The organism is Maribacter sp. 6B07 (genome assembly GCF_002700155.1).
Lineage (GTDB): Bacteria > Bacteroidota > Bacteroidia > Flavobacteriales > Flavobacteriaceae > Maribacter > Maribacter dokdonensis.
Genome location: NZ_PDUT01000004.1, coordinates 807402 through 922744, shown reverse-complemented (window position 1 = coordinate 922744; position 115343 = coordinate 807402). Strand labels below are relative to the sequence as shown.

The window sequence follows — 115343 nt, the reverse complement described above, 5'->3', positions numbered from 1 at the left end:
TAATATCACGGTAAAAGATATAGAAAATGGCACGTTTAAGTCTCACACAAATATTGATGATCATAATGCATTGGTGCTATTGTTGTTTAGTGGCAATAATAGTACTTATGATTTTACGGATGTGATTATAAATGTAGAAACAAAGGTTCTTACGGCATTTAAGAACTATCGTGAATTTTATGAACTTCAAATAACGGGTAATAACAATGTTATTAAGAACTTAACCCTTGCAGATGTAGGATCTGTGTATGATCATCCAACTAGAAGGGCTTGTAATGTGGTTATGGATGGAGCTAGCAACAGAATAGAAGGTCTACATTTAAGTACCAAAGGATCTTACCCGTATGGTTATGGAGAAACGTTTGGGAAAGGAGGCAAAAATGTAATCCCTCATTTTAAGCATTCTGCCTTTTTGGTTCGGGGTTATAAGAATCATGTGAAAAACTGTACAATAATTCACCGATCTTATGGACATGCCTTGTTTATGCAGGCGGCAGATGAACCGTTAATTGAAGGTTGTTATATAGAAGGTACCATGCGATCAACAGATGATATGCTTGCCGAAACCGGAACGGGTACAGATGGAGATAAAGCAGGGTTCATGACATATTTTGGGTATAAGTTGCCACCAGGTTATATGATGAGCCTGGGCGAAGGAGGTATAAGAGCATATAATGGAGGGGAAACTATAATTAATGGTGTGGAGTATAACCGTGGAACTTCTAACCCAACGATCATTAATTGCACGGTAAAGAATATGAGGGCAGGTGTAACACTGACCCATGCAACAGGTAAAAAGTATGTGTCGGGAACCGCAACTATTGGTTGTGAGAGAGGTTTTTGCATTGGCACGGGAGATATTGTAGATTGTTATGCAGATACCCAATATGGTCCAGCACTTGGGGTAGATTATATTACGGACAGTGGTACAAATGCAGATATAACCTTGCTACCGTATGAAGGGGAGTCCTATAACGGTAGTGGTCATGCAGCCATCATTATAGGAAGCAATCATAAAATTACTCTTAGGAGTGCTATCCCTGATCCTGATCAGAATTTAAAAATTCAAATTGGTGGTGATAACAAAACGATAGGCTTACTAAAATCAGATGAAAATTATACCGCATCGCATATTTTACTTCATAATTTAACAGCGTATCCGGTTGTTCTCGATGAAGATAGCAGTGGTATTAAGGGAGTATCTGCGGGTAAGGTTATAGATGAAGGGCAAAATAATCACCTTTCTTATAAATCAATTTTTCAAGATTAGAATACAAATAACGCACAAGAATTATAATATATCTATGTTTTTAAAATCAAATCTATCGGTATTCAAGTTTCATAAAATATCCTTAGTCCTTTTTGGGGCTATGACCATACTATGCACATCTTGTGAAGAGGAGAAAGATTCGGTCTCCACCGTTGAAAAAAAGCCTAATGTAATATTGATATTGGTAGATGATCAAGGTTATGGTGATATTGCGGCTTTGGGTAACCCATATATAAAAACGCCTAATATAGATAAGCTGCACGCTACAAGTGCCAGATTTACGGATTATCATGTAAATCCTACATGTGCGCCAACAAGGGCAGCACTTTTAACAGGGCATAATGCAAATAGAACGGGAGTTTGGCATACCATTAACGGTAGGTCTTTATTATTGGAACGAGAAACGACCATGGCCGAAATATTTAAGGAGAACGGCTATTCCACTTCAATTTTTGGTAAATGGCATTTAGGGGATAACTATCCGTTTAGGCCAGAGGATAATGGTTTTGATGAGGTATTGTCTCACGGCGGTGGCGGTATGGAACAAACTATGGATTATTGGGATAACGATTATTTTGATGACATGTACATACATAATGGGGAATTGAAAAGATTTGAAGGGTACAGTACGGATATTTGGTTCAATGAGGCAATTAAGCATATTGAAAAAAATAAGGATAAACCTTTCTTTTGTTACCTACCTACCAATACTGCGCATTCACCATATTTTGTGGCTGATAAGTATATAGCACCATACAAGGATAATGAAGCCATTCCGTTACCAGCTTTTTATGGTATGATCGCCAATATAGATGAAAATATAGGTAAGTTGGTTGACTATCTGGAAACCTCAGAATTGATGGATAATACCATACTTATCTTCACCACCGATAATGGTACCGCACAAGGAGCCAAAACAGATGGACACCGATTAGACGGCTTTATTAAGAAAGGTTTCAATGCAGGTATGCGTGGGGTAAAAGCAAGTAAATACGAGGGTGGTCACCGTGTGCCACTATTTATCCATTGGAAGAATGGAGGAATTACTGTTGGCAAGGATATTAATGAGTTGACCGCTCATTTTGATGTATTGCCAACTTTGGTAGAAATGTGTGGTTTAGAGGTGAATGATGATATTTCTTTTGATGGAAAGAGTTTGCTGCCCTTGATCAAAGGGGAAAGCAATGATTTTAAAGAACGTATTGTAATTACCAATTCTCAGCGTACCGAGAATCCTGAGCCATGGCGTAGAACGTCATTAATGCAAGGTAAGTGGCGATTGGTAGATAGTACCGAGCTTTATAATTTAGAAACTGATCCAGAACAGCGAGAGAATATCGCCTCTATGCATCCTGAAAAAATGAAACAATTTAAGGATGCATATGATCAATGGTGGCAAGATTTGCTTCCAACGTATAATGATCTTCCAAGAATTTATGTTGGCCATGAAAAGGAAAATCCTACCAAATTGTATTGTCATGATTGGCATACAGAAGGAGATAGCCCTTGGCACCAAAGGCATATAAGAACGGGTTATAGGGATAATGGTTATTGGGCAATACATGTAGACCAGCCAGGTACATATTCAGTAAAACTGCGTAGATGGCCAGAAGAAACACAGTTGGCCTTAAATGCAGAGGCACCTATTAGACCAGCAAAAGAAGGAACCAGTGTTTCTGCAAGTAAACCCGGTAAATCTTTACCAATTACCAAAGCGAGGTTAAAAGTGCAGCATTTCAATAGTGAAATTAAAATGGATCCTACTCAGGAATATGCAGAATTTAAGGTGGATTTAACCGAAGGGGAAGCTGAATTACAAACATGGTTTACATTGGATAATAATGAAACACTTGGTGCATATTTTGTAAGCCTAGAAAAAATTGAATAGGTTAATTGATTGATTTTTAAGGGTTAAATATATTGTGATTCATAATTTATCGATAATGAATCATGAGTTATAAGTATATGGGGATTATTTTTTCATATTGCATAAGGTCATTAGGCAACTTAAACAGGTTATGAGTAAACACAATCAAAATTTTAATTTCACAGCATTGGTGTTAATGACCTTTCTGTTTAATTATGGCTGTGCCCAAACGGCTAAAGTAATGGCTTTGAATGATTCTTTAGAAGTGCGATCTACACTTTTATATGAGGAAAATTTTAATGAAGACCTAAATTCTTGGCAGGTGGAACAGATGCCTGGGGGAATAGCTAAAATCAATAATGAAAAGCTTGAAATTGATGATGTCGCAGGTTGTACAATTTGGTTTAAAAAAGAATTATCCGGACCAATAATGATCGAATACGATGCCTATATCATATCTGACGGAGGTGAAAACGACCGGGTTTCTGATATGAACTGTTTTTGGATGGCAAAAGATGTAGAACATCCTGATAATTTATTTGAAAATTCAGCCAAAAGACACGGTAAGTTTACAAATTATGATAGTCTACGGCTGTATTATATGGGCGTAGGTGGTCATGACAATACCAAAACCAGATTTAGAAGATATGTAGGCAATGGGGAAAGACCGTTATTGGCGGCACATGATTTTTCTAAACAGGAGTTTTTGTTAGAGCCCAATACCACGTATCATATTAAAATCATTGCGTATGACAATGTTATTCAATATTACAGAAATGGAGTCAAAATGATCGATCTAAATGATGATGATCCTTATACCAGTGGATATTTTGGGTTCAGAACGGTGAATAATCATATGACAATTGATAACTTTAAAGTATACAGATTAAAACAATAATAAATATATAATTAAATGTCTACAACCTATAATACAAGATACGCTTCTAGCCCAGAGGCAGTTAAGAAATATGACACAACAGCTTTAAGGGACGAGTTTTTGATCAATGACCTTATGAAAGAGGGCGAGATCAATTTAACCTACACCCATTACGATCGCTATATTGCTGGTTCTGCAGTGCCAAAATCTAATTTGAAACTGGAAACTATTGATCCTTTAAAGGCAGCGTTTTTCTTGGAGAGAAGAGAAATGGGTATCATCAATGTAGGTGATTCAGGAGCCGTTGAAGTAGACGGTGAAAATTATAGTCTTAGTCATAAAGACGCGCTCTATATTGGCATGGGGGCAAAAGATGTCATTTTTAAAAGTGATGACCCTAAAAAACCGGCTAAGTTTTATATCAATTCAGCACCGGCACATACCAATTTTCCAACTAAAAAAGTAAGTTTGGAAGAGGCGAATAAATTGGAGCTGGGGTCTTTGGAAACTGCAAACCATAGAACGGTTAGTCAAATGATTATTGGTGGTGTGGTTACTACATGTCAGTTGCAAATGGGTATGACCAAGTTAAAGACCGGTAGTGTTTGGAACACTATGCCGGCACACGTACACGATCGTAGAATGGAGGTGTATTTTTATCTAGATGTGCCAGAAGGTCAAGCAGTTTGTCATTTTATGGGTCAACCCCAAGAAACAAGACATATATGGATGCATAACCACCAAGCGGTAATTTCACCACCATGGTCTATACATTGTGGGTCAGGAACTTCAAATTACACCTTTATCTGGGGTATGGCAGGTGAGAATTTAGATTACAGTGATATGGATGTTGCTGCAATAACAGAATTAAAGTAAAATTATGTCTACAGAATTATTTAGTTTAAAAGGAAAAGTGGCATTGGTAACCGGTAGCACCCATGGTCTAGGTATGGCAATGGCAAAAGGATTGGGACTTGCAGGTGCAAAGTTGATCGTTAATGGTAATTCATCGCAAACTAAGATTGATGATGCCGTTGCATTTTATAAATCATTGGGTATAGATGCATACGGATTCAAGTTTAACGTAACTGATGAAAAAGCGGTTGAAAAAGCTATTAACGATATTCAAGCTTCAGTAGGCACTATTGATATTCTTGTGAATAATGCAGGGATTATTAAAAGAACACCTCTAGAAGAAATGGAAGTTGAGGACTTTAAAGAAGTTATAAATGTTGATTTAGTGAGTCCGTTTATAGTATCCAAACATGTGGTGAAAACCATGATAGCCAGAAAGCAAGGTAAGATTATTAATATTTGCTCAATGATGAGTGAATTGGGTAGAAATACCGTAGGGGCTTACGCGGCCGCAAAAGGCGGATTAAAAATGTTGACCCAAAATATGGCTACCGAATGGGCTAAGCATAACATACAGGTCAATGGTATAGGACCAGGGTATTTTGCAACCAGTCAAACCGCGCCTATACGTGTAGATGGTCACCCTTTCAATGAATTTATTGTAAATAGGACACCGGCAGCAAAATGGGGAGACCCAGATGATTTGGCAGGTGCAGCGGTATTTTTATCGTCTAAGGCGAGCGATTTCGTAAACGGACATATTTTGTATGTAGATGGTGGTATTTTGGCAACCATTGGTAAACCAAGTAATGAAAACTAAAATTATGATAAACCAGATCCATTTAAAGTATTGTGCAGTAGTAGTTACCTTATTTTTAATAGGCTGTACAGGTGAAAAACCGTTAGAAATTGAAGTTGTAAATCATTTGAATATTGATCGGTCATTGGAGACCGTTGAAATTGATTTGGCACTTTTACAATCTGACGAATCTTTAAAATTGGTCACGGGAAAATCATACAAGGTCAGTGAAGTAGGTAGTGGTACTGAATTAGTTTCGCAACTAAGTGATATTGATGGAGATGGCGCGGTAGATGTTCTTCTGATTCAACCGGAAATAGCGGCAAATTCAAGTAAAACTTTTAACATCTCACTTAAGGAGGCTGTAGCAGGGTCAGAAGATATTCCAACATGTTATTCAAGATTTGTTCCGGAGCGAACGGATGATTATGCTTGGGAAAATGATAGGGTAGCATTTAGAACCTATGGTCCTGTAGCGCAAAAAATGATAGAGGACAGTATACCCGGAGGAACATTATCCAGTGGTATGGATGCGTGGTTAAAAAGGGTGGATTATCCAATAATCAATAAATGGTACAAGAAAGAATTGGAAACTGAAGGCACTTACCATGAAGATGATGGTGAGGGTTTGGATAATTTTCATGTTGGCACCAGCAGAGGAGTAGGTGGTATTGCTGTCAAGGTGGACACTACATATCAATTTTCAAGAAATTTTACAGATTATAAAACTATTGAAACCGGACCGCTTAGAACTAGTTTCTGGATTACGTACGCACCATGGAGGGCAGGAGATAAAACCATAGCGGAAAAGAAGTTTATTTCTTTGGATCGTGGAAGTAACCTGTCTAAATACAGAGTTGAAGTCAACGGCTCGGAAACCATTTCCGTTGGCCTTACACTTCATGAAAAAGATGGGGAAATTGCTGCTGAGGTAGAACAGGGTTGGGTCAGTTATTGGGAACCATATTTTGGCTCTGAATTAGGAACAGGTGTCGTAGTTCCTTCCAACGCTATGTTGGGATATGATAAATATATGACCAATGCCAAAGATCTAAGTAATTTGTATGCACAAGTTAAAGTGATAAATGGCGAAGCGGTTTATTATACCGGATTTGGATGGAAAAAAAGCAAACAATTTAATAGCAAAGAAGAGTGGAACGCTTATTTAAAGGAATTTGCCCAAAAGGTGAACGCACCATTAGAAGTTAAAGTGAAGTAGTTGGTTACTTATACGGATGATTGTTTTGCACCATAGTTGAGTTATATGAACTCATAGCAAAACAATCATCCATTTTATATTAGTTGATTTTTTTAATCAAATGATTTGGAAAATCTTTCGTGTTCTCACAGCATACTTGCTCCATTACCTGTTGTAATTCGGTCTTTAATAATGAAATCGTATGATTTCCTCCTTCATTTCCCAATGCCGCTACACCGTACATAAAAGAACGACCTAAAAAGGTGAATTCAGCCCCAGAAGCCATTGTTCTGGCAATATCTGGACCAGAGCGTAAGCCGCTATCCATCATAACTTTTATTTGGTCGCTATATTTTTCTGCAATTCTAGTCAACGGTCTTATAGTAGATTCCCCTGCATCTAATTGTCTACCACCGTGGTTAGAAACAATAATACCATCAATACCCAGTCGTATGGCTTTTTCGGTATCCATTTCAGAAGCCACGCCTTTGAGTACCAATTTACCTTTCCACATATCGCGGATAGGTTTAATCTTTTCCTCGTTTAATCTGCCGGTAAAAGTTTGATCCATGAATTTTCCTAGTTGTTTTAAATCTAGGTTTTTTGGCATGTAAGGCTTAAGCGTTTCAAAGTTGGGCTGACCATGAATTAGGGTTTTCATTGCCCATTCTGGTTTTCCTAAAATTTGTAGAATATTCTTTACGCTCATTTTTGGTGGCATAGCCAATCCATTTCTAATATCCCTTGGTCTAAATCCAAAAGTTGGTACATCTGATAAAATGACTAGAACCGGGCATTCTGCCTGTGCAGCTCGGTTGATCATATCATCGCGTAATCTATTTTCGGTCGGATGATATAATTGAAACCATGCCTGACCTTCGGTAATTTCAGAAATTCTTTCAATACTACTTGTAGAAACCGTACTTAAAACAAAGGGTACATTGTGCTCAAAAGCCGCCTTGGCTAGAATTTCCGGTGCATTGGGCCACATGAGCCCCTGGAGACCAACTGGTGCTATACCAAAAGGAGCATCGTATGTATGCCCAAAAAGTTCGGTTTTCATATCTGATCCCGTATGCTTACTTAAATAGCTGGGCGATAATTCCACTTTTCTGATATCGCTCGTATTTTTAATGAGGTTCACATCTTCATTACAACCACCATCCAAATATTCAAAAGCAAATTTTGGAATTTTTTTCTTCGCCTTGTTTCTTAAATCGGTAACTGAAGGGTATTTGTTGTTAATGGCAATTTTTGCTTTACTCATAATTCAAATATTTTGTTCATTAGTCGCCATTTTTCTCCTGGTTTTGAGTTTGGTATAGCTTGTTGATACTTCCACATTAAAGTTTCCCATTCTTGCACTTTGACATTTCTTTCATCAGCTTGTTGCTTTTTGTCAAATGAGAATAAGGGGTTGGTTTCCATAATCATGAAAAGCCTGTTTTCTACTAGATAAATATCTAAATTTTCAATGTGAGAACCTTTGATACTTTCAATAATTTCTGGCCACACATTTTTATGGTGCTCAATATATTCGTTGATCAAGGTTTCATCGTTCTTTAAATCTAACGCAAAACAATGTTTTTGATTCTTCATGCTAATTCTGATAATATTTATGGGTCATTTGTCCGTAGAAAGCAATAACCACAAAACAGATTAATGGTAATATAAAAGAAAAGTTGACCTCGGATAACCCTAGTATTTCCGTGTCATTGACACCAAATCCGCCAACGTCTATTATTTTACCCTGTAGACCAGGCATTAAGGCACCACCAACGATAGCCATAACAAGACCTGCAGCACCAATTTTAGATTCCTCTTCTTCTAAATTTTCTAAGGCAATACCATAAATTGTTGGGAACATTACGGACATGCATAATGATAGTGCTACCAAACAATAAAGCCCTATGGTACCTATTAAGAACATGGTTCCCAAAGATGCCATAATAGCAGCAATGGCATATAATAACAGTAATTTTCCAGAGGATATAAACCTTAGAAGATACGTGCCCATTACCCTGCCTACTAAAAAGAGGATAAAGGCGATAATTTGATAATTTGCGGCGGTTTCACTTTCCAAACCAATAGCCTCTGCATATTGGTAAATATAGGTCCAACACATAATCTGTGCTCCAACATAGAATATTTGGGATACTACACCAAAGACATATTTTTTATTCTTTTTCAACGAATTAAATGTATGGGACAGGCTAGGTATGTTGCCATCTCCTTTTGATTGTGGCATTTTACTAACGGCGATCAACACCAAAATTGCCAAAATAACCAAGCCTAAGACTACATAGGGATCTCTGATCACCATTAAATCTGAAGTTCTTATGAGAGATTTTTTTGCTTCGGATAAGGCACTATAATTTTCAACATCGTCAGATTGTAAATTTTTAAGTACAAATTGCTGGGCCACTAAAAGTCCCAATAACAGACCAATAGGGTTAAAGGCTTGTGCCAAGTTTAATCTTTGGGTCGCGGTTTTAGGGTCGCCCATTGCCAATATGTAAGGGTTGGCGGTTGTTTCTAAAAAGGCAAGACCAAATGTTAGAATATATAGACCCAAGCAGAAGAACCAAAATTGTTCTGTTATGGCCGCAGGATAAAAAAGTAATGCGCCTACGGCATATAAGGCCAAACCAATGATAACACCTACTTTATAGGAATATTTGCGAACAAATAACGCTGCCGGTAAGGCCATACAAAAATAACCACCATAAAAAGCCATTTGTACCCATGCAGCCTGAGAATTAGATAGTTCCAATACCTTTTTAAAGGCTTGTACCATAGGATCCGTAACGGCATTTGCAAAACCCCAAAGAGCGAATAAAGAAGTTATTAAAATAAATGGTAACAAAGTTTTTCTTGATACAATGGGTGTTTTATCTGTCTTTGACATTGGTGGAGAGTTTTGTTGTTAAGTTGAAAGGTTAGAAAGCAAAGTCAGCGTTATAGGGCGCGGTCCAAATGGCTGTAGCCACCATCTACAAATATGAGTTGACCTGTGGTATGACTGGATTTTTCAGAAAGTAAGAAAGCGACCATATCTGCAATTTCTTCTGCTGTGGTCATTCTATTTTCTAAAGGAATTTTTTCGGTAATCTTACCAAGTCTTTCTTCTGGGTTTGGAAATGATTTTATCCAACGATCGTACAACGGTGTATAACATTCGGCAACAATTACGGCATTTACACGAATGGAATAGGGTAGTAGCTCAACCGCCCATTCTCTTGTAAGTGCATTTCTGCCTCCGTTTGCTGCGGCATAACCAGAAGTGCCACCTTGACCGGTTACCGAGGTTTTAGAGCCGATATTTACTATTGCTCCCTTGTTTCTTTTAAGTTCAGGCAGCGCATAGTGTGCCATCATGTAATAATGGGTAAGATTTCTGGAAATGGAACGCATAAAATCTTCATGATTACCATCTTCTAACCCTACCGAATCATTTACTCCGGCATTATTGACCAAGCCGTCAATTCTACCAAAACGTGCTATACAGCTATCAACGGCCTCTTTACATTTTTGAGGGTCTGTCAGCTCGGCAAAAGCATACCCTGCTTGTCCGCCTTCTTTTTCTATCTCAGAAATTACCGATACAATATTCGCTTTATTTCTACCTAGAATATATGGTATGGCACCTTCTTTTGCTAGGCAAATACTTATACCTCTACCAATTCCAGATGAACCTCCAGATACTATGATAACTTTATTTTTCAGATTTAAATCCATCGTTGGTAATTTTAATATGATTAATTGATTATGCGTTTAAGTTGTAAAAATCCATAGCGTTCAATCCCATAATTTGTGCTTGCTCTGTAGGCGATAGTTGCTGGATGTAAGACGTGATAATGTCTTTGTTTTTGGAATAACTACCCGCCAATAGGCAAACAGGCCAATCTGACCCGAACATTATGCGGTCTGTGCCAAATGCCTCAAATACAACATCGATATACGGAGTGAAATCGGAAGTTTTCCAACTGCTCCAATTTGCTTCAGTAGTTAGTCCCGATAGTTTACAATATACATTTGGGTTTTTGGCAAGTGCTGTAATAGCAGCTTTCCAATCATTTATTTCACCAGATTTAATAGGTGGTTTGGCAATATGGTCAAGAACAAATTTTTGATTTGAAAATTTTGAAACCAATTGAATGCTGTTCTTTAATTGATTAGGGAACACCAAAAGATCGTAGGTTAGATTTAAGGCCGCTAATTCACTAATGCCGTTCATAAAGGCTTGATCTAAAATGAAGTCTTCCTTTTTAGCTTGTAAAATATGACGCACACCTTTAAAAAGTTTGTTTTGGGCAAAATGTTCCAAACGCTTTTTCACGTTATTATCGCATAAATCTACCCAGCCTACGACTCCCTTTATAAAATTATTATGGGTAGCTAAGTTTAATAAAAAGGTCGTCTCGGTTTCAGACTGATCTGCTTGTACGGCAATACAACCATCAACATTGTTTTCAGTAAGTATTGGTTTTAAATCACTAGGTAAAAAATCACGTTGTATGATTTTCATAGTGCTATCGATCCAACTATCTCTAACCGGGTCATACTTCCAATAATGTTGATGGCTGTCTATGATCATTTTGTATATGCCTTGGCAACTTGTTTAGAACTACCTAGTTTTTCAATACCTAATTCAACCACATCACCTGGGTTTAAATATCTTGGAGGATTAAAACCTAAACCTACACCAAAAGGAGTACCTGTAGATATGATATCACCCGGTAATAGGGTCATGTATTGGCTAATATAACTAACCAATTCTGGAACATTGAAAACTAAATCTTCGGTATTACTGTTCTGTAATAGTTCTCCATTGACCTTTAACCACAAGTCTAAATTATGTGGATCGCTAACTTCTTCTTTGGTAGCTAAAAACGGACCTATAGGTGCAAAGGTGTCACAACTTTTACCTTTTACCCATTGCCCTTCTTTTTCTAATTGAAATTCTCTTTCACTATAATCATTATGCAATGTGTAACCCGCAACATAGTCCATGGCGTCGGTTTCTTCCACATAGCTTGCTTTTTTACCAATAACTACGGCAAGCTCTACCTCCCAGTCGGTCTTCTTACTATTCTTTGGGATGATAACATCATCATTGGGTCCTACGATAGCAGAAGTTGCCTTAAAGAACAATACAGGTTCGGTAGGTACTTTCATGCCACTTTCCGCTGCATGTTTGGCATAGTTCAACCCAACGCAAACAATTTTAGAAGGTTTTTTTAGGGGAGGTCCCAACCTAGTACTCTTATCTATTTTAGGTAAATCATTAGCTTTTTCATCTACCCAAGACTTAAGTCGTGCTAAACCGTCGTTCTCAAAAAACAGTTCATCATAATCTTCACCAAAACCTGAAGTATCTATCCAATCGCCATTATCAAGAATTACTCCAGGTTTCTCATTTTCAGGTATTCCAAATCGTATTAATTTCATTGTATATAATTTATCCGTTAAGTTTTATGAATCCCCCGTCAATAGGGAAATCCGTTCCAGTAATAAAAGAAGCTTCGTCTGAACAAAGGTAAAGGGCTAGGTCAGCAACTTCTTGAGGTTTGCCCATTCTGCCAATTGGCTGTGTGGCAGAAAGGTTTTTGAACATTTCTTCTTCTTGTCCCGGGTAATTGGCTTTAATGAACCCATCAACAAAAGGAGTGTGTATTCTAGCCGGTGAAATACAATTGCAACGAATACCGTCTTTAATATAATCTTTGGCTATGGAATAGGTCATGGTCAATATGGCTCCTTTGCTCATAGAATAGGCAAAACGGTCATTTAAACCTACGCTAGAAGCTATAGATGCCATATTAATGATGACTCCCCCATGTTTCTTCATAGTGGGAATAAGAGCATACATGCAGTTATACGGGCCTTTAACATTGACATCATAAACGCGATCTAAATCTGTTTCGGCAGTTTTTTCAATATTACCTACATGGGCTATACCTGCATTATTAATTAAAATATGAATATCATGTTTTGAAGCAATTTCCTTGATTACCTCAACTACCTGCTTTTGATCAACAACATTGCAGTTATATGCTGTAGCTGATCCACCTTGTTCTTTAATTAAGTTTACAGTGTTTTGGGCATGGTCTGCATTTAATTCCAAAATATGAACGTTGGCTCCTTGCGCAGCAAAAGTTGTAGAAATTGCTTGACCAATACCGCTACCACCGCCGGTTATTATAGCGTTTTTACCTTTTAGGTTAAACTTCATGTTTCTATCGTTTATTTGTTCTGTAATTCTTCTTTCCAAAATGCCCCATCAGGAAAAGTATAGGTGTCCAATGACTCTTCTTTCATGGTAATACTATAGCCTGGTAGTTTAGGGGGCATGTATGCTCCGTCCTTAATAACCACAGGGTCATAAAAATGTTCGTGCAAATGATCAACAAATTCTATAATTCTATTTTCCATACTACCGCTTATAGCTATAAAGTCTATCATGGATAGGTGTTGAACGTACTCACAAAGACCTACGCCACCTGCATGCGGGCAAACAGGGATATTGAATTTAGCGGCCATTAACAATATGGCCAAAATTTCGTTTACGCCACCAACCCTACAGCTATCAATTTGGCAAATGCCAATGGCACCGGCCTGCATTAGTTGCTTAAAGATTACCCTATTTTGACAATGTTCACCTGTTGCAACTCCAATGGGTTTAACTGCTTTGGCAATTTTAGCATGACCTAAAATATCATCGGGACTAGTTGGTTCTTCAATCCACCACGGGTTGAATTTTTTAAGCGATTCCATGTTGGTTATCGCTTCATCAACATCCCATTTTTGGTTGGCATCCATCATGAGTTTTAGATCGTCTCCAATTTCTTCACGAATAATTGCGGCACGTCTCATATCGTCCTTTAAGTCAGAACCAACTTTGATTTTCATATGCTTAAAGCCACTCTCTTTAGCTTCTTTGCAAAGACGTCTCATTTTATCATCGGAATACCCTAACCAACCTGCCGATGTAGTATATGCAGGGTAGCCTTTATCCTTCAGATAAGCAATACGTTCTTGTTTGGTAGCTTCATTTTTACTTAAAAGTTCAAGAGCTTCTTTAGGAGTTATGGCATCTGTAATGTAAGTGAAATCCATACATGAGACCAATTCAGCGGGAGTCATATCTGCCAATAATTTCCAAAGCGGTTTCTTCTCTACCTTGGCATATAGATCCCAAACGGCATTTACAATAGCGCCAGTGGCTAAGTGAATAACCCCTTTTTCAGGACCCAACCATCTCAATTGGCTGTCACCGGTAATCATTTTCCAAAAAGCGCCCATATTCGAGGTAAAGCTTTCCAAAGATTTACCAATGACTAAATGAGAAAGAGATGTTATGGCCTGGGTGCAAAGTTCATTACCTCTACCTATAGTAAAGGTTAATCCGTGACCTTCATGGCCATCAGGTGCATTAGTCTTTAAAATAACGTATGCAGCACTATAATCTGGATCAGGATTCATGGCGTCTGATCCGTCTAAAGACTTACTTGTAGGAAAGCGAATGTCCCTTGAGATGACGTCAGTAATTATAATTGAATTTGACATTGATTTTGTTTTATTCAAAAATAGGGGGACAGATGACCTAAAACCACCACATAAAATACCAAATCTGATACTTTTTTTGCATTAAGCTTAAAAATGTTTTCGATGTTGGCTTAAAAATGAAGAAGGAGATTGATCTTTAATGATTTTGAACTGACGATTAAAATTAGAAATGTTTCCAAATCCACACGCATATGCAATTGATGTAATGCTCTCTTTGTTTTCAAGTATCATTTTGCAAGCAAAGCCAATTCTAATTTCATTCAAGAATCTGGTAAACGGTTTTCTGTGAATTGTCTTAAAAAATCTACTGAAGGATGATGCGTTCATATTAACCAACAGAGCTACGTCTTTAGAGCTTATTTGGGTATGAAAATTTTGATATATATATTCATAAATAATATTCAACCTTTTATTTTCTGATTTATGAAATGTATTTATAAAACCATTACTTGATAAAAGCGTATAGTTTTGCTGTTGCTCCAATTTGCATAATAATTCAATTATTCTCGTAATTTTAAGTGCAGGTTCAAGATTATACAGGTTTGTTAATTCATTTTTTATATTATCCTTAATATGGTTGAATTTTATTCCCTGTGCCGCTTTCTTCAATAATTGAGCAACAGGTTGCATTTCTGGCAGGGATAAAAATTCTTGACCAACGAAGTTATCTTTAAAATGAACGGAAACTGCTTGTGCGGTAAGTGTGGAGTTTTTTTCAAAATATACCTCGTCATTTAACCACATATGCGGAACGTTCTTACCTATTAAAACAACCTCACCGGCTTCAAATTTTTCTATGCTATCTCCAACAAATCTAGTACCGGTACTTTTAATAATATAAACCAATTCTAGCTCTTCATGAAAATGCCATACCTTCAAAAAGTTCTTGTAATTATTTTGAGATACGGTAATAGAGGTATTGGCAACACTAGAACGATCTAGCAGATGAAGTTTCATATCATGTAATTTATTACAAAATACGAACTATTTTAAGATGTATAAAAAATATATGATTTGTAGTGCTTATATTATATAGAGGAATAGGGTTTTATTGAATTTTGAAGAGGAAAAAGACAAATAAAACCATATCTTCTACATATGAAATCATTTCGTTCATGGTATTATACTAAACTTTATCACTTTTATTGTTCATGAATATTCTCCCGAAAATAGCTTTTTATAAACATACATTTATGCTTAAGGTCTGTAGAAAAATATGTTTGAAACCAGTAAGGATAACAAAGCCACTTTTGGTGATTTTTGGGTTGTTCTTTTCTTTTATAGTAGAGGCACAGGAAAACTTCTATTTTGATCATATTGGTACAGATGATGGTCTTTCGCAAAGTGATGTGAATTGTATATATCAAGATTCCTATGGCTTCATGTGGTTTGGTACACACGATGGATTAAATAGATATGATGGATATTCTTTCTCCGTTTTTAAACCTGATCAAAAAAGCACGAACATAAATAGTAACCTTATTTACGCCATGACAGGCGATCAAAATGGTAATCTGTGGATTGGTAGTACCGGTGATGGTCTATTTTATTATGATAAAAAGAAAGAAACTTTTAGGCAGTTTAAATATAATAAAGAAGACGATCATAGTATTTCTAATAATTATATAACACGTCTATATATTGATAGCAAAAATAGACTGTGGATAGCCACTAAGGAAGATGTCAACATGGTTGACCTCTCGGCATCTATGGATAGTATAAAGTTTGAAAAGTTCAAGTTTGTTATCAAAGATACCGATGAGCGACAAGATGGTAGTGTAATTAATTCTATATATGAAAATTCTGATGGCGAATTACTTTTAGGCGGTCATTTAGGTATATATCAGCTAAAACTTGATGCTGGCGGCAAATCCTATTTTAAACTGATTAGTGATGAAATCGGTTTTGGTACAGAATCGGTAGGTGTAATAGCACAAGACAGATATAACAAATATATTGTTGGTACAGGGCAGGGGTTGTTTGTACAAAATAATGATAAGGACCAAAAATTTATAAAAATCAGAGAAGGAAACTTTACGTCTTTGGCTTTTGATGATATGAACCACATTTGGGCCGGAACTGATAATGGGCTGTTATACTTTGATAATTCTTCTAGCTTAAAGCAACCCCGGTTAATAAAAACCTTCAGCTATAAACCAGAAGATAAAAATAGCATTAGTAAAAATATTATTACTTCTTTGTTCATAGATAGAACAGGTATTTTATGGGTAGGTACCAATGGTGGCGGAGTAAACAAGTTTGATCCTAACAGAAAAAAGTTTAAACATGTAAAACGCAATTTAAAAGAGAACAGCCTAAGCTATGACAAAATAAGATCGATCTTTGAAGATAGTAATGGTACATTTTGGGTAGGTACAGAGGGTGGTGGTTTAAATAAAGGTAATTCGGGTAAAGAGAAATACGCCGCCTTTACTTCAACTAATGAATTGAGAAAAGTTTTTGCCCTTGAAGAGATTTCCATAAAAAATAGAAAATTTCTTTTGGCGGGCGGTCAAAATCATCCGTACCTATTTAAAATAGATATTACTAATCCTAAAGATAAAACTCCTAAAATTACAAGACTAGAAGGTATTCACAGAAGTGTATTCAGTCTTTTGAACGATTCGCAAGATAATTTATGGATAGGTACCTATTCAGGCGGTTTATACCGATGGATTAAAGACGTGGATGGAAATTATTCAAAGCAGAATTTTAAGGAAAATACCAATGATGTTAACTCCTTGGCTAACAATATTGTAAGAAATATTTATGAAGATAGTAAGGGGAATATATGGATCGCAACGGGCGATGGACTTAGTCAGCTAACTATTACCGAAAAATATAAAGAGGATCCAAAATTCAAGAATTACAAAAAGGATGAAGATGATCCAAACTCATTAAGCCACAATTATATTTTATCACTTTTTGAAAATAGAAAAGGAGAGCTTTGGATAGGTACTTTTGGTGGTGGATTGAATAAACTTATACCAGGGGAAAATGGTAAAGAAGCGACGTTCAAAAACTATAGTATTGCCCAAGGTCTGCCTAATAATGTAATTAAGGCAATTTTAGAAGATGAACAAGGTCATTTATGGGTTTCTACCAATAAAGGACTGTCCATGTTTGATACTGATCAAGAAATCTTTAAGAATTTTGATGTCTCGGACGGCTTGCAGGATAGTGAGTTTCAAGAATTAGCCTCTTTAAAAAGAAAGGATGGTGAATTGGTTTTTGGCGGAATCAACGGTTTTAACGCATTTTATCCAAGGGAAATAAATGATAATAAAACAGCACCGGAAACGGTAGTTACCAAACTATCTATTTTCAACGAAGAAATTGCAGTAGGCGAAGAAATAAACGGTAGGGTTTTATTAGAAGAAAATATATCCGAGGTAAAGGATATTACTTTAGATTATAGCGAGAATAGCTTTTCATTTGAATTTTCTTCCTTACACTTTTCTGCACCAAAAAAGAACCAATACGCATATAAGTTAGAAGGTTTTGATAATGATTGGGTATATGCAAGTTCGGACAAAAGGTTTGCTACTTATACTAACATTGAACCTGGTAATTATACCTTAAAGGTAAAATCATCCAATAACGATGGCCTTTGGGATAATACACCGTACACCTTACAATTAACTGTTAGACCGCCTATTTACAGAACTACGGTGGCATATATTATTTATGGCTTTTTACTATTGCTTCTTTTGGCCGGTTTATGGAGGTTTACCATAATTAGTAATACCAAAAAACATCAACTGGAACTGGAACATTTGGAGAAAGAGAAAAACGACGAACTACAAACCTTAAAGCTTGATTTTTTCACCAATATTTCGCACGAGTTCAAGACCCCGCTTACTTTAATCAAAGCTCCTTTAGAGTATTTGTTAAGCAGTAAGGAAGAAATTGGGGCGTCTAATCTGAAAGAGCAATATCAATTAATGCATAAGAACACCAACTACCTTTTAAGGTTGGTGAACCAATTGTTAGATTTTAGAAAGATCAACCAAGGTAAAATGTCACTTGTTGTTAGGCATACGGATATTGTATTTTTTATAAAGGAAGTAGCGGAGCCCTTTCAGTTATTGGCATTTAAAAAATCGGTCAAGTTCAACATTGTCTCAAGTCAAGAACATTTTAAAACTTGGTTCGATCATAATGCATTGGAAAAGGTGATAAACAATCTTCTGTCCAACGCCTTCAAATTTACCCCTGAGGGTGGTGAGATTATAGTAGAAATCGATGTTTACAAAAATGGACCTACAGAAAAAGAAAATGTTATCATTAAAGTAAAGGATAACGGATTGGGTATTTCAGATGTTAAGAAGAATATCATTTTTGAGAAGTATTATACGGAGAAAGAGAACGAGAAAGTAAACTCCAAAGGTGTAGGTATAGGTCTTGCATTTACCAAAAGTTTGGTGGAGTTACATTTGGGCAGTATTTCCGTTGAAAATAATGAAGGTGGTGGGTCTTGTTTTACGGTGACGTTACCAACCGATAAACAAGCATACGAAGATGCAGATGATATTAGTTGTAAGGAAATAACCGATAATGATTATTTGGTTCGATCTTCTGAGGCCGAGTCCTTGGCAATAGATTTGAATGATGAACTAGAAGATTATAATTTATCTAAGGTTAGGTCTAAAAACCCCGTATTGCTTATTGTAGATGATAATCCAGATATCATACAGTTCATAAAACAGGTTATGGGTAAAACCTACACGGTTTTTGAGGCCAATAATGGTGAACGGGGTATGGAGATTGCTAAAAAAGTGTTGCCCAATATTATTATCACTGATGTAGTTATGCCGGTAATGGGAGGTATTGAGTTCTGTGAAATGATAAAAACCACCAATATCACCAGTCATATTCCGGTAATAATGTTGACTGCCAAGACTTCGCAAGAGAGTGAGATAGAAGGTTTGTCACACGGAGCAGATGCCTATTTAAAGAAACCGTTCAATGTACAGGTATTAGAGCTTAAAGTAGCCAATATTCTTAAAGACAGGGAAGAGTTGCGAAAAAGATTCAAGAAAGAAATTACGTTACAGCCTAAAGAAGTTACCGTAACCTCATTGGATGAAAAGTTTTTGCAGCAAGCGGTTGAAACGGTAGAGAAACATATGATGAATACTGATTTTAATGTAGAGATGTTGGTAAAGGAAATGGGGCATAGTAGAAGTAATCTTTACCTAAAGTTCAAGGAGCTTACCGGTTTGTCTTCAAGTGAGTTCATAAGGAATATTCGATTAAAACGAGCCATTCAACTTCTGGACAATAGTGATTTTTCCGTAAAGGAAATTATGTTCAGAACGGGGTTCAATACCGCCTCCTATTTTTCTAAATGTTTCAAAAAAGAATTTGGTGTAGTACCTAGTGAATACATTAAGAAAACAAAAGTGGAACAAGATTAATTCACCTTTAACCAAATATGAAACTCGGTAACAACCTATTTTTTAAATTTTTTGTTCTGGTATTGATATTCAGTTCCTGTAAGGATAGGAATACCGTTGAGAAGAAAAAAGCGAACGATTTTGAACGACCCAATGTTATTTTTATAATTACAGATGATCAAGGCTATGGAGACGTAGGTTTTCATGGTAATACTATTATAAAAACGCCCAATATTGATGCTTTAGCCACGAAGTCTACCGAGTTAACCAACTTTCATGTAGGTACTACCTGTGCGCCCTCCAGGGCGGGATTAATGACAGGTAGAAATAGTAATAGAAACAATGCTTGGCATACCATTGGGGGCTGCTCTATTTTAAATGAAGAGGAGCAAACCATGTCAGAGGTTTTTCAAGAAAATGGATATGCAACTGCAATGTTCGGCAAATGGCATTTAGGGGATAATTACCCGTTTAGACCGCATGATCGAGGTTTTGATAACGCATTATATCACGGCGGCGGTGGTGTAGGACAAACTCCGGATTTTTGGAATAATGATTATTTTGATGATACTTATTTCAGAAACGGTATTCCAGAAAAGTTTGAAGGCTATTGTACAGATGTTTGGTTCAATGAAACTATAAAATATATTGAAGATCAAGCGGATAAACCTTTTTTTACATATCTAGCTTTAAATGCGCCTCATGGTCCATTTAACGTACCGCAAGAGTATTTAGATATGTATGCAGATGCAAATCTTACCGATACCCAAAAACGGTTTTATGGTATGATCAGTAATGTGGATGATAACATAGGTAAGCTTTTAAAATATCTAGAAACATCTGGAAAGCTGGAAAATACAATTTTAGTATTTACGACGGATAATGGCACTGCTGCCGGCATTGGTAAAAAAAATGGATTGACTACGGGGTATAATGCAAACCTCAGAGGAACCAAAAGTAGCCCGTATGATGGTGGGCATAGGGTACCTTTTTTAATACATTGGCCAAAGGGAAATATAACTTCAAAGAACCAAAAGAAAAGTAATGATTTGGTGGCACATGTAGACATCTTGCCCACTTTTGCCACGATATGCAAATTAGAATATACACCTAAGAACTATTTAGATGGTACCGACGTCTCCCAAGTATTCCAATCAAATACAAAATTGGAAGATCGTATGTTGGTGGTAGATACCCAACGATTGCAATGGCCAAAAAAAGATAGAAATAGTTGTGTAATGCAAGGGGAGTGGCGCTTGGTAAATGGGGATGAGCTCTATAATATACAAACTGACATAAGTCAAACAGAGAACCTTAGTGATAAGTTTCCTGAGCGGGTAAAAAATATGCAGGCATTTTATGATGAATGGTGGAAAAGTACTGAGCAAGATATGCATTATGCAAGCATTCCTTTAAACACGCCAAATAACGAAAACGTGTTGCTTACTATTCATGATTTACATTCAGAGGATCCAATACCGTGGAATCAAGATTTGATAAGAAAAGGGGAGTTGTCACCTAAGGGGTATTATTTAATAAAAATTACAGAACCGGGAAACTATCAATTCGATTTGTACCGATATCCACCAGAATCTAACTTCGCTATAAACGACACTGTAAAAGAAATAGCCTCTAAACCCAATTGGAACGGACTAGCAAAAGGTATAGGTATAAAGGTAGTTGGTGGTCAAATTAAATTAAATGACCTTGTTTTTAAGCAAGACGGAAATGCATCGGAAAGTCATGTATCCGTTACCGGTAGTTTAGAGAACGGAACGTATAGGTTGGCTGCCAGTTTTATTACTCCAGATACATCAGAATTCCCAGCATATTATGTAAATATTACCAAAATATGAAAAAGCGTTTACTTATCTTATTAGGGGTCATAAGTTGTTTTATTGCATGTAAAGAACAAGAGAAAACACAGAAGAAAGAAAAACCAAATTTCATTTTCTTGTTTGCAGATGATTATACATATGATGCTATAAATGCTTTGGGCAATGCAGAAATAAAAACGCCGAATTTGGATCGTTTGGTCACAACGGGGACCACGTTTACAAACGCTTACAATATGGGCGCTTGGAATGGTGCTGTATGTGTAGCTTCAAGATCAATGATAATATCTGGCTTAAGTGTTTGGGATGCACAAAAGAAGTATGAAGCCTGGAAGAAAGACCAAGACTTGGAACATACTTGGGGGCAATATATGAAAGCTGCGGGTTACGAAACCTATATGGGAGGCAAATGGCATGTTACCGCCAAGACTCAGAAAGTATTTGACTATGTAAAAAATGAAAGACCAGGTATGCCCAAAGATCGGTGGGACCATGCTGCTATGGTAAAAACTTTTGCAGAGTTGCCTAAAGATATCAATCCGGCAACGGTGATGCCTTTGGGATACAATAGACCAAAGGATGAAAAGGATACCTTGTGGAATCCTGCAGACCCAACACATGGTGGTTATTGGGAGGGCGGTACACATTGGAGCGAGGTCGTTAAAAACGATGCAGTTGCGTTTTTAGATGAGACCAAAGACCGAGAGAAGCCTGTTTTTATGTATTTGGCTTTTAATGCGCCACACGACCCTAGGCAAGCACCTCAAGAATTTTTGGACATGTATCCTTTAGAGCAAATTTCGCTTCCAAAAAATTGGCAAGAAGTTTACCCAGATAGAGTAGGTATAGATAATGATTACCAATTGAGAGATGAGGCTTTGGCCCCATTTCCAAGAACAGCCTATGCCACCAAAAAACACATTCAAGAATATTATGCATTAATTACGCATTTAGACCAACAACTTGGGGAAATTTGGAAAAAAGTAGAAGAAACTTTAGATCCTAAGAATACATATATAGTTTTTACTGCCGATCACGGTTTGGCCATAGGCAAACATGGGCTAATAGGCAAGCAAAGTTTGTTCGATCATAGTATACGTGCACCTTTTATTATTTGCGGACCGGATATACCTAAAGACAAAAAGGTAAATACTGACATCTATATTCAAGATGCTATGGCCACTGCGCTAGATTTAGCAGGGGCGCCAGCAAAAGAAAAGGTGTTCTTTAATAGCATATTACCACTGGTTAAGGGCACACAAAAAAGTAGTAATTACCCGTCAATTTATGGGTCATATGTTAATTCGCAGCGAATGATCAGAAAAGATGGATTTAAATTGTTGGTATACCCAAAGTTGAACAAACTATTACTTTTTAGCATGGAAGAAGACCCAGATGAAATGAAGGATTTAGCAACCAAAACAGAATATAAAGCAAAGGTGGAAGAGCTTTTTGGAGAATTGCAACAGTTACAAATGAAGATGAAAGATTCGTTAGATTTATCAGCCACTTACGCCAAGTTTAAATCAAAAATATAACGCTAGATGTTGAAGTTTAATTGGAGATATGGGTGCATAGTTCTACTGGCAGTATTATTATTTGCTTGTAAAGGAAAGGTAGAGGAGAAACGATTTACGTTGATATCTGAAAAGCAATCCAATATAGATTTCAATAATAAGATTTGGGAGACAGAAGAAATGCATTATTTCTCATTTCCTTATTTATACATTGGTGCAGGTGTTGGGGTAGGAGATTTTAACAATGATGGCTTGGAAGATATTTTCTTTTCGGGTAACCTAGTGCCTTCCAAGCTCTATTTGAATAAAGGGGGCTTTATTTTTGAAGATATTACAGAGGTGGCCGGTATTACCGGCGATTCGTGGGACAATGGAGTTTCCATTGTTGACATTAATCAAGATGGATGGTTGGATATTTATGTTTCCGTTGGTGGATTCACCACTGAAAACAAAAGAAAAAACAAGCTGTATGTTAACAATGGGGATGCTACCTTTACCGAGCAAGCAGCTGATTATGGCATTGCCGACAGTGGTTTTTCTACGCAAGCGGCCTTTTTAGATTATGATAAGGATGGTGACTTGGATCTATACTTGTTAACACATGCCAAGGAGAATACAGATCAAGTAGAAAAGCTTTATACATTAAAAGATGGGTCGGGACCCAGTACTGATAAATTATATAGAAATGAAGGTATTGGTCCAGACGGTCATCCCGTTTTTAAAAATGTATCGGCAAGTGCAGGTATTTTAACAGAAGGATATGGCCTTGGAGTAGCCGTTTCCGACATAAATAAAGATGGATGGCCCGATATTTATGTAGCCAATGATTTTTTAGCTAGTGATTTATTGTACATTAACAATCAAGATGGTACGTTTTCAGATCAATTGTCATCTTATTTTAGTCATACCGCCCGTAATAGTATGGGAATAGAAATGGCTGATTTTACGAATAATGGATTGCTTGATATTTTTGTTTTGGATATGCTTCCCGAGTCAAATGAGCGCCAAAAAACCATGACGGCAAACATGAATCCACAACACTTTAAAGAAACTATAAAAAAAGGATTTCAGCCACAGTTTATTCGTAATGTGTTGCAATTGAACAGAGGTGAGGGTACTGATGGTAAGCCAATATATAGCGAAGTTGGTCGCTTGGCAGGTTTGCATGAAACCGATTGGAGTTGGGCTCCCTTGGCAGCGGATTTTGATAATGATGGATCTAAAGATTTATATATTACGAATGGTTTCAGAAGAAATATAACCGACCATGATTTTCAAGATTATTCTAGTCAGCAACATATTTTTCAAAAGGGAACGGGTAAAATGCGCGAAGCAAAGGTTGTGAAGCGAATTTTAGACTTAGATAGTATATACTTGCCCAACTACATGTTTAAAAATGAGGGCGAATTAAAGTTTGAAAATAAAGTGAAAGATTGGGGCTTTGACAAGGCTTCTTTAAGTAACGGTGCAGCCTATGCCGATTTTGACAATGATGGTGATTTGGATTTGGTGGTTAATAACATCAACTCCCCTGCATTTTTATATCAGAACAACTCAAATAAAAACCATTACCTACAATTAGACGTAATAGGTAAAGAAAATAATAAGAATGCATATGGTGCGCAGGTAGGATTGCATTTTAAAGATGGTACAGTGGCGTATCAAGAAAAAAATCCGGTTAAGGGATACATGTCTAGTTCTCAGCAAAAATTACATTTTGGCTTGTCAAAGAATAAAGAGTTGCAAAAAGTATCTATTACATGGCCAGATGGAATTTCAGGTGAATTTTCTCCGGAACGTTTAGATACCATTTATCGCATTGATCCATCAACAATAGAATTGGTTAACGCGAAAGGAAAAAATATGGGTTCTACCTTATTGACATCTTTCATGTTAAACCATACCCACGTAGAAAACAGGGGAAACGATTTTATCCATGAGCCCCTACTTTTACATCAGTTCGATTATAATGGCCCTTCAACTGCCGTTGCGGATTGTAACGGAGACGGTTTAGACGATATTTTTATTGGTGGTAGCCGGGATAATTCAGGACAATTATTGTTTCAACAAAATGATGGTACTTTCATCGCTAAGCCTTTAGCCGAACAGCCTATTTATGAAGATGGAGGAGCATTATTCTTTGATGCCGATACAGATGGCGACATGGATCTTTATGTAGTAAGTGGAGGCAGTGCGGTAAAATACTTTGATAAAGGTCATTATCAAGACAGATTATACTTAAATGATGGAAAGGGCAATTTTAAATATAACCCCGATGCATTACCACCAATCTTGGCAAGTGGTTCTTGTGCAGTGGCCACTGATTTTGATAGGGATGGTGATTTGGATTTGTTTGTAGGTGGTAGGGTTACTCCAGGGAGTTTTCCAATTGCCCCAAAAAGTTATTTACTACGTAATGATGCGGGTACATTTACAGATGTAACCTTACAATGGGCGCCAGAACTATCGGAAATCGGTATGGTTACCTCAGCAATTTTTACTGATGTAGATAATGATGCTGAAATGGATTTGTTAGTGGTAGGTGAGTTTATGTCTATTACATTTTTTAAAAAGAAAGATGGAAAATTAATTCAAACTGCAATTTCACCTTCCATTGATTCAGCAAAAGGTTGGTGGAATAGTATCGTTGGGGGCGATTTCGATAATGATGGCGATACCGACTATGTCGTAGGTAACCTGGGCAACAACCATGCTTACAAAGTCACCAAGGAAAAACCGCTACGTATTTATGCGAATGATTTTGATAGTAATGGCAGTGTTGATGCCATAGCTACAAGATTTATCCGTGATAAGGAAGTAAGTATAGCACCTAGAAATTTATTGGCTACCCAGTTAAATAGTGTAAAAGGGGTGTTTAGAAGTTATAAGGAATTTGCAGAATCTAGCACTCAAGATTTATTGCGGGTGTTAGACACTACATCTATGCAAATTTTGGAAGCCAACGAATTTGCCTCAGTGTATCTGGAAAATACAGGAGATGGTAAATTAGAACCTATTCAACTGCCGTTGGTTGCTCAATTTTCTGTTGTACAGGGTATGCAAGTTGCCGATGTTAATTTTGATGGAAATTTAGATTTGTTAGCGGTAGGTAATTTATATCATACAGAGGTGATTTCTGGGTATATAGATGGTGGCAATGGATTGGTTCTGTTAGGTGATGGCAAAGGAGGTTTTAGGGAATTACCTTATAGGGAAAGTGGTTTTTACGTGCCCGGTGACACTAAAAGTTTAGTTCAGTATCAAAATAGTGATCAACAACCGCGATTTGTGGTTACGGTAAATAACGGAGGTACTAAAGGATTTAAATATCAGAATGCTAAGATAGATTCAATAATTTCTTGGCCAAAAGGCACTACTACGGCTGTCCTAGAGTTGCAGAATGGAAAAATTAGAAAAGTAGAAAGATATTGGGGTAGTGGCTACCTGTCCCAACCAGCACAGTATATTTTAAAATCAGATGCAATTCACACTGTTGAATTTAAATAATAGTGAATACACCATTAGTAAAGTAAACAGCTGCTCAATATTTAGAAATGTCTAATAACCTGTTTTTAGAGTGTATGTTTGACATGCTTTCAGACTCACATTGAAAGATATTCAGAAAACGATTGGTCTTGCAAAGAAAACGTATTTAATGATGAATGGTAATATTGTTATATAATGATTTATTAGAGAATTAAGTGCTACAAAACTATTGGTAAAGTAAGTATTAGATAGTGGTCAATTAAAATACAATTGCCCTACCTTTTTTTAATTGCTCCCGTTGAATTATCATTTTTATAACCTCAAATAGATCGTAATTCCACTTAACGTAAGAAAGGTTTCAAAAGGTTATTGTATATCAGTCTTAAAACGAGTTGTTTAATCATTTGTTTCATTGATAAAAACAATTGTTGCATTATCCTTAAGGACTTGGGAATACATTTGATGATATAAAATAATAAAGAATACAAAATTATGGGATTAACAAAAGCAATGAAATTATTCGACAGCTGGGTGCCATTGATTTTAATGGTCATTGGTCTTTTAATGTCGAGTAACCAATATGTCCTGGCTCAAGATGGAACAGTTTCAGGAACAGTAATCGATGGTTCGGGTATGCCACTTGCTGGAGCATCGGTTTTGGAAAAGGGTACTACAAATGGTACACAAACCGACTTTGATGGTAACTATTCCATTGGGAATGTAAATGATGGAATTTTAGTATTTAGTTACATTGGTTTTAAATCTAAGGAAGTCGCTATTTCTGGGCAATCCATTATTGATGTCGTGCTGGAGGAGGATGCAAGTCAGTTAGATGAGGTGGTTGTAATTGGATACGGAACACAAAAGAAAAGTGACCTTACAGGAGCTGTTTCACAAGTGGCATCCAAAGATATTGATAAATACACCTATAGCGATGCCTCTCAGGCATTACAGGGTCGTATGGCGGGGGTCAGTGTTCAAACTCAAGGTGGTTCCCCTGGGGCAAGTGCAGTTATAGCCATTAGAGGTACGGGTACGATGTCAGATGCAGGACCGTTATATGTAATCGACGGTATGTTGACCGGAGGGATGGAGTCGCTTAACCCATCGGATATTGAATCGATATCGGTTCTTAAAGATGCTTCTGCAAGTGCCATTTACGGTTCAAGGGCCGCTAACGGTGTTGTAATCATCACAACTAAAAAAGGTAAACGAGGAGGACTTTCCGTAGATTTTGATACAAGTTATGGATTTCAAAGTGTAATCAATACTCTTGATTGGGCCGATGCAAGTCAATATGCCGAAATATCAAATAGGTCAGACGACAATGACGGTTCAGCAAGAAAGCCTGCTAACGATACTGAATTTGACCCCTCATATTCAAGCGACCTGTATAAGGAATCGCTGAGGTCCGCAGCCGTTCAAAATACCAATATAAGATTGGCAGGCGGTGGGGAGAATACGCTGTTCAGCTTTTCGATGAACTATTTTGACCAAGATGGTATTGTAAAATATTCCGATTTTAAAAGATATACGGCAAGGGCTAATGGAAGTTTTACCAAAAACAAGTTTAAATTAGAAACAACCTTAGGACTAACACGAACCGTAAACAATCCGAACCCTTATTTTAACAAAGAGCGAAATATTTTGCCCACTATAAGATTGAAGGATTCGAATGGTGACTGGAGCTCATCGGATCTGGAGGAAAGAGGAATTGATGCTTCTCCTGGTTCGTTCTATGGCCAATCGTCAATCTATAATGAGTTGGGGATGGCCGCTTTGGAAGATCGTACGGTTACCAGAAATACTTTTTTAGGAAACCTGTCTCCTTCTTATGAGATTATCGACGGCCTTACTTACAAGTTGAATTTAGGTCTGGAATACTACAACAACAATAATTACACCTTTACCCCAAACCATCCCGTTTTTTTAGCAACAGGGGTGTCAAGTGGTATGGCTGAATTGAATGAAACCAACGTAACGTACCAATCATGGTTATTGGAAAATACCTTGAACTACCAAAAAGTATTTGGAAATCATTCTATCAATCTACTTGGTGGGTACACCGAGCAGGAGACCAATTCAAGGTCTTTAGGGGTAATTGCTAGAGGCTTTCCTTCCAATGATATTAGGGTGGCGTCCGCTGCTTTGGAAATCCAGAATGTACCTTCTGAGGATATCACTTCCACCATTCAATCATATTTTGGTAGGTTAAACTATGTGTTCGATGACCGTTACCTTCTTACGGCCACGGTTCGTAGAGATGGGTCCTCTTTGTTTACTGATGATTTGCGATGGGGAACTTTTCCTTCTATGGCCTTGGGCTGGAACGTAAGCAACGAGAAATTCATGGAAGACGATTCCTTAATTTCCGATTTAAAATTACGGGTCAGTTATGGAGAAATAGGTTCAAACAATGTTTCTGCCTACGCGATCGATCCATCCTTGAACTTATTTAGCGAGTACATTTTGGGTGAGGCACAGACCAGGGTTACGGGCTATTCCATCACGCAAGGGGTAAATCAAAACATTACCTGGGAAACCACAAAGACCACTGATATTGGTGCCGAACTGGGTATTTTGGACAATAGGTTGAGGTTTACAATGGACTATTTTATTAAAAAATCTGAAGATGTATTGGTGGGTCTTAGACTACCCTTATACACCGGGTTTGGTAATGAGGTTCCCTTTAATACAGCCAGTGTAGAGAATAAGGGTTTTGAATTTTTAGCCGACTATAAAGAGCAGTTGTCCGACGATTTTGTATTAGGGGTTTCTGCCAATTTTTCATTGCTTGATAATGAGGTTACCGCGTTGGGCGATGCTTCCCCGATCATTCAAGGGTCGTTTACATCAAATACAATTAACAGTACCAGAACCGACGTTGGTCAACCTATATCTTCTTTTTATGGGTATATCGTGGACGGAATCTACCAAACGGATGCCGAGGCTACTGCTGCCAACGATCAAGTTGGTAATCCAAGTGCCGGAGATTTTAAGTTTAAAGATTTGGATGGCGATGGTGATATAGACGATGATGATCGTACCTATATAGGAAACCCTACGCCAGACCTTGAATATGGATTTAACCTAACGGCGGAATACAAAAAGTTTGACCTTAACCTCTTTTTCAACGGTGTTGCGGGCAATGAAATTCTAAACGGAACAAAGTATAGAGGCTATTTTGACTTGGAAGGTAACTATTTTGCAGACGCCTTAAATGCTTGGTCACCAACTAATACTTCTACTAATATCCCTAAAAATACCAGAGCAGATTTAGGGTTTAATAGAAGGATGTCTACTTTTTACCTAGAGCCTGGTGATTACTTCAGGCTTCGTAATGCCCAGTTGGGTTATTCGTTCAGCGATGCGTTACTTGAAAAAATGAAAATCAAAAAAATGAGATTGTATGTATCGGCAACTAATCTGTTTACCATTACCAATTATACTGGTTATTATCCAGAGGTAGGAAGAAACAGTAGGGGAGCTACAGGAAACAACAGTATTTTCAATTCAGGGGTAGACGAAGGTACATATCCAACACCAAGGGAGTTTAGACTAGGATTACAAGTATCATTTTAAACAAAAAAAAGTTAAGCTATGTACACAATAAAAATATCAAAAAGGGTATTGATCGTCTTTATCGGGATGTTGTTCTACACGATTAGCTGTAGTGATGACATTCTTGATCAGACCAACCCGAATGTAATTACCCCAAATTCATTTTGGAATACCGAGGAGGATGCAGAAAAGGGAATCATCGGTGCATATAGTCCATTTACCAATATTTGGTACTATACTAGATTTGAGATTTTCACATCAGATTATAGAGATGATGTCGTAAACGGGTTCAATACTTCAGAACGTACCGCTGTAGGTTATTTCAGTGGTACATCAGAAAGTAATGCCACATTTTGGGTGTGGAGTGCTATGTACCAATGCGTTACTAGGGCAAATGAGGTGTTGTTCAATGTTCCGAACATAGAAATGGATGCCGATTACAAAGACAATATTTTAGGTGAAGCCTATTTTATCAGGGCATTCAACTATTTCAATTTGGTCAATAACTGGTTAAATGTTCCATTGATTACAACGCCAATTTCTGAAATTGAGCAACCGAATCTTATAGAGCAGGCAGATCCTGCAGAAGTTTGGGCCTTAATTGAATCTGATTTGAAGAATGCGCAAGCGTTATTGCCAGATTCTTGGTCAGCTGACGATGTTGGAAGGGTAACCAGTGGTGCGGCAACAGGAATGTTGGGAAAAGTTTTCTTGTATCAAGAGAAATACGCCGAGGCAAAGGCAGAATTTGAAAAGGTTATGGATGGACGCTACCAATTGGCAGAGGATTATACGCATAATTTTACTGAGGCTTATGAGAATAATGTGGAATCCTTATTCGAAATTCAGTTGATTTCTGATGGAAATTCCGGGTGGGGCGCTGATGCTCCGGGAGTTGGGAAAGGAGCTGCTTTCCAACCCGATTTGGCTCCTAAAGGTTTTACCAATCAAGATGGAATGCGAATCAACGAATGGGTTTTAGACTTGTACAATGATGAAACTACGGTCAATGGAGAAATGGATCCTAGGGCTTTCGCGACCTTGTTTTTTAACTCAAATGATTCAACAGAATATAGAGGTAGGTATTTAAAATCAAGAACTTATGGTAATAAAACCTACGCCGAAGCCTTATCTGATGATGGTACCGATATTTTTGCCAATAAATATTTGGATTGGGAATATAACGGTTTTACAGAATCTCAACAGCTAGGCTGGTACGGATCGGGAAACAATGTTAGAATTCTAAGATATGCAGATATTCTACTCATGTTCGCAGAGGCAGAGTTTATGCTCAACGGTTCTTCTCAAGCCGCGTTAGATGCCATAAACCAAGTTAGGGAAAGGGCTGATATGCCCCCGCATGCAAGTATTACCATGCAAGATATTGAAGATGAAAGGGTAAAAGAATTGTCTCTTGAACGTACTCGATATTTTGACCTTTTACGCTGGGACAGAGTTGTTGAACGAATCGTAAATAATCCTGAGTTAAAATCGGAAAGTGCTGGTACTAGTGCCTATAAAGCAGGTAGAGAGTATATTGCAATCCCACAAAATGAGATTGACGGTAACCCAAATTTTAAACAAAATCCGGGGTATTAAAGAGAGTTTAGAAATGGCGGCCAAGGGTCGCCATTTCTATTATTAACCTTAAACTTCCCGTATATTATATATTTATCATTAAAAAATAAAAGCTCAATACATATCAGAATGAAAAAAGTCTTTAAAATTTTAATGTTTGCATTGGTGCTTTCATCTTTGGCTTGTAACGAAAAATCGACAGATGCTATAGAAGAAAAAAAACAGCCAAATATTATCTTCATTATGGCAGATGATCATACTACTCAGGGTTTGGGCGTTTATGGTAGCAGGTTGGCATCATTGAACCCAACGCCAACATTGGATAAATTGGCAAATGAGGGCATGTTGATGGAAAATGTGTTTGTAAACAATTCTATTTGCGTACCAAGTAGGGCGGCCATTATATCAGGACAAAGAGCACAGACCAACGGTGTGCTAGATTTGGAAGGAGCCTTGCCACCAGCGAAGCAATACCTGCCAAAAGAGATGAAAAAATTAGGTTACCAAACGGCAATTATAGGTAAGTGGCATTTGCATGATGAACCTGCGGAATTTGACTATTACAAGGTGCTTCCGGTACAAGGCAAATATTTTAACCCTGATTTTAGAGTTCGTGGAGAGCAAGAATGGCCAAACAATGTAGTACAGACAGAAGGGCATTCTACAGACGTTATTACGGACAATACTATTGAATGGTTAGATAAAGGAAGAGATAAAACTAAACCTTTCTTTTTAATGCACCATTACAAAGCACCACATGACGATTTTGAAAATGCCCCACGTTACAATGATTATCTGGCAGATACCTTTATTCCGGAACCAGAGAGTTTATATGATAATAAGAACAACGGTTCGGTAGCTACTAGGGGATCGAACGATTCCCTAACGCGCATTATTGGTTCATCGGTCTCTAGACGTAATTTAATTCGTAATCAGGCCATGAATATATATACAGATAGCTCTATTTATAAACAATATAGAGATCAAAATACTATTGGGATAGATGAGCATAAAAAATGGCAGTTGACACCAGAGGAAAAAGAAATCACCTCAAAGGTCTATCAAGATTATTTAAAGCGTTATTTGCGTTGTGTAAAAGGTGTAGATGATAATGTCAAAAGACTGATTAATTATTTGGAGGAAAATAATCTGTTAGAGAATACAATTATTGTGTACACCGGTGATCAAGGTTTTATGTTGGGCGAACATGATTATATAGACAAAAGATGGATGTACGATGAATCTATGCGTATGCCATTCTTTGTTCGTTATCCTGAAAAAATTAAAGCTGGTTCGCGCTCAAATGCTATGGTAAATAATACTGATTTTGCTCCTACTCTTATTGAAATGGCAGGTGGGTCTGCGCCAGATTACATGCAAGGGAGAAGTTTTAAATCAATATTGGAAACAGGGGAAGAACCGGCAGATTGGCCGCAATCTACTTATTATCGTTATTGGATGCATTTGGCACACAGACACCAGAATCCGGCACATTTTGGGCTTAGGACTAAAGATTATAAGTTGATATTTTTTTACGGAAGGTATTGGGTAGATACGGACGACCCCAACGCTGAATATAATAAAGCTAGCTGGGGTAATGATTTTAGCAATAAAACACCGGTAGCGTGGGAGTTCTATGATTTAAAGAACGACCCAAAGGAAATGAACAATGCTTATAATGACCCAAACTATACAGAGGTTATTGCTGAATTAAAAGAAGAGTTGATAAAGGTTAGGGAAGAATTAAATGAAACCGATAAAAATTACCCACATATACAAAAGGTAATTGATACCCATTGGAATGATTGATAACCATAGTTCTACAAATAGAAAAGGCCAACTTGTTAAAGTTGGCTTTTTTGTTAAAGCTATGACAGACTACCAATTAGTTGATTGATAGGTTTTAATATGGTTTTAGATAGCGTGTATTACTTTTCTAATTGAAATATTTGTTCTAAGGCTATCCACTTTTCACCTTTCTTTGCCCATGGAAGTTCTTGTTGAAATCCCCACATCAGTTCTTCCCATTCTTGAACCTTTGGGTTTTCCGCATCCATTTTAGACTTCTTATCGGGATCAAAAGAAGCATCGACTTCCATAATCATGAACATTCTATTACCTGTAAGGTAGATTTGCATATCTATGATACCGGCATCTTTAATGCTCTTTGTAATTTCTGGCCATGCATTGCCTTCTGCATGGTACTTTTTGTACTCCACAATTAATTCTGGGTTATCTTTTAAATCGCAAGCAAAACAAAGACGTTTATTGAAACTCATAAAATGGATTAATTAGTTGGTATGATATTTTTTATAAACAGTTCTTCCGTAAAAGGCAACTACACCAAGACAAATAAGTGATAGTACAAATGAAAATCTCATTTCTGTAACTCCAAAAATAGTAATGTCCTCATATCCAACACCACCTAAATCTAGCATATAACCCTGTAAAAAGGGGAGTAGTGCTCCCCCAACAATAGCCATGACCAAAAATGCAGCTCCAAATTTGGCATCTTCACCTTGGCCTTCTAAAGCAATACCGTAAATGGTGGGGAACATAATGGACATGAACAATGAGGTTGCCACTAATGAATATATACCTAACATACCGGGTAAAAATATTGCACCCAGCAGGGTTAGCATTCCACCTAATCCAAAAAGCATTAATAATTTTCCAGAGTCTATTTTGGCCATAAGAGCAGTACCTATGGTTCTACCTATCAGAAAAACAATGTAGCCGGCTAAACCGTACCAAACGGCAGATTTTGCGTCAATGGCAAGTGTTTCGGCGTATTGGTACACGTAGGTCCAACACATAATCTGGGCACCTACATAAAAAGCTTGTGTGACCACACCAAAAGCAAACTTTGGTTGTTTCCATAATCGTTTTACGGAGTCTTTAAAAACCACCTTTGCCTCTTGATGTTTGTTTTGTGGCATCTTAACCACGCTGATCAATACAAAAAATATCAAAACTACAAGTCCTAAGAGTACATATGGATTTCTAATAATTTCCAGGTCAGATGTTCTAATGACGGCTTTGGCACTTTCGTTCAATGTGTCAAAAATAGGAACACCATCTGCTGTTGTGTCATCGGATTGTAATGCGCCCAATACAAAGTTTTGAGCCACCAATAGTCCTAAAATAGAACCCATTGGGTTAAACATTTGGGCAAAATTTAAACGTCTTGTGGCCGTTTCTTCTGCACCCATAGAAAGAATGTACGGGTTAGATGTAGTTTCTAAAAACGCTAACCCAAAAGTTAGTACATACAATGCCGATAAAAAGAAAGGGTAGCTTTCATAGGCAGCTGCCGGATAAAATAGCAATGCGCCTATGGCATATAATGCCAACCCTAATAAAACCCCTTTTTTATAAGAGTATTTATTTACGAATAAAGCAGCGGGAATAGCCATGGTAAAATATCCACCATAAAATGCTAACTGTACCAAAGATGCTTGCTTGTTGGATAATTCCAGTACTTTTTGAAAACCGCGTACCATGGGGTTGGTCATATCATTTGCCAAGCCCCACAAAGCAAACAGAGAAGTAATCAATATAAATGGCACCAATACTGATTTGGCAACAACAGGTATTTTTTCAGATGTGTTCATAAGGATTGGTCGGTTTTGTAGAATTATTTTTCGGATAATAAAGATCGGTCTAGATGCACATAGCCACCATCAACGGTTATAAATTGGCCCGTGGTGTGTGATGATCTTTCGGATATAGCGAATAATACGGCATCGGAAATTTCTAAGGGAGAGGTCATTCTGTTTTCAAACGGAATGTTCTTTACAATAGATTGTAATTTTTCATCGCCATTATCTAAACTGTTGATCCAGTTTTCATAGGCTGGTGTCCAACTTTCAGCAATGATCAAAGCATTACTACGAATGCCGAACGGAATTAAATCTACCGCCCATTCACGGGTTAAGCCAAGAACACCACCTTTGGATGCCGCATAGCCAGAAGTACCGCCCTGTCCCGTAAGTGCAACTTTGGAACCTACGTTTAAAATATTGCCTTTCGCCTTTTTTAAATAGGGTAAACAAAACTTGGTCATGGCAAAAAAACTGACCAGATTAAGCTGTAAAGAGCGCATAAATTTCTCTATGCTATCTTCCAGTCCAACCGTGTCGTTAACACCAACATTATTGATTAAGGCATCTATTTTTCCATATTTGTCACCAATGGTTTTCGCCGCTTGTTCTATTTGTACAACATCGGTTAAATCTGTCTTTACAAATATGCTGTCTATACCTTTATCACGTAGCTCTTTTTCATACTCAAATCCGCGATCATTTCTACAAACAATAACAGGAATAGCACCTTCCTTAGCTAATTCTTCTACAATGGTTTGCCCAATGCTTCCTCGTAGACCGGCTGCACCCGTTATTACTACTACTTTATCTTTTAGTCTTAAATCCATACTTATAAATTGTAAAATTCAACTGCATTGTTTCCCATAATGTTATGTTGTTCGTTATCGCTTAGACCAGAAATGAAATCTGTGACTAAGTTTTTAACCTGGCTATAATTTCCCGCTACCAAGCAAACAGGCCAGTCAGAACCAAAAAGGCATCTTTTTGAACCAAAAGAGGTCAGGACAAGGTCTAGATATTTTGAGAGATCATCAGGCTTCCATTTTTTGTAGTCGGCCTCTGTAATCATACCCGATAGTTTACAGTAAACATTTTCCAGTAATGCTATTTCTCTCATCATGGTAGCCCAACCGTCATAAAAACCATCTTTTATGTAGGGTTTAGCTATATGATCAATCACAAATTTTTGATTTGGAAATTGCTTTACAAACTCTAAAGTTGCCCCAAGCTGATGCGGAAAAATTAGAATGTCATAAGTATATCCAAACGGTTCAAGTTCTTTTATACCGTTCAAAAATGGCTTTCTTAATAGAAAATTATGATCAGGTTCACCCTGTACCACATGTCTAAATCCCTTTAATATAGTATGGTTGCTTAACTTTTCTAAATCGCTTTTAATGGTAGAAGCACGTAAATCTACCCAGCCCACAACACCTTTTATGAAATTGTTTTCTGCGGCTAGATCAATTAAAAATTCAGTTTCCGTTAATGTTTGATCAGCTTGTACCGCAACACAGCCGTCAATGGCATTGGCTTTTAATTCACCAATGAGGTCATTAGGCATGAAATCTCTTCTAATTACCCTCATATCATCATCGATCCATGAATGCTTTACGGGCTCATACTGCCAAAAATGTTGATGTGCGTCTATGGTCATAGTCAATTGATCAATAGTTACCTTAGTTTATCATTGTAAGAGCTTCTTCAAATCCGTATTTTTCAATATTGCTGAGGTTGTTATAAACCATGTTCGTTAAACCGGTTATTTGGTTCAGGTCCTCTTGCCATATATCAGAATTGCCCAATAATCTGGTAGTCAATGTATTTAAGTCAATGTCGTTTTCTCTAAATTGTTCCCAGGTGTTAGAGAAATATTCAAGTACCAAAGAAGTATCATTTAAATTGATTTTGTCATTGTTGAAACTTCCTTCATAAAATCGAATTAGAGCACTCAATGCAAATGTGATATTTGTGGGAAGACTTCCTTTTATTTTCAAATAATCTTTTAAGCTAGGTAATAAACGAGTTACAAATTTTGAGGTGCTGTTCAATGCAATACTGATCAGTTGATGTTCAAGTGCCGGGTTTTTAAATCTGTTAACCACGTCATTTGCAAATTGCTTTTTGTAATCTTTTGGAAAATCTAAAGTCTCCAACACTTCGCTCATCAATACTTGATGAATAAAATTAGCGACTTGGGTATTCTTCATAGCGTCTTTAACCAAGCGTTCACCTAAGAGGTATGCCACTGGTACCATTGATGTATGGGCACCGTTTAAAATGCGCACTTTTAAATTTCTATAGGATTCCAAGTCTGAAACCAATTCAATATTTAAATCGGTTTTATTGAAAGGAAATTCATTTAAAATGTCATCAGGTCCTTCCAATAACCAACTTTGGTACAGTTCACCGGCAACGGCAAGTTGGTCTTTAAAGCCAAGCTTGGCTTCTATCTCTTCAATTTTATCTTTAGGATAACCAGATACAATACGGTCTACCAAGGTATTGTAAAATATACATGCTTCTGATATCCAATTTTTAAACGATTCTTCAAGGGACCAGTGATTTGCGTATTGTAAAATACATTGTTTTAATGCTTCCCCATTTTTATCAATAAGTTCAACAGGTAAAAGATTGCATCCTTTATCCAAAGCGCCATTAAAGTGTGTAAACCTATGAAATAGCCAAACGGTAAGTTTTGCCGGAAACTCTTTGGGTGGTGTATGGTCAAAGGCATCATCGGAATTAAAAACGATACCCGCTTCCGTAGTGTTCGATATAATAAACCGCAGTTCAGGAGTCTTTGAAAGGTCAATATACTTTTGCCATTCAGAATAAGGATTGATAACTTTTTGAATGCAATCAACAACGGTTAAATCTTGTACAAAAATATTGTTCTCATATCCTTCTAATTGCACGGAGAACAAACCATCTTGTGATTTTAGGACTTGATAGTCACCACGTGCAGTGGGTTTAATTACGGCAACACCGGCATTGAAGGTCGTAGCGTTGTTTATTTTTTGAATACTAATATCTACAAATGCTCTTAGAAAATTACCACCTCCAAATTGCATTACTTTTATGGGTAATGATTTACGATCGGTTATGGCTTTACTGTTTAAAATTTCCATATGTATTGTTATAGTGATATTCCTCTTTTCCAAGGAATAAAATCGTCTTGTCCCAAACGTACTGCGTTAGGTATTTTTTCTCCGCTTGCCACGGCAATGATGTATTCTAGAAGCTCTTCTCCTTTACTTTCAATAGTGGCCGTAGCTTCTATAATGCCACCAGTGTTAAAGTCAATGATATCAGCCATACGCTCGCTGAGTTGCGTGTTACTTGCTATTTTAATGGTTGGGGCAATAGGGTTGCCGGTAGGGGTTCCTAACCCTGTAGTAAAGCAAATAATAGTACAGCCAGAACCTGCAAGTCCGGTAGTACTTTCTACATCGTTACCAGGAGTACAGAGTAAATTCAAGCCTTTTTTCGTGACCGGTTCGGTATAATCAAGCACATCGGTAATTGTGGAAGTACCGCCCTTTTTTGCCGCTCCGGCGGACTTCATTGCGTCTGTAATGAGTCCGTCTTTTATATTACCGGGTGAAGGGTTGTTTTCAAAACCTGAACCCACTTCCTCGGCACGTTTGGCATAGGTTTGCATTAGTCCCGCAAATTTTTTTGCGTTTTCTTTAGACTCACATCTATTCAGAAGTTCCTGTTCAACACCATTGAGCTCAGGAAATTCAGCAAGAACCGTAGATGCGCCAAGTGCCACCAACATATCTGAAACATGGCCTAGTGCGGGGTTGGCGGAGATACCTGAAAACCCGTCAGATCCACCACACTCCAGCCCTAGGGTCAGTTTGTTCAGTGGTGCCGGAGCACGTTTGATTTTATTGGCCTCTATTAAGCCTAAAAAGGTTTGTTTAACTGCATCTTCAATAAAATGTTGTTCACTTTTACTTTGTTGTTGTTCTAGTATAACAAGTGGTTTAGAAAATTGAGCATCCCTTTTATTAATGGCATCTTCTAGTATAGGAATCTGAGCGTTTTGGCAACCAAGACTTAATACGGTAGCACCTGCTACATTGGGGTTGGTAATATAGCCTGCCAATAAATTACAAAGCGTATCGCTATCTTGTCTAATACCACCGCAACCACCATCATGTGTTAAAAATTTAATACCGTCTACATTGGGGAAAACCTGCTCGTCCGTATTCGGAATTTCAGGTTTTATAATATTGCTTTGTAAAAAATCTTCCTTACTAGAGCGATTTCTATAATGCTGTATTAGTGTCTCCGTAGAAATAATGTCATCACTGGACGATTTGTAACCCAATGGTTTTAAGAGAGCAGTTTTTAATACTTCTACATTTCTATTCTCGCAAAAGACCAAAGGGATTACCAGCCAATAGTTAGATGTGCCAACACTACCATTTTTTCTATGGTAGCCCATAAATGTCCGGTCTTTAAAAGCATCAATATTTGGTGGGGTGAAGTTCCATTGTTGGTCCTCTACTTGATAGTTGGCCGCTGCATGTACTAAATTTTCGGTGGTAATAGTCTCTCCTTTTTTAATAGGCACAACCGCTTTGCCTACAATAGAACCGTACATATATACTAAGGCATCTTTTTTAATAGGCGATAGGGCAAACTTGTGTTTTGCCTTTACTTTTTTAGGAATAGGAATGGTCATATTATCATGATGAATATCCGTGCCTTCTGGTATATCTTGTAAGGCAACAAGTATATTATCTTTTGGATGAATGTGTAAAAATCTGTTATCCATAAATTCGTTTACAAGCGTTTGTGAAATAATACCAAATTAGTTGCATTCTATTTCATATCAGGTTTAGAAAGTGACCATTGCTTTGATGACACCGGTCTCAGGTTTTAACCAAGCATCAAAATTGGCAATCATTTCTGTGTAAGGTACGGTATGTGTAACAAAAGAAGTGATGGGGAATTGATCAATAACATGGATTATATATTCAAAATCTGCCAAGGTTGCGTTTCTGCTACACATAATGGTAGACTCCTTTGCATGTATTGCAGGGTGATTAAAAGTTAACTCTCCCTTAGATAATCCTACTAATATATATCGCCCACCATGTGCCATATAATTAGGACCGGTTTCTAAGGCATATTTATTTCCTGAGGCATCAAAAACTGCTGTAGCCAAATCATTATTGGTAATTTCATTGACCTTTGCTATTGCATCATCATCTGCTTTTACAATATAGTCTACTCCAATTTTTTCTTTGGCATAGTTTAATCTTTGTTGATTAACATCAATAGCAATTACTTTGGCGCCTTGCAATTGTGCCAATTTCATAATTCCTATGCCTATTGGACCACAACCTATAACCGCAACGGTTTCTCCTTTTACGATCTGTGCCCTACGTAAAGCATGCGCGCCAATGGCCAATGGCTCCACTATTGCCATTTGCTCTAAACTTAGATTATTGGCAGGAAGCAGTAGTGCAATAGGTACGTTGATAATTTCTTGCATACCACCGTCAGTATGAACGCCTAAAACCTTAATGTTGGTACAACAGTTTGTTTTTCCAGCCTTGCAAGCCACACAAGCATTACAACTTATATAAGGCATGACTACTACCTTATCACCTTGTTTGAGCCCTTTTGAATTAGGTTCTATAGCAATAATTTCAGCAGCAAGTTCATGACCTAAAATACGTGGATAGTTAAAAAAAGCTTGATTGCCCGCATAGGCATGCAGATCTGTACCACATATACCAACTCTTTTAATTTTTAGAGTAGCTTCATTAGGTTTAGCTACAGGTGCTTCTTTATCTTTTAGGGTAAACGTGCCGGGTTCTTCGCAAGTTATATATTTCATTATCGTAAATGTTCAAATGCAAGTGGTCGTTTAAAAACGCACCCCGTTAGGGGTGCATCATTTAATTAAAACTAACACAAACAATTATTTTAAGACTAAATTTTATCTGCAAGGGTAATTTCTAGGCAAAAGGCGTGATCACCTTTCTTTTCTCCAAGGTTTGCTATTTCAAGACCGTTATTGGTTTGCTTATATGCAATTTCATTATCTGATCCCAATAACGTAATAGATTTAATATCTAGACCCTCTGCGTTGGTGTTTCCTAAAGCCAAGGTTTCAATGGTTACGGAATTGTTTTCTGGCCAGGCCAATAGAATGGCATAAAGCTTATTGTCTTTTTTAGTGAATCTAATATCTTGAGCCGTAAACCCTTTGTTTTCACCTTCAGAATGATGCCCTTTTTTAACCTCGGTAGGTCCTTCACCAAAAACGGTCCAATATTCGGTGTTGTAAATGGCATCACCATTTACTTTTAACCAATCGCCAATTTCAAAAAGTATTTTTTGTTGGTCCTCAGGAATACTACCATCTGCTTTAGGACCTATGTTTAAAAGTAGATTTCCATTTTTAGAAACGATATCGACTAAATCATCCACTAGTTCATTGGTGTTTTTAGATTCCCAATTGGTAACATAGCCCCATGAGTTTTTACCTATGGAAGTATCGGTCTGCCAAGGCAATTTTCTAATACCTGGCAATTTTCCTCTTTCTAGATCGTAGATAACAGTTCCTTCAGGAAAAGCCTCATGATCAAAATTTTTATCGTTTATGACTACTTCCTTGCCCCATTCTATTCCTTTATTATAGTAATATGCCGCTAGTTTTGGTCTGTATTCCTTAAAATCTGGTATATCTAAATAGAAATCGAACCATAGAATATCTGGTTGGTAATTGTCAATTAAATCAACCGTTCTATTCCACCATAATTTCTTGAACTCTTCAGAAACAGGTTCGGTCAGATCTTTACCTTTTGCAGAATATAAATCCGCAAATTCAGGATCTGTAGTGTCAAAATGGTCCTTTTTATTATAGAAAGACCAATTAAACGCATAGTGCGAAGAAGCGCCCATAATAAGACCTTCTTTGCGACCTTCTTTAAATAATTCGCCCAGAATATCCTTTTTAGGTCCCATGTCTACTGAATTCCATCTCGTGGTATTGGACTTATACATGGCAAAACCATCATGGTGGTCTGCAACGGGTATGACATATTTAGCGCCAGATTTTTTAAAAATATCTATCCATTGAGCAGCATCGAATTTTTCGCCTTTAAATAGAGGTATAAAATCTTTGTATCCAAAATCCTTTTGGTCACCATACTTCTCTTTATGATATAGGTACACCTCATTTGGTCCCAGTTGTTGATGTTTTAATTGTGCCGAAAAGGTGGCAGAATCCATATACATTCTTCTAGGGTACCATTCAGAACTATACGCTGGCACGGCATAGGCACCCCAGTGAATAAAAATGCCGAATTTTTGATCATTGAACCATTCCGGGTCTTTGTAGTTTTCTTTTATAGATTCCCAATTAGGCTCATAAATTTTCGTTGACTCAACGGTTTCTTTTTCCTTTTTTTCGGTTTGTGATTTACAGCCTACAACTAATGCTAACAATAGTAAAGGGTATACAAAGTACTTATTCTTGTTCATGTAGTAATCGTTTATTAGATGTGTATCTAAGTAAGAGCTGCTAAATTCCGTTTTTTGTTTTATGGTATTCATAACAGATGATTTAATGATTACAACAAATGGTTATCCTTGTTTTTTATTAAGTTTTATATGTATTTCTTTGGAATATGTTCAATTAATGATAATAAACTTTAAATAAAAATTAATTTACAATGCGGTTGAAAATTAGATTCTTTTGCTTGCTTTTGTGCACTGTACAGTTTTTAATGAGTCAGAAAAACAGTAAAAAATTGCCAAACATTATTTGGATAATGGCAGAAGATATTAGTTTAGATTTGGCGTGTTATGGTACCAAAGCGGTTAAGACACCCAACTTAGATCAAATGGCGGCAGATGGCATTCGCTTTAATAATTGTTTTGTGACCAACCCTATTTGTTCACCAAGTAGATCAGCCATGATTTTGGGTACACATCAACAAAAAAGCAATACCCACAATCACCGTAGTAATAGAGAGGTAGTATTGCCAAAACCATTTGTTCCCTTTACGCAATTATTAAGGGATGCGGGTTACACCACTATTTTGGGACATAAAGATGTGCGTGGAAAAGGAAGAAAGATCGATGTGAATTTTAAACATACAGCTATAGGTACTTGGGACGGTGAATCAAATTTTGGTATTTATGATAAGTACGATGAGTTTCTTCCTAAAGATGCTCCGTTCTTCTCGCAGATAACATTGAACGTAACACACAGGGGCGATTGGTGGGATGAAATCCGTGCAAAATCCAAACATCCTGTAAACCCCAATGATGTGGAGCTGCCACCATATTTGGCGGATAATCCCGTAATTAGGTTAGATTGGGCCAAGTATTTAGATCAGATGGAATATATGGATGCTGAAATTGGAATACTTTTTAAAGAACTAGAAGAAAAAGGACTTGCCGAGAATACAGTAGTAATTTTCATAGGTGATAATGGTAGGTGCAATATTAGAGGAAAGGGATATTTACACGATTCTGGCTTAAGAATTCCGTTATTGGTGAAATGGCCAAAAGGAATAGACAAGGGCCAGATAGATGACCGAATAGTAAGTTCAACAGATATAACAGCAACCATTTTAGATTTGGCACAGGTTGAAATTCCTGATTTTATGACCGGAAAATCATTTTTAGATGAAGATTTTGACCGAACCGAGGTATTTGCATCTCGCGATTTGTGGGATGAAATTCCGGAAAAAAGCAAAGCCATAACCACCAACAAGTTCAAGTACATCAGAAATTTTAAACCAGAGATTCCTTGGGATGCCCATCAAGCATATTTAGAATTTTATAGACCTGCCGTACACGTAATGCGAAGCTTAAAAGAACAGGGTAAATTGAATAAAAATGAATTACTTTTCTTCGGATTAAAACCGGCAGAAGAGCTGTATGATTTAGAAAAAGATCCATTTGAACTGAATAATTTGGTTTTGGATGTTGAATATGCTGCCGTAGTACAAAAAATGAGACAGCAAACCTTAGATTACAATGAGGCCTTTAAACCGATCGGTGAGACTTATGATCCTGTGCATGCGGAATCTGTAGACGTTTTAGAATGGGTTAAGAAAGAGAGACCAAAAGAATACCAAAGAATGTTGGCTGGTGAAGAAATTGGGTTTCACAAAATGTCAAACGAATACAAGGAAACTATCAAATAAAAGTAGTATGAAAAGTGGTTTTTTAAAACAAATAGGGTGTATAATCGCCATCTTTATTGCAACAAGCTGTGGTGAGCAGAAAGAAAAAAAGGAAGAACAACCATCAAAAAACGAACAACCGAACATTGTCATCATTTATTTGGATGATTTGGGCTATGGCGATGTTGGGGCTTATGGCGCAACCGAATTAAAAACACCGAATATGGACAGGTTGGTCAATGAGGGGGTAAAGTTTACTTCCGGTTATGCCAGTTCTGCAACTTGTACGCCTAGTAGGTACGCATTGCTTACAGGTGAATATCCATGGCGAGTAAATGCGGCGATATTGCCAGGGACGGCTCCATTGATAATAGATACCGATCAACCCACAATTCCTAAAATGCTAAAGAAGAAGGGATATCAAACAGGTATCGTAGGTAAATGGCATTTAGGACTGGGTAACGGTAATGTAGACTGGAACCAAGAAATTACTCCCGGTCCCAATCAATTAGGTTTTGATTATTCGTACATATTAGCTGCCACGCAAGACAGGGTGCCAACAGTTTATATAGATAACGGCAAGGTTGATAATTTAGACCCTAACGACCCTATAGAAGTTAGTTATGAGGAAAACTTTGAAGGTGAACCAACTGGTAAGGATAATCCGGAGTTGACTACTATGAAATGGCACCATGGCCACAACCAAAGTATAGTAAACGGTGTACCTAGAATTGGCTATATGAAAGGTGGAGAAGCCGCCAAGTGGAACGATATTGATATGGCAGACCATTTTTTGGAAAAAGCTAAGGCATACGTAGCTAGTCATAAAGACGCTCCGTTTTTCTTGTATTATGCCTTACAACAACCACATGTGCCAAGAACGCCACATCCTAGATTTGTAGGTGCATCGGGTATGGGACCAAGGGGCGATGTAATCATTGAGGCAGATTGGGTAATCGGCGAATTTTTAAAAGAACTGGAAACACAAGGAATCTTGGAGAACACGTTAATTGTGTTTACGAGTGATAATGGTCCTGTGCTAAATGACGGTTATTATGACAATGCCGTTGAAAAGTTGGGAGAACATACTCCGGCAGGTGGATTGAGAGGAGGAAAATATAGCCTTTTTGAAGCAGGTACAAGAGTGCCATTTTCGGTCTATTGGAAAGGAAAGATAACACCCAAAACATCTGATGCACTTGTTTGCCAAATAGATTTATATGCATCTCTTGCCGAACTAGCAGGAGCCGAGTCTAAGTTACCCGATAGCCAAAATTTACTCAGCACATTTCTGGGGAAATCAGAAAAAGGCAGAGATCAGCTGATTATTGAGGCCGGTGGTAGAACCGCTCTTAGAAAAGGCGATTGGGCATTTATTCCGCCATATTCGGGCGCAGCCGTAAATACCCAAGTGAATATAGAATTGGGTAATGATGAATCTTACCAATTGTATGATCTTAAAAATGATCTTGGTCAACAGCATAATATAGCTGAAGAAAATCCAGAAAAACTAGAGGAACTCAAAACAGAATATGAAAACATTAGAGGAATAAGTAATGCAACAGTGCCAGAGTTGGAATTACATTAAAAATAGTTGTTAGTTTAATTTTTTGAGAAGCACCCGCGAGGGTGCTTTTTTTTTGAAAAAGAAATTAATCTCTAGCATAAATTCTTTAGCAATAACAAATGTTCTAAACCTTGCCACACATGTTTTAAAAGTTTTAGCCAGAAAAAGTAAACCCTTAGTTTTATTAGTGTAGAGCTTTAGAACGCAATTATGACAAAACCTTTTCAATTATGCATTTTACTATTTCTTGGCTGTTTGAGTATTACTTGTAATGCCCAAAATTTGAAGAATAGTAATAAGCCGAATATAATTGTAATCTTAACCGATGACCAAGGTTGGTTAGATGTGGGGTTTAATGGTAGCACCGATATTCCCACGCCAAATTTGGATAATTTGGCAAAAGAAGGTGTCATTTTCAAAAATGGCTACGTATCGCATCCGTATTGCAGTCCATCTAGAGCAGGGCTGTTGACCGGTAGATATCAAGCACGTTTTGGGCATGATTGTAATATGCCATATGATGGTGAAAATGATGCATCTGTAGGTACGCCACTATCTGAAAAGATGATATCGGAAGCTTTAAAAGAGCAAGGTTATGCTACAAGCGCAATAGGTAAGTGGCATGTAGGCGATCATGCTGATCTACACCCTCCTCGGCAAGGTTTTGACCATTGGTTCGGTTTTGCAGGTGGTGCAATGAATTATTGGGGAGAATCCAATGGGCCTTTGCGCACCATATTCAGAAATGAATATAAAGTACCGGAAAGCGAATTATCTTATTTAACGGATGATTTCACCAATGAAGCCATCTCATTTATAGAAAATAACAAGCAAGATCCATTTTTTATTTATTTGGCGTACAATGCGCCACATGCTCCAGACCACGCAACCGAGCAATACTTAGAAAAAACCAAGCATATTGAATATGGCGGTAGAAGTGTTTATGCGGCCATGGTAAACGGGGTAGATGCAGGTGTTGGTAAAATTGATGCCTATTTAAAGGAAAAAGGATTAAAAGAGAATACCATTTTGGTATTCTTGAGCGACAATGGCGGGCGTACCATGCAAGCCAACAATGGTCCAAATAGAGGACATAAAGGAATGTTGTTTGAAGGTGGTATAAAAGTACCGTTCTTCATGGTTTGGCAAAATCATATTAAACCCAACGAAGCTTATGATGAGGTTGTAAGTTCCTTAGATTTATTTCCTACGCTACTCAATGCGGCAGGGGGTAATGTTAAAGGTGAAAAACAGCTAGATGGCGTAGACCTTTTACCATTTTTAGATCAAAAGAATGAAAAGCCGCATGAGACTTTATACTGGCGCAGCGTTGGTGGATTTGAGTATGCCGTAAGACACCAAGAATACAAATTATACAAGAGCGCTTACAAAGGCAGAACTATGCTTTTCAATTTAGAAAAAGATCCCTTGGAACGTCATGATATTGCTGAAAACCATCCTGAGATTATGACAAAACTAAAAGCCTTATACACAGCGTGGGATAGCAAAAATGTGACACCAGGTTGGGTAGACCCGCATCCGGAAAATGTCATTAAAGAGGAGAAGAATTTTAGAATGACCAGAGAAAAATCACTTAGACCAAAAAATTAAGTATATGAATGTAAACACCCATTTTGCCAGATCATTAACTGTTTTGATTATTACGCTGATCTTTAGAGTGGTACAGGCACAAGAACAGCCTAATTTTATTTTCATTTTAACCGATGACCAATCTTATGGTATGATGGGCTGTACCGGTAATGAAGTAGTGCAGACTCCCAATATTGATAAGTTGGCAAAAGACGGTGTACTTTTTACCAACGCACATATTACCAGTGCCATATGTACGCCAAGTAGGGCAAGTATTTTAACGAGCCAGTTTGAACGTAAACACGGCGTAAATTTTAATTCGGGTACGAGTATGTCAGAGGAAGGGTGGAATAATACCTATCCTATGGTGCTTCGTGATAACGGATATTATTCTGGGTGGATAGGTAAAAACCATTTGCCTGTTGGTGATGGTGGTTATACCAGTGGTTTAATGGATAAAAGTTTTGATTATTGGTATGCCGGGCACGGTCATTTGACCTTTTACCCCAAAGACAGACATAAGATATTCAAGCATGCAAAAGATGATACTCAGGTAGAGATTATAAGCGAAGGAATTTCAGATTTCCTGTCTAACGAGCAAAAATTACAAGGTGCACAAAAGTTTTTAGATCAGCGACCAAAAGATAAACCATTCGTGCTTTCGGTCAACTTTAATTTACCACATGGTGCAAGCGTATCTACCATGGCACAGCGAGAAACCGATGATGAAATCTATAAAACTTTGTATGATGATGTAGACTTAAAATTGCCTAAGAATTACATTGCTAAAAAAGATATTGTACATCCTAAATTACCACCGGAAATTCACAAAACAAATGATAGACAAGAGGGGTATGATTATGTAGATTATCCAGATAGCCTTCTGACAAGGTATCAGTTACAATTACAGGCAATGACAGGCATTGACCGTATGGTTGGCGAACTTAGAAAAACGCTAAAAGCCCAAAAATTGGATAAGAATACCATTATCGTTTTTACATCTGATCACGGTTTGTTTATGGGGCAATTTGGTATTGGTGGTAAAGCCCTTTGTTATGAAATAACTACGCATGTACCGTTAATTATTTATGATCCGAACGAAAAAAAATCGAATAGGAGTAGAAAGTCAGACGCTCTGGTACAAAGCATAGATATTGCCCCAACTTTACTTAAAAAAGCAAGTATTCCGATACCGGATACGTATCAAGGTAGCGATTTATCACCACTATTGTCACAAGAGGTAAGTGATGTAAGAGAGTATCTGTACACAGAAAATTTATGGTCTACCCAGTTTGGGAATCCTAGATGCGAAGCTGTTAAAGACAAGCGCTGGAAATATATTAGATACTACAAGAACGAAAATTTTTCGGGACAAAAAAAGATTGAGACAGCAAAGCAAATGGGCATTAAGATGACGGCGATGTTATACAAAGTCCATGATCCGGATATCGCCCTGTATCGCTCATTCGTAGAGGGACCATTACAAGGCGAAAAAGCAGTCTATGAAGAACTGTTCGATCTGGAAAATGACCCAGATGAAACTACCAATTTAGCAGGGGTGGCGGAACATGCTCCAGTGTTGGAAAAATTGAGAACCGTGTGGAAAGAGAAAATAACCTTTGCCAGAGGAAATGAGGCACCAAAAGTGTTACGGTATACCTCTGATAGTGAAGCGGTACGTGGTGTAATCATAGAACCAAAATAATAGATAATTTACCAGCAATGACCGAACAAAATATCAACAAAAGCCTATATAGTCTTTTATTCATACTATTATTAACGGCACAGGCTTTCTCTCAAGAACTACCTTTTGGCTATCCAGATACTGAGCGTACCAAAATAAGTATCAATCAAGGTTGGAAATTTCACTTAGGAAATCCTGATGCAGCGTACTTTGAAAAAAATACGGATGATACCAAGTGGGAAACCGTGAACGTACCACATACTTTGGCATTGACCTCCTTGGCTTTAGATGGTTTGCAAGATGAAAAAACACAGCTTAAGTTTCATAGAAATGTAGGTTGGTACAGAAGGAATATAATGGTACCAGAGAACAACAATAAAGTGTTTTTAGAATTTGAGGGGGTACATCAAGTAACTGATGTTTGGGTTAATGGTAAACATGTTGGTAAGCATGGAACAGGTAGTTATACACCATTTCATTTTGATATTACGCGGTATGTTAATAAAGGAAAAGAAAACCAAGTAACCGTTTTGGCAGATAATAGAAGGAGTATGGTAGTTCCTCCAGATCCAGGTCCTTTTGATTATGTAAAATTTAGTGGTCTGTATAGAGATGTGTATTTGGTAGAAAAGCATCCGGTGCATATTGGTTTTAATTGGGAAGCTAGGCATGCCGGGGTAACCATAACTACGCCAACGGTAGATGTGGTGAACAAGAATGCGACCATAGATATTAAATCCGTCGTAAAAAATACCAGCGGCAAAGCTGAAAACGTAACAGTGATCACAAGAGTTATAGATGCTGAAGGTCTGGTGGTGCTAAAGTTGGTCGATGATGCAAACGTTGCTCAAAATAGCAACTATGAGTTTGACCAAATAGGAAGTTTAGAAGATAATGTTCAATTATGGGATGTTGAGAATCCTTATTTGTATCGCGTAAATACAGAGGTTTTGGTAAATGGCAAATCTGTAGATGTCGTGGAGAACAATTTGGGGATTAGAAAGTTTGAATTGAATCCCGATCGTGGATTTATGCTTAACGGCAAACCAATAGAACTTATGGGTTTCAATAGGCATCAGCACTTTCCATATATAGGCGATGCGGTACCAGATGCCCTGCATTATAAAGATATGTTGCAATTTAAAGAGTTCGGTTTTAACATTATGAGAACCGCTCATTACCCGCAAGATAATGCCATTTTAGATGCCTGTGATAAGCTGGGTATTTTGGTATATGAAGAAGCGCCGTCGTGGATATCGATGAGCACGGATAAGGAGTGGTGGAACAATTTTGAACAATCGGAACGCGCTATGATCCGCAATCATAGAAATCACCCTTCCGTAATAATTTGGGGAGGAGGGATCAACCACAGAGGGTACGTGCCTGTAGCACACAATACCGCTAAACAAGAAGATCCAACAAGGCTTACCGCCTCACAGGGTTCACGGTGGACAGGTTGGCAAACATCTGGTCTAACGGACATCAATGCAAATATGCTTTACGGACCATTTATCTGGGACCGTGCAGAACCTATGTTCGCTATGGAAGGGCATCATGGACCGGAAGCCTTGGCACCGTTTAGAAAAGATTCCCTAATGACAGGATTAATATCATGGACGGCCCATGCCTATTATACCTTTCACCCAACACACGATAAAGCTTCCAACAAAATAGACAGAACAAGAAGTGGCGGAATGACCATTTTTAGAAATCCAAGACCAGAGTTACATTGGTATAAGGCAGAGCTAGGAAAAGAACCTTTTATATATATGCTGGAAGACTGGAAAAAAGGGCAAGATTCCATCACGGTCTATAGCAATGCAGAAAACGTAGAATTAAGTGTAAACGGTAAAACGGTAGCTACCCAAACCTCCTCAAAAGATACTATTTATGATGGTTTACACCATGCGCCCTTTATATTTAAAAATTTTAGATATGCCGATGGTGAAGTTAAGGCCAAAGCCATTTTTAAAGATGGAAAAACCAAAGAAGTAGTTCATAAAACTCTGGGAAAACCCCATGCCTTAGAATTAATGGTAGATACCGTAGGTAGAAAGTTTACTGCAGATGGTGCTGATATTCTTATGGCCTACGCTACTGTTGTAGATAATAATGGCACCGTAATTAAAGAGTACAATGGTAAGGTAACTTTTTCTGTAAGTAAGAATGCCATGGTGATAGGTGATAATGCGAATATCAATGCCAACCCTATGTTTACGGAGTATGGTATTGCACCAGCATTGATTAGAGCAGGTACCTCGGCAGGAGTGGTCAAAATTACAGCAAGTGCCAAAGGTTTAAAATCTGCCAATGCAAACGTGCAATTAACAGCCTATGACCCAAATGTTTTGGCAACGAATGCAAGAGCTATTTATGATTTTAAGAAAGTTAAAATAGACATGGGTGCCCATGACCAGTTGGTTCAATTCGGATGGGATTTTTGGCATGGCAAGGACGAAGATAAAAGTAGCTATAAACTACCCCTTTTCAAAAACGCCGAAGTAAACCTTGCAACAAACAGCGCTGATGGTGTTTTGCGCTGGTTGGGTGAAATGAACGTTATAGGTAAATACGGATTTGTGTATGGCGATGGTGTCCTTGGTATAGATGAAAATGGGTTAAGCATTAACTTTAAGGGACTACCAAAGGGAAAATATGAGTTGACCACCTACCACCATGCACCACAAAGTAATTCTGATGAAATGGATCCCAATAAGGATAAGTTGAAAGAGATACGAATTTTGAATATTCCCTACGAACGCAAATTAACCATATCGGCAGGGGAGAATACCAAAGAAGTTAAAGTCACGGAAGGTAAAATGATGCAGTTTCAAGAACCAGGTAATAGTACGATCCTATTTAATGTACAAGATGATGGTACTGCAAAAGTTAATATTCAAGGAACAGCAGGAAAAGGAATTTGGTTAAACGGAATAGAATTGCAAGAATGGAACAAATAATCAGTAGAAAGTCGGGAAATATTATACAATGTATTATCACGTGTTGCATGCTTTTTCTATTTATAGGTGAAGTGCATGGGCAACGTTATAGTCCAGAAAACGAAGATGTACGGGTTGGTCCGCCAAAACCGCCACTAGGAAAAAGATGGGTCATGAATCCCGATTTTTCAGATGAATTTAATGGTACAGCGTTAGATACTACAAAATGGTTGGATCATCACCCTACTTGGATAGGAAGAGAACCGGGATTATTCATGAAATCACAAGTATCCGTTGCTGATGGTTACTTACAGCTGAAAGGCGAAATGATGAAAAAGGACACCACAATAAATGCCTATGGTAGCAACAGGACATTTTCAATTGCCGGTGCTGCGGTAGTTTCCAAGAAGAAAACACAGTTCGGGTATTTTGAAACAAGGGTAAAAGCCGCGGCAACTACCATGTCTACTACATTTTGGTTTTCTACCGTAGGTAGTTTTAAAGGACCTAACGGTTGTGATAAATATGGCCTAGAATGGGATATTCATGAATCGGTTGGTAGATCAGGCGATTACAGTGGTAGCTATTTTGCAAGTGGAATGCATTCCAACAGTCACTTTTGGTATACTGATTGCGAAGGCGAGCGACATGATCGGAGGGCTGCTCAGGTAAGATTTGAAGATAACGAGGTAACCTCAGAAAATTTTCATGTATATGGTGGTTGGTGGCGTAATGAAAGTTCCGCTAGTTACTATTATGACCATAGAGAACCAAAACATCAAAAATTCTATGATAAGGTAAAAGAAAAACCATTTGATCAACCCATGTACATGCGTTTGGTATCTGAAACCTATCCTTTTCCTTGGATAGAACTTCCAAACGAAAAAGAGTTGTCCGATCCAAGTAAAAACGTAGTGTATTATGATTGGGTCCGCGCGTATAAATTAGAGGATATTTCAAAGAAGATATCTCATAGCCCTTTAGAAAAGGAATTACAATTGTATGATGAAAGTGTCATTTTTGATACTACGGAAATTACGTTAGGCAAGGGGTCTAACTTGGAAATTCCGATTTCCTATAAAGCAAACGAACCAAGGCAATTGGTTTTGGAAATCTATAATACGGCCGATGAAAAAATAGCTTCGGATAAAGTACAATTGCTTGCTGGTTATGGTCATTTTCGACATAAATTAAAGTTGAGCAACACGTTGAATGCAGATACCGAATATCGTTTACTTGCCAAATTACAACCTGTACAAGACGATGATAAAACTATTTTAGACCGTAACAACCTTATTTTAAAGATAAAATAGCTTAATAATCGTCTTTTAGAACCATTTATATTCCTAAATGGGTCATATGTAGTGCTGGTTTCGGGCAAATCACCCTAATCTTGTTATAGACCTATCAGTTAGTTATCAGTGCTAAGGTCTCATAGCTAGACTGGTACAGGAAATTAATTGTTCATAGGATTAAATCTATTTCAAATGATAAAACACATCGGTAAAAAACTAGGGATTATTGCTGTAGTATTAGGAGCAAGCTATCAATCACATATATATGGCCAAAACGATAAATATGCAGAAACTTGGGAGTCTATAGCCAAGGTAAATGCAACGCCAGATTGGTTTTTAGATGCCAAATTGGGTATTTATGCACATTGGGGTCCGGTATCAAGTGCTTTTGAGGGAACCGAACCAAGCAAGCATTATGCAGGTTGGCATGGTATGATGATGTATAATGATGGTAAAATAGTTGAAACCAAAAACGGTAAACCCAGTAACAATTACCTCCATCATAAAAAGAAATACGGTAAACCAGCAAAAAAAGGATATATAGAAATCATAGAAGATTTTTCTCCAACAGCTTTTGACGCCAAGGAGTGGGCAGATTTATTTGCAAAATCGGGGGCAAGGTTTGCCGGTCCTGTAGCCATGCACCATGATAATTTTGCGATGTGGGATAGTAAGGTAACCCGATGGAATGCTATGAATTATGGAGGTATTGATCCGTCTGCAGCACTAAAAAAGGAGATAAATGAAAAAGGCATGCGATTTATAGGATCTTTTCACCATGCATTTACCTGGAAATATTTTGGTCCTGCACACGCACACGGTAATATTGATCCTAAAGATTATGATTTGTATACAAACCCACACAGTTTGGATAATGACACTCCAGATGAAGCTTTTAGGACAGCATGGTGGGCCGCCTTAAAGGAATATATTGATAATTACCAACCGGACATTATTTGGTTCGATTGGTGGTTAGAGAATTTACCGGAAGAAGACCGACTTAAGTTTTTGGCCTACTACTATAACAAGGGTAAGGAGTGGGGTAAGGAAGTAGCCGTTTGTTATAAAGAAGCAACTTTTAACGAAGATGTTGCTATCAAGGATTATGAACGCGGTAGACCAAATCAACCCAAACAGAATGCATGGCTAACGGATACTTCACCGGGAGCGTGGTTCTATAGGCCCAATGCCAAATTTAAAACAGCCAATGAGCTCATAGATATACTTGCGGATATTGTGGCAAAAAACGGATTAATGTTGTTGAACGTACCACCAAACCCAGATGGAAGCATTCCACCGGAAATGCAAAAATTATTGACAGATATGGGAGCTTGGTTAGAAATTAACGGCGAGGCAATTTATGATACACGTCCATGGACCGTTTTTGGTGAAGGGCCCACTAGACTGCCAGAGGGTGGGCATAAAGTAGAGGAGAAGCTAAATATAGAATACAATGAGAACGACATAAGATATACCAAGAAAGGCGATAAAGAATTTTTTGCCATTGTATTAGACGAGCCCAAAGGCGATGTAATCATGAAAACGTTGTCTACTGATATTGGAGCATTAAATTCAGCTATTCTAGAGGTGCAACTAATTGGTAGTACCGAGAAATTAAAATGGGAACGGAATGAAAAAGGTTTGGTCATTCAAAAACCATCCTCTTTTCCTACGGAATATGCCCATGCTTTTAAAATTACTTTAGAAGGTTACAAAGAGAATAATATTGGTGGAGATGTAGAGGCGCATATAGATTAATTTTTTCGATGATGAAATATTCGGTCTTTACTATCAAAAAGATGCTAATAGGTCTATACTGTATAGGTCTTGGCTGTATATTTTCCTTGCAATCACAGTCAAGGCCAAATGTTATTTTGGTACTAACCGATGACCAAGGTATTGGCGATTTGGGTGCGCATGGCAATAAGTGGTTAAAAACACCAGAAATTGATGCTTTATATAATGATGCCGTAAGAATGACCAATTTTCATGTGTCTCCGTTATGCACTCCCACTAGAGCCGCAATAATGACCGGTAAGTATCCAATAAGCAATGGGGCGTGGGCAACATATAAAGGTAGAGATGCCCTTTCCAATCCGGTGACCATGGCAGATGTATTTAAAAAAAATGGCTACAAAACCGCTTTGTTCGGAAAATGGCATTTAGGGGACAATTATCCCAACAGACCAACAGATTCTGGTTTTGACACGGCTATTCATCATTTGGCAGGTGGTATCGGTGAATTGTCCGATTACTGGGGTAATGACTATTTCGATGATGTATACTATGTAAACAATGATCCTAAACAATTTAAAGGGTACTGTACCGATGTTTGGTTCAATGAGACCATAAACTTTATCAAGAACAATAAGGACCAACCATTTTTTGTGTATTTGCCATTGAATGCACCTCATGATCCGTTAAATGTAGATGAAAAATATGCTGCCCCGTACAAACATTTAGAAGGCAAGGAAATAGTTAGTGCTAATCTTTATGGAATGATAGCCAATATTGACCATAATTTTGGCAAGCTGACCAAGTTTTTAATAGCGGAAAAATTAGAAAAGAATACGATTGTCATTTTTATGTCAGATAACGGTACACGCTATGGGTATCAACAAGCTGATAATTTAGGCTACAATAAAGGCTATAGCGGAACAAAAGGTAGCAAACAAGAAGGCGGACATAGAGTTCCTTTTTTTATTCGATATCCTGAAGCAAGAATTAATGGAGGTAAAGACAATAATACGTTGGCGGCTCACATAGACCTCATACCAACGCTGGCAAGTTTATGTAAACTAGATATGCCGGATTCGTTGGGTTTAGAGGGAGTTGATTTTTCTCCCGTATTAAAAAATACAGATGCAATTTTAAAAGATCGAACGCTTTTTCTGCATAATCGGCAAGACTGGAGACCGCCCCGGCAAGAATCTGACGGACTTGTTTTACGCAACGAATGGCGATTACTACAAGGCAAAGAGCTTTACAATATAGTTACTGACCCCAAGCAAAAGAAAAACATAGCAAATGAACATCCGAAATTGGTTACTGATTTACAAAGTGAGAATGCAACATTTTATACATCGGCTATAGGTAATGATGTAATTAATGAAATACCGGTAGCTATTATAGGAACGGAACATCAAAAAGAAATAAAATTAACTATTCAACACGCCATCGGTGACGATATCGGTATTTGGAAAACCGAACAAGTGGCTGCGGGTGTAAAAAATAAAAATAATGCACACGCTATAGAGGTTGCAAAAGAGGGCATGTATACTATTTCATGTATGCGCTGGTCCAAAGAAGTACCTGGACCTATTCTAGGGGTGCCAAGTAAATTTCCTAAATCAAATTTTGAGTATGTGTCCATTTCTCCGGATAAGGTAAGGTTACGGGTAGCCAATCAAATTTTTGAAAAGACTATTATCCCAAATGACCAGTCCATAGATTTTAAGGTGTTCTTGGAAAAAGGTAAAACGTTCTTGGTAGCGGACTTTGTGTCTGGCTCTGATACTTACGGAGTCTATTACATCTATATCAATAAAATTTGATATGTTTTTTAAAGTAAGATAGAAAAGAGAATTATCATAAACGGGTAGTGAATTAAAATACATTAAGGCTGGGTATTGTATTGTTTAACTATTTGTTGTTGAATGTGTTAGTTGTTTGTTCAGTTAATGTCTAGTAACGAAATAATGGGCTTTAAGAAAGGTATTTTAAATTTCAACTTTAAAGAATACATAAAAATTACCCTAAAAAAATTAATTAAACCTAAATTTTTATTTCATAAATGAGAATAATTAAAACATTACTAGGTATTTCTGTTGTGTTGGTATTTATAAGTTGCCAAGAGAAAGCTATAAAGTCAACTAAAAGTAATACGGGCGAAGAAGATAATTTGACTATAACCCAAGAGCAAATTGACCACTTGGGCATTACCGATGTTGAGCATTTAAGTGCGGCTTCAAAAAGAGCATTAGCTTGGCCAACCGATTTAGGAAATGAGTGGTTTTTAGAATTTAATCAACTAGAACCGTTAAAAGGCGATTTGGCATATGAAGAAGGTGTAATAAGAAGAGACCCAAGTGCAATGATCAAAGAAGATGGTAAATACTACGTTTGGTACTCTAAAGGTGTTGGGCCTACGCAAGGTTTTGATGGTGATATAGAAAACGAAAAAGTATTTCCTTGGGATCGTTGTGATATCTGGTATGCAACTTCTACAGATGGTATTACTTGGAAAGAAGAGGGAATTGCCGTTGCAAGAGGAGAAAAGGGCGCCTATGATGATCGATCTGTTTTTACAGTAGAGATTATGAAGCATGAAGATATGTACTATCTAACCTATCAAACTGTAAAATCACCGTACAATAAAAGAGTTAAGAACCAGATAGGTTTGGCTTGGTCAACATCTCCCAATGGTCCTTGGATCAAGAGCAAAGAACCAATTTTGAGCCCAGCAGACAATGGTATATGGGAAGGTGATGATCCTAATGATCGCTTTTCGGTAAAGAAAAAGGGAGACTTTGATAGCCATAAAGTTCATGATCCCTGTATTCTTCCTTTTAAGGGTAAGTTCTACCTGTATTATAAAGGTGAGCAAATGGGCGAGGAAATTACTTTTGGTGGCCGTCAAATAAGACATGGTGTCGCCATTGCCGATAATCCAAAAGGACCATATGTGAAATCTCCATATAATCCAATTAGTAATAGCGGACATGAAATTTGTGTATGGCCGTATAACGGAGGAATTGCATCCCTGATCACAACGGACGGACCCGAGAAAAATACCATTCAATGGGCGGAAGACGGTATAAACTTCAACATCATGGCGTCAATTCCAAGTCCGCCGCACGCTATAGGTTTAAACAGAGCTGTTGATAGTGAAAAAGAACCTACAGAGGTTTTAAAGTGGGGGTTAACACATGTATATAATAGTAGGGACTATCAAAGTATAATGCGTTTTACCTCTCGTAAAAAAGAGAAATATTAGAATCTATGTACTTTATATGGTAGTAAAAATCCGTAACGGTTTTAATGAAGAATTAGCGCTTCATGGATACAAGCTCATTCTATTGGTATTTCTAGTTGTTGGGCAATGGTGTTCAGCGCAGAACAAACCCAATATTGTTTTTATCCTTGCCGATGATGCCGGTTATGCAGATTTTGGTTTTCAAGGAAGTAAAGATTTCAAAACCCCATATTTAGATGAGTTTGCCAAAGAGAGCGTTCGTTGCACTCAAGCCTATGTAAGTGCTGCCGTTTGCGGTCCGTCAAGAGCAGGTTTTTTAACCGGTAAGTACCAACAGCGCTTTGGTTTTGAGGAAAACAATGTACCTGGTTACATGAGTACTTCTGGAGTAACAGGTGATGATATGGGCTTACCGTTAGATCAAAGAACCATTGCCAATGAATTAAAACAACAGGGTTATACTACCGCCATTTTTGGTAAGTGGCACATGGGCAACGCAGACAGGTTTCACCCCACCAATAGAGGTTTTGATGATTTTTACGGATTTAGGGGAGGGGCTCGTAGTTTTATGCCCTATGATGAAACCAATAAAATCGATAAGAACGAAAACAGATTAGAGCAGGGTTTTGGTAATTATCTAGAGCATAAAGGATATTTAACGGATGTACTAGCAGATAGAACCAATCAATTTATAGCTCAAAACAAAGACCGTCCATTTTTTATATATCTGTCCTTTAATGCCGTGCATACGCCAATGCAGGCAACAAATGAAGATTTGGATCAATTTCCAAATTTAACCGGAAAGCGAAAACAACTGGCAGCAATGACCTTGGCCATGGATCGGGCATGCGGTAAGGTGTATGATCAATTGAAGAAGCTAGATTTATTGGATAATACAATCATTGTATTTACCAATGATAATGGAGGACCAAGTGATGCCAATGCGTCATTGAATAAACCCTTAAGTGGCACCAAGGCAAATCATTTAGAAGGTGGTATTAGGGTTCCGTTTTTAATTTCTTGGAAGGGAGTTTTACAGGGAAATACAACATACGGTAATCCTATTTCTTTGCTGGATATGTATCCGACATTCAGCATAATTGCCGGTGTTGAGGCGGCTAATTTAAAGGGGTTGGACGGAGTTGATATTTTGCCTTTTTTGAAAAAAAATAAGAGTGGTCGCCCACATGAAACTTTGTATTGGAAAAAGGAAAATAGGGCTGCTATCAGAGAATTGGATTGGAAATTAATTAGATATCCAGATAGACCTGCAGAGCTCTACGATGTATCAAAAGATAATGCCGAGAAATATGATTTGGCATTGCAATATCCAAATAGAGTCAGGGCAATGTACAAAAAACTATTTCAGTGGGAGCTAGGTCTAGAACGACCAAAATGGCAACTACAGCGCAAGTTTGAAGGAAAGGCCGCAGAAAGAATGGATGCGTACAGTGCTCCAAAAATAAGAATGAATAAAGATTAACACAGCACATGAAAACAAACGTAGAACATTTTGGGACTATTGAGGATAATGATATACAGTTGGTTACGTTGATAAATGACCATGGTGTAGAAATTAAAATTTCAAACTATGGAGCCACCATAACCTCTATTAAAGTACCGGATAAAGAAGGGAATATAGATGAAATCGTGTGCGGATTTGATGATTTAGATAGTTACTTTTCACCGGCATATACCAATAACGCCCCTTATTTTGGTGGTACCGTGGGGAGATATTGTTCTCAAATTAAAGATTCAAAATTTACATTGGAAGGTGTTGATTACCAATTAAATAAAATAGTAGGTAACAATAATCTTCACGGAGGCAAAAAAGGGTTCGATAAGAAAATTTGGACCGTGGATACCTATGATGAAAACAAGGCATTGGTTACCATGAAATTGGAAAGTGGGCATTTAGAAGAAGGCTTTCCTGGCAATGTGGTTGTCTGGGTAACTTTTACAATATCCAATACTAATGAACTACAGATAGATTATATAGCTACTACAAATCAGAATACACCATTTACCATCACCAATCATTCTTACTTTAATCTTTCAGGATTTAAAGATGATGTTTTGCAGCACACAGTTAAAATAGCATCGGATAAAAAACAAGTTTGGGACGATACGGGAGCGGCAACGGGCAATAATATATCAGTGCTAGGCAAGCCGGACGATCTAAGATCACCTAAGAAAATAATTGATGTTCATGACGCCATGGGAGACGGTTTTGAGCATTATTACCTGTTTGATGAAAAGGGTTTTGAGCTAGGTAAGGTAGCTGAAATTACAGAGGAAAACAGCGGTAGAAGTTTGGAAGTATATACGACCGAACCGGGTATGCTTTTTTACACCGGTAAGTATACTTCAGACGAATTAAAAAGGGAGACGGGATTGCAATATGGAAAATTTAGGGGATTGTGCCTAGAGACACACCGATACCCGAATGGACCAAATATTACCAATGCCCCCAAATCTATTTTAGATAAAGACGAAACCTACCGAAGTACGACCATTTTTAAATTTGGCTGGTAACCATAAAATAAACTAAACCAAAAATATACTAAGATGATAGAAGGAGTATCGTTGGCAATTTTTGCCGGATTAATGCTGGGTCTTTATGCCCTGCCAGAAAAATTTACCAAAGACTTTAAATATGAGAACACTTGGAGTTTGTTTTTTCTACTCACTATGTTCGTTGTACCAATAATTGCTTCGTTAACGCTCATTAACGGGTTCGGTGAAATATTCGGTAATATGCCTATGGATATATGGGTAAAGATGGGACTTACCAGTTTCTTATGGGGAATAGGGGTAATGATGTGGAGCAAGGCAATTAATCACATAGGGCTTTCATTAGGCTTTTCCATTTTTATAGGAACCATAATTCTAGTGGGTTCATTATTACCTTTTATAGAAGACGGTTTACCGCCAACCAATGTACTTACCTTTATTTTAATTGGAATTTTTATTGTGTTGGTCGGCGTTATCTTAAATGGTAGGGCAGGTATTTTAAGGGAAAAGGATGAAGCCGGTACCAGTGATAAAAAAGGTTCTATGGTTACCGGTATTATGATTGCCGTAGTTGGTGGGTTATTGGCAACCGGTTTCAGTTATGCAAACGCAGCAGGTAGACCTTATTTACATGAAGCAAGTATAGCTCAAGGAAATGCAGATTGGATAACTGCCGTTGCAGTAATGTTCCCTATATTTTTAAGTGGAGGTATTGTGATGACCGCATATTTCTTGTGGCAATTAAGTAAGAACAATGCTTGGGGCAATTTTAAGACGCCGGCATTTGGTAAAAACGTAGTATTAATATTGGTCATGGCAGTTTTCCATTATGCCGCATCGGCATTATTTGCGTACGCCGCATTTAAATTGGGTAGCTCTGGTAATACCGTAGGTTATGCTATTTTCAATACATCATCTGTGGCCACGGCAATTGTTAGCGGTCTAATTACCAAAGAATGGATCAATGCCTCTTCAAAAGCGAAAAGTTTTCTATATGCAGGACTTGCGTTGATGATTACGGGTATTGTGGTAGTTGCATATTCTAACGGCATAAACTAGCGAAGATTTTTGTTTTGAATAGCTAAAGTGCAAATTGTTTAAAAAGCGGGAGGTTGTAGGTCTTCCGCTTTTTTAATTTTTATTCTTTTAAAGTTCAATTGTTTAGATCAATTTTTAAATAGCTGTATCTCGTCATCGTTATTGCCTACTAGCAGTCCGGTTTTGCCATTATTGAGATTTATGGACTTTAATGCCTTTACATTTTTTGGGGCGAAAAATCCGCTTGTTAATCTATTTTGGGGTTTAAAGTGTCCCTCTTTTGTGCCCAAGAGTATCAACCCGACCGAAGCATCTGCTCGTGTGGTCTCAATTTCAGATTCAAATTTGTTTCCTGCCAAAGCAATATCCATTACTCCGTCAGCATTGAAATCCCCTGTAACAAAGCCGTTAATACTAGAAAATTGTGCTGGGTAGGGTAAAGGAGTGAGCTTGGCATTACCATCATTGAACCTAATGATTACCGAAGCAAATTCATAAGCATTAAGCTGTAGGGCATTATCAATACCTTCACCGATAATTTGTCTTAGGTTGGACTTGGAAAACTGAGTAAAGGTTTGAAATTTTCTATCCAATCCGGGGAGCTGTTCTGAACTACACTGTAACCCCCTGATCGGTACTTGTCTACCTTTGTAGTCTTTCGCCAGAAAAATATCATTGGTTCCGTTTTGATCAAAATCGCTCGCAAAAACTTTAAAAGGTTTTTTATCACTTGCAGTAAACTTATAATTGAGACCTAGGTTACCTACTAAGAGCTCGTTAATGCCATCTTGATCAAGGTCTGCGACAGTAATGCAGTTGTACCAGCCGTTAGTTTTGCCTAAACCATAAGATGTAGTTTCATTTTGTAGTTTGCCATTGTTGGCTTTAAATATGGTTATGGGCATCCATTCCCCAACAATGATAAGTTCTTTTGTATTGTCGCCATCAATATCTGCATATGTAGCATCGGTAACCATACCAATATGTTCTAGTTCTGGAGCTAATTCTTTTGTAACATCGTTAAAGTTTCCATTATCGTTCAATAAAATTAGACTTTTGGGTGCTTTGGGATATTGACCGGGCACTAATCTGCCCCCTACAAAAAGATCTAGGTCGCCATCACTGTCAACGTCAAAAGGCAGAACGCAACCACCACTTTCACCACTGATCATCATTTCTCTTTTTTCGGTAAAAAGCCCCTTACCATTATTGAGGTAGAGTCGGTCTTTAAGTAGGGGAGAATTCTGGGAGAATTCATTTCCGCCGCTGACCACATAAAGATCCAGGTCTTGGTCATTATCTGCATCAAAAAATACGGCATCGACATCTTCATATTTGGCATCGTTCAACAAAATAGGATGGTCTTTTTTAACAAATGATCCACTAGCTGTTTGTTGGTAAATAGCTCCTGGACTACCAGATGCACCGCCTACGTAAAAGTCCTCTAAACCATCGTTATTAATGTCGCCCACGGCAATGCCAGGACCTTGGGTAGATAGTTTATGTGGTAGTAATACCTGAATTCTAAAATCGTCAAACTCGTTTTCTCGATGTTCATAGACGGAAGAGAAAGAAGTGTTGGTTACATCTTTAAACAATGTTTGTTTTGTTATGGACTTATCAACAGGCTGTTTTGCTTCTTTATAATCGATAATGAGATTGCTACTAGAAGCAACATTTTGAATTAGATGTTCTTTACCGTCTGGCCAGACTATAGAGACGGAGTCTATTTTAGATATTTTTCCAAGCCCAAAATGTACTATTGGTTCTACTGAAGATAGATAGCCGCGCACCGTTTTAAATTCATGGAATTGTATGCTGTCATTAGTTTTTAACGTGATTTTTGTACCTAGGCCATCTTTATTGGTCGCAGGGCCCTTTAATTTAATTTTTAGGAATTTGTTTTCAGTAGTATTGCTCAAATTTTCGTAGAGAAATGCGGGGTCATCCACATTGTTGACGATCAAATCTAAATCACCATCATTGTCCAAATCTGCAGTTGCGGCGCCGTTAGAAAAGCTTTGTTGGTCCAAGCCCCAAGCCTTGCTCATGTTGGTAAATTTTAGGTCACCTTGGTTTTTATAGAGGTAATTAGAAATTTTATTTTGCTTGAACAGTGAAATAATATGCTGTGCATTTTCTTCATTACTGCGTTGTGCCGCCTGTGCACTTTGCATATACTGTCTAAATTTTATAGTAGCATCTTTATCCCAAATATCTCTTTTGAATCCGTTTGTAATGAAAATATCCCTTAAACCATCATTATCAAAATCACTGGCAAGGCATGCCCAGCTCCAATCTGTTTTGGCAATACCGGAGTATTGTGAAACATCGCTAAAAAAACCGTCTCCACGGTTTTTTTGAAGCATGTTATGCATATACTGATAATGAAAACCATTGTTTTTCATACTATTGAATAGTTGAGTATTCATGTCTGCCATAGTAGTTTTGGAGCGTTCGTAATCTTCTGGCATCATTTCTAACTGTACAATATCTTCCCAGCCATCATTATCTAAATCCGCTATATCTACACCCATGGCGTAAAAGGGTATGTGGTTGAACCTAGACTTTAATTGCTCGCTAAAATTTCCTTTGCCTTGGTTCATATATAGGTAATCTCGTTCTAGATAATCATTGGCTACAAAGAGATCCACTTGTCCGTCTTTATCTACATCAGAAGTAACTAGTCCTAGTCCATAACCAAAATTGCCGTTAATACCCTTTTGCTGGCCTACTTCATCAAATTTCCCATTGTTGTTGATATAGAGTTTGTCTCTGTACAAATCATCTTCATTGGCCTTACCGGCTAAAACCTGCTGGTAATTGAGAAAAAAGTGTTCAGGTCTGTTGGTTAGATAAAGGTCCAGGTCATTATCGTTATCCATATCAAAAAAGGAAGCCATTACAGAAAATCCTTCATCGGCCAGTCCGTATTCAACTGCAGACTCTTTAAAAGTGTTATCGCCTTGGTTGATATAAAGAAGGTTACTTCTTTCTTGCGGAGTATCTTGCCAGCCACCTCTACATATATAAATATCTGTTAGTCCGTCAGCATTGACATCTGCCATGACTACGCCGTTATGCCAACCGTCTTGCTTACTTATGTTTGCTGAGTCCGTAATATCATCAAAAATGAAGTTGCCTCTGTTTAGATATATTCTATCAGGCGCTTCATTAGCTGTAAAATAAATGTCCGATAAACCGTCATTGTTAATATCCGCTACGGCAACACCTGCACCATTGTATACATAGTTGAAAATGGCAAAAAAGTTATCATAATTTTCGGCAATCGTATTTTTAAATTTGATTCCTGAATCCTCGGGCTGTACTAATTTAAACAGTGGTGTTTCTTTGGTATTCTTCATTTTTTGAGCCATTTCTTTATCTTCACAACTATGAAATAGAAAGCTGATCGATAATACAATTATTACGGTTTTAGGGGCTAGAAAACGGTGAAGAAACATATACTGTGTTTTAGCATAAAAGCCTATTCAGAAATGGTGAATAGGCTTTTTGATTATTTGTTTAAGATATTAAAAATATATTACTAGTAACCAGGGTTTTGCACCAGATTAGGGTTAATATCCAACTCTGATTGAGGTATTGGCCAGCGTATTTCAAAATCTTGAAATTCAGGTCCTGGATCGCCGGCATTAGGTCCACCTTGTGTAATACCGGATATTGCTTCATGGTAAACACCAAAACGTATAAGGTCGTTTCGTCTCCATCCTTCAAAGCATAACTCTTTTCTACGCTCTTCTAAAAGTTCTGTTGCATTATCGTCTTGTGAACCTACAACCATATCTGGAACGGCATCTGCAGTCATTCTAGCTCTTGCTCTCAATCTGTTTACGGTAATGTCCAAATCTGCCTGAGTTAGTTTACCTTGCCCGTTTAAAGCCTCGGCGTACATTAATAGAACATCTGCGTACCTAATGTATGGGTTGTCAAATGGTGTATCGTTAGGATAGCTATTTGGTTTTTCGGCATGCCATTTCCATCCTCTCCAGTTATTCATTGGTACCGTATGCGTTTCAGGATCAGAGAATCCTTCTTCTGGAGTAAAATCATTTGCATTGTGCTTTGCTATATTATTAAATAATCTTACATCTTCTCTGTCAAAAGAGGCTTCAAAGCTATGGTTGATAAAACAAGTACCCCAGCCTCCACCGTTGTTTACGTTACCGTTTGGGCCATAAAAAGTACTTAATAGTCCACCTTCTCCACGTGCAGGACCATCCATGCCAATAGAATACACCATTTCTACACTTTGCTCGTTGCTAAGATTGAAAACCTCTCTGTAATTAGGTAAAAGATCATAAACACCGCTATCCATTACTTCTTTTAAAACAGTTTCGGCACTAGCCAATTTATCTGTTTGATTAAGGGGAAAGCCACTCATTTGTAAATAAACTTTACCTAATAAAGATTTAGCTGCGCCCTGTGTGGCACGACCGCCACCTTGTTCTTCCGGAAGTACACTTGCGGCTTGTTGCAAGTCTTGTATAATGAAGTTATAGGTTTCTTCCGGTGTAACTTGACTCACTTCTACAGACTCCAAATCTGTAGTTTCACTTGTTAATAACGGAATGTTTTCATACGTGGATACTAAAGAAAACAATACCATTGATCTTAAGAACTTAGCTTCGGCAACGAATTTAGTTTTAGATTCATTATCGATTTCATCTTCGTTCATTGCTTCAATTCGGTCAATTGTACTGTTGATTCTGTTCAATGCAACGTATAAATTCTCCCAAATAGATCGCACTACACCATTAGAAGGTGTTAATTGATGCTGATAGATAAATTTTCTATCACCGCCCCATGGCGGAACAACAACTTCGTCAGCAGCTATAGAGCCCCAATGAATGCCCCAGCCATCTTTACCATTTGCGCCAGATGAAACTATTGGTTGTACGGCATCGTACGCACCAATAAGATAGGTTTCCGCACCTTTGGCGTCTACCAAGAGAGCATCAGGAGTCAAGAAATTACTGGGTGATTCAATTAAAATATCATCATCACAAGATGACACAAGCAGCAGTCCCGCCGCTAGAGTTAATATTCCGTAAAATTTAGTTTTTTTCATCTTTTAATTTTTTTGTTCTTTAATTAGAATCCTACGCTTAAACCTAATCTTATAGTTCTTGATCTTGGGTAAGAGTCTGCATCTAGACCTGGAGTAAGTTGATTGTTGCCAACACTTACGTCTGGATCGTATCCTGAGTATTTTGTGAAAACATGAAGGTTATCTACGGCGGCATATACCCTACAGCTTTTAAGGCCAATGTTTTTCTTTACTCTGGTAGGTAATTCATAACCTAAAGTAACATTGCTAATTCTGAAATACGATCCATCTTCAATAAATGACGAATAAGCAGTTCCATTAATACCGGCATCGCCATCTCCCCAAATAGAAGGGATATCTGTATCAGGGGTTTCTGGTGTCCAACGATTAGCAACTCTGCCATATTTATTTAAAAATGGAATAGCTTGGGCCGTACCTTTACTAAGGCTTTTTAAATAAACATCATTACCATAAGACCATTGGGTAATTACTGAAAGATCTAAGTTCTTGTATCTAAAGTTATTGGTAAAACCGCCAAAGTGTTTTGGTAATGCATTACCAATGATTTTTCGGTCATCAGAATTTACAATGCCGTCTGCAGCGTCTGGTACACCATCACCATCAGTATCAACGGTAAGTTGATCTACGAATTTTGGCATACCCGGTCTGTATTTCGTGTTATCTGGCTGACCTGAGGAAAGCACGGTACCATCTTTTAGCTCGTAAACCACATCATACCAAACAACACCTTGATCTGTAGCGTCTTGTCTAACTTTTGCGGCAGCTTCTTCATTTGATAATCCGTCAAAAGCGGCAAAATCACTATAGTTGTAAATACCATCGACTTCTAAACCATACATGGAACCTAAAGATTCTCCTACTTTTACTATGTAATCATCTTGTATTTGATTGTCACCAATAGAGTTTACCAAAAATTGATCAGCATCACCAAGGTCTAGGACCTGGTTATCATTGAAACTGATGTTGAAGTTAGTTGTCCACCCAAAGTTTTCATTGTCAAAGTTTACTGTGTTCAGGGCAAATTCAAGACCCTTATTTTCTACTTTTCCTAAGTTTTTAAATACTGTTTTAAATCCGGTAGTTGATGGTAATGGAACTTCTAATAAAAGATCAGAAGTTTCTTTACGGTAATAATCTGCCTCTAAAGAAATTCTATCATTGAACATTCCAATAGAAAGTCCGGCATCAAACTGTTGTGTAGTTTCCCAAGTTAATTCTTCATTTGCCAGTTGTTGAATTGCGGCACCGGTAACCAATTGGTTTCCGTTCAAAATGGTACTTGCTACACCAGCTTGAGCAAAAGATCGGTATGAACCAATGGCGGTATTGCCGGTTTCTCCAAAACTTGCCTTAATTCTAAAACGATTTAAGGTGTTGTTTTCTTTAAGAAAGTTTTCATTTGCAACGTTCCAGGCAGCACCTACCGAAGGAAAGAAACCATACTTTTTACCCTCTGCAAATCTAGATGAACCATCATATCTGGCACTGGCATTTAATGTGTATTTACCTTTGTAATCATATTGAACCCTGGCAAGATACGATTGTAGAGCTGTTTTGGTAAATCCAGATGAATTAGGTAAGGTCTCCGTGGCAGAACCCAAATTGTTTAGGTTTACGCCAGGGAGATCAAAACCTGTTGCTGCTGAATTGTTGAATTCAAATGTATTCTGTTGCTCTTCATAAACCGCCGTAGCATTCAAAGAGTGGTCTCCATAAACCTTGCTGAAGTTTAAATTTTGCTCGGTTATTATACCAGTTCCCATGTTGTTGTTTACGAATGCTCTACCATTTGCTGTTCTACCCCAACTGATTTTCTCCGAAAAGTATGCGGTACCTTTAGTAGAGGATATATTACCTCTAACGGATGACTTAAAAGTAAGTCCGTCTGCCAAGGTATATTGAATATACACACTACCGAAAGATTGAAAAGCGGTTCTATTATTACTGTTGAATTCTAGGGTAGCCAAAGGATTGGTAATATCACCATCTCTTACCGAGATTATTCTGCCGTTCTCATCATATTCGGCATCATCATATCTATTGATACCTTGTACTGGTGTAAATAAAATAGCACTAGTAATAATACCGTTTCTACCATTTCCATTTTCATTGGCTGCGTTAACTATTCCGCTATTTTTATTAATACCCAAATTAAGGTTCATACCGGCCTTAAGTTTATCGCTTACATTTTGATTGATGTTTAAGTTACCATTATACCTTTCAAAATCAGATGTTTTTACGATACCCTCTTGATTTAAGTAAGAGAACGAGGCTGAATATGTGTTCTTGTCACCACCACCGCTCATAGATACTTTATAGCTCTTGGTAATCGCTGGTCTGGTAATTTCTTTTTGCCAATCTGTAACCAATACACGAGAATCGCTTAAATCCAATGGTGTACCATCATCATATCTAAAAGCTCTGGTGTAAGTATCCTCAGCATCTGGGTTCCATGGGAAATAATCGTTCCAGAAATCTACATATTCTTGACCGGTCATTAAATCCAATGGTCTAGCTAAGGTAGATACTCCGGTAAACGTTTCAAAGTTTAAAGACGCCCTGCCTTTTTTACCTTGTTTTGTCGTAATAATGATCACACCATTAGCACCTCTAGAACCATATATAGCTGTCGCTGAAGCATCTTTCAATACCTCAATAGATTCAATTGAGCTAGGGTCTATTGTTGATAGCGGACTTGTAGAGGAATTTCCGATACCTACAGCGGTACTGGCGGTGTTACCTTGTAAAGCAAAACCGTCTATCACATAAAGTGGGTCGTTACTGGCCGTAATAGAACTACCACCTCTAATTCTGATATTAAAACCAGACCCTGGTTCACCGCCAGATTGTACCACCTGTACACCCGAGGCCCTTGCAGCAAGACCTCCTTCAAAAGAAACAGGTTTTACTTTATCAAGTTCATCCGCTTTTACAGAAACAATGGAACCGGTAAGGTCTTTTCGTTTAGAGCTACCATAACCAATGATAACAACCTCGTCCAAGGCAGATACATCGGTCGTCATAACAACATTTAAATTGGTTTTGCCATTAACCGCAACTTCTTTAGCCTTGTAACCTATATAGGTAAAGACCAACACATCGTTTGATTGAGCTTTAATGGTATAGTTACCATCAAAATCAGTGGCAACCCCAGAAGTGGTTCCTTTGACAATAACGGATACACCAGGCAACGGACCTGATTCATCGCTTACATTACCTTTAACATTCAAGTCTTGGGCATGCATAAATTGGATACTTATTATTGAGTATAATAATAAGAACCAAAATGTTTTTGAGTTAAGTTGTGTTACTCGCATAGTTTGTTAATTTTCAGTTGCTGCAATATTTAAATAAATGTTAAATTTTTACGATACAAATGATTTAGAGAGCAGTACATATGGTTTTTGAAATAATAAATGGTAGTATTTTGGCGAATTGATAAAATTTGTGGTAAGCCATTAACCATCTGTGTTATCTGTGGTTGAATTGATTATGTGATATTTTAAGCCTATGCTAAGACTTTGAACAGCCTATTATGATCATTGGATGTAATTGTATGCTGTAGTGGAATGATTAACGAAATATGACAAGCAAGAATGCATAGGCACTTACTACAGCGCCTTAGTTCTAGGTTCGGGTTAACAGTATTACCCAATCTCCTTGACTTTTCTTTGGTGCACTGCCTAAATCTACCTTTTGACCGCCTTGCACTTTTTTTATTTTTGAAGAAATTAATTTCCCCCCAATTTTTGGGTTGTACCACATTACTTTATACGGGTAATTAGATTCACTTAAGTCAAGGTTCGCCGTAATTGCGTTGTTGAGGTATACCACATAAGTATGGTTTGGTATTGCCAAGCAGTATATGGTATTGTCGTTGTCCTTGTTGCCAACCAGTTCATTATGGTTGGTCATGTTCCAGTATTCAATTTTGTTATTGGCAAAGAATTGTAAAGCATTATGGGCTTGATTCCAGAATAAATCACGTGAACGGTAATCTTCGCAGGTCAGGTCAGAATGTTCATGCTTGTATCCAAAATACCATTCGTTTCCCCAGCCGCCAGCCATAAGTGTTCCCCACAGTCCATTTCTTCTGGCTAGATCATGATTTGGGTTTTCGGTATCAGGTAACAGGGCATGTTGAGCGTCCCCTGGCTCATCTACGGCAACTGCCCATTGCTTGCCCGCATTTTTTGAAGCGGATAGCCAATGTAGTACTTCTTTATGGATACTTGCAAAATCCACTCTATGTGTTTGCACAGAAGGTCCGGTGATACCAGAATCAAGTCCTAATAAATCGTCGAATTTTATGCCGTTATGTATTACCAAATGATGATTGTATGGATCGTGGTTTTTAAAGTAATGGGCCATTGCCAGGCGCTGCATAGTATCTTGTGGTGGGGTTGTAGGGTTTTTAACCCATTCACCATTTTCTTCGCAAAGATTCCAGTTGAGGGCCAGGTGATGTCCAAAACGCGCAATTAATTCTCTGTAATATAATTTACTGTTGGCACCAACACCACCATTATCCAACAAGCCTTGGTTTTCTACCTCTAAGGTTTTAAAGTGTAAAAACAATCCCATTTTCTGGGCATGGCTAAACACTATTTCCCATTGGTCCAGTTTAGAAACATCCATACGATCCCAAGTATTGTAATCAACGTAGGGAAACACATTTTTGTCATCCCCCTTAATATTGTTCGTTAAGAAAGAAAACGCATTAAGGCCTTTGCTAGATAAATAATTAAGTGCGCCGATTATTCCTTTGCCCTTATCATCTTTCCAAACAGGGTCATCGGTTTTCCAATCTTGAATATGTGGTGACCATGTTTTTATAAAATTATCTCCATGGCCATCATTATGAAAATTACCGTCAAAATCTGCATATGCCAGAAAGTTCTCAGGTGCATCTGCACCTTGTTTTAAGAAGTATTCATTGGTTTCCGCAAATTTTAAATAACGCTCACCAACATATTGTAATCTACCCTTTGCCCTAAAGTCTCTTCCTTCTTTATCGGTTGGTGAGATGGTAAAACTGCCTTCATGACCATCCATAAATTCTGCGCTTACACCGGTATCTATTTTATCGCTTACAGCGCTCCAGTTTCCTTTTCTAAAATCAACTTTATAATTCCATTCTCCTATTTCATCTGGGGCAAAATGAACTTTCCATTTATTACCGGCTGTTGCAGAGGTCTCACCTGCATTTCCATCCGCAGCAAAATATCCTGGTACTAGATAAGTTTTATTGGTGGTACTGTGCGTAAAAAGAACGTTGAGCCTGTAATTTGTAAAAGGGTTGAAATCTGCATCTTCAGAAGACTGTGGTCCATCAAAAATTATAGTGACTTTATGCCATTTTTTAAGCTCTCCTTGTAGCTGGTAATAAATATTCTTAGGGCTTTCTTGAGCGAACAATTGGTTTGCAAAAAAGTAGCTTAAAAATAGGAGTACAGTAATAATGATTTTAGAGCGTATCATGGCAACAGTATTGGTTTAAACTTTATTTTTCTTTAAGTGCTTTGTTTTGAGCCTCAATACGTTCTTGTTGCTTTTTGCTTAATCCGTATTCATAATAATCGCTTGGTTTGTAATGCCAAATATTTGAATGTGTTTTCATTTCTTGATCATCCACATCTAGGCTAAGGTCACAATCAAATCGCATTAAAATAGAATGTTGTTTGCCTTTTGTACCTGCGGTTATGGCATGCGATATTCCCCAAGTGATACCCTTGCCATAATCTGTATTGGTAAATGCATCAGGTACATACGGTCCGCCGGCAATTGGCATTAATGAATTGGTAATAGCGGCAATCGAGAAATTTATACCGTCGGGAGCATATTGTACGGTAAAATGTTCGTTACCGTCTTTGATGACTAAAGCGGCAATACCTTCTTTAAAAGGAAATAAAGTGGTTTCGTGACCTGAATTCAAAACCGGATTCAATGGGCTTTTTGTAAAAGGACCAAGTGGATTATCGGCTGTAGCTAACCCCTGCATACGTACTAAACTAGGGTCGCCATCAAAATCAGACTTATAATACAGATAAATTTTATCATTGTAAACAAGTGGGTATGGGTCGTGAATGGAAAATTGGTCCCATTCTCCTTTACCACCATTGGGTATTACGATTTTGTTGTGGGCTGTCCAAGGCCCGTCAGGTGAATCGGCATATGACACGGCAACAGGGCAATCATCACCTCTTTTGCCACTGGCTTCCATAAAACCTTGATAATATAAATAGTACTTTCCTTTATAAACTAAAATATCTGTAGTTGAAACAGATCGCCATCCTACGTTAGGTTTTTCCGGTCTTTCTATGGCTACACCTTGTTCTTTCCAAGTAATGCCATCTTCGCTTGTGGCATACCAAATTTCGGCAAGGTCCCAATCGCTAGAAGGTATGGTGTCATTACTTTTGGCCGCACCTTGTGGAGGTGTACTGGTATGTCTATAAGTATACCAAACATAATATTTACCGTTATGAAATATAACTTTTGATGGATCTCTTCTTGATATTGTGCCATCGCCATTACTATAATCCAACCCTTTTAATTCGGTGTATTTAAATTGGGAATATAGCTCGTTATCTTCTGGGCGTGGAGCTAAATATTGATCATAGTTACGTTGCATTGCCAAGCTTAGCGGTTGGTCAGGTTTCTCCTTAGGTAGATGAAACGGAAAAGCTTTTTGGGCATTCAAAGAACAACCTAAAAAGCCAGAACAAAGTAGTAAAGTAACGCGCTTAAAAGCCATAATTAAATAGTGTGTTTGATTATGTTTTCAAGATAATGCAAATACAACCCGTTTAAATTAAGTATAGAAGGCATTAGTGCAACAAGTGTTCATAACACTACCACAAATGATTATTGAATGTTTAAAACAACATTGTTAGGGAGTTATAGCTTGGTTTTTTCGATATTTCCCTGGGGTAGTGCCGGTAATTTTTTTAAAGGTTCTGGAGAAGTAAGAGAAGTTTTCCATGCCTATTTTATGGGCTATTTCTTCTAAGGAATGGTTGGTGGTCCATAGCAGTAATTGAGCACGTTCAATTCTTTTGGTCTGGATGTATTTTAAGGGTCTCATATTAAACTGTTGTAAAAACAACCTTGAAAAATGATCTGTACTCATATGGTACTTTTTTGCCAAATCCTGTACTTCTAGGCTTTGGTTTAAATGTTCGGCAATATAAACAAGGACATCATTTAATCTACCAGTGGAAACATTGGCATTGGTTGCAGGTTCATTTTCAATAAAACGAGAAAGTAAAATGGTCAGTATACCTTGGGTCTCTAAATAACGTTGGGTGTTCATTTGGGCATTGTCCTTGTTAAATTGCAAAAGTTTTTGCGGTTTATGTGAGTAAGCTTTTGGGTCACTGTTTACAATTTTTCTTTTTGGGTACATCTGTGTTAGGCGTTCAAAGAATAAATGATCCCCTTCTTTTAGGGGAACTTCATATCTAAAAGACCGTAAATTGTATATAGAAAGCCCGGGTCTTATTTCTTCAAAGAAACTGATGTAAAACTGCTCATGATAATTTTCGCACTTGTACGTATTATATACATAGCTGGGTATAAGGTACATATGACCTTCTTTTAAAGTGTAGGTTCTGTTGTTGTGATAGAGGGTTGCAGACCCCTTGGTAACGTAGCACAATCGTGTAAACGGACTTATTACATTATCAAAGTTCCATGCCGTGTCAAGTTTGGCATAGCCGGTATGCAGTAAGCTTATTTTAAGGGATTGTAGTAGTTGAAGCATAAATAAAACATTTGTTGCACTTAAAAGAATATATGTACAGGTGTCATCAGAACAAGTGAATTAACTTTAGTCCCAACTAATTCAACGTACTGATGAAAAAAGATAATAAACACTCTAAGGTGGTAAAAAAGTCGGAATTGAACAAAAATACTTTTCAAGTTTCAAGAAGAAGTTTTATTACAAAAACAGCTTTGGCCGCCGGGGCGGTTACAATTGTACCAAGACATGTGTTGGGAAAAGGATTTACTGCTCCCAGTGATAAAGTTAACCTTGGTTTTATAGGTTTGGGAAAACAATCTAGGGGGCTGGCAAAGAACTTTATAAAGAACGATGCTGAAATTATAGCTTGTTCAGATGTTTGGACTACCAAAAACAATTGGTTTAAAAATCACGTAGCTCAAAATCAGTTGGAGATAAACAATTCTACCAGAAAAAATACCCTGACCTCTTATATCGACTATGCTGAATTACTTGAAAATTCAGCAATTGATGCAGTGGTCATTGCCTCGCCAGACCATTGGCATGCTAAACATGTAATGGATAGTTTAAAGGCGGATAAGGATGTCTATTGTGAAAAACCGCTCTCTCATAATATAAAGGAGGGAAGGGAAATGGTGAAAGCCGTAGAACAATCTGGTCGGGTGTTGCAAGTGGGCAGCATGCAGCGTTCCTGGGATAATTTTAGAAAAGCTTGTGAATTGGTTAGAAATGGTCATTTAGGTGAAATTAAGCGAGTTGAGGTAAATGTAGGAGACCCTGCAAAGGCATATGATTTAATGGAGGAAACTAAGCCAAATGAAATAGATTGGAACCATTGGTGCGGTCCTGCACCTCTGTTGAAATACAATCATAGGTTGGCACCATCTAGTAATGATGTTGATTTTTGGCCAGACTGGCGTTTGTTCGAAGAAACAGGTGGAGGTATACTTTCGGATTGGGGGGCGCATATGTTCGATATTGTTCAGTGGGCTTTGGGGATGGATGAATCTGGACCTGTAGAGTTTGTACCGCCTACGGATCCTACTGCGGTAAGAGGTTTAAAAATGTATTATGCAAATGGCGTTGAAGTGGAGCACAAAGATTTTGGCAGGGGTTGGGGTGTTCGCTTCTTTGGTAGTGAAGGTCAAATGGATATTAGTAGAGGGTATTTTGAAACCACGCCAGCAAATTTGGTAGATACGGATTATGCTGCAATGAACATACAGTTAATTCATTCTGATAATCATTACGCCAATTGGTTAACTGCTATCAAAAATGGAGGAACACCAATTTGCAATGTAGAAACGGGACATAGAAGTGCCAGTATTTGTCATTTATCTAATATTGCTTATAAATTAAATAGACCGTTAGTGTGGAATCCTGAAAAAGAAAAATTTCACAAAGATTCCGAAGCGAATAAATTAAGGTCAAGAAAAGAACGAAAATACTAAGATGAATTTTTAAATGTCGGAAATGTACAATTATTAGCCTTTTTTGGGCATGGTGCAAAAGTAACTGTTCTTATAGATTTGACTTAACGGAAAACAACATATGTAAATGCGAATGTTAAAACGATTTTTTCTCATACCAATAGTGGTATTAGTAGTCTCTTGTGGCGGACCAGAGTTGCCAGAAGAAGTAGCGCTTGAATATGATGCGCTACCGAAAACATTAGATTTTAATCAGCATGTAAAACCTATTCTTTCAGATAAATGTTACCTATGTCACGGACCGGATGCCGGTAATATAAAAGGAGGATTGCAATTGCATTCCGCTGAGGCAGCATATTCGGAATTGTCTGAGAATCCCGGAAATTTTGCCATTGTACCCGGTAAATTGGAAAAGAGTGAAATGTTTCATAGAATTATCACTACTGATCCCAATCTGATCATGCCTTCTCCAGATTCCCACTTATCCCTTACCAACAAGGAAAAAGCGATGTTGGTAAAATGGATAGAAGATGGTGCCGAGTATAAAGATCATTGGGCATTTATAAAACCGGAAAAGCATAAGGTGCCTAAAATTAAAAATGAAGATCTGGTAGCCAATCCTATAGATAATTTTGTTTTGGCCCAACTAGAGCCTTTAGATTTAAAATTATCGGAAAAGGCGGATAAGGAAACCTTGCTAAGGCGTGCGTCCATAGATTTAACGGGCTTACAGCCAACTCTAGAGCAAATAGAAGAGTTTGTAAATGATGAGTCGCCCAACGCCTTTGAAAAACAGGTAGACCGTATGTTGGCTTCAGAAAAATATGGAGAGCAACGCACGTTAGATTGGATGGATCTGGCACGATATGCAGATACACATGGGTATAGTGTAGATAGGTATAGGGATACGTCGCCTTGGCGAGATTGGGTGATCAAATCATTCAATGAAAATATGCCATATGATCAGTTTATACTATGGCAGCTAGCAGGCGATATGTTGCCAAATGCAACACGTGAACAGAAACTGGCGACCACCTTTAATCGTTTACATCCGCAAAACATGGAGGGTGGTATCATTGATGAAGAATTTAGGGTAGAGTATGTTGCCGACCGCTCACATGTTGCCAGTCAGGGTTTTTTGGGTTTGACCATGGAATGTGCCAAATGTCATGATCATAAATACGATCCTATTTCTCAAAAGAATTATTTTGAAATGTTCAGCTTCTTTAACAATGTTGATGAAACAGGCCTCATTTCTTGGGATAATGCTACGCCCGTTCCTGCTATGATGATTCCTACGGAAGATCAAGAAAAGGTGCTGGCATATTTAGAGACTTTGGTTAATGAAAAAGAAGAAAAAGTGGTTAAAACTGTTCAGACCGAAGCAGAAAAAGCAGAAGAATGGCTAAAACAGGAAAAATATAAGAACATTTCAAATACGGAAAAACCTGGTGATTTAGTAGTCGCAATGGATTTCGATCAAGGAAAATTATTGAATACAATTGGTGGTAATGGTAAGAACAACATTCGTATGCGCCAAGAATTTGTTGATAATGAAAAACCGGTTTTCAAAGAAGGTAGTAGGGGCAAGGGCTTGCTAATGGATGGTGATACTTGGTTGGATTTAGATAAAATAGGTATTTACCAAAGAGCGGAGTCCTTTTCTATTGGAATAGAGGTGTTTGTGCCCAAAGACCTAGAAACCGGTGTTATTTTCCACAAAATGAATAGTCCAGAACTGCATAGTTTTAGAGGATATCACCTGAAGATAAAGGATAATAAGTTAGAAGCTTTATTGGCACATGTTTGGCCGGATAATGCATTGGTTGTAGAATCTGTAGAAGAAATTCCGAAGGAAAAATGGATACAATTGACCCTTACTTATAATGGAACAAGTAAAGCAGATGGAGTTTCCATTTATATGGACGGGAAAAAACTGCAAACCAAAACCTTATATGATAACCTATACAAAGACATCATCTTTCATGGATTGCAACTATATGAAAACAGCCCTATCATTGAACCGGGCTTGCGTATAGGTGCAGTATGGCGAGGAAAAGGCATAGGTGGTGCCGTTGTAGATAACCTTATGGTTTTTGAAAAAGAATTGACACCTGTAGAAGTTTTACAGATTTCCAATAAAGAGCAATTATCGACTTTAAAAGAGAAGTCTTATGCCAATTTAACGGCAGATGAAAAATCTGAATTAAAGGAATATTACATCTCGGTAAATTCTAGGTCATATAAGAAAGCTATAGAAGCTTTGGAAAAGGACCGTTTGGTACTTGCCGATAGTATGGATAATGTAAAACAGATAATGGTAATGAAAGAGAGCAAACAAAAAAGGCAGGCGTACCTTTTGGCTCGTGGGCAGTATGACCAACCTACCGATTCTGTTTTTCCAAATACACCGGAAGCGATATTTCCATTTTCCGATAAGTTCGAAAAAAATAGAATTGGTTTAGCCAAATGGATTACCGATAAGGATAATCCATTGACGGCCAGGGTTACGGTAAACCGGTATTGGCAGCATCTTTTTGGAACCGGAATTGTAAAAACTGCCGAAGATTTTGGAAATCAGGGTGAATTGCCATCGCATCCTAAATTATTGGATTGGCTGGCCATTGAGTTCATGGAATCTGGATGGGACGTAAAGGCCTTGCATAAACTTATGGTAATGTCCAACACGTACCAACAAAACAGTATTGCCTCTAGCGAGTTACTGGAGCTAGATGGTGAAAACAGATTGTTGGCCAGAGGACCTTCCAAAAGATTATCCGGAGAAATGCTCAGGGATAATGCACTTTACGCTTCTGGTTTATTGAACGAAAAAATTGGCGGTGAGAGCGTGTACCCATATCAACCACCCGGATTATGGCGGGTCACCGGAGATGAATATGCACAGGGGCAAGGAGAAGAATTGTATAGAAGAAGTATATACACCATTTGGAAAAGGGCGGTACCACACCCCACGATTTCAACTTTTGATGTCCCAACTCGTGACCTATGCACCACAAGAAGACAAGAAACCAATACCCCATTACAAGCGTTGGTGTTGCTGAACGACCCTACGTTTGTTGAGGCGGCCAGAGTACTCGGTAAAAAGATGATGGAATATGACAGCATTACACAGGGCATAGCCAAAACGTATAAAAAACTTACAGGAAGAACCATTAAGAAAGAAGAGTTGACCATATTAACGGAATTACAGCATACAGAATTTGAAAAGTTTAAGAACAACAAGGCAAAAGCACAAGGTTGGATAAGTATTGGTGAATATGCTATAGCGCCTACGGATGATATAGCTCTGGTAGCTGCCAATGCCGTTGTGGCATCAACGATTATCAATTCTGATGCATTTATTACTAAACGATAAAAAAGAATATTATGTGCGACTATCATGATACATTACGTTCAAATAATAGGGATTTTCAAGAGATTGAAAAACAATTGGACCGTAGGCATTTTTTAAAGAAAACTTCTTTAGGTATCGGTGCTATGGCATTGGGCAGTTTGCTCAGTGCAGATAAGGCATGGGGGGCAATTGGCAGTCAAGGAGAAGCATTAAACAATTTCACGCAGAACAAGCTTGGTCTGCCCCATCATTTGCCCAAAGCAAAACGAATTATATACTTGTTTCAAAGTGGTGGTCCATCGCAATTAGATTTGTTCGATTATAAACCCGGGCTTGTAGATATGTTCGGTAAAGATTTGCCAGAATCCGTTATCGGCGGTCAACGACTTACAGGTATGAGTGGTAGCCAATCTACCTTACCCGTGGCACCGTCTATTTTCAATTTTAAACAATATGGCGAATCACGTGCTTGGGTTAGTGAACTAATGCCGCATACTGCTGAAATAGTCGACGATCTATGTTTTGTAAAATCTATGCAAACAGACCAAATAAATCATACCCCGGCCGTTACTTTTATGCAAACGGGTCATCAATTGCCAGGTAGGCCTTCAATAGGTTCGTGGTTGAGTTATGGTTTGGGATCTGATAATGAAAATTTACCGACCTTCATTACATTAATAAGTAAAAATGGTACAGGACAACCTTTAAAAGCCGGTTTGTGGGGCAATGGTTTCTTGCCCACAGAGCATCAAGGGGTGCAATTTCGTTCTGGTAAAGACCCGGTATTATACTTGAATAATCCTGATAATTATGACGGCAACGATCGCAAAAAAATGTTGGATTATCTAGGGAAATTAAACGCAATTCAACATGATGCTTATGGCGATAAAGAAATACAATCTCGTATGGCTCAATACGAAATGGCTTTTCGTATGCAAACTTCTATTCCCGAAGTTACCGATACAAAAGATGAGCCAGAGCATATTTTTGAAATGTACGGTAAAGACAGTAAAGATCCGGGCACATATGCGGCCAACTGCCTAATGGCGCGTAAGCTATTGGAGAAAGGCGTAAAATTTGTGCAATTGTACCACCAAGGTTGGGATCAACATATTGGTTGTCCAGATGGGGTTAAGTTCAAGGCAAAACAAACCGATCAAGCCACGGCTGCTTTGATCAAAGATTTAAAGCAACGGGGCATGTTAGAAGATACCTTAGTGGTTTGGGGCGGCGAATTTGGTAGAACGGTGTACTCACAAGGGCAATTGACAAAAGAGAATTATGGTAGGGACCACCATCCAAAAGCATTTACCATGTGGATGGCGGGAGCAGGCGTAAAACCGGGCATGACTTACGGGCAGACCGATGATTTTAGTTACAACGTAACCGAAAATCCGGTACATGTACACGATTTTCACGCTACCTTATTGCACTTGTTCGGTGTTGATCATGAACGCTTGACCTTTAAACATCAAGGTAGACGATTTAGATTAACGGATGTACATGGCCATGTGGTCAAAGATATTTTAACCTAACAAACCAATTATGTCCACAAGACGAAATTTTATTAAAACTACTGGGTTGGCAAGCACAGCTATGGCAACTACATCTATGGCATTTGGGGCTACGGTTATTGGTTCTAAAAAGAATTCAGATCGTTTATTGAATGAAACGGAAACCATTTTGGGTCATGGTGATTACAAGTATAAACTTACTAAAAATTGGGCACAGATTAGCGCAACCAGAATTCCTTTGTTGAACTGCCATGAAATGGTGATGGATAGCAAAGGAAGGTTAATTATGGTAGGAGACCATCCTCAGAACAACATACTAATTTTTGACAAATCTGGTAAATTACTGGATTATTGGGGCACCGCCTACCAAGGAGGTCATGGGTTGACCTTACATGACGAAGGAGGGGAAGATATGCTTTACATTACCGATTCTGGTTGGGCTTTAGGCAAAGGCAACCAAATGGTAAAACATAATGGCCGTGTAGCCAAAACTACCGTAGATGGTAGAGTGTTGTTTGATATTGGTCACCCTATGACTATTGGCGTATATAAACCCAACGAGTCTTTTTGCCCAACGGAAACCGCCATTGGTCCTAATGGGGATATTTATGTAGCCGATGGTTATGGGGAAAGTAGAATTATTCAATATGATAGTAATGGGAGATATATTCGACATTGGGGCGGAATGGAAAATCCGGATCCCAATTACAAACTGGTAAGTGCCCACGGGGTAGCTATAGACTATAGGGAAAAAGACAACCCCATGGTAGTGGTAACTTCAAGGTCACAAGAGTGTTTTAAATACTACACCTTAGATGGTGTATATGTGAAAACTATAGAAATGCCCAATATGCAGGTATGCAGGGCAGTTTTTGATGACGATAATTTGTATGCGGGTGTTTGTTGGTCGCAACCCAAAGTAGGCAAGACCAACTGGAAAGACCATACCGGGTTTGTGACCATAATGGAAGGTGACAAAGTAGTATCCAATCCTGGAGGTACTGAACCGGAATATAAAAAAGGGGTGTTGCAAAAAAGCTATCAATTGGAAGAAAGACCCATTTTACACGGTCATGATGTCTGTGTTGATGAAGATAAGAATTTATACATCTGTCAATGGAACGCCAACCATTCCGCTCCCTATAAATTAGAGCGTGTTTAATATCGATAATGAGTATGCAAGAAGTTTCAGATTTTGTTTTGTTTTTAGGTAGGTTTCATCCTTTGGTGGTGCATTTACCTATTGGGTTTTTAATGTTTGCCTTGGTATTGGAACTTGCGGATAATTATACCAAAATGAAGCACCTAAACGCAGCTGTACCATTGGCACTTCTATTTGGGGCTATTTCTGGTGCCGTAGCCTGTATGTTAGGATACATGTTATCCCAAAGTGGCGGTTATGATGAAGAGATGCTAAACGGACACTTTTGGTTTGGTATTGGTACTACGTTACTTGCATTTTTTGCCTGGGCGGTAAAGTCGGGTAAGTTTAAAATTGCATTTTTACAAAAGGCAAAACCGAATCTGGCCTTGTTAACAGTAATGGTTATATTATTAAGCCTGACAGGGCACTATGGCGGAAATTTAACCCATGGGGAAGATTATTTGGTTAAATATGCGCCTTTTAGAGAAAAAGAGGAGCCTTTGCCCCAATTGGCAAAGTTAGAAGATGCAACTGTTTATCCTTATTTGGTCAAACCTATATTTGAAGCCAAATGCGTAAGCTGTCATAATGAATCCAAGAAAAAAGGAGGTCTTGCCATCCATTCTTTTGAAGCTTTAATGGTAGGTGGTGATGACGGATCAATTTTTACCCCTGGCGATGCTGAAGGGTCAGAATTGATACGAAGAATAAACCTGCCAGAAAACCATGATGATGTTATGCCGCCAGAAGGTAAAACGCCATTAACGGATCAGGAAAGTGCCTTACTTAAATATTGGATAGAACATGGGCAAGCCAATGAGTTGACCATTTTAGGTGAAACCGAGGTGCCAGAAGATGTTTTGGCGTACGCAGCATCTACCTTAGGATTTGCAGCTGCAGGCTTGGCACATGGCTCAACTGATGTTTTACCAACAGCAAACCCTTTGAATATGGAAGTTGTACATTCCATTACCGAACAAGGTTTTAAGGTGAAAGAGCTTATAGATGGTTCCGGTTTGGTAGAGGTCACTATAGAGGACGGACAGATCAATGCGGAGAATATCAACAAGTGGGAAGAAAATTTTAAATTGTTAGCTCCTCTGAAAGACCAAATACTGTGGGCCGATTTTGGCGGGAATGAACTTTCTGATGCCATTCTTGTTCAGATTACAAGTTTTACCAATCTTAGAAAATTAGTGTTAGACAATACGACAATTACAGATACTTCCGTACAACCGCTTACAACTTTAAAAAATCTTGAATCGTTAAATGTATATAAGACTAATGTGACTAACAATTTGTTACCTATGCTAAGTGAAATGGCAAACCTAAAAAAGGTTTACATCTGGCAGACACAGGTGAGTGCAGATGCTATTGAGCAATTTTCCAAGAATTCTAATTTAGAGGTTGTTTCTGGCGTATAATTTTATGGTGCTTTGGTTGCATGTTGCTTTCTGTAAAGGTTAGGAGTTGTGTCATATTGAGTTTTAAATTTCTTAAAGAAGAAAGGCAGGGTTTCAAAACCACATTTATAGGCAATATCTGCAACGGTCATATCAGTATCAATCAGCATTTTAGCGGCTAAATTTATTCGATATTCATTAAGATAAACAAAGAATGAACGCCCCATCATTTTTTTGAAAAATCGGGAAAATGCTTGTTGAGATAGGTTGACCATATTTGAAACTTGGTGTAAACTAATAGGGTCGTGATAGTTTGTAGCAACAAAATCGTGAATAATAGCCATTCTATTATTATGTTCAGAAGGAAGTTCTTTGGTAAATTTTGCATTGGATAACAAAAAGAATTCTGCCTTAGAGAGTTTCAGTAAAATGGATAATAAGACCAAATATTGTTCTGCACTTTTTAGTTGAGGAAGAGACTTAAGTTCTGATAAAATAGTTGCGGTCGTTGCTGCTTGAAATAGAATACCTCTACTGGCTTGTTGCATCATATCATGTAATTCTGCTAATTCCGGTATTGAGGTAAATATCTCTTTGTTCCATTGAATTACGATAGAAATACTTTCTTCATCCGCATTATTTTCATTTTTCCAACAATGTGGTAGGTTGGAATTTAAAAGTACTAATTCTCCCGGTTCATAGCCACTTACGTAATCCCCAATAAATTTAGTGCCCTTGCTTTTTTCAATAAAGGTTAATTCGCACTGAGGGTGCACATGCCAGGGAGCATCAAAATGGCTATCCACAAATCGGTAAGCCAAAATGTTACTGTTCTCTGAAAATGGTATGGCCTCTAATTGTGGTTTCATATTTAAATTTATGTACTATTCAATCAGTATATTTTAATTATTTTAAGATAATACGACAATATAGATTAATTAATTGCAAATATAGATTATAAATGAAATTTAAATAATGATGATTTTTGTAGTAAGACCAGTTTAAATGTATAGAGTCAATACTTTTTGGTCTTTGTGATCTACAAATAATCAAAACTAGAGATGTAAATGAGCGCAAGCATTTTTTCTGATGCCTTTAAAGACACTAGAGCGTCTAAAGGAACCTGCCCTTTTAATGATCAAGATGATCCTGTAACTATGTTACTTCGTTTTAAGGATGTGAGGAAAACGGCGCATAATGCAAAAGATTTTAGTTCAGCGGCAAAGCCCGGTAGAATAGTGGTTCCGTCAGAGGTAAATATTAGGGATACTAGACAAATTCCCTTTGAAGTAGATCCGCCTGAGCATACAGAATATCGCGCCTTGGTAGAAGATTGGTTCAAACGCCCATTAGATATCGATTATGAATTTAAATTAACAAGGATTGTTGAGGCAGAGATTGATCGTGTATTGCAAAAAGGAGCTATAGAAGCCATCTCAGAATTGTCTTTACCCATACAATCAAAAGCATTGACCTTGTTGTTGAATATTTCTTTAAGTGAAGCGGAAACTTGGATTTCTTGGGGAACGCATGTGTTTAGAAGTGAAGATTCTGATTTAGATGCGGATAAGGCTTCCATTTTATACGATTATATAGATGCCGAAATAGACAAAGCTATAGCAGCTCCAGATGATAGCTTGTATTCCGTTTTACTGAACTCGGAATATCAAGGTCGTAAAATGTCCAAAGAGGAGGTAAAAGGGGTGCTTATTTTAACTTTTGCAGGAGGTAGGGATACCGTTATTAATTATTTGACCAATACCATTACCTATTTAGCCGAACACCCAGAAGCAATTGAGAAATTAAACGATAACCCTGCGTTAGTAAATACGGCAATAGAGGAATTTGTACGCTACTTTTCTCCATTGACCCACATGGGCAGGGTGGTAAAAGAGGAGAAAGAAATTAGCGGGCATATTGCAAAAGAAGATACCCGGGTATCATTATGTTGGGCATCTGCCAATAGAGATGAAAGTATTTTCGAAAACGCAAATGAAATTGTTTTGGACAGAAAAATGAATCCGCATGTAGCTTTCGGTTTTGGGGCCCATAAATGCTTGGGGGCTACACATGCAAGGCAATTAATGAAGGTGTTTTTACGAGTATTGACTGAAAAGGTAAGTACTATTGAAATTATAGATGCTGTAGAAAATATTGAAAATTGGGGAGCTCATAAACGAAAAGTGGGTTTTGATAAATTAACTATAAGATTAAACGCAAAATAATATGGCAAAAATAACTTACATCACTAAAGCAGGAGAAGAAATACAACTAGAAGCCAATAGTGGTAGTTTAATGGAGTTAGCGGTTAAGCATAAGGTAGCCGGTATAGATGGGGACTGCGGTGGAGTCTGTTCTTGTGCCACCTGCCATGTGCATGTTGCACCAGAATTCTATCAAAAATTAGATGCACCAACAGAGATAGAATCAGATATGTTGGAGTTTGATGATAATGTAACGGAGTATAGTAGACTATGCTGTCAAATTCCTATTTCCGCAGCCGTTGATGGTATTACCGTAAGCGTGGCAAATTAAATCAATTGTGGATACTACAAATTTAAATTGCGTAATTATTGGGGCAAGCCATGCTGGTGCTAATTGCGCCATGGAACTTAGAAAGCAAGGTTGGCAAGGCAATATTTATTTAATAGATACCGATGCACATTTGCCCTACCATAGACCGCCTTTATCAAAAGAATATCTATCAAAAGAAGAGGAAGGGGCAACGAAATTTAAACCGTTGTTTGCACTAGAGCGATACCAAGAAGAAGAAATCACTTTACAATTTGGTCTTAAGGTAACCAAGGTAATTAAAAAACTGAAGTCCGTTATTTTGAGCAATGGTGAAACTATAAGATATGATAAGCTTGTAATCGCTACAGGGGCTTCTGCGAATGTACCACCTATTGAAGGTATAGAGTCCTGTAGAAAAGTAAGTGTGTTACGCAGTGCGAAAGATGCCATACAGATACAGCAAGATTTTAAAACAAGTACCAATAAAGAAGTGGTAATTATTGGTGGTGGTTATATTGGATTGGAAACAGCTGCATCATTGAGGAAATTGGGCGGAAATATTACCGTTCTAGAACGTGAAGAACGTATTTTGGCACGTGTAGCCCCTATAGCATTAGCCGATTATTTTCAAGAATTACATACGGCAAACGGGGTGAAAATTCACACAGGTACCTCTGCTATTAAAATAAAAGAAACTGATACTGCAATAGAAATACAATGTAATAACGGTAATGTTTTTACTGCCGATGTTTTGATTGTTGGTACTGGTGTAAAGCCAAATACATTTGTGGCGGAAGAAATTGGGGCAGAAATTAATAATGGTATTAAGGTAGATGAGAATTTGCAAACTACGGTAGAAGATGTATATGCCATTGGTGATGTAGCACAATTTTATCATCCTACCTATAAAGAATGGATGCGATTGGAAAGTGTGCAAAATGCCGTAGATCAAGCAAAGATTGTGGCTTCTAATATTGTTGGCAATACACAAAACTATAATGCTATACCGTGGTTTTGGTCAGATCAATATCATGTTAAATTGCAAATGGTTGGCTTATCTAAAGGATTTACACATATGGTAAAACGTACCGAAGCAGATAAAATAGATTGCTTTTCAATTTGGTATTTTAAAAATGATGCACTTATTGCGGTAGATGCCGTAAATAATGGGAAAGCTTTTGTTCTTGGGGGTAAATTTATCCAGAACAAGATTCTTGTGGATCCATTGAAAATTGCAGATAATACAATTCCGTTTAAGCCGAATAATTTTATAAAAACCGAAACAAATGCCCATTAATGTAAAAGCAGCTATTGCCACTGGTGATGGAAAATTTATAATAGATACCATTACAATTGATGAGCCTAAGAGCGATGAGGTTTTGGTGAAAATGAAGGCTGCCGGACTATGTCATACGGACTACGATTCCCTTACTTGGGGCAAACCCATAGTTATGGGGCATGAAGGCGCGGGTATAGTTGAAAAAGTGGGAAATGGTAATTTAGAATTTAAAGCGGGGGACCAAGTCATTTTAAATTGGGCAACACCGTGTATGCACTGTTTTCAATGCCAAGAAGGCAATCAGCATATTTGTGATAACAACTCTCCTGTGGTAGCAGGTGGTAACGGTCATACGCCTGGGCATGCAACGTTAGAAAATACAAAATGGCGGGGCAGGGCAATAGAACGTTCCTTTAATTTAGGCTCTTTGAGCGAATATGTACTGGTGAAAGCATCAGCTTTGGTGAAGGTAAAAGAGACATCATTGAATTTCTCAGCTGCCGCCATAGTTAGTTGTGGGGTGATGACGGGTTACGGCTCCGTAGTAAACGCCGCAAAATTAGATGCAGGTAGCACAGCTGTAATTTTGGGTTGTGGAGGTGTTGGCTTAAATGTGATCAACGCCTGTAAAATTTCAGGTGCCAATAGGATTATTGCCATAGACATTAACCCCACTAAATTGGAAATGGCCAAAACCTTTGGGGCAACGGATGTTATTTTAGCTCAAAAAGAGGATGTGGGTTTACTGAATGCGGCATCCCAAGTAAAAAACCTTCTAGGAAATAAAATGGCGGACTATGCTTTTGAATGTACCGCCATACCTGCATTAGGTGCAGCTCCTTTGGCTATGGTGCGTAATGCGGGAACGGCTGTTCAGGTTAGTGGAATTGAAGAAGAAATAACCATAGATATGCGCTTGTTCGAATGGGACAAAATATATATAAATCCGCTTTATGGAAAATGTAGGCCACAAATAGATTTTCCAAAAATAATGGGTTTGTATAAAAAAGGAGATTTACTGTTGGATGAAATGATTACCAAAGAATATGAATTGCACCAACTTGACGAAGCCTTTAATGATATGTTAAGCGGGAAAAATGCAAAAGGTGTCATCGTTTTTAAATAAGCTATGCAAGGATCATTTAGAACCATAGAACTTTCAGATACTAAATTGGAATTTGACGGACTCCGATTTTTAACCGTCAAAACCCCAAATTTAAAGGGTAGGGGAGATATTTGCGTATTTGTACCCAAGACAAAAAAACCGCTTACCAATTTACCCATTTATATTTTGTTACATGGTGTGTATGGTAGCGCATGGGCATGGGCCTTAAAAGGAGGTGCACATAAATCGGCACAAGAAATGATGAACAATGGAGAAATAGAACCGGCCATTATTGCAATGCCATCCGATGGATTGTGGGGAGATGGTTCTGCTTATTTTCCACATCATAACAAGGACTTTGCGAAATGGATTGTTGAAGATGTGCCTTTGGCCATCCAAGAAAATATTCCGGAAGCAGGTAAAAAAAGTAAACTTTGTATTGGCGGCTTATCTATGGGGGGGTATGGTGCATTACGTTTGGGAGCCATGCATCCTGATAAATTTAGTGCTATTTCAGCACACAGTGCCATTACCAAATTAGAGGAAATGGAACTTTTTATAGAAGAACCTTTAAATGTTTATTTAGATAGTGTAACGCTGCCAAATATCATTGACGTAATTACAAGTAGCCACTCTCCTTTACCGCCTATAAGGTTTGATTGCGGTACTCATGATGAGCTAGTATTGGGTAATAGAAAGCTTAATGACCAAATGAACGAGTTGCAGATTCCGCATGAATATCTTGAATTTCGTGGCGGTCATCAATGGGAATACTGGCAAGAACATGTACGCAAAACCTATTTGTTTTTTAATGCATCAATCGCCCATAAATAAGTCAGGCAAGAACAGCGTTATTTGTGGAAATAATGTGATTAAAATCAGTACTAGAAAACTGATTCCCAAATACGGTAAATTTGCTTTACTTACCTTTTCTAAAGGCACCTTTCCAATACCAGATGCTACAAATAAACACACCCCCAATGGTGGTGTAGTTAAACCAATGATCAAATTCAGTAATGCGATAATTGCAAAGTGAATAGGGTCAATATCCACACTTAACGCTACCTTTAATAAAATAGGAAACAGAATTAAAAGTGCCGCTATGGTTTCCATGAACGTACCAACTAATATTAAGAGCAAGTTTATAAGTAATAGTACCACATATTTGTTGTCTGAAAAGCCTAGAATCATATTAGAAATCTCATGAGGAACTTTTTCAGAAACCAATATGTAACCAAATAGATTGGCGAAACCGATAAGCACCATTAAACTGGCTGAAGTTTTCATGGCATCTATTAAAATTGCCATGGTTTTTTTAAAGTTGAGTCGCTTATAAACGAAAGTGCCCACCAAAAAAGCGTAGAGTACCGCAATTATAGATGCTTCGGTAGGCGTGAATACTCCACCAATAATTCCGAAAAGGATGATAATCGTCATTAACAAAGACCAGAATGTATCTATAAAACCTGTAAATATCTGTTTAAAGGAACTTCGCTTGTATTTTGGATATTTTCTTTTTTTGGCAATATAGTAAGTGAGCGCCAACATCGCTACACCCAATAATAACCCGGGTAAGGCTCCGGCTAAAAATAATTTACCTACAGAAAGACCACTTAGGGTAGCCGCAATGATCATAGGAACGCTTGGCGGAATTATTGGTCCTACGGTAGAAGAAGAAGCGGTTACGGCACAGGCAAAATCGGCATCGTAACCTTCCTTTTTCATGGCAGGAATCATAACGGAACCAATACTGGCAGTATCTGAAATAGCTGTGCCCGAAATACCGGCAAATAACATAGAAGAACCAATGTTTGCAAGAGCAAGTCCGCCAGGTACGTGACCAATAAGATGATTACAGAACTTAATGATTTTAGAGGTAAGTCCGCCTTGGTTCATGAGGTTTCCTGCAATGATGAATCCTGGTATGCTTAACAACACAAAAACATCTATGCCAGAATACATTTTCATGGGCATGATAATAAGATCGGTACCATTGAAAATGAGAAATGCCATACACGAAATTCCTAATGAAAAAGCTATGGGAAACCGTAATAATAAACATATGACGAAGACGACAAGAAGTATAATGATCATGGTTTAGGCATTTTAGTGTTTTTTGGTTTTTCGTTTAAAAGATGAACAAGAATAGAAATACCCATAATTGCAATTCCTGAAAACGATATGGTCATTGGATATTTTAAGCTTGGTGATTTTTCTACGGTCCCCATCATTAAGAATTCAAAAGCGTGGTAGGTAAAAACTAGAATGAAAAGAGAAGTGATGATCCAGATAAAATATTGAAGAAGTTCCTGATTCTTTTGACTGAATTTTTCGACCAAGAATCCGAAATTAACGTAGTAAGCACCCCTAACTGCCAAACCTGCTGCAAAGGCAATAGCATAAATAAATGCAACTTTTGCGGCTTCTTCAGTCCAAGAAGGTGCCTTGGTCATAAAAAATCGACCGTAAATTTGAACAAGTGTAATGCCAACAAAAAGTAAGGTACTTATGATAGTACCCCATTTCATTGCTTTTCTGAAAAATTTAAATAAAGACATTAAGGTAAATCTTGTTTTACAGTGTTATATATTTCTTGCATTTCTGGAGATAGGGTATCGTAGATTGTTGTACCACATTTTTCTATAAAAGCGGCGTTGTCCACATTGACGAAAACCATACCCTTTGCTTCAAGTTCTTCTCTGATTTTCTTTTCATTTTCAAGAAATAATTGCTGATGGTAGGTAATCATTTCTTCCGATGCTTCTAAGAATATAGCTTTAAGGTCTTCTGGTAATTTCTGAAACGATTTTTCACCGATAACGGGGTATGACCAGCTAACTACATGGTTGGTAAGGTTCACGTACTTTTGAACCTCATAAAATCCGGAGACCTTAATAAGTGCCAAAGGATTTTCTTGCGCATCAATGGTTCCTTGTTGTAGAGAGGTAAAAACTTCAGAAAATGCCATAGGTGTAGTTTTTGCGCCTAAAGCATCCCAAGCAGAAACAAAAGAAGGTACATTGGGTACGCGCAAGATTAAACCTTGTAGGTCATCTGGGTGGGTAATTGGCTTGTTAGAAGTTAGCTGTCTTACACCAGCTTGAAAATAACCCAAAGGTTTTAAGCCTGTTTTTTCTAACATTTCCTTGGATATTCGTTTTCCCAAAGGTCCTTGCATCAAAATTTCAACATCATCAGGAGTTTTTAAAAGAAACGGTAACTCGCAAAAGGTCATTATTTCTGTCCAATTACTAAGGAGGGAACTTGTGGTGGTCATATCTAATACACCGGCTTGGATCATTCGGATGGCTTCAACTTCTTTAGCCAATTGTTCTGATGGGAAAGTTTCTAATTGTAACCGACCGTTTGATTTTTCTTTTAATCGTTCACCAAAAAAAATAAAAGCTTTGTGCCAAGAGTGGTCTTCATTAACCAGTAGACTTGCTTTTAAAACATACGGCTCTTGATTTTTATTCTTACAGCTGTGCAAGGTGATTACTAAGAAAAACAGGAGTATACCCGCTACTCTTTTTAGAAACATTTTATTGTTGGTTTAGTTGCTGTTATTCTCTTTTAAAATACAATAATTTGGTGAGTTTTATGGTGTTAATTATGCTTTCATTCCACTGGTCTATACTATTTTAGGTTGCATGGCAAGTTGTTTTTAAACCTTAACTCTTATGGTTAGGTCTATGCCTATGTATTGGTGTTCAATTTTAAATTATACATGTTCAGCCCAATGTTAGTTTTTGTCTAGTTATTTAATTGAAGTTTTTATTCATATAACTGTACCTTGAAATCGGTTTTCAACCAAGCTTAAATCAACTCACTTATGAAATTTAAATTTTTAATACTGTCTTCATTATTTCTTTTTTTGCTAACGGCATCTAATTGTAATTCTAGTTCGGATGTTAATGAAACTCCTGATGTAGAAGTGGACAATACGGATCCAAAAGAAGGCGAGGAGAAAGAGGAAGAGACAGAAGAAGATTACAGTACAATGGCGGTTCCTGCGGATCCCGGTTCAGGATTGGAATGGAAATTTCAAGATTTTTCGGATGATTTTGAATATGAGGCACCAGCAGGAAATAAAGGCGATGCTTTTTTTAATAAATGGGATGACTTTTACCATAATAATTGGTCTGGACCGGGCTTGACCGAATGGAGTAGGGATATCCCATTTGTATCCGATGGTTTGTTGCAAATACCGGCGAAAAGAAAAGCAGGTACAGATAAAATAAGCACAGGTTGCATTATGAATAAAACGAGGGTTCAATATCCTGTTTATGTAGAGGCGAGAGCTAAAATCATGAACTCCGTTTTAGCCAACGGTATTTGGATGTTAAGTCCAGATGATACACAAGAAATAGATATAATGGAAGCTTATGGAGCGGCATATTCAGAAAGTGCCCAAGCGAGCCATTCATGGTATGAAATTAGAATGCATATTAGTCACCATGTATTTATAAGGGACCCATTTCAAGATTATCAGCCTAAAGATGCAGGTTCGTGGTTTATGAAAGATAATATTAAATGGAGAGAGGACTACCATACCTATGGTGTATACTGGAGAGACCCATGGCATTTGGAATACTACATAGACGGGGAGTTGATTAGGACCGTATCTGGTAAAGATCAAATTGATCCTTTGTTTTACACAAATGCAACGAACCCAGGCGATACCAGTGCTGATACACGTACAGGATTAAGTAAAGAAATGGATATTATTATAGATGTGGAAGATCAGGACTGGAGATCTAGTCCAGCATCAGGAAATCAATCGGATACATATACACCAACGGATAATGAGCTTTCGGATACTGAAGGCCATACGCTGAAGGTAGACTGGATAAGAATATACAAACCAGTGGAAAAATAGTTGTTAGTTTATTTAATTGAGTTAAGGGCATGGGGTTGTTACCATGCTCTTTTTCTTTTTTTATTAGTTTTGATTTTAAAGTTTAGGGCAATTTTTTATAATGAATTTTAAAAGTAGATATATCAAATTATAAACAAGAATCTATGCTTTGGATACAGATAAATCCATTTAAATGGTTCAGTTAATTTTACATTCCTTCTCTTCAATTGTCTAGCTCATTTTAGGTTAATCATTAATCAATAAGTTATTGTATATTTAAGAGTATAATAACTTTCTATTTGTACAGTTTTGAAAAACACTTTTTCTAGTCAAAATTTCATTTTACAATTTTTAATAATCCTCTTATTTACTTTTGGTAATTATACAATCATTTTAGCACAAGGAAATGATAGCGTAAGTATGAAGTTAGATGAGTTTTTTACTGACTCTAACAGAATAAAGTATGAAAGTTCTGAAGCGGCAATAAAAAAGTTAAAACAGACCCATAAAGAATTGTTGCAAAAAGGCGATACGTTGAAAAGTATTGATGCTCTAATGCAACTGGCAGATGTTTATGGGCATAGGGCAGATTATGCAAGTTCGTACGATGTTTTTTGGCAATCACTTTTTTTGGCAGATAAAATTAAAAATGATTCGTTAGACGGTTTGATCGCTTGGCGATTAGGAAGGTTTTATAGCTTTTATAAGCGGGAGGAAGAGTCATTAAAATATTTGAATAAGGCATTGAGCATAAGAAAAAATATGGTTCAAGAAGGTAATACCGACCCTGCCTATTTAGTACATAATTACTTTGCTTTTGTAAGTACTTATCGTGAGTTGGACATGCCAGAACTTGCAAGTACGTATTTAGATAGTTGTTTAATCTATTACAAGGAAGTAGAAAACCAAGTGCCAATGTCTCAATTGAATTTTGAGAAGGCATTTATATTATCTAGAACAGGTCAAAACCAAAAGGCACTTGAATTATTAAAAAGTATAGAACCTTGGTTCTTGGAAAATAGACCTTCTTATATGGTTTTGGTTTATACATATTGGGGAGATGTTTTGCAGAATACAGGAGATTTAAATAGTAGTGTTCAGTATTACGAGAAAGCCATAGCGGTTTCAGAAAAATATAAAAACCACATTGATTTTACTCCGCTGATTTATGAACGGTTAACCGAACATTATAAAAAGCAAGGTAACTATCAAAAAGCGTACGAAAATTTAAAGATAGCGAAGGAGTTAGATGCTTTGTTTTTTGATGGAAGAAGCTCTAAGAATAAATCGATGTTAGAGATTAGAGATGAATTTAGAATTGAAAAACAGCGCCAATCAGATTTAATTCAAAAGCAACGTTTTGAAAAGCTGCAACAAGAAGAACATATTTCGATGTTACAACGTGTCATTTTATTAGGGACTATAGTTTTCATATTAATTTTGGCATTCTTCTTTTTTAGACATCTTCGTAATAAGCATAAGTTGGAAAAACAATTAATACGAAGAAACAAAGAATTGGAAATACAAAAAACCAACGAACTTTTAGAATTGAAAAATAAAGAACTTGCTGCTTCGGTTCTTCAGCTCGTAGAGAAAGATGAGTTTTTAAAAGAATTGAAAGAAAAATTAAAATCTAATAAAGACAACCTACAGCAGTCTGAAGTAAATAAACTACTACGCACTATTTCGGTAAGTAATAATAATAATTGGGAGGAGTTTCGACTTCGATTTACGGCGGTTAATGAAAAGTTCTACAAAAAATTAACCGAGAAATATCCGAAGCTAACGCAAAGTGATCACAAAATTTGTGCGCTGATTAAATTGAATTTTTCTAGTAAAGATATGGCTAGGTTATTAGGTATATCTGTAGAATCTGTACATACAACCCGTTATAGGTTACGTAAAAAGTTACAGTTGGAAAGAAAGGAAAACCTAGAAGATTTTATTGCTCAGTTATAAGACCGGTAAATGTCATAAAATTTTAATTTCCTTCAAAAGGAATAGATTATTGGTTAGTAATTGATTGATAATATTGCTACGGCATTTTTACTGCATTGGAAGGAACTATAGTCTAAAGATTAAAGATTTTATCGCTGGTAGTTTAAAACAAGAGTTTCTATAATTAAAAAAGGACGAACCGGTAGGCTCGTCCTTTTTATGCATATTTAAAAAGTAGTCTAAGGTCTTAGTACCGCTTCAGATATAGATAAGTTATCCATATAAAAACGGGTTACCGTAGAATTATCTTGATTGTACCCTCTAATAGATAAAGTAAAATCACCTGCTACACCACCAAAATCTGTTAAGAAAGAAGAGTAGACCCATTGGTTTAGTGCAAAGTCACTTGTGAATGCTGGGTTAGGAGCAACTCCCCAATCGGTATTAGGTGCCCAATAGAATCTTAAATCCGGAGCGAATAAAGTACCTGTATCTGGTTCACTTAAAGTTTCAACATATACCCAAACCCCAACTTCATACGTTTTGCCTTCTTCGACCGTAAAAGGAATAGCTGCCCCAGAAGTGTCTGTATGAGCAATGATCATACCGCCATTTGGGTCAAATTCTATGAGGGCACTACTTTCTCCATCTTGAGCTTGCGCCGTAGAAATTTCGAGATTGTAAGCATCCCATGGAGCTCCCCACCATTGGTAAGGCCAATTAGCGGCAGTAGAGTTTTCAAAACTATAATCATAAGTGCCGTTATTTAAAATGTTATTGCCTTTAAAGACTACCGGTAAATCGGTAAAACTCTCTGCAGGGTATGCATCTGTCGTAGTTAAATCTCCAGCTGTATAACTAACTATTGCAGTATCATCATTGTATACGCGATCATTTTCAAGACTAATTACAACGATGTTTCCTTCGTTGGGATCAACTTCTACACTTGCTATTGTAGCGGGAATTTCAACACCAGCATTTGCTAAGCTAACAGAGAAATTTGTCATATCTATAGTTGTAGGTTCCATTTCTCTACTAAAATTAAGACCTATGTTACCATCAGCTGTGGCTTCAATCGCGTCAAGTGTAACAGGCTCGGTAGAAGGGATGATTTTTACCAAATTGGTATATGTCAACTCATAACCACCTTCTGGTCTTGCCCTATTGGCAGAAAACCCAAATCCATATTCTCCAAGCTTTTTGTATTTAACGTCCAATTCTTCAACTACCTCTGTAGAAGTAGTTGGATCGCCACCTTCAAAAGACCAGTTGTAGTTTTCAGGCTCACCTGTAGTGGTAATGGAATATCTAACCGTACTACCTGCCATAATTTCATTTCTTGAATTATCGCCGATAGTCAATGCTTCACCTACGCTGCCATCACTGTTTAAAAGATTAGCAGAAAGGTTTGCCCCAATATTTCCTAAAACCCTAACTACAATTGTAGTATCCAATTCAGTACCTCTTTGCTCTGTACCCACATAGGCACTGCTTTGAAAAGTTTGGTGCAGTTTTACTTCATGGTCTCCCAATTGAGTAAAGAATGCTTGTACGATATCTTCTGAAGATGTAGTATTATTTTCTGAACCAGAAATATTGGCAACTCCTTCAGGAAAAGTCCATGTTCTACTTACAACACCTACCGATACGTCGCCAAATGTAATTTCATCATTAAGATTGACCTTATTTTCAAAATCCATTTGAGAGGTCATTATTACTCTATGACTTATTTCTGGAAGTTGAACATCGTCAGCCGGATCATCATCGCAAGACAATGTCAACAGCATAAAACCAAATGAAAAGAGTATGGGTAAGTTAATTTTATATTTTATGTTCATAATATTTTTTTTATCGTTTATAAACCATCGTTAGTTTGTACTTCAGCTGCAGGTATTGGAAAGTAATTATGCACTGCAGGAGTGTAGTTCTGAGAAGAAAAAAGAAAATCTGGTCGTATTCTTTCTCTAATAAATAAAGGAGCTTGATCTTCAATGGCTTCAAAATTCTCTTCTCTCCAAATTTCCTCGGCTCTTAAATCATTATACACCTCTTGAACAATTCCCCAACGAACCAAATCTTTATAGCGATGTCCCTCAAAACAAAGTTCTAAAGGTCTTTCCACGCGTTGCAAGTGCGTTAAAACAGTAGCAGCAGTTGCAGGAACCATTGGTTGTGTACCGTTTACTTGTTTGCTAACATGCAGTTGAGGGAAAGTATTGCCATTCTCATTAAGATACTGTCTAAGTGTAATTACACCGGCCCTTGCTCTAATCATATCAATGTATTCAATGGCCTCATCAACAGAACCGCCAGAGTTAAGTAGCGCTTCGGCATACATTAACAATACATCGGCATATCGTATATGTCTAAAATTAATACCAGAGCGGCTGTTGCCATCTTCAAATTCCAAATGGTACCAGTTGGCATGTTTTTTAGCATAAGTACTTTGACCGTACGCCCATCCTTTTGAACCCGGTTCAACGTTGTAATACAGTCCGTCCCCATTACTAGGTACTACTGAACCTCCCATTCTTTTGGATTGTAAGTTATCATCGTTTACAGGGTTAGACGGATCTACTTCATCGTTTACAAATAGTTCGTGTAAAAAATAAGTAGGAAGTACGGTATTATAGCCCCCATAGTTAAGTTGACCAACGGCTGTGGCCAATGTACTTGCTTCTGCACCGGTTTCAAAACTATTGTCGTCTACTGCGGCACCACCCGATGCCGGACTGATTTCTGCATTATAGGCAACTTCAAAAATGGATTCTGAATTAAATTCATTTTCATGTCTGAAATTGTCATTGATATTTGCCGTTAAGGAGTATATACCCGAATCAATTACACTTTTAAACAAGCTAGCTGCGGTAGTCCAATCCTCATCATATAAATACACTTTTCCTAATAATGAAGTTGCAGAGCCCCAAGTTACCCTTGCAATATTGGAATCATCCCAAGTTTGGGGTAGATTTTCTCTAGCATATTCAAGGTCTGGAATAATGATACTGTTCGTAATCTCATCAATGGTAGAAAAAGTTCCGGGTAAATCTTCTGCACTTTCTATGGCGTCTAACTTTATAACTCCGCCACCGAAGGTATGTGCAACTTGAAAGTAGAAGAATGCCCTTAAAAATTTAGCTTGGGCCTCAATTGTTTCCCTTTCACCCTCTGCAAATACAGAAGTGTCTGCTGTAGCTAAATTATTAATTACCTGGTTAGCCCTATAGATTCCGATATAAAGTTGCGACCATTTATTTGCGATTTGACTAGCACCATCCGTATACGTTAAATTTCTATAGGCGAAAGGTGCATACCACGATTCTGTGCCGGCCTCGTCACCCAACATCATCTCAAATTGTAGGTCTCCACCACTAATAGACTGAAATTGAGTTGCGCCATAAACAGTTGTTAATGCAGCATCAAATTGAGTTGAAGACTCCCAAAATACGTCTGTAGTAATGGCATTAGGGTTAATTTCCTCTAAATATTCATTTTCACTACAGGACAAGGCAAACACTGTGGTCAGTGAAAGTGCCCATATTGTTTTTATTGATTTAATTTTCATGTTGTTACAATTTTTTTAATTAAAATTTAACCTGTAAACCAAGTACGAATCTTCTTGTTACCGGGTAATTCCCTTGGTCTACACCTCTGGTATTAAGTCCGTTTCCACCAACTTCTGGATCGTAACCTGTATAATTGGTTATGGTTAGAGGGTTCATGGCAGAAACATAAAGTCTCAATTTGCTTAAACCGATCGTAGATGTAGTTTCGGTTGGTACGGTGTAACCAAGGGTTACGTTTCTCAATCTGAAATAGGTACCATCTTCTAACCAAAAATCTGAACGAGATCTAAAGCTGCTTCCAAAAGAATCTTGTCTAAACGTAGGAATGTCTGAATTTGGATTTTGAGGAGACCACATATTGTACTGCTCCAAATGTCTACCAGTAGCATGGGCTAAGTATCTAGCACCATTAAAGATTTCAGCTCCGTGAGAATAGTAATTCTGTATGAATAGATCAAAACCTTTATAATTGAAGTTAAAGTTAAGACCGACTTCAAATTCTGCTTGACCCGATCCTTTGTAGACTCTGTCATTATCATCAATAACACTATCACCGTTTTGGTCAATATATTTCATATCACCTAACTGGGCGCTTGGTTCAATTGCCCTATAGGCATCTAAATCGGTTTGGGTTTTTATGACTCCGTCATTTTCTACCAAGAAAAAAGCACCGGCTTCATAACCTACAGCATGAAAAGTGGTATAATCGATACCTGCTAAGGTTACTGCTGGCAAACCACCGCCGTAGCCTCTTTCTATACCATTAAGATTTTGAATTTCATTGTCGTTGGTAGTAAACGTTGCGGCAACATCCCATTTAAAAGCCTTAGCGGCATTACTTCTATAAGAGGCGGCCAGTTCAATACCTTGGTTGGTCATATCTCCGGCATTTATTAAGATGTTACTATAGGTATTCGCATCCCTTGGTTGAGTGGTACCGGCAGATGGTGGTGTTTGCAGATTAAGTATCATCTCTTTTCTATCATTCTTATAAACATCTGCGGTGAATGTAAACCTGTTGTTGAACATAGAGAGATCTACACCAATATTTTTGGAAATTTTGGTTTCCCATTTAAGATCACTGTTGGCAATTCTTCTTTGAATATATCCGGCAGATGAAGTTTCGGCGGTATCGAATAAATAATTTACTCCACCTTCAATTCTTGATGTGGTTACATAGGGGTCGTTTAAACTTTGGTTACCAACTTCGGCCCAACTAGCTCTTAATTTTAGGTTGCTGATAGATGCGCTGTTTTTTAAGAAGTTTTCTTCGGATATATTCCATCCTGCAGAAAACCCAGGGAAAATTCCAATTCTGTTTTCTTCGGAAAAAACTGAAGTTCCATCTCGTCTAATACTTGCCGAGAAAAGATATTTTTCGTCGAAATTATATAGGAACCTACCCATTAAACCGCTTAAGGTGGTTGTTTGTTCGCTACCCGTTGGTGCAGAGCTATCTTCTCCAGCTCCTAAAACCTGTGTTTCGTTACTGGCAAAACCAATTACACCGACCCCTACAGTTTTGGATTCAAATTTCTCGAAAGAAATCAATCCCGTTAAATCAATATTATGTTTTCCAAAAGATCTATTGTATTTCAAGATATTTTCTAAGGTACTTCTTTGTGTCCATGTAAAATCTTCCTGTAAAACAGCATCTTCTCTTGAAGCCGTTGGGTTCAATAAACCATCATTTCCATAAACAATGTACTGTGGTTGAAAGAACTTTCTTTGGTAATCCCAGTTGTTACGACCCAGATTTAGTTTATAGTGAAGTCCGTCAATAATTTCATAATCAAGGTTAATGGCAATGTTAGTGCTTTTCACCTCTCTTTCGTCAATATTTTGTAGTTGACTTGATAAGTAACTATATAGAATTTCGTTCTGAACAGGAATCTGTACCTGATTTTCACCAACCTCGTTTAAAGAACTTAGGGGTGTTTGCCATGGCTTCTGCCTTAAAGCATACTCATACATTCCCCAAGGTTCTTGAGTAGTGTTTTCATAGGTCATGCCAACACTTGCGAAAGCAGAGAACTTTCCTTTTTTGAACTGGGCATTAAGTCGAGAACTCAATCTGTCAAAACCAGAGTTAATAAGCACACCTTCTTGTTCAAAGTAATTGGTGTTGAAGTTCATGGAAAGTCCATCGGCACCGCCACTGATACCTACTGCATAATTTTTTATGAGTGCGTTGTTATTTTGTACATCCCCAACGAAATCACTGTCATACTTAAATGCATCTGGATCGAAAAAGAAAATTAAAGGATCAGTACCCAAGGCTTCTAACATGGTATCTTCATGATACATCTGTTGCGTAGTTTTCATTAATGGAACACCCGAGGTTATGTTTTGGATACCCGTGTACGTATTAAAATTTACCTCAATTTTACCTTCTTTACCTCTTTTGGTCGTTATTAAGATAACCCCGTTAGATGCCCTTGTACCATAGATTGAAGCCGAAGCCCCATCTTTTAAGACGTCTATGGATTCAATTTGTTCGGGTGCAATGTTGGGCGTACCTTCATAAGGTATACCGTCTACAATGTAAAGAGGCGTATTACTACCTAACAAAGATCCAAGTCCACGAATTTGAATATTGGCAGCTGCACCAGGTCTACCATCGGCAGCCTGAACATTAACTCCTGCAATCTGTCCTTGTATAGATTCTCCTAAATCCGATACAGGTGCTTTTTCGATAGATTCAGATTTTAGACCTACAACAGCACCGGTTACTTCTTTCTTTCTTTGAGAACCGTATCCAATAATAACAACTTCATCCAGTTGTTGTGTATCTTCTTCTAATACTACATTAATGGTTTGTCCATTAGATGCAATTTGTTGACTGGCATCTTTAAAACCTAAGTATGTAAATACCAGTGTTTCTCCTTTTGATGCCGCTATGGAGTAATTTCCATCCATATCAGTGGTAACACCTTTGTTGCTTCCTGAAAGCAGTATGGTTACCCCAGGTAAGGGAATTCCCGATGCGTCGGTTACCGTACCGGATACATTTTGTTGGGCAAATGCAGTTCCATACCCGCAAATGATCAGCAGTAACATGGTCACTACGCCGTTAATTTTAAGCTTGTTTCCTTTCATAATAATGAGTTACGTTAGTTGAATTTTGTTAATAGATGATAATTTCACATCTAAACCAGTTAAAAATTTAATATTTCAAAATCATGACCGCTCAAATTTATCTAATTGTCAATTAGGTTAAATAATTGTTAACTGAACAAAAACTAGACACCTCTATTTTTTTGTCTAGCACCAGTAAAAGGGGAGTTGGTTAATTGTACAGATTATATTTAAGGTGAGAGTAGTTTTTTGATATTGACTAACCAACAAAAGCCTTCTTATGTTTTTAGTTGATCATTTGTTGCAATTCTTTGCTAATATGGTGCATTGCGATGAAATACTATAAGGTAAATTGCCAATGAGTTAATATGCTAAAAGTGCGGTTGAGTAACGATTAAAAATGGTGTACAGTTTTTGTTCAGTATTCATATCATGACAGAATGTATGTTATAATTAACTTGGCTGTTATTGTCAAGTTGGCAATAGTCTGTCTAAAAAATTGTGGAATTAAAATTTTTGAATACCAAAACATATGTAATTGATAAATACTTCAATTTGTAAATATGGTTTTCAATTTCGATAAATTTCATGGTTCAAAATCATGACCGTGATAGGCAGCTTATAACATTAAAAGTGGAAATACATCCATGGTAAGTAACACAAAAAAAACATTTAGTGAAGTAAAGTTATCTAAAAGTAAGCTAGACAGTTTAGGAATTACCAATGCACAATATTTAAGTGCGGCATCTAAACGGGCATTACAATGGCCCGAGGTTGGTAATGAATGGTTTGTTGAGTTTGAAGAACCTAAACCTTTATTGGGAGATTTGGCATATGAAGAAGGTGTCTGTAGAAGAGATCCTAGTGCTGTAATTAAAGAGAATGGCAAATACTACGTATGGTATAGCAAAAGTTTAGGTGCTACGCAGGGTTTTGCAGGCAATATTGAGAAGGATAAGGTTTTTCCATGGGACCGTTGCGATATTTGGTATGCAACTTCTAAAGATGGCTGGACATGGAAGGAAGAAGGTATCGCCGTAAAAAGGGGAGATTCTGGCTCTTTTGATGACCGTTCAGTTTTTACGGTAGAGGTAATGAAGCATAATGATAAATTCTACCTGAGCTATCAAACGGTTAAAAGTCCATATACGGTTCGGGTGAAAAATCAAGTTGGTTTGGCTTGGTCAGATAGCCCTAATGGTCCTTGGCAAAAATTACCGGAGCCTATTCTTTCACCTGCTGATAACGGAATTTGGTTAGGTGAAGAGGATAATAGGTTTAAGGTCGAAAAAAAAGGAGACTTTGATAGTCATAAAGTACATGATCCATGCATTTTGCCATATAAAGGCAAATTTTACTTGTATTACAAAGGCGAACAAATGGGTGAGGAAATAAACTTCGGCGGACGTCAAATTAGACATGGGGTTGCTATTGCGGATAATCCGTTAGGACCTTATGAAAAGTCGGTATATAATCCCATCAGCAATAGCGGTCATGAAATTTGCGTATGGCCCTATGATGATGGAATAGCATCTTTGATCACTACGGACGGACCGGAGAAAAATACCATACAATGGTCTCCAGATGGTATCAATTTTGAAATTGTGGCGAGTATTCAAAATCCACCACATGCCATAGGCTTAAATAGGTCTGCGGATGCCGAGAATAATCCAACGGAAATATTAAGATGGGGTTTGACCCATATTTACAATAACGACGATTACCAAAGTATACAGCGGTTTTCGTCATATAATAAAACATCACATACAGCAATAGGAGAAAAAGCAATTTAAAATGATAGCAACACAGTACAAAGGCGATAAAACATTTTCTGTAATAGAAAAAGAAATAGAAGCTCCTGCAAAAGGAGATGTTAGAATTAAAGTGGCATATGTGGGCGTTTGTGGTACAGATGTACATATTTATCATGGTATGATGGATAAACGTGTAAACATACCTGAGACCATTGGTCATGAAATGTCTGGGACCATAGACGCTATAGGTGAAGGTGTAAGCGGATTCAAAGTAGGCGATAAAATAGTGGTTAGACCGTTGGATGATAGAAAGGTGAAATCATCTGACAAGGGGTTCAACCATATTTGTGAAGAACTCAAGTTTATAGGTATTGATAGTCCGGGTGCAATGCAACAGTACTGGAACGTACCTGCATTTACACTTCATAAATTAAAAGAAGAAACAGACTTAAAATTGGCGGCATTGATAGAGCCTTTATCAGTAGCAGTGCATGATGTAAGAATGGGTGAATTAAAGGCAGGTGAGACCGCCGTGGTTTTGGGCGGTGGCCCAATAGGTCTTTTAGTTGCTTTGGTAGCCAAGGAAAAAGGGGCACAGGTAATTGTATCTGAAGTAAATGAAACAAGAATATCCAAGGCAAAAGAATTAGGTCTTGATGCTGTAAACCCTATAAAAACGGACTTAGTAGATTATGTAAAAAGCAAGACCGATGATAAAAGGGCAGATGTTGTATTCGAGGTTGCAGGAGTTCAACCTGCATTGGATATTATGACAGAGGTTGCCGGAATTAGAGGTAGAATTGTAATGGTAGCCATACATGGGCAAAAGAAAGAAGTAGACTTATTTAAATTCTTTTGGAAAGAACTTAAATTAATAGGGGCAAGAGTCTATGAAAAAGAGGACTATGAAAAGGCTATACGTTTAATTACGGCCAATGAATTGCCATTCAATGAAATGATTACGGACGTGCAACCGCTAAAGAACATACAAAGGGTATTTGAAAATATAGATAAAAACCCTGACGGACTAAAAGTCCTAATGGATTGTCAATCATAACTAAGAACTAAAACTTTAAAAGAAAATGGGAGTACTGGATAAATTCAGTTTAAAAGGTAAAACGGCATTGGTTACGGGTTGTAAGCGAGGCATAGGTAAAGCCATGGCGATAGGTCTTGCGGAGGCTGGTGCAAATATCATAGGCGTAAGTGCTACTTTAGAATCAAGCGGAAGCGATGTAGAAAAGGAAATAAAGGCACTGGGCAGAGATTTTAAAGCCTATGCGTGTGATTTTAGTGATAGAAAAGCACTGTATAGTTTTATTGCAGCCGTTAAAGGCGATTTTCCTGTAATAGATATTTTGGTAAACAATGCTGGAACCATATTAAGGGCGCCAGCCGTTGAACATTCAGACGAGTTATGGGATAAAGTGATAGAGGTAAACCAAAATGCACAATTCATTTTAACCAGGGAAATAGGAAAAGAAATGGTTGACCGTGGTGCAGGAAAAGTAATATTTACGGCATCGTTGTTAACTTACCAAGGTGGAATAACCGTGCCGGGCTATGCAGCCAGTAAGGGAGCGATCGGTCAATTGACCATGGCCTTTGCCAACGAATGGGCCGGTAGCGGAGTAAATGTCAACGCCATTGCACCGGGGTATATAAGTACTGATAATACAGAAGCCTTACGTAATAACGAAGAGCGGGCAAATTCTATTTTGGCTAGAATTCCGGCAGGACGATGGGGAGAACCAGAAGATTTTGCAGGTCCCGTGGTCTTTTTGGCTTCGGACGCGGCTGCATATATGAACGGAAGCATCACTCTGGTAGACGGAGGTTGGATGGGTAGATAATCACACTAAAAACAGAAAAATGGCATCAATAAAAGAATACCAAATGTTTATAGATGGATCTTGGGTTACTTCAACCTCTGGTGAAACCATCGATATTATAAATCCATCAACTGAGGAGGTTTACGCAAAGGTTCAAAATGGAACGGTTGCGGAAGCTGTACAAGCATTGGAAGCAGCCGAAAAGGCACAGAAAGAGTGGAAAAAAGTCCCTGCCAGAAAGAGAGCGGAACTTCTGTATAAATTTGCTGATGAAATAAAGGCGAATGCCGATAAATTGGCAGAGCTTTTAGTAAAGGAACAAGGTAAGTTGCTTAAAGTAGCTAAAATGGAAGTTGCGGTAACCGCTTCTTTTATAGAATATGCTTGTGAGGGTGCACGAAGAATTGAAGGTGATATCATTCCTTCAGATAACCCAAATGAACAAATTTGGATTCAAAAAATACCACGTGGAGTAGTAGTTGCCATAACGGCATGGAATTTCCCTTTGGCTTTGGCCGGAAGAAAAATTGGTCCGGCATTGGTAGCAGGAAATGCTATCGTGGTAAAACCGACTTCAGAAACTCCGCTAGCAACATTAGAGTTAGGGCACTTAGCTAAAAAAGTTGGTTTGCCAGATGGTTTGTTGAATATTATTACAGGACCGGGAAGAGCTATGGGTACTGCCTTGGTAGAAAACCCTTTAACCAAAATGGTGACTATGACAGGGTCTACTCCTGTAGGTCAACAAATAGCAAAAATGGCAGCACAGAACCTAACGCACGTACAATTGGAACTGGGTGGAAAGGCTCCGTTTATAGTGTTTGAAGATGCTGATATTGATGAAGCCGTAGATGCTGCCTTACATTCTAGATTCGATAACTGTGGCCAAGTATGTACTTGTAATGAACGTATGTATGTTCATGAAGATATTTACCATGAATTCATGAATAAATTTATTCAAAAGACCAAAGCGCTAAAAGTGGGTGATCCAATGTTGGAGGATTCAGATATGGGACCAAAGGTGAACAAAAGCGAATTGGAGCATATGGAGCATTTGGTCAAAGTGAGTTTAGATGAGGGTGCAACAATTGCCACTGGTGGTAAACGTTTGTCCGGTGGTGAATTTGATAAAGGATATTGGTTTGAACCAACGGTTTTGACCGATGTAACCCAAAATATGACCATTGTTCATGAAGAGTCATTTGGACCTATTTTACCTGTGTTGAAATTTAAGGATTTTGATGAGGTTGTAGGCTTTGCAAATGACTGTGAATATGGTTTGGCGGCAATGGTATTTACCAATGACATGAATAAGATCATGCGTTGCAATGATGAACTTGAATATGGTGAGATCTATGTGAATCGTGGTCATGGAGAACAGCACCAAGGTTTTCATAACGGGTATAAGTTAAGTGGCTCCGGTGGTGAAGACGGTAAATACGGATTTGAGCAGTATATGGAAAAGAAAACGTTTTACGTAAGACATAAGGCATAATGAGTACAAGAATAGCAAAAGTAGATTGTCAATTATTTAAGGTTCCTTTACCAGAAGTAATGAACGATGCCAAACACGGCGACCATACGCATTTTGAGCTTGTGACAACTACAATTACCTTGGAGGACGGTACTGAAGGCACTGGTTACACGTATACCGGCGGTAAAGGCGGGCACGCTACCAAAGCTATGGTAGAGCATGATTTTACCTCTTTTTTAATAGGTAAGGATGGTTCTAAAATTGAGGAGCTATATGAAGAAATGGAATGGCATATTCACTATGTAGGTAGAGGAGGTATTGCCTCTTTTGCCATTTCTACCATAGATATTGCCCTTTGGGATATTCGCTGTAAAAAAGCCGATAAACCTTTATATAAAATGGCCGGAGATGCAGACAATACCTGTAAGGCATATTGCGGTGGTATAGATCTTCAATTTCCTATTCCAAAGCTTTTGGATAATATGAGAACCTATTTGGATAGCGGGTTCAATGCCGTAAAGATTAAAATAGGAAGGGAAAATTTAGAAGAAGATTTAGAACGCATAAAAGCGGTACGTGAGTTTGTAGGTCCGGATGTTACATTTATGGTCGATGCCAATTATTCTATGACCGTAGACAAAGCGATAAAAGCTATTGAAGGCTTTAAAAAATATGATATTACCTGGTTTGAAGAACCGATTATACCTGATGATTATTTAGGATTTGGCGAAATTGTTGATCGTACCGGTTTTCCTTTGGCCATGGGTGAAAATTTACATACCATTCATGAATTTGAATATGCCTTTGCACAATCCAAACTATCCTTTATTCAACCGGATGCTTCTAACTGCGGTGGTGTAACAGGTTGGTTGAAAGTGGCAAAAATGGCGCAAGAACATCATATCCCGGTATGTAGTCATGGTATGCAAGAACTTCATGTAAGTCTTGTCTCTTCTCAACCCAATGCAGGTTGGTTAGAAGTGCATAGCTTTCCTATAGACCAGTATACACTACGTCCTTTAGTTGTGGAAAATCATAGAGCTGTAGCACCAGATACTCCGGGTACCGGCGTAGTGTTCAATTGGGAGAAATTAGCCCCTTACAAGAGCTAGGATTAACTGCGTTTAAGTGAGAGTTTTACTTGTTTTAACAATACTTTTATAAGCATGAACTATTACAAATACTTAACATGGAAGTAAATAAAAATTATATAATAAGAATAGCCGCCATTGTTGCACTGGGCGGCTTTATTCTTGGTTTTGATGCTTCCGTTATTTCTGGAACTTTAAAGTTTGTAGAACATGAATTCTCCCTTAACGATATTCAATTAGGTTGGCTGGTCAGTTCCATAACCTTGACTGCTGCGCTAGGCACTTTTATTGCGGGACCTTTAAGTGATAAAATAGGCAGAAGAAGCGTACTCAAATATGCCGCTTTATTATTTGCGGTCTCAGCGCTCTTTTCAGCATTTTCCACTACGTTTACTATGTTGATCATAGGCAGGTTAATAGGTGGTTTTTCTGTAGGTGCAGCTTTGATCATTGCTCCAATGTATATTGCAGAAGTAAGTCCGCCTGAGAAGAGAGGGCAAATGGTATCTTTTAATCAATTGAATATTGTCATTGGTATTTCGGCCGCATTTTTTACAAACTATCTAATCTTAAGATTGGGCGATAGCGATTATGGTTGGGTAAACACCATTAATTTAAAAAAATGGAATTGGCGTTGGATGCTTGGTTTAGAAGTGTTTCCCGCATTATTATATTATATAGGATTGTTTATTGTGCCGCAAAGCCCTAGATGGCTCTCCATGAAAGGTTCTTTAATAGAGGCAAGGCAAACGTTACAGAGGTTCGTGGGAGCAAATGAAGCAGCAAAACAAATGAAATCTATTGAAGAGAGTATTCTTCAAGAAGGTAAAAAAGAAAAGGTTCACTTCGGGGAGCTTTTTAAAAAGAACATACGCCTTGTAATACTGGTAGGCATTATTGTTGCCATATTTCAACAGCTGGTAGGTATAAATTCTGTGATGTTCTATGCACCCTTAATTTTTGAACAAACGGGCATTGGTACAGATGCATCGTTTTTACAAGCTATTTTAGTAGGATTGGTAAATTTGATATTTACTATCGTAGCCATGAAGATTATAGACAAATTAGGTAGGAAACCTATGTTGATTTACGGTATGATAGGTATGGCATCAGCAATGTTGATTCTAGCCTATGGTTTTAAGACTGCCACCTATATATTAGATGACAGCGCATTAACCGGGTTATCTAATGATGTGCCAATTGAAAAATTAAGGGCTTTGGAAGATCAAACCTTTACTTCAGATTTAGATTTTAAAGCCGCGCTTTCCAATGCCTTAGGTGATGATAAAGCCAAACAGTATGAAGCTATTTTGGTAACTGCCGCGGCAAAGATGAATTCGGTTCTTATTTTATGTGGTATTCTTTTATTTGTCTCTTTTTATGCAGTTTCCATAGGTCCTGTAATGTGGGTGCTTTTTTCAGAACTGTTCCCAAATCGAATTCGCGGGTTGGCAATTTCATTTGTAGGTTTGGTAAACCTTACATTTGCCTTTTTGGTTCAACTTGTTTTTCCTTGGCAATTATCTAATCTTGGTAATTCGTTGACCTTTTTGTTATACGCAATTTTTGCAATAATAGGTTTGTTGTTTATTGTTGCCAAGGTACCGGAAACAAAAGGGAAATCACTAGAAGAATTGGAAAAACTACTAGTGAAATCCACATGACATTTTTAAACGGTATCTATATTAATACTTTGTCTTGTCTTGTTTAGAAGCCCAATCATTAAAGACTTCAACGGCTTCTTCTTGAAGCATTTGCTTAAAATGAATTTGTCTGTCTTGCATTTCAACTTCTAGCTCATCATATATAAACTGGTCATCAAAATCTATAGCTTTTGCATCTGCCTTATCACAACCATAATATACTGTCTTTGGTCTAGCCCAATAAATGGCACCAAAGCACATCGGGCAAGGCTCGCAAGAAGTATAAATAATACAATCTGTTAATTGAAACGTATTCAGTTTTTTACAGGCATCTCTAATAACCACCATTTCTGCATGTGCAGTAGGGTCGTTCGTAGAAGTTACCTTATTATGGCCTTCGGCTATAATTTCTCCATCTTTTACAACTACGGCACCAAAGGGGCCGCCTGCATTTGAGTTCATTCCTTTTGCTGCCATTTCTATGGCTCTTCTCATAAAAAACTCGTGATCTTTCGTCATATTCTTTTCTTAATTTTAAATAGGGATGTAAAATTACAGGAATAATATGGTATTAACTTTAGTTTTCTACCGCATTTGAATATTAGTTCAGCGTATTGGATTTAGATTTTATTCTAAAACCACGCTCTTCTCCCAAATAAAGAGGATTACCGTGTTTCTCGGACCAAAATCCGTCTAGAACATCTTTGCTAAGGCACTGGTACACCACAACACCTTTGTAAATATTTTGGTCACCGCCAGTATAGCTGAAATTTATCACCAAAATATTGTTCTTAAAAAAACCTGTACCAGTCTGTTTCTGAGTATTATTAATGGTCCATTTTGCAATAATTCTATTATTACCATCAAGGGATAATAAAAGTAGACCTTTGTAATTGTACGATTCCTCATCTTGGTTGCTTCCTATAATAGAATACGAACCCACTAATTCTTCAATACTCATATGGCATTCAATTAAAAGGCGAAAGTATTGAAAATTTTATTTGAGGTCTCCATAAAGCGAAGCCTACCCTTTATATGTTCCGTTTATGTTTTAATATTCCTTTTCATTTAACATTAAACCTTCTATAATTTCAAGAGAGTTGTAGATTCTTCAGAAAAGAACAATCTTTAAACTTTAAATTAAACTGACAATGACCATGAAGAAAATAACCTTGTATTTTGTAATATTATTTTGGTGCGGATTTAACATCAAGGCACAAGAACAAGAGTATGGAAAAAATCAGCCCTATTCTTCTTATTGGTTTGTACACGAGCTTTTAGAATGGTCACCAGAAAATGATAGGGAAGCAAAGTTTAATGTAAGTAGTATTCCTTTGGCAGATCGGTTTTTAAATGATAGTACGGGTTTAGGAGAAAGTTCACCAAAAATTCCGGGTATTATAGCTTTAATGGCACCTCATACCACTAATTTTCATCCTTCTCAAGGGTTTACTTCGGTAAAACAATATGCTTTTCCATTTTGGCAATACATAGATTATTTTGTGCAATGGGGTGGCTCAGCAAACGAAGGTATTATTGTGCCACCAACAGCGTTCTGGACAGATGCTGCCCATAAAAACGGAGTAAAGAGTATAGGTACGGTGTTTTTTCCGCCCAACGTTTATGGCGGTAAGGAAAAGTGGGTGTATGAGTTTCTTGTAAAGAATGAGGATGGAAGCTTTCCCGTTGCCGATAAACTTATTGAAGTAGCTAAAGCATATAAATTTGATGGCTGGTTTATTAATCAAGAAACGTATGATTTAGTGGGTAATATGGGGGAACTCATGCAAGAGTTCATCACATATTATAGGGAACGATCAAATTTAAAATTGGTCTGGTACGATGCCATGATAGATGATTCACGCGTAATTTGGCAAGACGAATTAAACGAGCACAATCAAATGTATTTTCAAAATGGAGATACTAATATGTCTGATGTGTTTTTTATCAATTTTAGGTATCACGATGTTAATTTAGAAGATAGCAAAGTTCTGGCCAATAAACTGGGAAGAAGTGAGTGGGATCTGTTCGCGGGTATAGATGTACAGTCCAAAAGTTATAATACACCTGTAAAATGGGATGCACTATATAAGAACGGTAAACCTAATAATACATCTATAGGTATTTACTGGTCCAACTCTACCTTTGATATTTCTGAAAGTAAAATGCCAGAGGACGTATACCGTAATGAACAAAATTTTTGGAATGGTGGTTCAACTATAGAGACTAGGTTTGGCGAAAGTACTTGGCAAGGATTCTCCAATTATTTTGAACCACGAAGCGTAATTAATGAACTGCCTTTTAAATCTAATTTCAATTACGGACTTGGTAGTTTTTACAATGAGAAAGGAAAAACGGTTTCAAGAGAAGAATGGCATAATTTAAGTATTCAAGACGTATTGCCAACATGGCAATTTCAGGTAGATACTACCAAAGTTGAACCTACCATTAGTTTTGAGGATAGCTATTTTGGTGGTAGTAGCTTATTCTTAGAAGCGTACGAGAATGCAGAACTACCTTTGTACAAGACAAAAATAAGTTTAGAAAAGAACGTGAATTTTAGCGTTGTCGCTAAAACTATTGGTGATATAAGTTTAGAGTTTTATTGCCAATTATCTAACGGGGAGATTTTAACCAATGCGCTTAAAAATTCACTTTCCTGGAAGAAAAACAATTTTAGCATAACCGTTCGTAAAAACGTTCGTATAATTAAAATCGGAGTTAGAACTAGGGGCAAAGGTAGTGCGTATTTAGGCGAAGTTGCCATAAACTCCAAACGCGAACCATCACCAACTACATCTCAATTTCAGGTAAATGGATTTTTAAATGAAAACAATGCCGAATTGTATGTTCATTTTAAAACTTTAGATGCTCCTGTATATCATAATTTATACTTTATAAATGAAGAAAATGACAAAATTTGGTTAGGTAAAACACCCTCTAAAGATTTTTATATTTCAAAAATTCCTACAAAAAATAGAAAAATAAAAATTGAAGTGCAATCGGAGAGTTTTGGTGGTAAAAAAGGTGAAATCATTAAAAAAACCATTGACATTTCTAAATGATACCATTTGATTTTTTAAAGAGAAAATTGAATTTTTTAGACAGATGGGTAAAGCTATTATATTGAAGAAAAACGACTTAAGTTGGTGAACTTAAATTGTAAAAAATTACATCAATGTTAATAGTATGTTATTAGAAAAAAATGACTATGGCCAACTTTATTAAAAATAATTTATACAATTATTAGCTGAAGTAATTCTTTAAGCAAATCTAAATTTAGAATTTAAATTTATCAATATAAAACATTGATTTAAAGATATTTAGTTTGTGATTTGGAGAAGGTTGGCATTCTTCTATTTTTAGTTAAAATTGCAATTGTTGATAACCATGTTAAAAGCTTAACGAGGTAAATGTGAAAATAAGGTGATTAATTTTGGAACTTTACACCTCGCTTAATTAGTTCATCATTAACATTATTTTAACATGAAAATCACACAGGTCATAAAACGGGATTTTTCAACAAAACCCTTCCATTTACACAAAATTACAAATGCTATTTTAAAGGCTATGACAGCCGTTGAACATGGTGGTCCTGGTGAAGCTGAAATAATTTCCAATAATGTGCATTTAGCACTGTTAGAAAGAAAGAAATTAGACGATAATTATATTCCTACAGTAGAGGAGGTTCAAGATTTCGTTGAGAACAAGTTAATGGAAGGCGGTTACTTTGATGTTGCTAAGGGATATATTCTATATAGAAATGAGCAAGCACAGAAAAGAAAATCGAACATCTTTGAAAAGCGAGTGAATCTAAAACCATATGAATACCCTGCATTGTACGAATATGTATCGGCAATTAGACATTCATATTGGATACATACGGAATTTAACTTTACAAGTGACATTCAAGACTTTAAGACCGGCTTGAATGACATTGAAAGAAATGCCATAAAAAATGCGATGTTGGCCATTTCCCAAATTGAAGTTGCGGTTAAGAGCTTCTGGGGAGATATCTACCATAAGATGCCAAAACCAGAAATTGGTTCTGTAGGTGCAACGTTTGCAGAAAGTGAAGTAAGACATCATGATGCGTATTCTCATTTGTTGGAAATATTAGGTTTAAATGCAGAGTTCAAGAACTTGAAGAAGAAGCCTGTTATAATGAAAAGGGTTCATTATTTGGAAACGGCTCTTAAGAACTCTAAAAGCGAAGACAACAAAGAATATTCAGAATCAATTTTATTGTTCTCACTATTCATTGAGCACGTATCATTGTTCTCTCAGTTCTTGATTATCATGGCCTTTAATAAACATAAAAATATGTTTAAGGGTATCTCTAATGTTGTTGAGGCAACCTCAAAAGAGGAACAGATTCATGGCGATTTTGGTATTGATATTATCAATATTATAAAAGATGAGAATCCTACATGGTTTAATGTAGAATTTAATAGTACTGTTCAGGATATGTGTAAAGATGCATTCTTGGCCGAGAGTGATATTATAGATTGGATTTTTGAAGCAGGTGAAATAGATTTCCTTCCTAAAAATTTAATCAAGGAATTCATTAAAAAGAGATTTAATGATTCGATAGAAAGTATCGGAATCGAAAAAATATTTGAGGTAGACGAAGAATTATTATCTCAGACAGAATGGTTTGATGATGAGATAATCGGTACCAAACATGGCGATTTCTTCGTAAAGCGCTCCATCAACTATAGCAAAAGAACACAAAGTATAACCAGTGACGACTTATTTTAAATGAACGATTCAAAAATTAACTTAGAGACTAGCGTAAAGGAAGAAATTAAGCTGAATGGTTCTAATGAACTGGTACAAGCAAGAAAAGAAGCGCTTAAAAGTATAAAACAAGACAAAGAAGAAGGGTTTAAGTGGTTAAATCAAGATAGTCGTAACTTCTTGGCTTCTGGTTACTTAACTCCTGGAGTATCAGCCGAAACCCGTATTCGTGAAATTGCCGATAGAGCGGAGAAAATATTAGGTATGCCTGGTTTTTCAGATAAGTTCTATGGGTATATGAGTGAAGGTTTTTACTCATTGGCATCTCCGGTATGGTCAAATTTTGGAAAAGAAAGAGGATTGCCAATTAGCTGTTTTGGGTCTAATATAGCCGATGATATGGGTAACATTTTGTACACCCAATCTGAAGTAGGTATGATGTCAAAATTAGGTGGTGGTACCTCTGGTTACTTTGGTAATATTAGACATAGGGGAGCAGAAGTTAAAAATAATGGTAAAGCATCTGGTGCGGTACATATTATGCAGCTCTTTGAATCTATGGTAGATGTCGTAAGCCAAGGTTCTGTACGTAGAGGTCGTTTTT

Annotated in this window: 78 protein-coding genes (2 of these 78 cut by a window edge); 46 read left to right on the top strand and 32 right to left on the bottom strand. The window is 37.6% G+C overall.

The annotated features are described in order from the left end of the window. From CSC80_RS18190 to CSC80_RS18165, 6 genes are all read left to right on the top strand, one after another. Nucleotides 1-1270 carry the 3' portion of a hypothetical protein gene (locus CSC80_RS18190; protein ID WP_099193331.1) on the top strand. It extends 173 nt beyond the left edge of the window, so only the last 1270 of its 1443 coding nucleotides appear in the window; the start codon falls outside the window, past its left edge; the stop codon is at nucleotides 1268-1270. A 34-nt stretch (nucleotides 1271-1304) separates the two neighbouring features. After that, complete coding sequence (locus CSC80_RS18185) at nucleotides 1305-3158, top strand: arylsulfatase (protein ID WP_201796649.1); 1854 nt, start codon at nucleotides 1305-1307, stop codon at nucleotides 3156-3158. A 130-nt stretch (nucleotides 3159-3288) separates the two neighbouring features. Then, nucleotides 3289-4035, top strand: coding sequence for a DUF6250 domain-containing protein (locus tag CSC80_RS18180; protein WP_099193329.1), 747 nt, complete (start codon nucleotides 3289-3291; stop codon nucleotides 4033-4035). A gap of 15 nt (nucleotides 4036-4050) precedes the next feature. After that, nucleotides 4051-4890 (top strand): 5-dehydro-4-deoxy-D-glucuronate isomerase, encoded by an 840-nt coding sequence (gene kduI, locus CSC80_RS18175; RefSeq protein ID WP_099193328.1) that lies wholly within the window; start codon nucleotides 4051-4053, stop codon nucleotides 4888-4890. A 4-nt stretch (nucleotides 4891-4894) separates the two neighbouring features. Further along, nucleotides 4895-5689 carry a gluconate 5-dehydrogenase gene (locus CSC80_RS18170; RefSeq protein WP_058105409.1) on the top strand — a complete coding sequence of 265 codons (795 nt, stop codon included), beginning with the start codon at nucleotides 4895-4897 and terminating at the stop codon, nucleotides 5687-5689. Then, on the top strand, nucleotides 5679-6887 hold the full coding sequence (locus CSC80_RS18165; RefSeq protein WP_236973438.1) for a DUF4861 family protein: 1209 nt from the start codon (nucleotides 5679-5681) through the stop codon (nucleotides 6885-6887). The genes CSC80_RS18170 and CSC80_RS18165 overlap by 11 nt, the downstream gene beginning before the upstream one ends. 79 nt (nucleotides 6888-6966) lie before the next feature. On the opposite strand, the gene CSC80_RS18160 is transcribed toward CSC80_RS18165, so the two are convergent. The 9 genes from CSC80_RS18160 to CSC80_RS18120 all read right to left on the bottom strand — a co-directional run bounded on the left by CSC80_RS18160 (nucleotide 6967) and on the right by CSC80_RS18120 (nucleotide 15392). Then, entirely contained in the window at nucleotides 6967-8133 is a 1167-nt protein-coding gene (locus tag CSC80_RS18160; RefSeq protein ID WP_074674465.1) for an alpha-hydroxy acid oxidase, read from the bottom strand. Beyond that, entirely contained in the window at nucleotides 8130-8465 is a 336-nt protein-coding gene (locus CSC80_RS18155; protein ID WP_058105411.1) for an L-rhamnose mutarotase, read from the bottom strand. Before CSC80_RS18155 ends, CSC80_RS18160 begins: the two co-directional genes overlap by 4 nt. 1 nt (nucleotide 8466) lies before the next feature. Further along, entirely contained in the window at nucleotides 8467-9774 is a 1308-nt protein-coding gene (fucP, locus tag CSC80_RS18150) for an L-fucose:H+ symporter permease (RefSeq protein WP_099193327.1), read from the bottom strand. Nucleotides 9775-9824: 50 nt separating this feature from the next. Next, nucleotides 9825-10604, bottom strand: coding sequence for an SDR family oxidoreductase (locus tag CSC80_RS18145; protein WP_058105413.1), 780 nt, complete (start codon nucleotides 10602-10604; stop codon nucleotides 9825-9827). 28 nt (nucleotides 10605-10632) lie between these two features. Continuing rightward, entirely contained in the window at nucleotides 10633-11463 is an 831-nt protein-coding gene (locus CSC80_RS18140; protein WP_099193326.1) for an amidohydrolase family protein, read from the bottom strand. Next, nucleotides 11460-12317 (bottom strand): fumarylacetoacetate hydrolase family protein, encoded by an 858-nt coding sequence (locus tag CSC80_RS18135; protein ID WP_099193325.1) that lies wholly within the window; start codon nucleotides 12315-12317, stop codon nucleotides 11460-11462. The genes CSC80_RS18140 and CSC80_RS18135 overlap by 4 nt, the downstream gene beginning before the upstream one ends. A gap of 10 nt (nucleotides 12318-12327) precedes the next feature. Further along, nucleotides 12328-13101, bottom strand: a complete 774-nt coding sequence (locus CSC80_RS18130; RefSeq protein WP_099193413.1) for an SDR family oxidoreductase — start codon at nucleotides 13099-13101, stop codon at nucleotides 12328-12330. 11 nt (nucleotides 13102-13112) lie between these two features. Further along, a complete protein-coding gene (locus CSC80_RS18125; protein WP_099193324.1) occupies nucleotides 13113-14435 on the bottom strand; it encodes an L-fuconate dehydratase in 1323 nt (440 codons plus the stop codon). An 87-nt stretch (nucleotides 14436-14522) separates the two neighbouring features. Continuing rightward, the gene (locus CSC80_RS18120) at nucleotides 14523-15392 is read right to left on the bottom strand and encodes an AraC family transcriptional regulator (RefSeq protein WP_099193323.1); all 870 of its coding nucleotides are present in this window, start codon (nucleotides 15390-15392) and stop codon (nucleotides 14523-14525) included. Nucleotides 15393-15655: 263 nt separating this feature from the next. On the opposite strand from CSC80_RS18120, the gene CSC80_RS18115 reads away from it, so the two are divergent. The 7 genes from CSC80_RS18115 to CSC80_RS18085 all read left to right on the top strand — a co-directional run bounded on the left by CSC80_RS18115 (nucleotide 15656) and on the right by CSC80_RS18085 (nucleotide 33620). Beyond that, nucleotides 15656-19855 (top strand): hybrid sensor histidine kinase/response regulator transcription factor, encoded by a 4200-nt coding sequence (locus CSC80_RS18115; protein ID WP_236973437.1) that lies wholly within the window; start codon nucleotides 15656-15658, stop codon nucleotides 19853-19855. 17 nt (nucleotides 19856-19872) lie between these two features. Next, nucleotides 19873-21690, top strand: a complete 1818-nt coding sequence (locus CSC80_RS18110) for an arylsulfatase (protein ID WP_099193321.1) — start codon at nucleotides 19873-19875, stop codon at nucleotides 21688-21690. Further along, on the top strand, nucleotides 21687-23207 hold the full coding sequence (locus CSC80_RS18105; RefSeq protein ID WP_099193320.1) for a sulfatase-like hydrolase/transferase: 1521 nt from the start codon (nucleotides 21687-21689) through the stop codon (nucleotides 23205-23207). The genes CSC80_RS18110 and CSC80_RS18105 overlap by 4 nt, the downstream gene beginning before the upstream one ends. A gap of 6 nt (nucleotides 23208-23213) precedes the next feature. Further along, nucleotides 23214-26693: a VCBS repeat-containing protein gene (locus CSC80_RS18100; protein WP_099193319.1), complete on the top strand. Its 3480-nt coding sequence runs from the start codon at nucleotides 23214-23216 to the stop codon at nucleotides 26691-26693. Nucleotides 26694-27164: 471 nt separating this feature from the next. After that, the gene (locus CSC80_RS18095) at nucleotides 27165-30254 is read left to right on the top strand and encodes a TonB-dependent receptor (RefSeq protein WP_236973436.1); all 3090 of its coding nucleotides are present in this window, start codon (nucleotides 27165-27167) and stop codon (nucleotides 30252-30254) included. 18 nt (nucleotides 30255-30272) lie between these two features. Further along, on the top strand, nucleotides 30273-31832 hold the full coding sequence (locus CSC80_RS18090) for a RagB/SusD family nutrient uptake outer membrane protein (protein ID WP_074674455.1): 1560 nt from the start codon (nucleotides 30273-30275) through the stop codon (nucleotides 31830-31832). Nucleotides 31833-31940: 108 nt separating this feature from the next. Beyond that, complete coding sequence (locus CSC80_RS18085; protein ID WP_099193318.1) at nucleotides 31941-33620, top strand: sulfatase; 1680 nt, start codon at nucleotides 31941-31943, stop codon at nucleotides 33618-33620. A 119-nt stretch (nucleotides 33621-33739) separates the two neighbouring features. On the opposite strand, the gene CSC80_RS18080 is transcribed toward CSC80_RS18085, so the two are convergent. The 8 genes from CSC80_RS18080 to CSC80_RS18045 form a co-directional block, all read right to left on the bottom strand. Continuing rightward, on the bottom strand, nucleotides 33740-34090 hold the full coding sequence (locus tag CSC80_RS18080) for an L-rhamnose mutarotase (protein WP_074674453.1): 351 nt from the start codon (nucleotides 34088-34090) through the stop codon (nucleotides 33740-33742). Between the two features lie 12 nt (nucleotides 34091-34102). After that, nucleotides 34103-35425 (bottom strand): L-fucose:H+ symporter permease, encoded by a 1323-nt coding sequence (fucP, locus tag CSC80_RS18075; protein WP_099193317.1) that lies wholly within the window; start codon nucleotides 35423-35425, stop codon nucleotides 34103-34105. 23 nt (nucleotides 35426-35448) lie between these two features. Beyond that, on the bottom strand, nucleotides 35449-36243 hold the full coding sequence (locus tag CSC80_RS18070) for an SDR family oxidoreductase (protein WP_074674451.1): 795 nt from the start codon (nucleotides 36241-36243) through the stop codon (nucleotides 35449-35451). Between the two features lie 2 nt (nucleotides 36244-36245). Continuing rightward, nucleotides 36246-37073, bottom strand: coding sequence for an amidohydrolase family protein (locus CSC80_RS18065; RefSeq protein WP_099193316.1), 828 nt, complete (start codon nucleotides 37071-37073; stop codon nucleotides 36246-36248). A 22-nt stretch (nucleotides 37074-37095) separates the two neighbouring features. After that, on the bottom strand, nucleotides 37096-38547 hold the full coding sequence (locus CSC80_RS18060) for a tagaturonate reductase (RefSeq protein WP_099193315.1): 1452 nt from the start codon (nucleotides 38545-38547) through the stop codon (nucleotides 37096-37098). Between the two features lie 8 nt (nucleotides 38548-38555). Beyond that, the gene (locus CSC80_RS18055) at nucleotides 38556-40208 is read right to left on the bottom strand and encodes an altronate dehydratase family protein (protein WP_099193314.1); all 1653 of its coding nucleotides are present in this window, start codon (nucleotides 40206-40208) and stop codon (nucleotides 38556-38558) included. Between the two features lie 63 nt (nucleotides 40209-40271). Next, entirely contained in the window at nucleotides 40272-41279 is a 1008-nt protein-coding gene (locus tag CSC80_RS18050; RefSeq protein WP_058105431.1) for a zinc-binding alcohol dehydrogenase family protein, read from the bottom strand. Nucleotides 41280-41374: 95 nt separating this feature from the next. Beyond that, a complete protein-coding gene (locus CSC80_RS18045) occupies nucleotides 41375-42931 on the bottom strand; it encodes an alpha-L-fucosidase (RefSeq protein WP_099193411.1) in 1557 nt (518 codons plus the stop codon). 191 nt (nucleotides 42932-43122) lie between these two features. Here CSC80_RS18045 and CSC80_RS18040 point away from each other — a divergent pair, with 191 nt between their 5' ends. The 12 genes from CSC80_RS18040 to CSC80_RS17985 all read left to right on the top strand — a co-directional run bounded on the left by CSC80_RS18040 (nucleotide 43123) and on the right by CSC80_RS17985 (nucleotide 62209). After that, complete coding sequence (locus CSC80_RS18040; protein ID WP_099193313.1) at nucleotides 43123-44607, top strand: sulfatase-like hydrolase/transferase; 1485 nt, start codon at nucleotides 43123-43125, stop codon at nucleotides 44605-44607. Nucleotides 44608-44614: 7 nt separating this feature from the next. After that, entirely contained in the window at nucleotides 44615-46174 is a 1560-nt protein-coding gene (locus CSC80_RS18035; protein WP_099193312.1) for an arylsulfatase, read from the top strand. Between the two features lie 261 nt (nucleotides 46175-46435). Then, the gene (locus CSC80_RS18030) at nucleotides 46436-47764 is read left to right on the top strand and encodes a sulfatase-like hydrolase/transferase (protein WP_236973434.1); all 1329 of its coding nucleotides are present in this window, start codon (nucleotides 46436-46438) and stop codon (nucleotides 47762-47764) included. A 4-nt stretch (nucleotides 47765-47768) separates the two neighbouring features. After that, nucleotides 47769-49448 (top strand): sulfatase-like hydrolase/transferase, encoded by a 1680-nt coding sequence (locus CSC80_RS18025; RefSeq protein ID WP_099193310.1) that lies wholly within the window; start codon nucleotides 47769-47771, stop codon nucleotides 49446-49448. A gap of 17 nt (nucleotides 49449-49465) precedes the next feature. Then, nucleotides 49466-52387, top strand: coding sequence for a glycoside hydrolase family 2 TIM barrel-domain containing protein (locus CSC80_RS18020; protein WP_099193309.1), 2922 nt, complete (start codon nucleotides 49466-49468; stop codon nucleotides 52385-52387). A 47-nt stretch (nucleotides 52388-52434) separates the two neighbouring features. Then, on the top strand, nucleotides 52435-53679 hold the full coding sequence (locus CSC80_RS18015; protein WP_099193308.1) for a family 16 glycosylhydrolase: 1245 nt from the start codon (nucleotides 52435-52437) through the stop codon (nucleotides 53677-53679). A gap of 174 nt (nucleotides 53680-53853) precedes the next feature. Continuing rightward, nucleotides 53854-55419: an alpha-L-fucosidase gene (locus CSC80_RS18010; protein ID WP_099193307.1), complete on the top strand. Its 1566-nt coding sequence runs from the start codon at nucleotides 53854-53856 to the stop codon at nucleotides 55417-55419. Nucleotides 55420-55460: 41 nt separating this feature from the next. Next, nucleotides 55461-57215, top strand: a complete 1755-nt coding sequence (locus tag CSC80_RS18005; RefSeq protein ID WP_099193306.1) for an arylsulfatase — start codon at nucleotides 55461-55463, stop codon at nucleotides 57213-57215. Between the two features lie 239 nt (nucleotides 57216-57454). Continuing rightward, nucleotides 57455-58657 carry a family 43 glycosylhydrolase gene (locus tag CSC80_RS18000; protein ID WP_099193305.1) on the top strand — a complete coding sequence of 401 codons (1203 nt, stop codon included), beginning with the start codon at nucleotides 57455-57457 and terminating at the stop codon, nucleotides 58655-58657. Between the two features lie 16 nt (nucleotides 58658-58673). Next, the gene (locus CSC80_RS17995; protein WP_099193304.1) at nucleotides 58674-60119 is read left to right on the top strand and encodes a sulfatase-like hydrolase/transferase; all 1446 of its coding nucleotides are present in this window, start codon (nucleotides 58674-58676) and stop codon (nucleotides 60117-60119) included. A gap of 8 nt (nucleotides 60120-60127) precedes the next feature. Then, nucleotides 60128-61171: an aldose epimerase family protein gene (locus CSC80_RS17990; RefSeq protein ID WP_099193303.1), complete on the top strand. Its 1044-nt coding sequence runs from the start codon at nucleotides 60128-60130 to the stop codon at nucleotides 61169-61171. 33 nt (nucleotides 61172-61204) lie between these two features. Next, a complete protein-coding gene (locus tag CSC80_RS17985) occupies nucleotides 61205-62209 on the top strand; it encodes an L-rhamnose/proton symporter RhaT (RefSeq protein ID WP_091602853.1) in 1005 nt (334 codons plus the stop codon). 107 nt (nucleotides 62210-62316) lie between these two features. Here the strand turns inward: CSC80_RS17985 and CSC80_RS17980 are convergent, their stop codons facing one another. The 6 genes from CSC80_RS17980 to CSC80_RS17955 all read right to left on the bottom strand — a co-directional run bounded on the left by CSC80_RS17980 (nucleotide 62317) and on the right by CSC80_RS17955 (nucleotide 75042). Further along, nucleotides 62317-65652, bottom strand: a complete 3336-nt coding sequence (locus CSC80_RS17980) for a VCBS repeat-containing protein (protein WP_099193302.1) — start codon at nucleotides 65650-65652, stop codon at nucleotides 62317-62319. A gap of 83 nt (nucleotides 65653-65735) precedes the next feature. Further along, nucleotides 65736-67277, bottom strand: a complete 1542-nt coding sequence (locus CSC80_RS17975) for a RagB/SusD family nutrient uptake outer membrane protein (RefSeq protein WP_099193301.1) — start codon at nucleotides 67275-67277, stop codon at nucleotides 65736-65738. Between the two features lie 23 nt (nucleotides 67278-67300). Then, complete coding sequence (locus CSC80_RS17970; protein ID WP_099193300.1) at nucleotides 67301-70522, bottom strand: TonB-dependent receptor; 3222 nt, start codon at nucleotides 70520-70522, stop codon at nucleotides 67301-67303. Nucleotides 70523-70904: 382 nt separating this feature from the next. After that, nucleotides 70905-72758, bottom strand: coding sequence for a DUF5060 domain-containing protein (locus tag CSC80_RS17965; RefSeq protein ID WP_099193299.1), 1854 nt, complete (start codon nucleotides 72756-72758; stop codon nucleotides 70905-70907). A gap of 22 nt (nucleotides 72759-72780) precedes the next feature. Next, nucleotides 72781-74034, bottom strand: coding sequence for a family 43 glycosylhydrolase (locus tag CSC80_RS17960; RefSeq protein ID WP_099193298.1), 1254 nt, complete (start codon nucleotides 74032-74034; stop codon nucleotides 72781-72783). 135 nt (nucleotides 74035-74169) lie between these two features. After that, nucleotides 74170-75042: a helix-turn-helix domain-containing protein gene (locus tag CSC80_RS17955; RefSeq protein WP_099193297.1), complete on the bottom strand. Its 873-nt coding sequence runs from the start codon at nucleotides 75040-75042 to the stop codon at nucleotides 74170-74172. Between the two features lie 92 nt (nucleotides 75043-75134). Here CSC80_RS17955 and CSC80_RS17950 point away from each other — a divergent pair, with 92 nt between their 5' ends. The 5 genes from CSC80_RS17950 (at nucleotide 75135) to CSC80_RS17930 (ending at nucleotide 83888) form a co-directional block, all read left to right on the top strand. Next, nucleotides 75135-76472 carry a Gfo/Idh/MocA family oxidoreductase gene (locus tag CSC80_RS17950; RefSeq protein ID WP_099193296.1) on the top strand — a complete coding sequence of 446 codons (1338 nt, stop codon included), beginning with the start codon at nucleotides 75135-75137 and terminating at the stop codon, nucleotides 76470-76472. Between the two features lie 106 nt (nucleotides 76473-76578). Beyond that, nucleotides 76579-79827 (top strand): DUF1553 domain-containing protein, encoded by a 3249-nt coding sequence (locus CSC80_RS17945; RefSeq protein ID WP_099193295.1) that lies wholly within the window; start codon nucleotides 76579-76581, stop codon nucleotides 79825-79827. Nucleotides 79828-79838: 11 nt separating this feature from the next. Beyond that, the gene (locus CSC80_RS17940) at nucleotides 79839-81341 is read left to right on the top strand and encodes a DUF1501 domain-containing protein (RefSeq protein ID WP_099193294.1); all 1503 of its coding nucleotides are present in this window, start codon (nucleotides 79839-79841) and stop codon (nucleotides 81339-81341) included. Between the two features lie 10 nt (nucleotides 81342-81351). Then, entirely contained in the window at nucleotides 81352-82482 is a 1131-nt protein-coding gene (locus CSC80_RS17935; RefSeq protein ID WP_099193293.1) for a 6-bladed beta-propeller, read from the top strand. A gap of 8 nt (nucleotides 82483-82490) precedes the next feature. Beyond that, nucleotides 82491-83888 carry a c-type cytochrome domain-containing protein gene (locus CSC80_RS17930; RefSeq protein ID WP_099193292.1) on the top strand — a complete coding sequence of 466 codons (1398 nt, stop codon included), beginning with the start codon at nucleotides 82491-82493 and terminating at the stop codon, nucleotides 83886-83888. 2 nt (nucleotides 83889-83890) lie between these two features. Here the strand turns inward: CSC80_RS17930 and CSC80_RS17925 are convergent, their stop codons facing one another. Further along, the gene (locus tag CSC80_RS17925) at nucleotides 83891-84736 is read right to left on the bottom strand and encodes an AraC family transcriptional regulator (protein WP_099193291.1); all 846 of its coding nucleotides are present in this window, start codon (nucleotides 84734-84736) and stop codon (nucleotides 83891-83893) included. A gap of 198 nt (nucleotides 84737-84934) precedes the next feature. Between CSC80_RS17925 and CSC80_RS17920 the strand changes: the two genes are divergently transcribed. Genes CSC80_RS17920 through CSC80_RS17900 form a run of 5 tightly spaced genes read left to right on the top strand, consistent with a single transcriptional unit; the run spans nucleotide 84935 to nucleotide 89599 of the window. Then, on the top strand, nucleotides 84935-86092 hold the full coding sequence (locus tag CSC80_RS17920; RefSeq protein WP_099193290.1) for a cytochrome P450: 1158 nt from the start codon (nucleotides 84935-84937) through the stop codon (nucleotides 86090-86092). Between the two features lies 1 nt (nucleotide 86093). Continuing rightward, entirely contained in the window at nucleotides 86094-86402 is a 309-nt protein-coding gene (locus tag CSC80_RS17915; RefSeq protein ID WP_058105455.1) for a 2Fe-2S iron-sulfur cluster-binding protein, read from the top strand. Nucleotides 86403-86409: 7 nt separating this feature from the next. Then, nucleotides 86410-87678, top strand: a complete 1269-nt coding sequence (locus CSC80_RS17910) for an FAD-dependent oxidoreductase (RefSeq protein ID WP_236973433.1) — start codon at nucleotides 86410-86412, stop codon at nucleotides 87676-87678. Beyond that, nucleotides 87668-88786, top strand: a complete 1119-nt coding sequence (locus tag CSC80_RS17905) for a Zn-dependent alcohol dehydrogenase (RefSeq protein ID WP_099193289.1) — start codon at nucleotides 87668-87670, stop codon at nucleotides 88784-88786. The genes CSC80_RS17910 and CSC80_RS17905 overlap by 11 nt, the downstream gene beginning before the upstream one ends. A gap of 3 nt (nucleotides 88787-88789) precedes the next feature. Beyond that, nucleotides 88790-89599, top strand: a complete 810-nt coding sequence (locus tag CSC80_RS17900) for an alpha/beta hydrolase-fold protein (RefSeq protein ID WP_099193288.1) — start codon at nucleotides 88790-88792, stop codon at nucleotides 89597-89599. Here the strand turns inward: CSC80_RS17900 and CSC80_RS17895 are convergent. The 3 genes from CSC80_RS17895 to CSC80_RS17885 are packed head-to-tail and all read right to left on the bottom strand — an operon-like array spanning nucleotide 89582 to nucleotide 92306. Further along, a complete protein-coding gene (locus tag CSC80_RS17895) occupies nucleotides 89582-90859 on the bottom strand; it encodes a TRAP transporter large permease (protein ID WP_099193287.1) in 1278 nt (425 codons plus the stop codon). The two genes, CSC80_RS17900 and CSC80_RS17895, sit on opposite strands and share 18 nt — an antisense overlap. Next, nucleotides 90856-91323: a TRAP transporter small permease gene (locus CSC80_RS17890; RefSeq protein WP_099193286.1), complete on the bottom strand. Its 468-nt coding sequence runs from the start codon at nucleotides 91321-91323 to the stop codon at nucleotides 90856-90858. Before CSC80_RS17890 ends, CSC80_RS17895 begins: the two co-directional genes overlap by 4 nt. After that, nucleotides 91323-92306: a TRAP transporter substrate-binding protein gene (locus CSC80_RS17885; protein WP_091602903.1), complete on the bottom strand. Its 984-nt coding sequence runs from the start codon at nucleotides 92304-92306 to the stop codon at nucleotides 91323-91325. The genes CSC80_RS17890 and CSC80_RS17885 overlap by 1 nt, the downstream gene beginning before the upstream one ends. 291 nt (nucleotides 92307-92597) lie before the next feature. Here CSC80_RS17885 and CSC80_RS17880 point away from each other — a divergent pair, with 291 nt between their 5' ends. Continuing rightward, a complete protein-coding gene (locus tag CSC80_RS17880; protein ID WP_099193285.1) occupies nucleotides 92598-93644 on the top strand; it encodes a family 16 glycosylhydrolase in 1047 nt (348 codons plus the stop codon). A 399-nt stretch (nucleotides 93645-94043) separates the two neighbouring features. Beyond that, on the top strand, nucleotides 94044-95582 hold the full coding sequence (locus tag CSC80_RS17875; protein ID WP_139254429.1) for a helix-turn-helix transcriptional regulator: 1539 nt from the start codon (nucleotides 94044-94046) through the stop codon (nucleotides 95580-95582). A 218-nt stretch (nucleotides 95583-95800) separates the two neighbouring features. Here the strand turns inward: CSC80_RS17875 and CSC80_RS17870 are convergent, their stop codons facing one another. Genes CSC80_RS17870 through CSC80_RS17860 form a run of 3 tightly spaced genes read right to left on the bottom strand, consistent with a single transcriptional unit; the run spans nucleotide 95801 to nucleotide 102226 of the window. Next, on the bottom strand, nucleotides 95801-97399 hold the full coding sequence (locus tag CSC80_RS17870; RefSeq protein ID WP_201796648.1) for a hypothetical protein: 1599 nt from the start codon (nucleotides 97397-97399) through the stop codon (nucleotides 95801-95803). Between the two features lie 17 nt (nucleotides 97400-97416). Then, entirely contained in the window at nucleotides 97417-99126 is a 1710-nt protein-coding gene (locus CSC80_RS17865) for a RagB/SusD family nutrient uptake outer membrane protein (protein ID WP_099193284.1), read from the bottom strand. Between the two features lie 19 nt (nucleotides 99127-99145). Continuing rightward, the gene (locus tag CSC80_RS17860; RefSeq protein WP_099193283.1) at nucleotides 99146-102226 is read right to left on the bottom strand and encodes a TonB-dependent receptor; all 3081 of its coding nucleotides are present in this window, start codon (nucleotides 102224-102226) and stop codon (nucleotides 99146-99148) included. Nucleotides 102227-102852: 626 nt separating this feature from the next. On the opposite strand from CSC80_RS17860, the gene CSC80_RS17855 reads away from it, so the two are divergent. The 6 genes from CSC80_RS17855 (at nucleotide 102853) to CSC80_RS17830 (ending at nucleotide 110020) form a co-directional block, all read left to right on the top strand. Further along, on the top strand, nucleotides 102853-103998 hold the full coding sequence (locus CSC80_RS17855) for a family 43 glycosylhydrolase (protein WP_099193282.1): 1146 nt from the start codon (nucleotides 102853-102855) through the stop codon (nucleotides 103996-103998). 1 nt (nucleotide 103999) lies between these two features. Further along, nucleotides 104000-105016, top strand: coding sequence for an alcohol dehydrogenase catalytic domain-containing protein (locus CSC80_RS17850; RefSeq protein WP_099193281.1), 1017 nt, complete (start codon nucleotides 104000-104002; stop codon nucleotides 105014-105016). Between the two features lie 25 nt (nucleotides 105017-105041). Further along, nucleotides 105042-105812 carry an SDR family oxidoreductase gene (locus tag CSC80_RS17845; RefSeq protein WP_074674417.1) on the top strand — a complete coding sequence of 257 codons (771 nt, stop codon included), beginning with the start codon at nucleotides 105042-105044 and terminating at the stop codon, nucleotides 105810-105812. A gap of 19 nt (nucleotides 105813-105831) precedes the next feature. Then, nucleotides 105832-107286, top strand: coding sequence for an aldehyde dehydrogenase (gene aldA, locus CSC80_RS17840; protein ID WP_099193280.1), 1455 nt, complete (start codon nucleotides 105832-105834; stop codon nucleotides 107284-107286). Beyond that, nucleotides 107286-108377 (top strand): mandelate racemase/muconate lactonizing enzyme family protein, encoded by a 1092-nt coding sequence (locus CSC80_RS17835; RefSeq protein WP_099193279.1) that lies wholly within the window; start codon nucleotides 107286-107288, stop codon nucleotides 108375-108377. Before aldA ends, CSC80_RS17835 begins: the two co-directional genes overlap by 1 nt. 68 nt (nucleotides 108378-108445) lie before the next feature. Continuing rightward, the gene (locus CSC80_RS17830) at nucleotides 108446-110020 is read left to right on the top strand and encodes a sugar porter family MFS transporter (protein ID WP_262497253.1); all 1575 of its coding nucleotides are present in this window, start codon (nucleotides 108446-108448) and stop codon (nucleotides 110018-110020) included. A gap of 21 nt (nucleotides 110021-110041) precedes the next feature. Here the strand turns inward: CSC80_RS17830 and CSC80_RS17825 are convergent, their stop codons facing one another. Beyond that, nucleotides 110042-110518, bottom strand: coding sequence for a nucleoside deaminase (locus tag CSC80_RS17825; protein WP_099193277.1), 477 nt, complete (start codon nucleotides 110516-110518; stop codon nucleotides 110042-110044). A gap of 82 nt (nucleotides 110519-110600) precedes the next feature. Beyond that, nucleotides 110601-110960, bottom strand: coding sequence for a hypothetical protein (locus CSC80_RS17820; RefSeq protein ID WP_099193276.1), 360 nt, complete (start codon nucleotides 110958-110960; stop codon nucleotides 110601-110603). Nucleotides 110961-111156: 196 nt separating this feature from the next. On the opposite strand from CSC80_RS17820, the gene CSC80_RS17815 reads away from it, so the two are divergent. The 3 genes from CSC80_RS17815 to CSC80_RS17805 all read left to right on the top strand — a co-directional run. Beyond that, nucleotides 111157-113064: a hypothetical protein gene (locus CSC80_RS17815; RefSeq protein ID WP_180268636.1), complete on the top strand. Its 1908-nt coding sequence runs from the start codon at nucleotides 111157-111159 to the stop codon at nucleotides 113062-113064. A 421-nt stretch (nucleotides 113065-113485) separates the two neighbouring features. Continuing rightward, entirely contained in the window at nucleotides 113486-114760 is a 1275-nt protein-coding gene (locus CSC80_RS17810) for a ribonucleotide-diphosphate reductase subunit beta (RefSeq protein WP_058105478.1), read from the top strand. Beyond that, on the top strand, nucleotides 114761-115343 hold the beginning of the coding sequence (locus CSC80_RS17805) for a ribonucleoside-diphosphate reductase subunit alpha (protein ID WP_071339823.1). 1214 nt of this gene lie beyond the right edge of the window; only the first 583 of its 1797 coding nucleotides appear in the window; the start codon lies at nucleotides 114761-114763; its stop codon lies beyond the right edge, outside the window.

Bases quoted from the DNA above. Each gene is read 5' to 3' on its own strand.
- CSC80_RS18185 (WP_201796649.1), top strand. From the start codon at position 1,305: ATGTTTTTAAAATCAAATCTATCGGTATTCAAGTTTCATAAAATATCC.
- CSC80_RS18180 (WP_099193329.1), top strand. From the start codon at position 3,289: ATGAGTAAACACAATCAAAATTTTAATTTCACAGCATTGGTGTTAATG.
- kduI (WP_099193328.1), top strand. From the start codon at position 4,051: ATGTCTACAACCTATAATACAAGATACGCTTCTAGCCCAGAGGCAGTT.
- CSC80_RS18170 (WP_058105409.1), top strand. From the start codon at position 4,895: ATGTCTACAGAATTATTTAGTTTAAAAGGAAAAGTGGCATTGGTAACC.
- CSC80_RS18165 (WP_236973438.1), top strand. From the start codon at position 5,679: ATGAAAACTAAAATTATGATAAACCAGATCCATTTAAAGTATTGTGCA.
- CSC80_RS18160 (WP_074674465.1), bottom strand. From the start codon at position 8,133: ATGAGTAAAGCAAAAATTGCCATTAACAACAAATACCCTTCAGTTACC.
- CSC80_RS18155 (WP_058105411.1), bottom strand. From the start codon at position 8,465: ATGAAGAATCAAAAACATTGTTTTGCGTTAGATTTAAAGAACGATGAA.
- fucP (WP_099193327.1), bottom strand. From the start codon at position 9,774: ATGTCAAAGACAGATAAAACACCCATTGTATCAAGAAAAACTTTGTTA.
- CSC80_RS18145 (WP_058105413.1), bottom strand. From the start codon at position 10,604: ATGGATTTAAATCTGAAAAATAAAGTTATCATAGTATCTGGAGGTTCA.
- CSC80_RS18140 (WP_099193326.1), bottom strand. From the start codon at position 11,463: ATGATCATAGACAGCCATCAACATTATTGGAAGTATGACCCGGTTAGA.
- CSC80_RS18135 (WP_099193325.1), bottom strand. From the start codon at position 12,317: ATGAAATTAATACGATTTGGAATACCTGAAAATGAGAAACCTGGAGTA.
- CSC80_RS18130 (WP_099193413.1), bottom strand. From the start codon at position 13,101: ATGAAGTTTAACCTAAAAGGTAAAAACGCTATAATAACCGGCGGTGGT.
- CSC80_RS18125 (WP_099193324.1), bottom strand. From the start codon at position 14,435: ATGTCAAATTCAATTATAATTACTGACGTCATCTCAAGGGACATTCGC.
- CSC80_RS18120 (WP_099193323.1), bottom strand. From the start codon at position 15,392: ATGAAACTTCATCTGCTAGATCGTTCTAGTGTTGCCAATACCTCTATT.
- CSC80_RS18110 (WP_099193321.1), top strand. From the start codon at position 19,873: ATGAAACTCGGTAACAACCTATTTTTTAAATTTTTTGTTCTGGTATTG.
- CSC80_RS18105 (WP_099193320.1), top strand. From the start codon at position 21,687: ATGAAAAAGCGTTTACTTATCTTATTAGGGGTCATAAGTTGTTTTATT.
- CSC80_RS18100 (WP_099193319.1), top strand. From the start codon at position 23,214: ATGTTGAAGTTTAATTGGAGATATGGGTGCATAGTTCTACTGGCAGTA.
- CSC80_RS18095 (WP_236973436.1), top strand. From the start codon at position 27,165: ATGGGATTAACAAAAGCAATGAAATTATTCGACAGCTGGGTGCCATTG.
- CSC80_RS18090 (WP_074674455.1), top strand. From the start codon at position 30,273: ATGTACACAATAAAAATATCAAAAAGGGTATTGATCGTCTTTATCGGG.
- CSC80_RS18085 (WP_099193318.1), top strand. From the start codon at position 31,941: ATGAAAAAAGTCTTTAAAATTTTAATGTTTGCATTGGTGCTTTCATCT.
- CSC80_RS18080 (WP_074674453.1), bottom strand. From the start codon at position 34,090: ATGAGTTTCAATAAACGTCTTTGTTTTGCTTGCGATTTAAAAGATAAC.
- fucP (WP_099193317.1), bottom strand. From the start codon at position 35,425: ATGAACACATCTGAAAAAATACCTGTTGTTGCCAAATCAGTATTGGTG.
- CSC80_RS18070 (WP_074674451.1), bottom strand. From the start codon at position 36,243: ATGGATTTAAGACTAAAAGATAAAGTAGTAGTAATAACGGGTGCAGCC.
- CSC80_RS18065 (WP_099193316.1), bottom strand. From the start codon at position 37,073: ATGACCATAGACGCACATCAACATTTTTGGCAGTATGAGCCCGTAAAG.
- CSC80_RS18060 (WP_099193315.1), bottom strand. From the start codon at position 38,547: ATGGAAATTTTAAACAGTAAAGCCATAACCGATCGTAAATCATTACCC.
- CSC80_RS18055 (WP_099193314.1), bottom strand. From the start codon at position 40,208: ATGGATAACAGATTTTTACACATTCATCCAAAAGATAATATACTTGTT.
- CSC80_RS18050 (WP_058105431.1), bottom strand. From the start codon at position 41,279: ATGAAATATATAACTTGCGAAGAACCCGGCACGTTTACCCTAAAAGAT.
- CSC80_RS18045 (WP_099193411.1), bottom strand. From the start codon at position 42,931: ATGAACAAGAATAAGTACTTTGTATACCCTTTACTATTGTTAGCATTA.
- CSC80_RS18040 (WP_099193313.1), top strand. From the start codon at position 43,123: ATGCGGTTGAAAATTAGATTCTTTTGCTTGCTTTTGTGCACTGTACAG.
- CSC80_RS18035 (WP_099193312.1), top strand. From the start codon at position 44,615: ATGAAAAGTGGTTTTTTAAAACAAATAGGGTGTATAATCGCCATCTTT.
- CSC80_RS18025 (WP_099193310.1), top strand. From the start codon at position 47,769: ATGAATGTAAACACCCATTTTGCCAGATCATTAACTGTTTTGATTATT.
- CSC80_RS18020 (WP_099193309.1), top strand. From the start codon at position 49,466: ATGACCGAACAAAATATCAACAAAAGCCTATATAGTCTTTTATTCATA.
- CSC80_RS18015 (WP_099193308.1), top strand. From the start codon at position 52,435: ATGCTTTTTCTATTTATAGGTGAAGTGCATGGGCAACGTTATAGTCCA.
- CSC80_RS18010 (WP_099193307.1), top strand. From the start codon at position 53,854: ATGATAAAACACATCGGTAAAAAACTAGGGATTATTGCTGTAGTATTA.
- CSC80_RS18005 (WP_099193306.1), top strand. From the start codon at position 55,461: ATGCTAATAGGTCTATACTGTATAGGTCTTGGCTGTATATTTTCCTTG.
- CSC80_RS18000 (WP_099193305.1), top strand. From the start codon at position 57,455: ATGAGAATAATTAAAACATTACTAGGTATTTCTGTTGTGTTGGTATTT.
- CSC80_RS17995 (WP_099193304.1), top strand. From the start codon at position 58,674: ATGGTAGTAAAAATCCGTAACGGTTTTAATGAAGAATTAGCGCTTCAT.
- CSC80_RS17990 (WP_099193303.1), top strand. From the start codon at position 60,128: ATGAAAACAAACGTAGAACATTTTGGGACTATTGAGGATAATGATATA.
- CSC80_RS17985 (WP_091602853.1), top strand. From the start codon at position 61,205: ATGATAGAAGGAGTATCGTTGGCAATTTTTGCCGGATTAATGCTGGGT.
- CSC80_RS17980 (WP_099193302.1), bottom strand. From the start codon at position 65,652: ATGTTTCTTCACCGTTTTCTAGCCCCTAAAACCGTAATAATTGTATTA.
- CSC80_RS17975 (WP_099193301.1), bottom strand. From the start codon at position 67,277: ATGAAAAAAACTAAATTTTACGGAATATTAACTCTAGCGGCGGGACTG.
- CSC80_RS17970 (WP_099193300.1), bottom strand. From the start codon at position 70,522: ATGCATGCCCAAGACTTGAATGTTAAAGGTAATGTAAGCGATGAATCA.
- CSC80_RS17965 (WP_099193299.1), bottom strand. From the start codon at position 72,758: ATGATACGCTCTAAAATCATTATTACTGTACTCCTATTTTTAAGCTAC.
- CSC80_RS17960 (WP_099193298.1), bottom strand. From the start codon at position 74,034: ATGGCTTTTAAGCGCGTTACTTTACTACTTTGTTCTGGCTTTTTAGGT.
- CSC80_RS17955 (WP_099193297.1), bottom strand. From the start codon at position 75,042: ATGCTTCAACTACTACAATCCCTTAAAATAAGCTTACTGCATACCGGC.
- CSC80_RS17950 (WP_099193296.1), top strand. From the start codon at position 75,135: ATGAAAAAAGATAATAAACACTCTAAGGTGGTAAAAAAGTCGGAATTG.
- CSC80_RS17945 (WP_099193295.1), top strand. From the start codon at position 76,579: ATGCGAATGTTAAAACGATTTTTTCTCATACCAATAGTGGTATTAGTA.
- CSC80_RS17940 (WP_099193294.1), top strand. From the start codon at position 79,839: ATGTGCGACTATCATGATACATTACGTTCAAATAATAGGGATTTTCAA.
- CSC80_RS17935 (WP_099193293.1), top strand. From the start codon at position 81,352: ATGTCCACAAGACGAAATTTTATTAAAACTACTGGGTTGGCAAGCACA.
- CSC80_RS17930 (WP_099193292.1), top strand. From the start codon at position 82,491: ATGAGTATGCAAGAAGTTTCAGATTTTGTTTTGTTTTTAGGTAGGTTT.
- CSC80_RS17925 (WP_099193291.1), bottom strand. From the start codon at position 84,736: ATGAAACCACAATTAGAGGCCATACCATTTTCAGAGAACAGTAACATT.
- CSC80_RS17920 (WP_099193290.1), top strand. From the start codon at position 84,935: ATGAGCGCAAGCATTTTTTCTGATGCCTTTAAAGACACTAGAGCGTCT.
- CSC80_RS17915 (WP_058105455.1), top strand. From the start codon at position 86,094: ATGGCAAAAATAACTTACATCACTAAAGCAGGAGAAGAAATACAACTA.
- CSC80_RS17905 (WP_099193289.1), top strand. From the start codon at position 87,668: ATGCCCATTAATGTAAAAGCAGCTATTGCCACTGGTGATGGAAAATTT.
- CSC80_RS17900 (WP_099193288.1), top strand. From the start codon at position 88,790: ATGCAAGGATCATTTAGAACCATAGAACTTTCAGATACTAAATTGGAA.
- CSC80_RS17895 (WP_099193287.1), bottom strand. From the start codon at position 90,859: ATGATCATTATACTTCTTGTCGTCTTCGTCATATGTTTATTATTACGG.
- CSC80_RS17890 (WP_099193286.1), bottom strand. From the start codon at position 91,323: ATGTCTTTATTTAAATTTTTCAGAAAAGCAATGAAATGGGGTACTATC.
- CSC80_RS17885 (WP_091602903.1), bottom strand. From the start codon at position 92,306: ATGTTTCTAAAAAGAGTAGCGGGTATACTCCTGTTTTTCTTAGTAATC.
- CSC80_RS17880 (WP_099193285.1), top strand. From the start codon at position 92,598: ATGAAATTTAAATTTTTAATACTGTCTTCATTATTTCTTTTTTTGCTA.
- CSC80_RS17875 (WP_139254429.1), top strand. From the start codon at position 94,044: ATGAAGTTAGATGAGTTTTTTACTGACTCTAACAGAATAAAGTATGAA.
- CSC80_RS17870 (WP_201796648.1), bottom strand. From the start codon at position 97,399: ATGAACATAAAATATAAAATTAACTTACCCATACTCTTTTCATTTGGT.
- CSC80_RS17865 (WP_099193284.1), bottom strand. From the start codon at position 99,126: ATGAAAATTAAATCAATAAAAACAATATGGGCACTTTCACTGACCACA.
- CSC80_RS17860 (WP_099193283.1), bottom strand. From the start codon at position 102,226: ATGAAAGGAAACAAGCTTAAAATTAACGGCGTAGTGACCATGTTACTG.
- CSC80_RS17855 (WP_099193282.1), top strand. From the start codon at position 102,853: ATGGTAAGTAACACAAAAAAAACATTTAGTGAAGTAAAGTTATCTAAA.
- CSC80_RS17850 (WP_099193281.1), top strand. From the start codon at position 104,000: ATGATAGCAACACAGTACAAAGGCGATAAAACATTTTCTGTAATAGAA.
- CSC80_RS17845 (WP_074674417.1), top strand. From the start codon at position 105,042: ATGGGAGTACTGGATAAATTCAGTTTAAAAGGTAAAACGGCATTGGTT.
- aldA (WP_099193280.1), top strand. From the start codon at position 105,832: ATGGCATCAATAAAAGAATACCAAATGTTTATAGATGGATCTTGGGTT.
- CSC80_RS17835 (WP_099193279.1), top strand. From the start codon at position 107,286: ATGAGTACAAGAATAGCAAAAGTAGATTGTCAATTATTTAAGGTTCCT.
- CSC80_RS17825 (WP_099193277.1), bottom strand. From the start codon at position 110,518: ATGACGAAAGATCACGAGTTTTTTATGAGAAGAGCCATAGAAATGGCA.
- CSC80_RS17820 (WP_099193276.1), bottom strand. From the start codon at position 110,960: ATGAGTATTGAAGAATTAGTGGGTTCGTATTCTATTATAGGAAGCAAC.
- CSC80_RS17815 (WP_180268636.1), top strand. From the start codon at position 111,157: ATGAAGAAAATAACCTTGTATTTTGTAATATTATTTTGGTGCGGATTT.
- CSC80_RS17810 (WP_058105478.1), top strand. From the start codon at position 113,486: ATGAAAATCACACAGGTCATAAAACGGGATTTTTCAACAAAACCCTTC.